A 115,343-nucleotide genomic window follows, 5' to 3' on the forward strand; every position below is an offset into this window, starting at 1 on the left:
CAGAATGCAAGAAGAAGCTTTCAGATGAAAAAACAGGTTCGATTTATCGACAACGGAAAATCGATGTAGAACCAGTGTTTGGGCATCTAAAGGCTCATTTGGCGTTCCATCGTTTCCATTTACGTGGAAAACAAGGAGCGAAGATTGATGTTGGTTTGGCTCTCATGGCACTAAATCTAAGAAAATTAGGAAAATATATGGAGAGAAAGAGAAGGGAAGAAAAAAAACAAGCCCGATTTTGACATTCATCATCAAAATCGAGCTTATTTTCTTTTTGAGAGTGGATTATGTCCCACTCCCACTCACTTTTTTGCCTATTTTTCATTCGTTTATTTAATAGAATTATATATGTTAGAATAGTTTTAATTAGTGGGAGATATAAATGCTGCTTTTAGCATAGATAATCGAGTTTATTACTGATTTATTTGGTTGGTTTTTCCGTTGCTTGCAAAAAAACTATCGGTATATACACTGTAAGGGAACTGAAAGAAAAAGTGAAAACATGAGTGTCTACTATTGAATTATCAAGCTGCTAATATTTTATTGAATTGTAATTATTGAAACAGGAAAGAAGGAATTGTATGGACGATAAACGACCGCAAATAAACGTGGAGATTGACCATGTGAAGCACTATCCCTTTGTACGTGAACAGCTGAAAAAGGAGCTGGAAAATCATTATCCGGATAATCCTGAAAGAGTAGCGGATGAGCTTCACGTTGCAGATGAGCTTCACAAAATTGAAGTCGAGATGCAGAAACTCATGCACATTGTGGATCAAAAAATGCTGGAGGCAGAAAAACGAGCGTTAGGTTTGTTAAAAAATACTCCTGAACGGATTCCTTTTTATATTCAGCAATTGAATGATGCATATACAGAATGGCGTGAAGAACAACAAAAGGGTACAGAATAAGGCTCAATCAAGAAGCGGATTTTTAGGTGTGGTTCGGCTATTGGTTGTAGTATCGTTGATTGCTCTGCTTATTTCATATAAAAGATTTAGGGTGCTTCCCTCGCCCTTTTTGCTGACACAAACAGTAAAATCAGCGGGAAACCTGTAATTTTTGTTATAATTATGTGTAAGAGTTATAGAAAACTTCTCAGATTGGAGCGGACTCAATGAAGGTGCTAAGATTATTTCCCTCGGATAGCTACGATTTCTCACTAGACATCAGTCAGTCACTGAGTGTTTTGCCTTTATACGGCACTCATTCTGAAGCACAGCAGGATTTCTTTGAACAGCTGCTTGATTATAAAACGAAGACCTATGTTATTTTTAAAGATAATACCCCGACAGTGTTTCTCAGTATTAAAGATGGGCAGCTGCTGAATCTTTTGACGCCCCGTCTATTAACGATCGGCTGGCAGTTTGTTTTTGACTGCATCGAGAATATAAGCAAGCGCAGTTTTGAGCGGATAATCATAATAAAATTCTATCGCTTACTGACAGAACCGGAAACATATAGATTGTTTAAACAAGGGTATCAGATTCAAGGAAACCGTGTCGCAAGTAAAGAACTAACTTATCATACCGCATTAGTTTTAGGCGGAGGAGGTGCACGGGGCGCTTATCAGATTGGTGTCTGGCAGGCGCTAAAGGAACAGGAGATTTCCATTCGTTTGATTACAGGAACTTCTGTTGGCGCGCTCAATGGCGCGTTGATTATTCAAGATGATTTGGAAGAAGCTAGAACGATGTGGGAAAGAATTGAAACCAATCAAATTCTCTCATTTCCGATGAAAGAGCGTTCAAGTAATACATTTTCCGATATGCTTAGCCAAATTGCTTCATTTACTATAGCAGCTATTCAGACTAGAGGTGTTTCTACACAGCCTCTGCAGCAGCTGTTGAAAGATACCTTTTCACAAGAAAAACTAAATAATGCTGTACAGGATTTCTATCTTGTGACGACCGAGCTTCCGGGAGTAACGGAGAAAGTCATTCATTTCAATACCTGTAAAGATCAGCAGTGGCAGCAATGGCTGTTAGCCTCATCTTCCTTTTTTCCGGCAATGGCAGCTGCTAACATTGATGGAAAATACTATGTTGACGGAGGCTATAAAAATAATATACCAGCAGATGTGGCCCTGGCAAATGGCGGGACAGAATCGATAATTGTTGATGTTAAGGGTCCTGGCTATACTAAACGGATTAGTTTCCCTGATGCCCATCCGGTACTCTATTTAAAAACACCTTGGTCTTTAGGCACTGTATTACTTTTTGATGGTGCACGCTCTGCTGTCAACATTCAGCTTGGGTATTTTGAAATGATGAAAGCCTTAGAAAAATACAGCGGATACTGGTACACGTTTAGTGACTCGGTGGAGGTGTCTGAACAGCTGCAAGAAAAATTTTTCAAGTATCTCCGAAAAAATTATCAGCTGTCGTTATGGAAAAACAGAGAGCAGCGAAAAAAGTTCTACCAAAAACTGCGTAAATATTATAAAGACAGGGTGTACGAAGAAAACATCAGTATGGCATTGCTGGAGCTGTTGGGTAAATCAGCTGATTTACTGCCTAACCGGTTATATACATTCGCTGAGTTTATCCAGTCGATTAAGAACCAGACCGAAAAAACCGCTGAAAATGATTTTCTGGGAATGGTTTCTGTACAGGAATGGATGGGAAGATATTACGAGGAGTTTTTCTTATTGTCTGAGCGAAGACAGCTGCAGCTGCTGACTGATTTCCTTAGCGTGGAAAAAGTAGAAAAAAACCAACGATTAAAATTATTGTTTGACCGTTTTCCAGTAATGGTTTTACTGGTATTACTTAAAGAATTTATACGAGAAGAAGGAGAAGATAACTAGTGGCTCAAGAATTTTCATACGAAATTGTAGAAGAAATAGCTGTACTTTCAGAAAATGCAAAAGGCTGGCGTAAGGAATTGAATCTAGTCAGCTGGAACGACCGTCCGCCAAAATTTGATTTAAGAGACTGGGCACCTGATCATGAAAAAATGGGAAAAGGGATTACCTTAACCAATGAAGAATTTGAGACATTGCGTGAAACACTAAAATCCATGTAGAAAGGACACCCTGTCAATGAAAAGTATGACCGGCTTTGGAAAAGAAACACTACAAAACGAGCAGTATCAGATTGATGTAGAAATAAAAACAGTCAATCATCGGTTTCTGGACATACAGCTAAGAATGCCTAAAGAAACAAATGCTTATGAGCTGGATGTCCGTCAGCTGATTAAAGAAAAGCTTCAGCGGGGCCGTGTAGAGGTCTATGTAAATATTCAAAAAAACAGCGACAGCAGCAAAGAGGTTCAGGTTCACTGGCACTTGATTCATCAGCTGCTGGAAGACATTCAGACAGAGCTTCAGAACTGCTATTCTATTGGAGAATTTAATCCAGCTGCTAGTGTTAATCAATTGTTGAACAACTCGGAATATGTGGAAATTATAGAGAGTAAGGAAACGGATGAACACTTTGCACAGCTTTTCCTGGCAGCTGTTGAGGCTGGCGTTCAAAAAGCGGATCAGAGCCGTTGCCGGGAAGGCGAGAAAATCCAACAGGTTCTGCAGGAATATACGAATGATTTTTCCGGACTAGTGACAGAGCTAACGACGTTCACTGCTGCTTATGAAACAGATTATAGAGAGCGTTTTGAAACGAAGCTCAAGGAATGGTTGGGTGCTCATGTGGATGAAAGTCGTCTGTTGACGGAGATGGCACTGCTTTTAGAAAAAGGCGATATTCATGAGGAGCTGGATCGGCTGGTTATTCATATTGAAAAACTGGAAGAGCTGCTGCTGCAAACTGCGCCTGTTGGTCGGGAGCTGGATTTCATGATTCAGGAAATGAATCGTGAAGTCAATACAATCGGATCTAAGTCAAGCCCGATTGAAATTAAGAATTTTGTTGTTCAGCTCAAGACCATATTGGAAAAAATCCGTGAACAAATCCAGAACGTAGAATAAGGGTTATTCGTTTATGATTCTGCCTTTTCAAGCTATAATAATAGAGATAGAAAAACTGAACTGAGGTGGCAGTAATGATAAAATACTACGATGTAACATTTCATGAATTAAGCGGAAAGTCAGTTGTGAAAAGAGAGATTTCTTCCGAGAAAGAGGTCTTTGACGTCTGGCAGGATGCCTGTGATTCATACACAGAAGAGGCGTTTAACCTGCGAATTAACGAAGACACTTTTGTAACGTTGAACCGCCGCTTTGTCGTTCGGATTGATACCGAAGAAGTCGATGGACCAGCGGAAAAGCAGATTCGTCGTCATGATGAGCTTATGGGTGTTGTTAATACATTGTCAAACATGGGCTTTTAGAGAAGCTTGGAAAATATTAAAAAAACCGTTGAGGCTATTGCAGGGAATGCTGCAGCCTCAACGGTTTTCTTTTTTCAGCCATTCAGCAGCCAGAGAGGGTAAAGTTGGGAAAGCCATTCAGAAGGCTTTCTGCGGCTCTCGAAGCTAACATAGCCTTTATAGGAATATATATATTCAAGCTTCCATTGATTATTGCCAATCTGCTTTTTTTGAAGCAGTTCAAGCAAGGGTTGTGCGTGAGAGTCATTCGTTACACTGCCTTTTCCCATGATATAGACTAAATCAGTCAGGCTTAAAAAATAGCTTTGGGGAAAAGCTGAAGCAGTGATATGTTTGCTTATTGGTCGTTCTTCTGACAAACGTAGGAAAAAACGATGCTTCAGCATATAAGCTAAGCCTTGTTTGATAAGCTCAGCTACTTCTAAATCAGGTTCCTGTTGGTATTCCCGATAGGTCAGCAGCGCCCGCATGGTTTTTCCAATACCAATATAACAGGGTACAGTATTTAGACAACCGCCGTGTTTAAAAATACCTGTTCCATTCCAAGTACTTTGTTGTTCCCGTTCAAATAGCTGATACTTCTTAATCCAGTTTAACGCATTCTGTGCGGAAGCGGATTGACTCAGACCTAAACGGGTATAAGCCTCCAGCAGCATAGCATTATAGCATGGAACAATATCATTTCCAGCACCTGTATAGGAAAACCCCTCAGGTGTAGCCAAGGTCTGTTCTATTTTATTCAGTAGTTCTTTCGTATGTTCTAAATGACCGGCAAAGGGAATTTCTGCTAAGGCTACCAAGTTGAACAGGTTAGACAAATTATTTTCAGAGGTTGGCTGTTCAGTCAATTTGCTGACCAAAGAAGATGTCTCTAAGAGCTGCAACGCTGTTTTGTCATCAACTGGCTGATTTTTTTCACAAGCCAGCCGTAATGTTAAGGCTGTATCCATGATTTTCACCTCGCGTATTTTTTTGGCTAATGGTATGCCGAAAGCTAGACTATCAGCTCGACTTTTTAAATGCTTCCAGGTTCTATTTTACAAGAGAGATAGTCATTACTTTTGGTTGATTCCTAAAACTATCATAACAGGTGTAAGTTTTCTTGTTCAATCTTTATTCGTTTTTTTTAGCAGTTAAGCTGTTAGAAATTTAGTGATTTTTTCATTTCAATTTGTGAGATGGGAGATAAGCTATAGGACCTTGAAATAATTCCTCGTTTTAATTTATACTCAAAAATATGCATAGGAAAACAATAAATTTCCCTTATTTCTCGCTTTTTGTTCCTGTATTTTTGGTTTTAAGTCGTTTTTTTTGAAAAAAATATCATTTAGTTTTAATCTTATTTTTAAGAAAGGGGAGATCTTATATGCAATTTGAAAAAATACCTGTTGTGAGTGCTTCCGATGAACATTATGCACCATTCTTGTGTGTAATGATCACTTCTTTATTGGAAAACACTTCTCCGAATGAAGCCATCGATTTTTATATACTGGATGATAAAATATCCAGGACAAGTAAAAATTATTTGAAGCAAACTGTCAAAATCCATTCTAATCAAGCCTCAATCAGCTTCTTACCAGTTGATAACAGCCTGTATGCCGATTTCCTAGTCAGCGACCACATTACAACAACAGCTTACTTTAGAATTTCTCTACCTAAACTCCTAAAGGATTATGAGTATACTAAGGTTCTCTACATTGATGCTGATACGTTAATATTGGATGATGTCAGAAAATTGTACGATTGCCCGCTGCAGGATAAAGTGATTGGTGCAGTGATTGATCCAGGACAAACAAAAGCGCTGGCGCGTCTAGGGATTGAATCGCAGGATTACTATTTTAATTCAGGTGTCTTACTGGTAGACCTAAAAAAATGGAATGAAAAAAGGATTACAGAAAAGACTCTGGCATTTTTGACTGAACATGGAGATAAAATCATTTATCATGATCAGGATGCCTTGAATGCTGTTCTTTATGAGCAATGGGCGCCGCTGCATCCCCGCTGGAATATGCAGACTTCGTTGGTTTTTGAAAGACATCCGGCGCCAAATGAGCATTATCAGATGTTGTATAAAGAAGGCAATGATGATCCTGCAATCATTCATTTTACTGGCCATGACAAGCCGTGGAATACCCTGGTGGATCATCCATATCAGCAGCTGTACATGGAGAAACTGGGAGCAAGCATTTTTAAAAATACTAAAAAGGAAGTGGTTTCTAATGAATAAAGAAAAAATCACTATTGTCTCCTGCTGTAACGATGCTTTTGTCCCTCATCTAACCACTTTGTTTATATCGATTTTGGAAAATACCTGTGAACCATTTTCTAATTTTGCATTCTATGTTGTTGAAGACAATATTAGCTATAAGAATAAGGAACTCCTTCAGCAAAGTCTAGCGCCCTACCATGTGCAGGCTATTTTTTTAAACGTAAACGAGGAGTACTTTTCAAATGCGGTGGAAAGTGACCGAATACCGAAAACCGCTTATTTCCGGATTGTTATTCCTGAACTATTTCGAGACAAAGGGGTAGAGAGACTGCTTTATTTGGATTGCGATATGGTTGCTGCAGCAGACATTACCAATCTCTGGTCCGTTGACCTATCCGACTATTTATTGGCTGCGGTAGAGGATGCAGGCTTCCATCATCGTTTAGAAAAAATGGAGCTTCCCGTTGTATCCACCTGCTACTTCAATTCAGGCTTGATGCTGATTAATGTTGATGCATGGCTGAAAAATGATATTTCCCAAAAAGTCCTGAACTTTATCGACAAATACCCAGAAAAACTGCGTTTTCATGACCAGGACGCATTGAATGCTGTTTTGCATGATCGTTGGCTGCGGCTGCATCCCAGCTGGAATGCACAAAGCTATATAATGGAAAGGAGCAAACAGCATCCAACTGCCCAAGGTGAACAGGAATATAGAGAAACCAGAAAGCAGCCTAAAATTATCCATTATTCAGGACACATTAAACCATGGCACGAGGAGTTTGATTCCCCAACTGTGAAGTATTATGAAAGATATTACAACTTAACCGCATTTCCTCCTCATAAGCAATTTCTGATCAAGAAGTACAACCATGCACAGATTATCCGCAGTAAGAGCTCGCTAGAAGGCTAAATGCATTTCAATGCTGTCTGCAGGCAAAAAGCAGCGGATGAGTAAGAGATATTTGTACTAAGGAGAAAATCGAACAAATAATCAGCTGTTTAGAGAAGGGATGTTTATTCGTCCTGTATCTGGACAGCTTTCTTGTTTCTATGCTTTTTATTAATAAAAAAAGAGATTCACTTCATTTCCTGGTTCATTGTCGTAAAATCAGCGGTTTTCAATAGGTTTTTATGCTAGAATGGAAAGCAATGGTATTGATTAGGAGAAGTATGTATGTTTGGGTTTAAGATTGGTCTGCGGACCATAAAAACTGGAGTTAGTGTGTTTATCTGTATTTTATTAAGTATATTGCTTCGTAGAGAAACGTATGTGGTATCGGCTATTACCGCGGTATTTACCCTTAGAGAGGATATGAGCAACACCCTTTCTTTTGGCAAGCATCGAGTAGCAGGCAATACAATCGGTGCGCTTACGTCAGTTTTTGTGATTTTCATCTTTAATCTGTTTGGGGATTCAGAACTCGTCCAGCTGATTGCTGTTCCGCTGACAATTGTAGCGATGATTACGATTCTGGTAAGGTTTCAATTTCAAGAGGGCGTAGTCGGTGCAACTGCCACATTATTGACCATTGTATTTATGATTCCTGCCCATTCTTCTTATGTTTATGCGCTTAATAGAGTAGTAGACAGCTTTATTGGGTTGGGTGTGGCGATTCTTGTCAATTATCTGCTTCCAACAAAATTTGAACCGGTATTGGCAACGTTTATGGACAAGCTTAGTAGAAAAAAACAGCAGGAAACAAAATAGTGCAGGTCTTCTTTAACGCTTTTGACAGCTCTGCAAACAGTAAGAGTATTGTTTAAGAGAGAAAGAGCAACTTAGGTGGAGGCTTTTTTCATTGAAAAATAGTGGAAATCAAGCGCAGCTATCTATTTTGTGTGTAAGAAGTGATTTTCTTAGAAAACCTTAATGATAAAGTCTTGAAAATTGCTGAAAAAAAGTGCATTATAGAAATAATGACAAAGACATATAATTGAAAGGAAGTCATCATGGCAGATCGCGGTTTACTAATAGTATTGTCAGGTCCTTCTGGCGTTGGCAAAGGTACAGTTCGCAAAGCAATCTTTGAAAGCGAAGAACATGAATTTCAATATTCTGTTTCTATGACGACTCGTAAAAAGCGCGAGGGCGAAGTAGAGGGCGTCGATTATTACTTCCGCAGCAGGGAAGAATTCGAAGCAATGATTGAAGCAGGGGAAATGTTGGAGTATGCAGAATACGTAGGCAATTACTATGGGACCCCTCTTTCTTATGTAAACCAGACACTGGATGAAGGAAAAGATGTTTTTCTGGAAATTGAGGTGCAGGGAGCGCAGCAGGTTAAAGAAAAAGTTCCTGACGGCGTCTTCATCTTTCTGACACCGCCGGATTTGGCTGAGCTGAAATCCCGGATAGTCAATCGGGGAACAGATGATATGGCTGTGATTGAGCAGCGGATGCAGGTCGCAAAAGAAGAGATTGAAATGATGGCACTATACGATTACGCTGTGGTGAATGATAAAGTATCATTAGCAGTAGAACGAATCAAGCGGATTATAGCAAGCGAACATTTCCGTGTTGATCGAGTGATTGGAAAATATATTAAAATGTTAAAGGAGATGTAGCCAAATGATGTTGAAACCGTCTATTGACTCATTATTAAAAGAAGTTCCTTCAAAGTATTCACTAGTTATTCTGGCAAGTAAACGTGCCCATGAATTAGAAGCTGGCGCACAGCCGACAATCGAAAGCTTTGAGTCTGTTAAAAGTGTTGGACAAGCACTGGAAGAAATTGATGCTGCAATGGTTATCAATGATCCGAATCCAGAAGATAAGCGTGAACGTCTGCGGATGGCTAAGGAAGAGCAGAAAATGCTTAAAGAACAGGAACAAAAGGAACTGGAAGAACGTATTCGGGAAGAAAGCAATTTATAGAAATGAACAAGGTGAAATCAGGCATAGAGGGCGGCAGTCCTTCTCATTAATTCATGAGCTTAAGGAGAATAGCCTCAGCTTGTTCAATGATTATTGATAGTTAGAAGCGGGGGCAAAGATAACGAATCTGCGTCCCGGCTTTTTTTCGTCTAATATTGTCCGACAGAGGTACAAGACAAACAGCCGATTCTTTAGTACAATAGGCAAAGAGATTTTCAGTACATAGAAAGGAAGGATCGATATGGAAAAAGTTGCACAAGTCATTGTTGATGTACCAACCATGCAGACAGATCAGCCGTTTACCTATCTGGTTCCTTCAAAGCTGAGAGAACAGATTAGAGTAGGTATGCGGGTAGAAGTCCCTTTTGGGATGGGCAATAGACACGTTCAGGGCTTTATCGTTGCTCTTGATGATCGAGAAGCAGCAGAGGATTCTGCCTATGAACTAAAGGAGATTACGTCAGTTTTAGATTTGAAGCCTGTGTTGAATCAGGAAATGCTGGCATTGGCTGATTATATGAAAGAAAAGGTCTTTGCCTTTAAAATCACCTGTCTTCAAACGATGCTTCCCAGTGTAATGCGTTCTGCCTATCATAAATATATTTATTTAACGGATGAAATTGATGAAGCCCTTCAAGATGAGTTGTTTTACGGACTGGAGGAGATATCCTGGGAGGAGGCGGAAGCCAGAAATATTCTGCCTCAGTTGATGAAGCTCCGTACACAGCAGAAGGTCGATATTCGTTATGAGGTTCAGACGAAAAATAGAGTTAAAATGACCCGTTATGTGCAGACAGCAATGTCCTTTGAACGACTGGAAGAAGAAAAAGAGTCATTGCGAAAAGGGTCAAGAAAAAAGGAACAGCTGCTGCAGTTTCTCCAAAAATTAAATGAAGAGCAGCTGATTGCTGTTAAAGACATGAAGGAGAAAGGCTTTAGCACAGCTGTTTTGAATGATGGCACAGCAAAAGGCTGGCTTCGTTTTATCGAAAAAGAAACCTATCGAGATCCTTTTGCAGACCAGGAGTTTGCGAAGACGGAAGCACTGCAGTTGAATGCAGAGCAACAGATAGCTGTTGAGGATATTCTCCACTCGATGGAAACAGAACAGCCAGACACTTATTTGCTGGAAGGGATAACCGGCAGTGGTAAGACAGAGGTCTATCTCCAAGTTATCGCAGAAGTAATGGCTCAAGAGAAAACAGCAATCATGCTAGTACCAGAAATTTCATTAACACCACAGATGGTTCAGCGTTTCAAAAGCCGTTTTGGCGAACAAGTTGCGGTTCTCCATAGTGGTTTGTCCCAAGGAGAAAAATATGATGAATGGCGTAAAATCGAACGTGGAGAAGCACAAGTTGTGGTTGGTGCCCGTTCTGCTATTTTTGCTCCGCTGTCTCGTCTAGGTGTAATTATTATTGATGAGGAGCATGAAGCAAGCTATAAACAGGAGGAAACACCGCGTTATCATGCCAGAGACCTTGCTATCTGGCGGGGAGCGTTTCATGGATGTCCCATTGTACTGGGAAGTGCTACACCATCATTGGAATCCAGAGCACGGGCGCAAAAGAAGGTCTACAAGCATCTGCTTTTGACTCAGCGGGCGAATACTTCAGCAAGCTTACCTGCCATCGATGTGGTTGATATGCGTGCGGAAGTTCAACAGAAAAATGTTTCTTCATTTTCACGGCTGCTGCAGGAGAAAATCAGGGAACGTCTGGAGCGGAAAGAACAAAGTGTACTGATGCTGAACCGGCGCGGCTACTCTTCGTTTGTCATGTGTCGGGATTGCGGTTATGTATTGCCTTGTCCGAACTGTGATATCTCATTAACGCTGCATATGGATAGTAAAACGATGAAATGTCATTACTGTGGTCATGAAGAAGGGATTCCTTACAAATGTCCTAATTGTGCAAGCGATAAAATTCGTTACTATGGAACAGGAACGCAAAAAGTAGAGGAAGAATTAAAGGCGCTTTTTCCTGATAGCCGGGTTTTACGGATGGATGTGGATACCACTAGACGCAAAGGGTCCCATGAAAAAATCCTTTCAGCGTTCGAACGTCAGGAAGCAGACATTCTTCTAGGTACTCAGATGATTGCTAAAGGCTTGGATTTCCCTAATGTTACATTAGTTGGGGTGTTGAATGCTGATACAGCGTTGAATCTGCCGGATTTTCGTTCTAGTGAGCGCACCTTCCAGCTGCTGACGCAGGTAAGCGGCCGGGCTGGCCGGGCTGAAAAACCGGGTGAAGTGGTAATTCAGTCCTTTAATCCAGAGCACTATGCTATTCAGCTGGCGAAGGAGCAGGGATACGAAGCCTTTTATCAGCAGGAGATGCAGATTCGCCATAGAGGAGATTATCCGCCGTTTTACTTCACTGTACAAATTACAGCCAGTCATCCGGAAGAAAGCTATGCTGCTAAGCAGATGTTTTCTATTATGAAAGAGCTGCAGCAGGGTTTGTCAGATCAGAGTATACTGCTGGGTCCAACACCTAATGCAATTATGCGGGTGAACAACCGGTATTACTACCAAATGATTATTAAGTATAAAAAAGAAGAGCAGCTGCACGGGATTCTGAAAAAAATTCTATCAGACACGCAGGCGGCAACCGCAAAAGGGATGAAACTATCAATTGATGCAGAGCCGATGAACTTTATTTAACCGAAATGCTGCAAAATTATTGAAAGCGATACTATAGAAAGTTTCAAAAAGAATGTTTGCCATTTTCAAAAATAAACCAATTTAAAATGACTGTTGATGGAACGATTATGCTGTTCAGTACTCAGAATGGTGAACAGTAGTTAATAAACAAAAGGAGGTACGCATGCGCTATCCAATAGTAATCTATCCGGATGCTAAGCTGACGAAAAAAACGAAGCCAGTAACGCTAATTACGGATGAAATCGTTCAATTACTGGACGATATGTATGAAACAATGACTGCTCATGACGGAATCGGAATTGCTGCGCCCCAGATTGGTAAAAATTTACAGCTGGCGGTAGTTGAAATTGATGAAGAAAGCGGTTTGTTTGAACTAATCAATCCGGAAATTATTGAGCGTGTCGGTAAGGATGTTGACGTGGAAGGCTGTCTTAGTGTACCCAACCGGTATGGGACAGTACAGCGTGCTGAGGAAATAACTGTCCGCTATTTTGACCGGGAAGGGGAAGAAATAGAGGTAACTGCCTATGGCTATTTAGCACGGGCGTTTCAGCATGAAATCGATCATTTGAACGGAGAACTGTTCATTGATAAAATTATCGAAGAGATTGCTCCGGAAGATTTAGAAGCTTATATGGAGGAACAGTTAGATGACTAAAATTATTTTTATGGGAACACCGGCTTTTTCAGTTCCAATATTAGAAGGACTGATTGAAGCGGGGTATGATATACAGGCTGTGGTTACACAGCCGGATCGACCAGTTGGGAGAAAACGCATCATGACGCCTCCTCCTGTTAAGGAGGCAGCGGTGAAGCATGGTCTGCAGGTTCTGCAGCCGGAGAAAATCTCCGGATCAGAGGAAATGGAAACAATCATCGCATTGGCTCCAGATGTAATTGTTACAGCAGCCTTTGGCCAGTTTTTACCGGAACGTCTGCTGCAGGTTCCAGCGTTTGGTGCAGTGAATGTTCACGCTTCTTTACTGCCGAAATACCGTGGCGGAGCACCTGTTCATTATTCCATTATGAATGGAGAAAAGGAAACAGGCGTAACCATTATGGAAATGATTAAAAAAATGGATGCAGGCGGCATCTATGCGCAAAAGAGCATACCGATTTCACAACTAGATGATGTGGGAACGATGTTTGATAAACTCAGCTTAGTTGGAAAAGAGCTGTTGCTGGTAACTCTGCCGGGGATTCTGTCTGGGGAAACCAAGCCAGTTCCTCAGGATGAATCACAGGTGACCTTCTCGCCGAATATCACGCGGGAACAGGAACGGATTGACTGGCAGAAAACCGCCGCTGAGATTGATTGTCAGGTTCGCGGGCTGCGTCCTTGGCCGACAGCCTTTGCTGTTTATCAGGGAACGAATTGGAAAATCTGGGAAACAACGCCGTTGCTGGAAACAACCACCGCTGAACCCGGCACAATTATTAAACGAAGCAAAAAAGAATTATGGATCGCCTGTGGAGCTGGAACCGTTCTTTCAGTGAATCGTTTGCAGCCTTCAGGTAAAGGAAAATTATCTATTCAGGAGTTTTTGAACGGTTCCGGCCAAGGGGTTAAGGAATCAGAAAAGGTGGACTAGTATGGGAAAACGAATGTCGGCAAAGGTCAAAAAGTCTGTACGGTTCGCTGCACTGCAGACTATTGAACGAATTGATAAGGGCGGAGCGTATTCAAATCTGCTTTTGAGTGAAATGATTGAAAAATCCAATTTACAGGAAAATGATATTCGGCTTTTTACAGAGCTTGTTTATGGAACAGTCAGCCGCAAGCTGCTGTTGGAATACTTTCTGACGCCTTTTATCAAGAAGCCACAGAAAGTGGACAGCTGGGTGAAGAATCTGCTGATTTTATCCTTGTATCAGTCACAGTATCTGGATAAAATTCCAGATCACGCTATTATCAATGAAGCAGTAGAAATTGCTAAACAAAGAGGAAATGTAGGGGCGGGCAAGTTTGTTAATGGTGTATTGAGAAGTATTCAGCGACAAGGAGTTCCTTCAATAGAAAAAATTGCTGATCCATTAGAGCGTCTGTCTGTAGAAATCAGTATGCCTCTTTGGCTGACCCAAAAACTTGTTAATCAGATTGGCTTGGAGGAGACTCGAAAATTAGGGCTGTCCCTTTTTGAACGCAGCCATGCCAGTGCACGGGTAGATGTACGTCATCTAACTTGTGCAGAGGCCATTGAGCATCTTGAACAAGAAGAAATTCAAGCAGTCCCAAGTGTGGTTTCCCCGTATGGAATTATCGCTGAAAAAGGCTTTCTAGCTGGAAGTACATTGTTTAAAGAAGGACAAATTACTGTTCAGGATGAAAGCTCTATGCTGGTTGCTCCAGCTCTGCAGATAGAAAAAAATCACCAGGTTCTAGATGCTTGTGCAGCACCAGGTGGAAAAACAACCCATATAGCTGCGTTTTTAGAAGCTTCAGCAGGAGGCCGGGTTACAGCATTAGACATTCACCAGCATAAGGTGAAGCTGATAGAGGAAAATGCAGTTCGGCTGCGTGTTGAAGACGTGGTCATTCCAGAAAAGATGGACGCACGTTCAGTGAAAGATAATTTTCCGGCGGAAACCTTCGACCGCATTCTAGTAGATGCACCTTGTTCAGGTTTAGGTTTGATGAGAAGAAAGCCGGATATCAAATACCATAAAACAGAGCAGGACTTTGAGCAATTGCCTAAGATTCAGTTAGAAATTCTTGAAAGTACTGCACATACATTAAAGCAATGGGGTATAATGGTCTATAGCACATGCACGATTGCGAAAGAAGAAAATCAGGAGGTCGTTGCAGCATTTCTAGCAAAACATCCTGAATTTAAAAAAATCGATATAGCAGGTAATGAGCTGATTCAACAGGCAGTCACAGATCAAATGCTGACGATTTATCCCCATCAGTTTTTAACAGATGGATTCTTTATTTGCTGTATGCAGAAAGTTTCTTAAATGAGGTGAAACAAGTGGAAATCAATTTTCAAACAGATGTTGGGCGTAAACGTAATACCAACCAGGATTACGCTGGCGTATTCGAGAATCAGGCGGGTATCCCGCTGGCTATCTTAGCTGATGGGATGGGCGGCCATCTTGCCGGAGATGTGGCAAGTGAAATGGCTGTCAATCATCTTGGCGAGCGCTGGACAGCAGCTGATATCAGCAGTGCCGATAAAGCAGCACAGTGGCTGATTCAGCTGATTCAGGAAGAAAACGAAGCGATTTATGAAAAAGGACAATCCGTACCAGAGTATGCCGGGATGGGAACAACCATCGTTGGTGCAGTTTTACTGGAGCAGTCCTTTGTGCTGGCAAATATTGGCGATAGCCGAGCTTATTTAGTCCGCAACGGACAACTGGTCCAGCTGACAGAAGACCATTCGCTCGTCAACGCACTGGTGAAATCCGGTGAAATTACAGAGGAGATGGCAGCAAATCACCCTCGAAAAAACGTTTTGACCCGTTCGCTGGGTATGCCGAATACTGTAGAAGTTGATGTAGCTAGTCATTTAAGAGTAGATGATGATTATATATTGTTGTGTTCTGATGGATTAACCAACATGGTTCCTGAAGCGCTGATTTTGGAAACACTGCTTTCCGAACACTCTTTAGAGGAAAAAGTGAACTTGCTGATTTCTCTAGCTAATGAGGCTGGAGGTATGGATAATATTACGGTATTAGTCATACACTTTGATAAGGATAAGGAGGGGAACCAATGATAGAAATCGGCAGAAAACTAAATGGCCGTTATCAGATTATTGGAAATATTGGCAGCGGCGGTATGGCCAATGTATTCTTAGCTCATGATTTGATTCTCGATCGGGATGTAGCAGTAAAGGTACTGCGTTTTGACTTCCAAAACGATCAGGCAGCTATTCGGCGCTTCCAGCGTGAAGCTCTTGCCGCTACTGAGTTGGTCCATCCGAATATCGTTAGTGTCTATGATGTGGGTGAGGAAGACGGCTTACAATATCTGGTAATGGAGTACGTTAAAGGCATGGATTTGAAGCGTTATATTCAAACCCGTTACCCAATGATGTATGGTACAGTTGTAGATATTATGGAGCAGATTTTATCTGCAGTTGCACTGGCTCATGAACATCGGATTATTCACCGTGACTTAAAGCCTCAAAATATTCTGATAGACGAAGATGGCGTAGTAAAGATTACGGATTTCGGGATTGCAATTGCTCTTTCTGAAACATCGATTACTCAGACTAATACAATGCTGGGGTCTGTACACTATCTGTCTCCAGAGCAGGCTAGAGGAAGCATGGCAACCAATCAGTCAGATATTTATGCCGTGGGTGTAATACTTTATGAGATGCTGACAGGAAACGTTCCGTTTGATGGAGAGTCTGCGGTGACGATTGCATTGAAGCATTTTCAAGAGGAAATCCCTTCTGTTCGGGCATTTGATGCAAATGTTCCCCAATCACTGGAAAACGTTGTTTTACATGCGACAGCTAAAGATCCTGCTGACCGGTATAAGACAGCGGAGGAAATGTCTGAAGATTTATATACGGTATTAGCCGCTAATCGTCTAAATGAACCAAGGTGGGAGCCAACAGCACTTATGGGAGAGACCAAGGTACTGACGCCGTTGCCAGAGGAGATGCCAGAGGCCTTCGCAGCGATGGAAGAACCTAAAGAAGCCGCTATAGAAGCAGAAACACCAGAAGAAGTAACTGTTGGGAAACCAAAAAAGAAGAAAAAACAGATTATCATAATCGTTGGTCTCCTGCTGCTGGCACTTGTAGCGATAGGGGTAGGCTTATTTTATGCAGGCAGCAGTAAAGGCGAAGTGAAGGTTCCTGATGTTCGGGACAAAACAGAAGCGGAGGCCCGCAAATTGTTGGAAGATGCTGAGTTGACTGTAGTTGACGATGTGAAGCAACTGCCTGATGATACAATCGCCGAGGGAAACGTTGTTAAAACAGACCCTGAAGCAAAATCATCGGTTAAAAAAGGCCGGGAAGTGACGCTGTACATCAGCACTGGAAATAAGAAAATCAATATGGCAGACTATACGGGCGATAACTATAAGGATGCCATTGAAGCAATGAAGAAATTAGGCTTCCCTGAAAGCAATATCAAGATTGAAAAGGAAAACAGCTCTGAAGTTAGTGCGGATAAGATCATCCGTCAAACACCTGAAGCGAATACAGAGGTCGATCCAAAGACCGATCAGGCGACACTAGTGGTCAGCATGGGACCTGAAAATGTTACGTTGGATAACTATGTGGGCTATAGCTATGATAATGCGGTAGCAGCTTTGCTGACTTTAGGTATCAAGGAAGGTAATATCAATTATGCCGAAGAAGCCAGTGACACAGTAGGTCCAGGGCTGGTTATTTCTCAAAATCCAGGAGCAGGAACATCGTTTGATCCATCAAATGATAAGATTACCCTGACTGTTAGTACTGGCTCAGATAAGATTACCCTGGGCAATTATGCTGGCTACAGCTATGATAATGCAGTAAATGCTTTGGCAGCAGAGGGAATTAGTGCCGACCGGATTACTAAGGAAGAACAAGCCAGTGATTCTGTAGAGAGCGGTTCTGTTATTTCCCAAGAACCTGCTGCTGGCTCTACGTTCGACCCTAAGACCGGTCGTATCAAGCTGATTGTAAGTAAGGGCGCAGAATTAGTTAAGGTTCCTAATGTAGGAACAATGACTAGACAGGCTGCAAAATCTGAGTTGGAAAAAGAAGGTTTTGTGGTCGTTGAGCAAGTGGAAAATTCAACACAGACCAAGGATACGGTGATACGAACAGACCCGGCTGCTGGTTCAAGCATCAAGAAGGGATCCACAGTGACAATTATCTATTCAAGTGGTCCAGCTGACCCTACGCCTCAGAATGATCAAAATAAAGAAGAGACAGATCAGTAATTTGTTTATTGGATGTTTCGTTTAATAAAAGAGTTTGGAGTGATATACTTCAAGCTCTTTTATGTTTTTTTGAGTGAAGAACCGTGGAGCTGTTTCAGTGCTGTTCTTGCTTTTTCTTTTTTTTTCTTGTATATTCGGAGTGGTTAGGAGTGATAGATTGAACGGTCAAATCAGAAAAGCACTAAGTGGTTTTTATTATGTATATGCAGAAGGTGAAACATATCAAACCAGAGCCAGAGGGAATTTTAGAAACCGAAAAATTACACCTTTGGTAGGGGATGATGTGATTTTTGAAAGCGATAACCTGACAGATGGCTACTTGCTGGAAATTCTTCCCAGAGAAAACGAACTGGTCCGTCCATCTGTAGCGAATGTTGATATTGGTGTTGTAGTTATGAGTATGATCGAACCGAATTTTTCGTATAATTTACTTGATCGTTTTTTAGTTGCCTTGGAACACAAAAGAATTCAGCCAGTTATTTATTTGACAAAAATTGATTTACTAGAGGAAGCAGGACTTAAGCAGCTGGATAATATCCGGCAGGTTTATCAATCGTCGTATCCAATAATTATTGGCGACCGCTCTGATGAAGATCAGCGCTCAATTCGTGAACTGGAACAATATTTCCCTGATCGGCTGACTGTATTTATGGGACAGTCTGGTGCAGGAAAATCGACACTCTTGAATAAGATATCACCTGAACTTCAGCTGACGACTGGAGAAATCTCCGAAGCACTGGGCCGTGGGAAACATACAACGCGTCACGTGGAATTAATTCCCTTGTACGATGGCTTGGTGGCGGATACACCAGGCTTTAGTTCGATTGAATTTTTGGAGATGGATGCAGTTGAACTGCCAAAACAGTTTCCCGAATTTGTTAAAGCCTCAACAGGCTGTAAATTTAGAGAGTGCATGCATCGAAAAGAGCCGGGCTGTGAAGTCAAAAAAGAAGTAGCAGAAGGAACTATTGCTCAAGTCAGATATGACAACTATCTACAATTTTTATCTGAAATAGAGGATCGTAGACCTGTGTATAAGAAAAAAAGTAAAGGAAATTAGCTGCTGCGTTTACCCTTCGTGTGGGAGAAAGGAACGCTGCAATTTAGGAGGAGAGCAAGAATGAAAATAGCACCATCGATTTTAAGTGCAGATTTTGCGAATTTAGAAAGAGACATCCAGTTAGTAGAAAAACTGGGGGCAGACTACATTCACGTAGATGTCATGGACGGTCAATTTGTTCCGAATATTACGCTGGGTCCTAATGTAGTCTCAGCGATTCGTCCAGTAACAAAGCTGCCGCTGGATGTTCATTTAATGATTCAGCAGCCGGAAAAATTCATTGATGCATTTGCTGAGGCAGGAGCAGATATTATTACCGTTCATCAGGAGGCTACGCCTCATATTCATCGGGCGATGCAGATGATTAAAGCAGCTGGTGTAAAGGCTGGTGTAGTCATTAATCCAGGGACTCCTTTGAGCACTATTGAGCATGTTTTGGATATGGCTGATTTAGTATTGATTATGACGGTGAATCCGGGCTTTGGAGGTCAAAGCTTTATCGAGAGTCAGTTGGATAAAATTGCTCAACTGAAGGAATGGAAGGAAACGAAAGGCTATACGTATGAGATTGAAGTAGATGGCGGTATCGTACCTGAAACAGCTGCGAAGTGTAAGGAAGCTGGTGCCGATGTTTTTGTCGCCGGTTCCTATATCTATAATGCGGAAAATCCAAAGGAACGTATCGATGCGTTAAGAGATGTGTTGAATAAATGAAGGTTTTGATTGTCGCCGGAGGCTCATCTGCTGACTGGCCTCCGCTTGAGAAAACAGATTATGACTTTTTTACAGGAGTAGACCGGGGCAGCTTGTTTATATTGGAGAATAATTGGCCATTGGATCTAGCTGTAGGAGATTTTGATTCTTTGTCCAATCAGGAGAAGCAGCTTGTGAAAAAGGAAGCGAAAGAATTCTATCCGGCCCAAGTGGAAAAAGATGACACTGACACCCAATTAGCGCTGGCAAAGGTGCTGGAACAGATGCCAAATGCTGAGATTACAATAATTGGAGCTGCCGGCGGGCGGCTGGATCACTTTTTAGCCAATTTATGGCTGCCGCTGGAGCCTCGTTTTCAGCCGTTTATTCGACAGATTCACTTGAAGAATCAGCAGAATACAATCAGCTATTACTTACCAGGAGAGTATACTGTTTATCGTGAACCTGAGATGTCTTATCTAGCTTATTGTTGTTTAACAGCTGTTAGTGATCTTACATTAAAAGACAGCAGGTATTTACTTCATGAGCAGCAAGTACCTGTGCCTACCTCGTACGCCAGTAATGAGTTTATTGGAGATACTGCAAGCTTTACCTTTACAGCGGGTGTGATTGCAGTGATCCAGAGCAAAGACTAGCATTAATAAAAATAGTCAAATTTTTTCATTTAAACCGATTTCTGAAAGCTAGACCCAAATCTAGCTTTCGGAGATCGGTAATTTTTTTAGAAAAATGTCAATTTTGTACAATACACTAAAGTCATTTTAAGTATAATAGGGCAAAGGGGAGGGGTAGTATGGAAAAACGACTTGTCGTATTTGATTCAGATTTATCTATAGAAGCTTATCAGTTTCAAGGCGTTAAACAGAAATTCCCTAATCATTTTCATGAATTTTACGTTATTGGATTTATTGAAAAGGGGCGGCGCTTTTTGTCGTGTAAGCAACAGGAATATATAGTTGAAGCTGGCGATTTGCTGTTGATTAATCCTTACGATAATCATTTTTGCGAACAGCTAGGTGAAGAGACATTGGATTATCGAAGTATTCACATTAGTCCGCTGGTTATGCTGGAGCTGACGGAACGAATTATTGGGTTGAGAAAACGGCTCTTGTTTTCTCAAAATGTCATCCCAGCCTATACAAATCTAACAGCGTTAAAAGAGCTGCATTCTCTCATGGTGACATCAGCTGATAGTCATAGGAAAACAGAGGCTCTTGATCAATGTTTAAAAAGAATACTTATTGAATACTCTGACTATGAGGGGACACAAGCATATGAATATTCAGACGTGGTTGAGCAGGTGTGCAGCTATATTAACAAGTACTATGCTGAAGCAATCGTGATGGAGGAGCTTAGTGAACAGTTCGGAGTTAATCAGTTTACATTGATACGCCAATTTGTAAAGGATAAAGGGGTTACCCCTCATCAGTACTTGCGGACAGTTCGTATTAGTAAAGCACAAAAACTGTTGGAACAAGGAATTCCGCCTGCCCAGGCAGCAACAGACAGCGGTTTTTCAGATCAGAGTCATTTTTCAAGATATTTTAAGCATTTGATTGGTGTGACACCAAAACAGTATATGGATATTTTTCATCAGGAGGGATTAAATGCATAAAGGGATAAATGGAAAAGTAAGAGGACACATTGGAGCGATTTTTACAGTAGGCGTATGGGGGACAACGTTTATCTCCTCCAAGCTTTTACTCGCGGAATTTACTCCGTTTCAGTTATTATTCTCCAGATTTTTATTAGGGTATCTTTTTCTATGGCTGATTTGCCCCAAAGTATTGAAGCCTCAAGGGAAAAAAGAGGAAGGGATTTTTGCTTTGGCCGGACTGCTGGGGATTACATCGTATTATTTTGTGGAAAACATTGCGTTGACTTATACAAATGCTTCTAACGTAGGCGTAGTTGTTTCGTTGGCCCCTTTTTTCACAGTATTACTTGCAAAATGGCTGACTGCGGAAAAGCAAGTGAATGGTTATTTTTATGTGGGCTTAGTAGTGGCTTTATCAGGTATTGCTATTATTAGCTTTGGTAGCTTTTCCGAGTTGAAAATACACCCTGTTGGCGATTTTTTAGGAATTTTAGCAGCATTTATCTGGGCAGCATATTCGCTCTTATCCAGAAAAATCAGTGAATTTGGACATAACTTATTGTTGGCGACACGCCGGACTCTTTTTTACGGACTTCTTTTTATGCTGCCGATTCTTCTTTTTTCAAAAGAATCTTTTCCTCGGATTTCTGAATGGTCTAGCGATGCGGTACTCAATATCCTATTTCTGGGGATTGGTGCTTCTGCAATATGCTTTGTCACATGGAACTACAGCGTCAGTGTGTTGGGTGCAGTGCAGGCAAGTATGTATATCTATGCTGTTCCAGCCATTACAGTGATAACTTCTGTTCTGTTTCTAAAAGAAAGCTTTACACCGGCAGTGGCACTGGGTACGTTTTTGACAACAGCAGGATTGTTTCTTTCCGAGAAGTCATCCAGCAAAGAAATCGAGTATGATTAAAATCGGGCTGTATACGCCTCGTAACGAAATTCTACTGGGTTCTGTTCCAGTTGCTTATGCTGTTAGGAGATACTATTCTTTGTGCTCAGCGAGGCTCCTTAGAGAAAGTGATTTTAACAATTTCAGTTCTATTTCAGTTGCAGCTGGTAGTTAAAAGTTCCCGTAGAAGTCAACCCAGCCCAAACAAAAAAACCTGTTTCCGTATCGGAAACAGGTTTTGAATTATAATCTATTAAACACGCTCGATTTTACCAGATTTCAAAGCACGAGTTGACACCCAAACTTTTTTAGGTTTACCATCTACTAATACACGAACTTTTTGTAGATTTGGTTTAATAGTACGTTTTGTTGCGTTCAAAGCATGAGAACGGTTATTTCCGCTGCTTGTTTTACGACCAGTAAAGTAACATACTTTTGCCATTGTTAATTTCCTCCTTTGCTTTGATCTTGGAGCGATAGTCTTCTGCTCATACCAGACTAATTTATCATATTCAGATTAATTTTGCAAGAAAATTTTTGTTTTTACAGGTCTTTCCTGAAAATTTCCATGAGAACAACTGATGTACACTGAGGTAAAAGCATCCTATTTTGAGAAACAAGGTTGAAATCACAGGGGTTAGCGGCGGGCGTACTTGACTCTATTAGATGGTATCCTGTTTTAATGTGTTTCCTGATAGGTGAATGTGCCATAGGCCGTCTAAAATAATAGTGACATATTGACTTATTTATTCTAATGACGAATGTTTATTTTTGTATAAAGCCGAGCGCTTTCCCTCGATTCTTGGATTTCCTTTCTTTTCATTAACCTTCAGCTATGTTAGAATGTTAAGGAAGAAAATAGGGCAAGTATGCTCTTATAAGGAGGCTTTTCATCAATGGCTGTAAAAATCAAAACATCAGCAGGTACCATTGAGATTACCAATGAGGTGATTGCCACTGTGGTTGGTGGTGCCGCTACAGATATTTACGGAATCGTCGGCATGGCTAGTAAAAATCAAATTAAAGATAATCTGAATGAGATTTTACGTAGAGAAAACTATTCGAAGGGCGTTGTGGTCCGTCAGGAAGAAAATGGCGTGGCTGTCGATGTTTATACAATCGTAAGCTACGGTACGAAAATTTCTGAGGTTTCCCGCAATGTGCAGGAAAAAGTAATGTATAATCTTGAAACATTACTGGGAGTTACTGCAAATTCTGTCAATGTGTTTGTGCAAGGGGTTCGTGTGCTGCCAGACTAGGACAGCCTGCTGCCGGAAATGAGCAGCAGCTCAATAGACCTGCAGTGATCTAAAGGAGGATATTTTAGGTGAATGTAACAGAAATCAGCGCAAGTCAGTTCCAAGAAATGGTTCAGGCAGGTGCTTCTCGTCTGCACGTAAATGCAGAGTATGTCAACTCGTTGAATGTTTTCCCTGTGCCGGACGGCGATACAGGAACAAATATGAATTTATCGATGACCAGCGGTGCAAAGGCAGTGTCCGATTCTCCCTCTGAGAAAGTTGGGGAATTAGCAACTGCGTTATCTAAAGGTTTGCTGATGGGAGCCCGGGGAAATTCCGGTGTTATTCTGTCGCAATTATTCAGAGGCTTTTCAAAGCATATTCCAGATGTTGTAACCTTGAATGCCAAGGACTTGGCAGCAGCTCTTACACATGGAGTGGAAACAGCCTATAAAGCGGTAATGAAGCCAGTCGAAGGAACTATTCTGACGGTTTCCCGTGAAGCAGCGCGTTCTGGTGAACGCAAAGCAAAGGAATCAGATGACTGTATTGAAGTAATGGAGGCTGTAGTTAAGGGAGCCAAGCGTGCCCTTGATAAGACGCCGGATTTACTTCCTGTACTAAAAGAGGTCGGTGTAGTCGACAGCGGCGGCCAAGGTCTACTGTTTATTTATGAAGGTTTTTTAGACGCTCTTTCCGGTAATTATGACCCAGCAGCAGTTTATGAACCGACACCAGGTGAAATGGATGAGATGGTGAATGCAGAGCATCACCGCAGTGTGCAAGGACAGCTGTCAACAGAGGATATTACGTTTGGTTATTGTACCGAAATCATGGTTCAGATTGGTGAAGGACCAACTGTAGACAGCAACTTTGACTACGATACATTTAGAAATTATCTGGATGGTCTGGGAGACTCGCTGTTAGTAGTCAACGATGATGAAATCATCAAGGTTCATGTTCACACGGAACACCCTGGTGAAGTAATGAATTACGGACAAAAATTTGGTTCTCTGGTAAAAGTAAAGGTTGACAACATGCGCCTGCAACATGAAACAATTCTTGAGCATGACCAGCAGGGAACTGCTGCTCCTGTGAAAAAAGCCCGTGTTCCATACGCAGTGATTGCAATTGCTGCTGGATCAGGTGTACAAGAGTTATTCAGAAGTTTAGGTGCCAGCTACATTATCAGCGGCGGACAGACAATGAATCCAAGTACAGAAGATATCCTTAAAGCGGTGAAAGAAGTCAATGCCGACAAGGTAGTCATTCTGCCAAACAATAAAAACATCTTCATGGCTGCAGACCAGGCAGCTGAGGTGGCAGATATTCCAGTCGTTGTTGTACCATCTAAAACAATCTCTCAAGGCATGACTGCGATGCTGGCCTTTAATGAACAGCAAACACTTGAGGAAAACAAAGCAAGCATGACTGCGATGCTGGATAGTGTTGTCAGCGGACAAGTAACGACAGCAGTTCGTGATACAACAATAGATCATGTTGAAATCAAAAAAGATGATTATCTGGGAATGGTTGACGGCAAGATAGTGATTTCTGAGCCGGATATGTATACTGCCTCTTTAGATACATTGAAGCGTATGGTGGATGAGGATACAGAAATTGTAACAATCATCATCGGTGAAGGCGGAACTGCCGCAGAAGCTGAAAAACTTGCTGCCGACTTGACCACTGAGTATGAAGATTTAGAAACAGAAATTCACGAAGGAAATCAGCCGGTTTATCCGTACCTGTTTTCAGCTGAATGATTGAGTACATCTGTGAGTAAAAATTGTTTAAAATAACCGTTTTACTCGTACAATTATAAAGAGCCTGCGATTGGGACAGAAGTGATTCGCTTCAGGAGACAAGAAGAATTCTACAAGACTTCTTGTCTTAGCGGCTGCTTCTGTCCTATTCTTTATTTTATTGGTAAAGGGAGTATAAACTACTTATAGTTATAAAATCGGTAATATCAAGGAGAAATAAGGGAGTATTTAGCGAATATCCAGCTTCATGAGCAAGCACTTTTCGGCAATGAGCCGAGCTGGTAGCATGCATGGTAAGGAGTATTATGGAACTGGATCCTGCCAATTGCTCAAGAGCTGAACAAACTCCTGCAGATTTTCTAGTTGATTCAAGTAGTGTACGGACAGTTGGGGTTAATGACAGTAGCTGTCGTTTTTACTGATATTTAAGAAGAGTAAATGAGTGATACATAGAGAGACAAACATAATGAGAAAGGAGGCGTGATGATGAAGCTAACAGATCCTCTTCATACTCTTTCAGGCGTAGGGCCGAAAAGAGCTGAGGCATTTAGTGAGCTGGGCATTTATACGGTGCTGGATTTGCTTACCTACTATCCCTTCCGATATGAAGATATTCAGGAGAAGGAAATAGAAGAAATACAAGATCAGGAAAAAGTTACATTAAAAGGGTTAGTTGTTTCAGAGCCTGTTCTCAGTCGCTACGGCTATAAAAAAAGCCGGCTGAATTTTCGAATCATGCAGGATCATGCGGTGATTAATGTGTCCTTCTTTAATCAGCCCTATTTAAAAGACAAAATCATTTTGTCAGAGGAAATTGCTGTTTACGGGAAGTGGGATGCCAAAAGAAAAGCGCTAAATGGCATGAAGATTCTTGCTTCTAAAAATGAAGGCGAAGATTTTGCGCCTATTTATCATGTGAATAAACGTGTTCGCCAAAGCAGTCTGATTCAGCTGATACGCACTGGATTTGATACATATGGTCATCTAGTGGAAGAGACTCTGCCGCTGGAGCTGATGCAGAAATATCGTTTGATGGATCGTCAGGAAGCAATGTTTGCTATGCATTTTCCGAAAAATCCGGAAGAAAGTCATTTAGCCAAGCGGCGGATGGTCTTTGAAGAATTTTTGCTTTTTCAGCTGAAGATGCAGGGGCTGAAGAAGCAGGAGAAGGCAGAAAAAAACGGTTTAGCTATTCAATATGACGTGCAGCGGTTAAAGGCTTTTACTAAAAGGCTGCCTTTTGAGTTGACGCAGGCGCAGAAGAAAGTAACCAATGAAATCTGTCGGGATTTGATGAGTCCTCAACATATGCAGCGGCTGCTGCAAGGGGATGTTGGGAGCGGGAAAACCGTTGTTGCAGCTATTGCGCTGTATGCTGTGATGACGGCTGGTTTCCAAGGTGCCCTGATGGTTCCAACAGAAATTTTAGCTCAGCAGCATATGGAAAGCCTTCAGCAGCTCTTTGACCCATTAGAGGTTCGTACAGCACTTCTGACAGGTTCGACCCGGGCGAAGGAACGTCGGGAGATTTTAGAGCAGCTGGCTTCTGGAGAAATTGATGTGATTATTGGTACTCATGCCTTGATTCAGGATGATGTGGTTTTTCGACGTCTTGGACTTGTTATTACAGATGAACAGCACCGCTTTGGTGTGAATCAGCGGAAAATTTTAAGGGAAAAAGGACAAAAGCCGGATGTTCTGTTTATGACAGCTACGCCAATCCCAAGAACGTTAGCAATTACTGCTTACGGAGAAATGGATGTTTCGATTATTGATGAGATGCCGGCTGGCCGGATTCCCATAGAGACCCGCTGGATACGTCCGCCTCAGCTGGATACAGTGTTGGAATGGACGACAAAAGAGCTGGCCCGTGGACATCAGGCATATGTAATTTGTCCGCTAATTGAGGAATCTGAGGCATTAGACGTTAAAAATGCAACAGAAATTTTTGAACATATGTCGGAATTTTTTAGCCCTGACTATCAAGTAGGACTGCTTCACGGAAAAATGAAAAATCAGGAAAAAGATGAGATTATGCAGCAGTTTAAAGAGAATAAGCTGCAACTGCTCGTGTCCACAACCGTAATTGAAGTGGGAGTCAATGTTCCAAACGCAACAATTATGCTGATTATGGATGCGGACCGTTTTGGATTGGCTCAGCTTCATCAGCTTAGAGGTCGTGTTGGTCGTGGCTCAGAAGCCTCTTATTGTATTTTGGTTGCCAATCCTAAAAATGAGATGGGAATTGAGCGAATGAAGATTATGACGGAAACAAACAATGGATTTGTTCTTAGTGAGAAAGATTTGGAGCTTAGAGGGCCTGGAGAAGTCTTTGGTGCCCGCCAATCAGGCTTGCCCGAGTTTGCAATTGGCGATATCGTGACAGACTTTAATATTCTGGAAGCAGCCCGTCAGGAAGCCAGCTTAATCTGGAAGAAAAAGCAATGGTGGCTGCTTCCCGACTATAGGGATTTGGCTGAGGAGGTTCAGCCCGCTGAAGGAGAGCATCAGTATTTTGATTAGCAGAAAATATGCTATACTTAATTAGATTGAGCAAAGAAATAGGAGGAATCATTTATGAGAATCGCCGTTGATGCGATGGGTGGAGATAATGCACCTCAAGCAATCGTTGAAGGTGTGATGCTGGCAAAGAAAGATTTTCCAGATATTGAGTTTTTACTTTATGGTAAAGAAGAAGCAATCAGAGAATATGTAACAGATGAAAAAAATATTACGATTATTCATACAGATGAAAAAATAGCGAGTGATGACGAACCAGTCAAAGCAATTCGCCGTAAAAAAACGGCTTCTATGGTTCTAGCGGCTCAGGCAGTAAAAGAAGGTCAAGCAGATGCAGTATTCTCAGCAGGAAATACAGGTGCCTTGCTGGCGGCAGGCTTGTTTATTGTCGGACGGATTAAAAATGTGGAGCGTCCGGGCTTGATGTCTACGCTACCTGTATTAGGTCAGCCAAATGGCGGTTTTGATATGCTGGATTTAGGTGCGAATGCCGATAATAAGCCGGAGCATCTTGTGCAGTATGCAGTGCTGGGCTCATTTTATGCAAGTCGAGTTCGTGGAATTCAAAGTCCTAAAGTTGGTCTGTTGAATAATGGAACAGAAGAAAATAAGGGGAGTGAGCTAACTAAGAAATCATTTGAGCTGCTGTCTGAAAATAAAACGATTAATTTTATTGGTAATGTAGAAGCTAGAGATTTACTGAATGGACCTGCGGATGTTGTTGTGACAGACGGGTTTACCGGGAATGCAGTACTGAAGTCAATAGAAGGCACAGCGCTGAACATGATGTCGTTGTTAAAAACTTCAATTTTAGCAGAAGGTGTTAAGGGTAAGATGGGTGCCTTGATGCTGAAAAATGCCTTAAAGGGTATGAAAGAAGAGATGGATTATTCCAAGCATGGGGGTGCGGTTCTTTTTGGACTGAAAGCTCCAGTTGTTAAAACGCATGGTGCTACAGGGCCGGAAGCGGTTCGTTATACGATTCGCCAAATTCGGACAATGCTGATTACGGATGTTGTTGCTCAGCTAGTGGAATATTACGAAGGCAAGTAGGTAAAAACAGCGTTCTAATGCTGATTTTTGCAGTTGAATTGCAACTCAACTGTAATAAAATTGAAAAAAATGTAGACAAATGATAAATTTCTGAGTAAAATGTACCATAGTGCTTAAGACTTTTAAAGATTAATGTTTGTTAAAGCAGTGGAGGTGAAAGCAGTTGACTCGTGAAGAAGTATTAAAAAAAGTAGCGACGATTATCTCAAATCACTTTGATGTTGATGCAGAGAATGTGACAGATCAACTGAATATTAAAGATGACCTGAATGCAGATTCAATCAGTGTGATGGAATTTGTTTTAGAGTTGGAAGATGAATTCGGAACAGAAATTTCTGATGAAGATGCAGAGCAAATTGAAACCGTGGGTGCCGCTGTAGATTATATTGTCAATCATCTATAATTGATAAAATAGAGCAGGCTGGAAATAGGTTAAGAATTTCGCAAATACTGAGCTTTGCTGAGTGCTTCTTGTCAAATGGTTAGTATGGGATACTTGGCTTACCCAGTTATGTATTCGTGAATAAAGAGCAGGACGTAATCCTTTGTGGTTACAGTCCTGCTCTTTGCTTTTTTAGTTAGAACGATTCAGCAGCTGTTTTTTCATAAGTATTGCGGACAGTTTAAGTGACAACCTTTCAATATTCCATCAAAAAAAGTATAATAGAGAAGGTTGCAAATAATTTTAAAGGAATGTGGAGAATGAACAATCAGTTAACAGTTGAATTGAAAGAGCGTTACGGCATTGTTTTCCATGATGTCAATTTATTAGAGCAGGCTTTTACCCATTCATCCTATGTGAATGAGCATCGATATATGAAGCTTTCCGACAACGAACGTCTGGAATTCCTAGGGGACGCAGTCCTTGAGTTATTGGTCTCACAATATTTGTACAATAGCTTTCCAGAGCTTTCTGAAGGGAAACTAACAAAAATGCGGGCAGCAATTGTCCGTGAAGATAGCTTATCCAAATTCGCAAAGGAATGTCACTTTGATACCTATGTTCTTTTAGGTAAAGGTGAAGAAAATTCAAGCGGCAGAGAGCGCCCGGCATTGCTTTGTGATGTATTCGAAGCATTTTTAGGTGCGTTATATCTGGATCAGGATTTGGAAGCAGTTAGGGAATTTGCAGCCAAAGTTATCTTCCCGAAAATCGATGCAGGTGCTTTTTCACATGAGATGGATCATAAAACCCGGCTGCAGGAGGTTTTGCAGCGTCAGGGAGATGTGACGATTGACTATCGTCTAGTGAAGGAGGAGGGCCCGGCTCATGAACGTGTCTTCCATATCGAGGTTTTCCTAAATGATCAACTGATTGGAACAGGTCAAGGGAAATCGAAAAAACTAGCGGAGCAGGATGCGGCCGAAAGAGCATTGAAGGAATACTCTGAATAACAGAAGCAGCTGTAAAATATGAATCAATGAATTTTAAATGAGCTGACTGCCAGCGGCTTACTTAAAATTTATTGATTTGTTCAAAGTTTGACAGCTTGCTCAGCTTTTACATTATCCAGCTTCAAAAGTCAGCCCACTGCGGCAATAAGAGAAACTCTATCTGATGCTGAAGGGCATCATCGTCTAGTTTCCTACATTGCTCGTGGACTACCCGACTTTTTTAGCTTTTACTACTTGGAAGGAGCATGTACTCTTGTTTTTAAAACGAATCGAGATCGCGGGATTCAAATCCTTTGCCGATCGGACAGTAATAGAATTTGAAAACGGCGTGACAGCAGTTGTCGGACCGAACGGCAGCGGCAAGAGCAACATCACGGAAGCTGTCCGGTGGGTTTTGGGTGAGCAGTCAGCCAAGAGTCTGCGGGGCGGTAAGATGCCGGATATTATTTTTGCCGGTTCGGAAGGCAGAAAGCCGTTAAACATTGCAGAAGTAACAGTGGTTCTTGATAATAGAGACCATTATTTACCCTTGGATTTTTCTGAAATAAGCGTAACGCGACGTTATCGCCGGACGGGGGAAAGTGATTTCTTTATCAATAAGCAGGCATGCCGCTTAAAAGACATTCAGGACTTATTTATGGACTCCGGTTTAGGAAAGGAATCTTTCTCGATTATTTCTCAAGGGAAGGTCGAAGCGATTTTCAACAGTAAGCCAGAAGACCGCCGCGGTATTTTTGAAGAGGCTGCTGGCGTGTTGAAGTACAAGCAGCGGAAAAAAAAGGCTGAACAAAAATTATTTGAAACAGAAGATAATCTAAATCGTGTTCAGGATATTATTTATGAATTGGAAGATCAGCTGACTCCTCTTGCTGCGCAAAGCGAAGCAGCTAAGGAGTTTTTAGCGCTGAAAAAAACACTGACGGAAATTGATGTCAGCTTAACTGTCTCTGAAATTGAAGAAACCAAGGCTGTCTGGGAAGGCAAAGCCAAAGAGCTGGCAGATGTAGAAGCCGGATTAGCTGAAATCAGTCAGCGGATTCATCATTCAGAAGGGAAACTGCTTCAATTGAGAAGTCAGAGAAACCGTCTGGACGAACAGCTGGAACAACAACAGCAGCAGCTTTTAAAAATTACCGAAGCTTTGAAGCAGACAGAAGGTCAGAAACAGGTACTGATTGAACGGTCTAAGCATACATTGAAGACCACTAGTGAGTACCAGGAGTCCTTGGAAGAAACGGCAGAAAAGATTCAGCAGTTTCGTGAAGAGCTCCAAAAGTTGAAAGAAAAAAGAAATATAAAACAGCAGGAGCAGCAGGAGCTGACTATCGAAATAGAAAAAGCGGAGCAGGAAGTCGAGAAGTACAGCAAATCTTCAAAAGAATTGCTGGAAGAATTGCGTAGCGAATATGTAGAGGTCATGCAGTCCCAGGCAAACACAACGAATGACTTGAAGTATTTGGAGCGCCAGTATCAGCAGGAAACAGCTAAAAATCAGCAAGCTGTGGAAAAACATGAATCACTGGAAGCACAGCTTACCGCAGCTTCTAATGAGCAGGAAGTACTTATTGAACAGTTGGCAGAATCAGAAGCACAGCTGGAGCAGCAGCGTTCAGAATATACAGCTGCGAGAAAGCAGCAGGAGCAGGAACAGCAGGAGCTGGGAACCAGACAGAAGCAAATGTATCAGATGATGAATCAGGTGCAGCAGGTGAAGGCTCGCCGAAAGAGTCTACAGGAAATTCAGGAGAATTATGCTGGCTTTTATCAAGGCGTTCGAGCAGTTCTGAAGCAAAAGAATCAGCTGAATGGGATTGTCGGGGCTGTAGCTGAGCTGATTGAAGTACCTAAAGAGTACGCACTAGCAGTGGAAACTGCTCTGGGGGGGGCTGCCCAAAACGTTATTGTTGAAAATGAAACCGATGGCCGGGCTGCGATTACCTTTTTGAAGCAGCAGCATAGCGGACGTGCCACTTTTTTGCCGCTGACAACAATTAAACCGAGACAAATGTCTGCAGCAGTCCGCGAAAAAATAGATAGTATAGAAGGATTTCTAGGAATTGCCAGTGAACGTGTTCAATATCCAGAGAAGATTAGTCCAGTTATTCAAAATTTGCTAGGTGTTACTATTCTTGCCGCAAATTTGGAAAGTGCCAATCGCTTAGCTAAGCTGGTTCATTATCAGTATCGTGTAGTTTCACTTGACGGAGATGTTATGAACCCCGGCGGTTCAATGACTGGAGGAGCAACCAAAAAGGGAAATCAGGGAAGTCTGTTTTCTCAAACTCAAGAGCTTCAGGCGTTAACTGAGCAGCAGAAGCGCTTAGAACAGCAGCTTGCTGATAGTGAAGCATTGGTTCAGCAGTTGACAGAAAAAGTCAAAGGAACGACAGAGCGATTGGAACTGCTGCGTTCAGCTGGAGAAAAAAGCCGATTGAACCAGCAGGAGCTGGAAAACAAACGGGCGAATAAAGAAGAAACAGTCAACCGCCTGACTAAGGAAAAACGACTGTTTGAGTTTGAAAGCCGGGAGTTGCACCAGTTCTTAGAGGAATATCAGGAAAAACATCAAGAGCTTGAACAGCGGCAGCAGGAGCTGACAGGTGAAAAAGAACGCCTTGATCAGGAAATGAAGCAGATTGATCAGGAAGCCAGTCAGATGGAAACCTATAAGGCTAATGCTCAGGAACGTCTAAATCGGATTCAGGCAGAACAGGCAGTTGTCGGTGAACAGCTGACGCATTTGCAGGAACAAACATCGGACAAGCAGGCACAGCTGGATGAAATGCTTTTGCGGGAAAGCGGCTTGAAACAGCAGCTGCAGCAGCTGAGTAATCATTCTACTGACCATCAGGTAACCGAAGGCAGTTTAGAAGTGCAGTTGGAACAGCTGGCAGCGAAAAGAGCTGATCTGGAAACAAGTATTCAGGACGGGAAAATAAAACGTCAGGGACTGCAGGATCAGGTAGACGCTTTGGACAATAGTTTAACAGAAGAACACAAGCTGCAGCAGCAGACCTTAACGAATCAAACACAGATAGAAGTTACTAAGAATCGTTCTGAGATTAAGCTGGATAATGCTCTGCAGTATCTACAGGAAGAATATAATATGACCTATGAAAAGGCTGTAATGGACTACCAGCTGACAATGGCTGCTGAAATGGCTAAAACTGAGGTTCGACGGTTGAAGCAGGCAATTGATCGACTAGGACCAGTCAATTTGAATGCGATTGAGCAGTATGAGCAAGTAAACGAACGTCATGAGTTCCTGGCAACACAGCGGGACGATTTACTGGATGCGAAGGATCAGCTCTTTGAAACAATGGAGGAGATGGATCAGGAAGTGAAGCTTCGTTTCAGTGAAGTTTTTGAAGCAATTCGTGCTCAGTTTAAGGTTGTCTTTCCGAATATGTTTGGTGGTGGACGAGCCGAGCTGGTTTTGACCAATCCAGATGATTTGTTAAATACAGGGATTGAAATTGAAGCGCAGCCGCCAGGTAAAAAACTGCAAAGCCTGAGTTTACTTTCCGGCGGTGAGCGGGCGTTGACAGCCATTGCGCTGCTGTTCTCAATTATTCGTGTTCGACCAGTTCCCTTCTGTATTCTGGATGAGGTTGAGGCAGCATTGGATGATGCCAATGTTTCCCGCTTTGGTCATTACCTTAGTGATTTTGAAGACGAAACACAGTTTATAGTGGTTACCCACCGAAAAGGAACAATGGAGGCTGCGGATGTACTGTATGGTGTAACAATGCAGGAGTCAGGTGTCTCTAAGATAGTTTCGGTTCGTTTGGAGGATGTAAAAGAAGGCGGAGCAATCTCCACCAGTGCATAGAAAGCAGGAGGAAATGAAATGATCAAACTGATTGCCATTGATTTGGATGGAACACTGCTGAATAGCCAAAAGCAAATTAGCGCAGAAGATAAAAAAATCCTGCAGCAGGCAAAAGCACAAGGGATAAAGGTTGTCCTTTGCACAGGCCGTCCTTTGGCTGGTATTGAAATTTATTTGGAAGAGCTGGCTTTAACAGAGCCGGGAGATTATAGTATTACCTTTAACGGAGGATTAGTTCAAAAGAATGATACGGGTGAAATCATTGAAAAGGCATTGATGCCTTTGGAGAATATTCATGAGCTTCATGAATTGGCAGTAGCATTAAATGTCCCATTAGACGTTCTGTCTGACGGAACAGTTCTTCAACTGCCTACGTCATCTGAGTACACGTCTATTTACGGACAGTTGAACAATTTATTGACTTTTGAACCGACGAAGCTGGAACAAATGACTACAGATCGGATTTATAATAAGGCAGTTGTGGCAATTGATGCAGATTATCTGGATGAACGGATTAAAGAAATTCCAGCGGCATTTTACGAGCGGTATGAAGTGATTAAAACCCGTAGTAATTTATTGGAATTTATGCCAAAAGGCATTACAAAGGCGTATGGAATTTCACTGCTAGCTAGAGATTTGACTATTTCCCAAGAAGAAGTTATGGCAATTGGTGATGAAGAAAACGATTTGCCAATGATTGAATATGCCGGAATTGGCGTGGCAATGGAAAATGCTGTACCAATGGTTAAAGCTGCAGCAGATGTAGTAACCAAAACAAACGATCAGGCCGGTGTAGCCTATGCCGTGCAGAAATATGTGCTGGATGCACTGAAGGGAGCAGAGTGATGGGATTTTTTGATAAGATAAAAAACGCTTTTAAAGCGGATAAAAAGGCCGAGCAGGAGCAAGAAGAGCTAAAAGAAGAAGTTCAGGCCGAACCAGAACAACCAGAATCAGTGGAAACTGTCCCGACGGCGGATGGACATACTGAAAATACAGCTGATCATCAGTTATCTGAACCCGATGAATCTGTTGCACAGCCGATATCAGAAGAGCCTGCGCCTTTTACTGAACCAGTAGCTGAAGTAGAGGAAAAAGAAGAAATTCAGGTTCAGAAGAAATATGAAAAAGGACTGGAAAAAACCAGAAAAACTTTTTCTCAGCGCTTCAATGAGCTGATGGCAAATTTCCGTAGTGTGGATGAAGATTTCTTTGAAGAATTGGAAGAGACACTAATCGGTGCTGATGTCGGTTTTGAGACAGCGATTAAAATTACTGAAGAGCTGCGTCAGGAAGTAAAACTGCGCAATGCGAAGAAAACGGCAGAAGTACAAAATACAATCATTGAAAAAATGGTAAACCTGTATGAAGCTGAGGGTGTCGATGAGAACAATGCCCTGAATATTCAGGCAGGCGGGCTAACTGTTATTCTTTTTGTAGGAGTGAATGGTGTTGGTAAGACAACCAGTATTGGTAAGCTGGCCCATGAATTTAAGGAAGACGGTAAAAAAGTTCTGTTGGCAGCTGCCGATACTTTTCGGGCCGGCGCCATTGATCAACTTGTTGTTTGGGGCGAACGGGCCGGAGTAGAAGTCGTTCGCGGCAATGCCGGCGGCGATCCAGCGGCAGTTGTCTTTGATGCAGTCGCCCGAGCAAAAGCAGAAAACGCCGATATCCTACTGGTTGATACAGCGGGTCGCTTGCAGAACAAAGTTAATCTGATGAACGAGCTGGAAAAAATCAAGCGGGTCATTCAGCGGGAAATCCCTAATGCCCCTCATGAAGTTTTATTAGTAGTCGATGCAACAACTGGACAGAACGCAATGGCACAAGCCAAACAGTTCAAAGAAACAACAGATGTTACTGGACTGGTGCTGACCAAGCTGGACGGTACCGCCAAGGGTGGGATTGTTCTGGCAATCCGTAACGAACTTCATCTACCAGTAAAACTGGTCGGTTTAGGAGAAGGCATCAACGACCTAGAACCATTTGATGCTAATGATTTTGCCTTAGGTTTGTTTAAGGGCTTGTTGAAGGAAGAATAGAAGAGAGATGGAAAGGGAGTGGGACAATAATCAGATTTTCTTCTGACTATTGTCCCGCTCTCTTTTTAGTACAAAAAAATTTTCATATTATGAAAACTGCAGACTGTAGACAACGGCCTAAAAGGGATGACGTCAACAATTTCTTCTTTTAAGCAATGTTAACAGCAAGTTATTTTACATGTGAACTTAGTAAATAACCAGCCCTAACAAGCCTGAAATCACCATCAGAGTAATGGGGTTGAGCTTGTATTTTCGGATGCAGAATAGGGAGCCGCAAAACAAAATGACTGCCGCGAAATCAATATCCTTTAGCCAATCAATCTCCTGATAAGTAGAGGTGCCGAAAAAAGTCAGTAAAGCAATTGTGGCGGCTGCAGCGATAATGAGACCTAGCGAGGATGCCTTCAAGCCGTTCAATATGCTGAGGACATAGGAGGAGCTGCCGTATTTTTTGAAAAATTCATAAAGGACAAGAGAGATTACGATTCCTGAAATGACTGTACTAACAGTGGCAATGATGGCTCCGGGAATGCCGGCAATCTGAATGCCGACAAAGGTTGAGGTATTAACTGCCAGTGGCCCCGGCGTCATTTGTGAAATAGTAATAATATCAGTAAATACACGCTCACTAATCCAGCCTTGTTGAAAAACCACTTGTTCCTGAATAAGCGGGATAATAGCATAACCGCCGCCAATACTGAAAAGACCGATGTTAAAGAAAATCCAAAATAATTGAGCAAGCATCAGAAATCCTCCTTTTTAGTTCTATTGCTGCGGATGAAGAGGTTTATTACACAGAGGATACAGCTGACAATCAGTATCAAAATAACGTTGCTGTTGAAAAAGAATGAGGCGATAAAAGCCCCTGGAACTAGTAAAGTCAAAAGTGTCGAACGTTCCTTTCGAATCATCTGATACATATCAATAACTAAATCAATGATCAAGGCAGTAACACAAGCCTGCATGCCCTTTAAAACTGCTGCAACGTATAGATTAGCAGAAAATTCGATGTACCATCCGGAAATAAAGCTTAAGATGACGATAGGTGGAATCAATGCAGCTACGGCACTAATAAGCACACCGAAAAAACCGGCTGTTCGTTTTCCAGCCAAAATACTTAAATTTACAGCGATAGCTCCGGGAGAGGATTGAGCAATGGCTGCCATTTCCATCAGCTCTTCTTCTGTAAATAACTGTTTTTCTTTTACAAAGTATTTTTTTATCATGGGAACAACAACATAGCCTCCTCCGAAAGTGAAGGTACTGATAAATAAATTGACATAACAGAGCCATAGATATAACTTCAAATTTTTAGTCATAGAATGCCCCTTTCTTTAAAACGTATACCCTTTATTATATTGATTGAATAGACATTTGTGAAATGCTAAAATATGATAGTTGGCATGAATTTTATTCATGTTTTAAAAAGGAGCTGATCGTATGAATTTAAGAAAGTATCTTATTTTTCAGGAAGTAGCTAAGACTGAAAATTTTACTAAAGCTGCCGGCAATTTATTTATTACTCAGTCGGCGGTTTCTCATGCAGTGAAGGAATTGGAAGAACAGGCTGGGACACAGCTATTTGAACGGCTTCATAAGAGTGTGAGGCTGACTAGTGCGGGCGAACTGCTGCTAAGTGAGGTTCTGCCGGTTTTAGAAGAATATAAAAAGCTTGAGCGACGGGTGCAGACTATTGAAAAAGAGGCTCCGATTCAGATTGCTTCGTGTATTACGATTGCCCAAATATGGCTGCCGGCAATTATTCAAGACTTTCAAAGAAAGTATCCTAAAACTCCGGTAAAAGTCATGGTTAACAGTGCGGAAAAATCACTAGCGCTATTAAAGCAGGGGAAAGCAGATATCGCTTTTTTAGAAGGAGATGTGTTGGAGCCGAATATTCTGACCAAGAAATTTGCTTCTTATGACATCTGGGCAGTGCGGGCGCCTGATGGTCAAAAAGTACGCAGCATGACTATAAAACAATTGCTGGAAGAGAAACTGTTGTTGAGAGAGCGGGGAAGTGCTGTCAGAGAGATATTAGAATCAACAGTTACTCTAGCCGGCTATCAAGTAATTCCACAGTGGACAAGCGTGGATTCTCAGACATTGATTGAAGCCGCCAAAGCTGGTTTGGGCATTAGTATTCTGCCAAAGGTTTTAGTAGAGTCAGAGCTTGCTGCTGGCAGACTGGAACAAATTAAACTATCTGACGTACACTTAACAAACGATTTAACAGTTGCCTTGAATAAAAATAAGTATCGAAACCAAGCACTGCAGTATTTGTGGACGATAGCTAGTCAGTCAGAAAAGCATAAATCACTTTTATAGATGAAAATAATAACAGCCCTGAAAGCGGAAGGCTTTCAGGGCTGTTGTTTGATTACTTTACTTTAGCTTAACTGTACCAATTTCTGAACCTTCAGAAGCCGTACCAGTTTTACTTAGTGTGACGGTGTTAACGACTTCCATATTTGTGACAGCAACAATAATATCTGTTTCTTTTCCTGCTGCTTTGATTTGATCGAAATCAACATCTGCCAACAGCGTTTGTGGTGTCACCTGCTGATCAACAGCAACTTTAACTGTAAATGGTGCGCCATTTAACTCTACAGTATCCAAACCGATATGAACCAAGACCTCTAATCCAGTATCAGTTAAAATACCAATCGCATGTTTTGTATCAAAGATATTTGTAATTTTTCCGTTGACTGGAGAATACACTTTTCCATTAACTGGCTTGACTGCGAAACCGTCACCCATCATTTTCTGAGAAAATACCGGATCATTAACCGCAGTGATTGGAAGGACCTCTCCTTGTGCTGGTGCAAATAGAGCTTCTGCTTTTGCAGCTGTTGAAGCAGTAGTTTCTGTAGTTGTTCCAGCAAAGCTTTGAGGAACGTTTCCAGCCATCGCCATTTCATCGGCATAAAGCTCGCCAGTTGCTTCGTCTACTGGATCAACTTTATTGAAGATACCCTGACGACGGAAGACAACTGTTAGAACAAACGGGATGACGATTGCCATCAGCATTGCTGCTGCAAATGCCAGCCAGTCCTGTGCTCGAATAGCTAAAATACCCGGCAGTCCGCCGACGCCAATTGCATTTGCTCGTACACCCATTAATGTTGCAAACATACCAGCTAAGCCGGAACCAATCATCGCGGCAACAAATGGGTAGACATATTTTAGGTTAATACCAAACATTGCTGGTTCTGTGACTCCAAGATAACAAGAGATCATAGAAGGAATAGAGACCTGTTCTTCTTTTTTATTGCCGCGGTGCAGGAAGATAATTCCCAAAACGGCAGATCCTTGTGCGATATTAGAAAGAGCAATCATCGGCCATAGATTTGTAGATTGAAAATCTGCAATCAGCTGAGTATCGATTGCGTTGGTCATATGATGAAGACCAGTTATAACCAATGGTGCATATAGGAAGCCGAAGACCGCGCCAAACAGCCAGTTTAGGGCAGAAGTCAGACCTGTATTCACAATATTGGAGATAAAATTACCAATGGTCCAGCCAATAGGGCCTAAAATGACATGAGCGGCAAAAATAGTAGGCAACAGAGCGAAAAACGGTACAAAAATCATTGAGATTGCCTGTGGTATGTGCTTACGGAAGAATATCTCTAGATAAGCCAGCATGAATCCGGCCAGCATAGCTGGAATAACTTGAGCCTGATAACCAATCATGTCTATTTGTGCAAAACCAAAATCCCAAAACTTGGTACCATGATTTGCTAAATCATAAGCATTGATTAGCTGAGGAGAGACAAGCGTTATCCCTAATACAATTCCCAAAATCTGTGTGGTTCCCATTTTTTTCGAGATACTCCACGTGATGCCGACTGGCAGGAAGTGGAAAATTGCTTCACCTGGCAGCCATAAGAAATGATTGACTCCACTCCAGAATTGAGAAACTTCGACGATGGTTTTGCCATCCAGGAAGCCCATCCCAATACCTTCCAATACGTTTCTAAAGCCTAAGATAAGTCCGCCGACAATAATTGCTGGAATAATCGGTGTGAAAATCTCTGCTAAAACTCCAATTGCCCGCTGGACAGGATTCAGATTTTGTTTTGCAGCTGCTTTCCCCTGTTCTTTAGAAACACCGTCAATCCCTGAAACTGCTGAAAAATCGTTAAAGAATAATGGCACATCGTTTCCGATAATGACTTGAAATTGACCGGCATTTGTAAACATACCCTTTACACTTGGAATGTCTTCAATTGCTTTTTCATCCGCTAAAGACGGATCGTTTAGTACAAAACGCATACGGGTGGCACAATGACTGACAGCTGCGACATTTTCTTTCCCGCCGATATCCTTTAACAGCTGTTCTGCATCTGCTTTGTATTTACCCATCAGAAAAACTCCTTTCGTAACTTGTATAAGCAAGTTGTTTATTTCGCTTTAATCATAACTGCTTAGAAATAAAAATGCAAGCGTTTTACAGCAAAAAAATTATTTAATCGTATTTTTTTATTAAATAACTTTTGATGACTATACACTTTATTGATAGTAAGTATTTCAATCTTTATTATCATGTTTGTTAAAGAATTTCCACTATTTCTACTAACATAAAAAAACGAAAGACTTCAGAAATATTCCGTATGATAACGCTTGAAAAAAAAGATGGAGGGTTGTATAATGTTTTTGAACATGTATAGACAAGTGGAGGGGTGGCGCATAATGTATATAGAAATTTTTGAAGGAACCAATCAATTGACTGTGAAAGCTGCTGATAGTCAATATACGTTCCCGCATGTATTTACAGAGGAAACGGTTCACAGTATAAGGGAGCATTTAGAAGGTGAATGTTTTGAAGGTGTTATCATTTACTTAGAAAAAGAGACTGTTTCAAAAGAACTACAAAAAGCTGACAATTTTCGGCTTTTACTGGAAGAAAGCTTGAATATACCTGCGGTCTTTGCTCATCAGTCTAACGGGTCTTTCGAATCAGCATTGGCAGAAGAACGGAAATCCTGCAGCTGGAACCTCGTTTACTATAGCTATAAAGAAGGTAAAGACGAATATGCAGCGGAATCTTTGCTGACTACGGGAAATGGATTTATCGGTTTAAGAGGAACTTCTCCGGAAATGTGTATTACAGAAGATACCTATCCAGCAACTTATTTAGCTGGACTTTATAATACAGCGACCTCAATTGTTGAAGGACAGGAAATAAAGAACGAGGATTTTGTCAATGCACCAAATCTTCAATATATCTCTTTAGAAATCGATGGAGAACTACTGACTTGGTCAAAGGAGACGGTTAAGTTCTTCAAGCGAACACTGAATATGTATACGGGGTTATTCGAAGCTGTCAGTATCTTGGAAACGCAGACAGGTAAACAAGTTAAAATAAGAGCTAAGCGTATAGTCAGCATGGCAAATATGCATGAGTATAGTCTGCATTATGAAGTAACGCCGTTAAACTTTAGCGGACAGGTTAAATTTGTAACAGAAGCCGACGGAACAGTTTTTAATTATAATGTTGCTCGCTACCGGAGCCTAACCAAGGAGCATTTACAGGTGCTGGATACAGTTGTGGAGGGACAGAAAAGTCTGTTAACAGCTAAAACACTGGATTCAGGAATGACAATTGTACAGGAAGCCTGTTTGTTTAGTCCAGAACTGAATTTGGCTCAAATTGAATCCGAACGGACGTCTGAAAAGGTTATTCAGACAGTTGCAGCTGAACTGCAGGAAGGACACCGCTATACACTGGAGAAGAGTGTAGCAGTACATTTATATCGGGCTGATGAACTGCAGAAGTCACATTCTCTCACCACTTTTGAAATTCCAGCGTTTAAGGAAATGTATGCAGCGTCTTCAGCGGTTTGGAAGACTTACTGGGAGGAAGCAGCAATCATGGTCGACGGAGATATGATGTCGGAAAAGATGCTTCATTTGCATACCTATCATATGCTGGTATCTGGTTCGCCAACAGCTAATCCTTCTCTGGATGTTTCTATAACAGCCCGCGGACTTCATGGGGAAGCCTATCGGGGACATATCTTCTGGGATGAGCTGTTCATTTTGCCATTCTATATTATCCATTTTCCTGAAACAGCCCGTCAGCTGTTGATGTACCGTTATCAGCGGCTGGCTGCGGCCAAAGCCGGGGCAGCGAAAGCCGGCTATCAAGGAGCTATGTTCCCTTGGCAGTCTGGTCTGGATGGAACAGAGCAATCTCAGGAGCTTCACTTGAATCCGATTAGCGGGGAGTGGGGAGAGGACCATAGTAGTTTGCAGCGGCATGTATCATTGGCAGTTGCTTATAATGTTTGGCTGTATAATAATAATACAGAGGATCAGGAATTTATGATTCAATACGGTATTGAATTGTTAATGGAAATTGCCCGCTTTTGGCTGAGTGCAGCTGAATACAACGAAACCAATGGACGTTATTCGATTAGCGGTGTGATGGGACCAGATGAGTTTCACGAAGCATATCCTAACAGTACGCATGGCGGTTTAACCGATAATGCGTATACCAATATGATGATAGTCTGGTTATTTGAAGAGATTGAAAAGCTGTATATTGACTATCCAGCTGAGGCAATTGAAACGGTGCAGAAAAAAGTCGGGATTACTCGTGAAGACTTGGCTCAGATGAATCAAATTCGTCAAGAACTACACCTTGAAATTGATGAAGACGGGATTATCGCCCAATATGCTGGATACTTTGATTTGAAAGAAGTAGACTGGGATTACTATAAAGAAAAGTATGGCAATATCTATCGAATGGACCGAATCCTTAGTGCAGAAGGTCACTCAGCAGATGAATATAAGGTAGCCAAGCAAGCAGACAGCTTGATGATATTTTATAATTTCCGCAAAGATACAGTGGATCGGATTTTGACCGATTTGGGTTATCAGCTGCCGACAGATTACGTGGATAAGAATTTGAACTATTATTTAGCTAGAACCTCTCATGGCTCTACTCTGTCGCGGATTGTTCATTCTCAACTGGCTTCCATCGTCGGGGATCGAGAACTTGCCTGGCAGATGTATCAGGAAGCACTTTATTCTGATTATCAGGATATACAAGGCGGGACAACTGCTGAGGGGATTCATGCAGGAGTAATGGCAGCTACATTATTCATCACACTGACCACGTTTGGGGGAATCGATATCCGCCAAAAGGAGGTTGAAATTAATCCACATTTACCAGAACAATGGGAGAATATTTATTTCCGTTTAAATATCCGTGGTGTTCATTACAAGGTTAAAATCAGTAAGAGAGCTGTTCAGGTTGAGGCAGATCAGGATGCACTGTTAACAATAGCCGGTAGAGAAATTGCTTTGCAGAAAAATAAAGTACAGGAAGTCTTTTATGAAGGGATCAACGTGTGATGAGAAAAGGATTTATTTTTGATTTAGATGGTGTAATTACAGATACAGCAAAATATCACTATATTGCTTGGAAAGAGCTGTCAGCTTCTTTAGGAATAACTATTGATTTAGCTTTTAATGAGCAGCTGAAAGGGATCAGCCGTATGGACTCACTAGATAGAATTCTGGCATATGGCGGCAAAGCAAAAGAGTTCTCTGCTGAAGAAAAGGAAGAGTTAGCGAAAAAGAAAAATGACCACTATGTTCAGTTGCTGGCATCTTTAACACCAGCGGACTTACTTCCCGGCGTGAGTGAGTTCATGGCCCAAGCGAAGGACAAACAAATCCCTTGTGCACTGGCTTCAGCTTCAAAAAATGCACCGGTCATCTTAGAAAAATTGGGTGTTATCGCTGATTTTGTTGCTATTGTTGATCCGGACAGCCTAGACAAAGGAAAGCCGGATCCGGAAATTTTTCTGAAGGCTGCTGAGGCACTGCAGATTACACCACAGGAAGCTGTTGGCTTTGAAGATGCACAAGCTGGAATTGATGCCGTCAAGGCTGCAGGGATGTATGCAGTAGGCGTCATTGAAAAGGAGAAGCTGATTGGTGCAGATGAGCAGGTACACAGACTGGACGAATTGGACATTGAACAGCTGCTGAAAAGATAATTAAACAGTCACCCTTTTCTGTAAAGATATCTCAGAAGAGGGTGACTTTTTATTTTCAGAGTGCCAAGGGATCATTTTTTTATGCTAAAATGGGAGATAATCAAAAAGGTGAAATAATGAAGTAATAAAAAAGTTGGAGGTGTTGGTATGAAATTGAAAAATCAGTATAGTCCGCAGAAAAATAGAAAAAGAGTTGGGATTATTCTATTATTTACAACATTGCTGGTTTTTGTAGTATTTGCAGTTAGGCTATCTGTTATTATAGGAAGCGGCAAGGTTGCAGGAGTATCCTTAAAAGAAAAAACCAATGATTTATATAATGGTATGGACACGGTTCGGGCAAGTAGGGGCAGTATTTTAGACCGCACGGGCAATATTTTGGCGGAGGATTCAGTCTCCTTTTCTTTGTATGCGGTTTTAGACGAAGAATATGTACAGGTAGATGGTACAAAATTATACGTACAGGAAAAGCACAGACAGTCAATTGCAGATATACTCCATCGCCACGTCGGCATCGAAAAGGATTTGATTATAAAGCAGCTGACCCCTCAAAAAAATGAAGCGGGTGAAGCAATTACGACTGTGGAGTTCGGTAAAAAAGGAAAAGGACTCAGCTTTGAAGTAAAGCGGAAGGTTGAGGATGAACTGAAAAAAGGAAAGATTTCTGGTATTTACTTTAGAGAAAGTAAAAAACGTTTGTATCTGAATGGTGAATTTGCCTCTTACTTTTTAGGCTATACGAATATAGTAGATGAAGAAGAGATAGGTGTCATGGGGATCGAAGCAGCCTATGATGAGATACTGAAGGGGACGGAAGGCTCCATCACCTATGAAAAAGATAAAAATCAAAAGAGTGTTCCAGGAACGGAGCAGGTCATTGAACCTGCTCAGAACGGCGCTCAGATTGTGACAACACTAGATAGCGTGCTGCAGATTAATCTGGAAGAGCTGCTGCGGGAAACAGCTGAGAAGTATAAGCCTCAGCTAATCACGGCCAGCTTAATGGAGGCGGAAACCGGCAAACTGTTGGCATTGTCCCAGCGTCCTACCTTTGAGCCGGAAACACTGAAAGGGTTGGATGAGGAGGATGCCGTCTGGCTCAATCTATTAACCGAGGATGTTTATGAACCCGGTTCAACGATGAAGCCATTCACAGTTGCAGCAGCAATGTCAGAAGGTGTCTTTGAGGAGAATGAACAATTTCTTTCTGGAAGCCTAGAGTTCTATGACAGTGTAATCAATGATTGGAATAACGGTGAAGGGAAAGGCGCCATGACTTTTCGTCAGGCGATTGCCTGGTCAAGTAATGTGGGCATGGTCAATCTCCATGAACGAATGCCGGAAAAATGGCAGGAATACATTAAGGCCTTTGGTTTTTTAGAGCCAACCGGCATTGGCATATCTAATGAGCTTCCAGGTACGATTCAAAATGAAACAACAGTTGACCGGGCGATGACTTCTTACGGTCAGGCAATTTCAGTCACCCATTTGCAGATGCAGCAGGCGTATACCGCAGTAGCAAATGAAGGAAACATGATGAAGCCGTATCTGATTGATAAGATTATTTATCCAGACGGCAGCGAAAAAATCACTGAGCCGGAAAAAGTAGGCACCCCGATTTCAAAAGAGGTTGCCGGCAGAGTGCTGGAATACATGGGAGATGTAGTAAACGATCCAGAGTACGGGACAGGAAAACAATATGCCATCGATGGCATAAATGTTGCCGCTAAAACCGGTACAGCTGAGTTTTTTGAAGATGGTGCGTATAATAAGCAGAAGTATCTCCATTCAGTGGTACAGATTGTTCCGAGAGAAGACCCTAAATACATTTTCTACATGACGATTAAAGCGCCGAATCTAGATGGTACAACCGCAAATGATATCATTTCAAGTGTCTCCAACCATATGTTGACACGGGCAATGACAATTAGAGAAAAGACTGAATAAGGTTTTGGTATTAGTACAGCATACTAGAATAACCCAAATCAGTCTGTAGACTACTTAAAGAAGAACTTACAATAATTACCCTATGGAAGTAGGAGGATCATGATGAATAAGTTTAATGAGATTTTTTTGGATCTGGAAAAGAAAATACTAGCTAATGAATATCCTGCGCATACCCTGTTGCCTAGCGAGAATCAGCTAATACAGATTTACGGTGTTTCAAGAGAAACGATTCGTAAAGCACTGAGCCTGCTGCTGAATGCCGGCTACATTCAGAAGAAACAAGGGAAAGGCTCGATTGTTTTAGATATGAATCGTTTTGACTTTCCAATTGCTGGACTAACCAGCTATAAAGAACTTCAAGAAGCTCAGCGTATTCCCAGTGAAACCATTGTCCGAGTGCTGGAGGAGGTTCCTGTGACAGAAAAGCTGAATGAAAAAACTGGCTGGACAGTGGGGCAGCCAGCCTGGAAGCTTATTCGTCAACGTAAAATTGATGGAGAAATCGTTATTTTGGATAAGGACTATCTGTTGAAATCGGTGATACCGGAATTGCCTGAGGAGCGGGCGCAGGACTCAATCTATGACTACTTTGAAAATGACTTGCAGCTGGCCATCTCTTATGCACAAAAAGAGATTACTGTCGAACCGGTTACTCAAGAGATGCAGGAGCTGATGACGCTCCACGGTGACAGTCATGTCGTTGTTGTCCGCAGTCTGGTTTACTTGGAAGATACGAATTGCTTTGAATACACTGAGTCGATTCACCGGCTAGACAAGTTTCGTTTTATTGAATTTGCCCGACGTCGTAAAGGCTAAGAGAGAGACTGGTGTAAATGCGATAAAAAGCTGTTAGCCATGTGGCGGCAATACCCAATTGAATAACTTAATCAGATATATACCCAAAAATTATATCTACTAAAAAACACAGAAGCAGTTATAGGTTGACCGCTTCTGTGTTTTTTAGTTAGTAAAATATAAACCATCAAAAAATTAGCGACTGCCTCATCTTCTATGCCCGATGAGTATGAAATCTAACAACTGCCGCTATAATTGTTGGTAATAAAGTTCTTCAAGTAACTTTTTGATTTTATTTAATTCTAAAATATGAGGTCGGACCCCAATTCTAATAACTTTAACAGAAAAATCTAAATCAGTATGGTAGTCAGAAATAACTAACTGGATATCTTCAAAGAAATTATTGGTAATTTTAATAGGGACGGTACTGATAGATTCAATTAAGTTGCGTATGTAAAAATTATGACCTGGCTTATGTTTTGAAAGGATTGATACTTTCAACGGAGGTATTAATTGAGGCAATACGGATAAGAGTAGTTCGCCATACCAAACTTTGCTGGTTTGGTCATAGTCTTTTTCAAACCACTGACGAGTAGTTAGAAAATCTAAAAAGGCAGTAATTTTCTGTTTGAGCATAGATACAGGTCGATGTAAAAGCGCAATATTAATATCTCTAAAAAACCAGTGCATGTCTTCTTTATTAATATAATATTCAGTTGTTTGTTTGGCTAAAATCAAAAAAAATAAATAAGAAAATTGTTGGTTATTGAGGTTTAGACCAAAAAACTCAGAAAATAGATCAATCCAGGATACACAATTTTTTTCAATCAGGCTGAGATAATCGTCAGCATTACGGCTAAGAGCTGTGGCGGACAGAGTGTGGTAGTCGGAGGTAATAAGAAAGTAATAGCCAAAAAAGTTATACATTACCCGAAGTTCAATAGTTAAGATTGATTTAGTAAGACTAAATTCTTCAAAAAAAGTATGTAGGGATGCAGCATATTTCAGAGTAAATTGCTCATAAGAAACAGGAAATGTACTTATTTTATCAATCTCATCCTTTATTTTAACAAAGTGATTTCCTTTCAATCGATGATAAGTAATAAATAACCAAAGTTTTTCCGTGGAAAGAAAGACTGAATTATTCATCATCAACGATTCGCAATCAAAGTCAAGATAGTTAAATATATCAATAAGAAGATAGTAATAGAACAGGCGGATTTGACGTTCCTCTCCAATCAACTTCTCAGAGGTTTTCCAATTTATGGAGATGTTCATTTTTGCCAGTTCTTTTTTTAGAATCGGTAGCTTGCGGTAAAGAGTCAGCGGATTAATGTAATGCTCTTCGGAAAAACGTTCTATAGTAGTGAATTCACCCTTCAATAATTGAAGACTTAAAATAAATAGAACAGATCTCTGGGAATAAAAAGCTAATACCTTACACTCATCAAAATCACTTGAAAAGTAAACTGTTAATTGCCCGCCTGAAATAGAATATTCAGCATGACCGGATTTACTGTTTACAATGTCTTCAAAAAGTTCTTCCACTCGAGAAATGATACTACGTTTATCCATATGAATAGCTTGTGCCAGTTCTTTTAAAGAAATTTCTTCATGAGGTTCATAGGTAAATAAAGAGTGCAGCAATTTCAATTTTCTGCGGTCTTGTATATCTAATAGCATAACTAATCTCCCTAGTTTAAAATATCAGTGATTATAACCGTAAATAAAAAGAAAAACAAGTCTTTTTAGTGTAACATCAGTTATATTTAGTTATTATCAGTTTCTGTTTTATCTTTTACAAAAAATGTAAGTGAAAAAAATAACAAAAACTATCATACTAATTTCAGAAAAAGAAGTATAACAAATCAGGTTGATGTGTGGAATGAGGATGGAGAAGCGGCGTTTTTAAATAATAACTATATAGAAAATAAAAAAAGTTCTTGTTTTTTATACAAACAAGAACTGAATAGCAAAGCATCAAAAAAGCAATTATATCAAAAAAATGATTTTTTGATAGGTAAAATAATAGGAAACAGAGAAAAAATTCTAATTTTTTACTTCGAAAATCATTATACAACATTCTTTCGGAAAAGTTTTATCAATTTTTTTACAAAAAAAATAAAAAAATGAGAGAAAACAAATTTTTTTTATTTAGAATTTTTTTTTCGCCGTCAAAATCTCCGTCAATTATATAGGAAAGAAGGAAGAGTTATGAGTCGAAAAGGGGAGAACATTTATAAACGTAAAGATGGTCGCTGGGAAGGTCGATTTATTAAAGGAAGAAAAAATAATGGTCGTATATACTATGGGTATGTCTATGATTCGACTTATCGAGGAGTAAAAGAAAAATTACTTGAAAAGAAATTGCTCCTTCGCCAAACAGATCCGACTACTAAAGATTTTTGTGGGACTACAGGTGTATGGTTTGATTATTGGTTGGAAGAAATTGCTAAAAAAGAAATTAAACAAAGTACTTACAGCAGTTATAAAAGTAAAATTGAAAAGCATATCAAGCCTTTTTTAGGGAAAAAAAGACTTAATGAGCTAACTAGTATTGATTTAAACAATTTTGTAAAAGAAGTAGGCCGAAAAATCTCTTCAAGTTCTGTGCAGTCTGTCTTTCAAGTGGTGAAAACTGGACTATATGAAGCAGAAAAGCAAAGCCTTGTGAAAAGAGGGCTTCTTCAGTTTGTTTCATTACCAAAAATTCATAAAAAAAGAATTCGAACATTAACAACAGAAGATGAAAAAAAAATTCGTCATTTAGCAAACGAAGACGAAAAAGGTTTACCAATTTTACTAGCGTTGGAGACTGGTTTGCGCATTGGAGAGATAGCTGGTTTGAAATGGCAGGATATCAATTTCATTAGCAAAACTTTGGTTGTTAATAGGACCCGTCAAAGAATACAAAATTATGAAATGAATCAAACAATCATTATAGAGAATACGCCTAAAACTTTTCTGTCTCAAAGAGAAATTCCTTTGTCAGAAAAAATGGTAAAGCTTCTTAAAAAGAGGGCAGCAGTTAGTGCGGGTGACTATGTCATTTCAATTAATAATAAACCGACAGAACCTCGAACGATAACAAATTATTTTAAAAAAATAATGAAAAAAATAAATATGAGCTGGATGAATTTCCACTCTCTACGTCATTCCTTTGCTAGTAAATGTTTAGAAAAAGGTGTAAGTGCTGCTGTTATCGCAACTTTGTTAGGACATTCATCAGTAAAAACTACATTAGATATTTATGCGAACTCAAATAGAAACAATGAACGAAGAGCAATTGAACTAGTTTCTGAATAATTAGATAAAATTGAATTAGTTAAAAAAAGTTAGTTTTTGTAAGAAATATTATATAGACTAGCTTTTTTGTTGTGTCTTTTTTTGAATAGAAATAAAAAAATATAGGCAATCTATTGATTATCTTAAAAATATGTTTTTTTTTTAAGATATGAAAAAAATAATCCAAGATACATCGTCAAAATCGCCGTCAGCAAATGAAAAACTATAATTGCATTAAAGGTTTTTAAGAGAGTTTCTTGTTTGTATAAAAAACAAGAAACTGAAGCATTACGTTAATACCGACTTTTTATTTTGGAGGGATAGACATGTTTAACATAGGAGTAATTCCAGTTTCAGGTAGTATTCGCGACAATTACATAAATGCACTAAAAACCAACGAAACCCAAGTCATCGAAGTTCTCCCATCTGAAATTAATAAAAAAATGGAGCAGGTCGATGCAGTCATTATTAATGATGACACTCAGGAAAATGTTGCGCAAATTTGCAGTATTCTATTGGAGCTGAAAGCAGATAGGAATCCCTTGGTATGGGTTATGACAAAGGAACCAAATCCAGTTAACCGTCTGATTTTTTTGCAGCTGGGCGCAGACGGAAATTTGAATTCTCAAGTAGATCCAAATGAATTTAAACTGATTATTAATAATGCCATCAATCGTCAAGCGAATAATGTACCATCCAATCAATTAAAGAAAACGCCTGTTGTTGAAAAGCAAAGTAGCTTCGAACTGATAGATCAGAATGTTAGTGTCGTCATCGACAACGAACGGGAAATACCATTAACCAAATTAGAATACCAACTTTTAAAAATTTTGTATAGTAAACCAAATGTGGCTTTCACCTATGAAGAGTTGTTTAAGAGGCTTTGGAAAAAGCCGGATAAAAATTATAAGTTCAGAGTATCAAATCTGGTTTTCCATTTAAGAAAAAAAATGGAGAATAATCCTGATCAGCCCCAGTTCATTATTACAGTGCGGTCAAAAGGCTACTTTCTTAATTTGACTTAGTCTGAGCTTCGGTGGTGTGAGAATTTTTCTACTATATCCAATAGTAGAAATAAAATTTGGATAGCTTACATTGACTAACAAGTATAACAAAATCTAGTAAATTAGGTTTCATTTTTTCATCAGTCACTCTAGTAGTAGAGATGAAGGATTGAAAAATTGAAATATAGTGTGTTTTCAAAGACACACAACTATCTATATAAGGGAGGAGTTGAGAAAAATAATGAAAATCGGAAAAAAAAGTTATCTTATAGGGATAGTATCAGTAGGATTACTGCTAACAGCTTTTTGGAGTATTTCTGAACCAATCAAGGCAAACGAGGAGACGAATACTTCTTCCACGATGAGCTCTGAGGAGGCTTCTGTAGAAAGTGAGACTTCTGAAGAATCAGTTGAACTGGAACCATTGGAGTCGCCAATTCAGACACTAGATGCAGTTGCGCCAATGGCTGCGGCAGGATGGGGGACAGAAGCTGCAGCGACAAATGTTGTTGAGGTTAGTACTTGGGATGAACTGAATAAAGCCATTATGAACACCTATACAGGAGCAGAGGCTTACAAAAATGATGCGGATTATATCAAAATAACTGCGGATATCGAAAATCCTGGGAACCTTGGTACAGGTGATACGAGAAGGAATGCACCAGCGACTCGTGTGGATTATGTTATTGATGGACAAAATCATATCGTTGATTTCAATACAGTTAGATATACATGGGCAGCAAGTACATCTAGAGATAGAAACATCTATATCAAAGATATTAAGATGTATGGACAAAGTGCCTATGGACCATTTGCGATTGGTGATACATCAACAATTACTTCAACAATTACTTATGACAATGTGTATTACAGAGGGTCTCAGTTGAGTGCTTCATGGCAGGCTACAATGTACTTTAAAGGTACCAACGAATTTCATTCAGTGAACTCTTATGAGGCGCCATTGAATCCTGGAACTACTAAAAATACTTGGGCGAATCAGTCTGGATTAGAAGCTTTCCGCGCTATCTATGAAGAAGGCAGCAACACCACAGTTACTGTACAAAACGGTAACGGCTTTATTTTGGCAAGTTACCTTGGAAACACAGGGTCAACAAGTGGTCAGCTAGGATATGCTCAAGTAAAAAAAGGTGCAGTATTGGATATTACCACAAATGGAAATAGCGGAGAAGCTGTTTCAACGGGTGATAATGCAATGGGTCTTTATAAAGGAAGTCTAACTTTGGAAGAAGATGCCAAAGTAAAGGTTACTACTGGAGACGGAACGACTCGTGGCGGTGTGTGGCTTCGTTCGGATACGTCCATCTCTATTGCCGACCGTGCAGAGTTCAATATTGCGATTAATGGACCAATGGATGGTGAAAATGCCATTACATTGGGAAGTGACTCCAAGTTTAACGTTTCTGATGAAGGAAAGCTAACAATTGATTTGAAAAATCAGGGAACAAATACACGTGATGTTATCACAGCAGGTGCAGATAGTGAGTTTGTTGTTGGTAAGAAATCAACCTTCAATATTAAACTTCATGACGGTACTGGTGTGAGGAATCTAATTAATGTTGGCGCTCGGGGGATCTTCCGCTTCGCGGATGCCTACTCTATTGATTTGGATGCTCGTGCGAACACTAATGCTCATCTAATTAATATGACTAATCCTGGTCACTTTATTGCAGATGTTCAAAAGGTATCTGCTTGGGTGAAAACACCAGTAAGCGACGATCCATTTAAAATATGGAACCCGATTTACGGAGTAGATGTAACCTATAGTGGAAGAAATACTACAAATGTTCTTGGACAAAGTGTTACGACGCTAGTTACAAATGATTTCTTAGCAAACTACAGAACAACTGCGACAGGCACACCACATGCTGGGTTTTCAAGGGTACTTTATGAGTATATTCCGGATGTTATTATCGGTTTGAATCAACCAACAGATAATCCAGCGGAAACATCCAGCAAAGTTCTTTCGGGGGTTGTGAATCCCGATCCAGACTATATGAACGGAACAGCGATTTTGTTCTATCTGGTTGTGGATGAAAATGATCCGAGCAAGGATGTGCTGTTAACACCAGCAACAACAGATTCACCAATTGAAGGAGATTCAAGAAAGTTCCATACAATTGCTGATCCAACAACTGGTAGCTTTTCTTATACATTACCTGCAGGCGTTACTCTGGAAGCAGGTCAGAAAATTAAAGCTGTTGGTTGGTTAAACGGGAAAGAAGCATTTGATATCAAGACGGTTTTGGATACAACGCCACCTGCAGGAGATCCCCGGACTGTTCATTCAGCGGTGGGAGAAACAGCTCCAGCACCAAGTGAGTTTGTTCAAAATCCAACAGATACTAACCCTGTAACACCAAACTTTGGCTATGAATTTGCTGAAGAAAATACGCCAGCTCAGGTTGCTGCAATGATGGCAACTCAGGGAGAGTATGATGTGTATGTTTATCTTTTGGATGAAGCAGTAGATGCCACTGGCGCTCCTGCTCCAAACAAAACAAAGATTAAATCGAAGCTGATTGTTCATGAAACATTAAATGCACTTACAGCGAAAGATGTCGAAGCTAGCGCAACAATCTTGAATGGTATGACAGAAGCACAGCTTAAGGCATATATTATTCAAGAAAGTGAAGCAGCATCTTACAAGATTGTGGATGGGGTTCAAACGGATCTAACCGATAAAATTCAAGTAACAGATTTGGGTGGTTTAACAACCAGCTCAACGGGTGGTTCCTACAAAGTAACTCTAACTGTTACAGCAGCAGATTCTGGTTTGGCGACGGACTTAACGAAGGAAATCACAGTGACTTTCTTAGATGAGACAGCGCCAACAGGAACGGGAAAACTAACACTGGCGCCGAAAGGAAATGCTGCATATATTCGGGATGAAACAGACTTAACTAAATTCCTGCTTGACTGGAATGATGATGTAACACCGAAAGATCAAGTTACTGTGCGTTTTGCAGATAACACTGATTTTGATGCCATTGTTGCTAATACTGGTGATAGCGAGTTCTTCGTTATTCTTACCGACTTGGCTGGCAATGACAGTGCACCAATCAGAGTGCCGGTTTATGTAGTGGATAGTATGCCTAATGGTTCAGTAGCAGTCGAGGGTAACGACTTTAGAGTTGATTATTCAGATTGGACGACGAATACGGCAACTGCGGATACCTTGAGAGCTTATGTGATTGCCCAAGGGAATGTTCGAGCCTGGGAAGTTATTAACAATGCTTTGGAAAATGTCACAGATGACAAGGCTAAATTGACTATTGATGCTTCTGCTGTAGGAACAGATGAAGAGCAAGCCTATCCGATTGTATTGACTGTCACGTCAAATGGTGATACAGCAACCCATACTATTTACGTAACGTTCAATGATAAGACCAAACCGACTGGAACAGGTAAATTTACAATTATTGATTTAGGTGACAAAGCTGCAATTGAAAATGCCGCTGATTACAAAGCATTCTTAAATGCATACTCAGATAACATTTCAGCGAACGATAAGATTACGGCTTCTTTGAAACCTGGGCAGGATATTGCAAATATTGTATCTAAACAAGGCAATGCATCATTTATTGTCAACCTGACAGATGAAGCCGGAAATGTTGGAGAAGTGGTTGTTCCAATCTTTGTGAAGGATAAAGCTGTTTCAAGTGATAAATATATTTTGGATGGTTCAGACTTCGCCGTAGCAGCGAAGGATTACCCAACCAGTGATGCGGATATTTTAACGATGATTCGTGATAAAGGAAAGCTGGAGCTTTGGGAATTTGATGCTACATCAAATACTAAACTTGATCCAACATTAATTTCCATCGATAAAGGTACATTGCCTGGACCGGCAACTGGCGGCGGTGTTGTACCAGATGGCGCCTATAAAGTAACTCTTTCGTATGGAAGTGGTACTTCGAAGGTTGAAAAAGAAATTACAGTTACAATCAATAAGAGTATTTCTACAGTAAATGTGGAATTTATCGATGACAAAGGTCAAAAGCTCCGTGATCCAATTGCTGTCAGCGGTAATATTGGCGGTACAGTTGATTTGACTACGAATACAGCTGTTCAAGATGTGATAACTGCATTACTTGGAGAGAATTATCAAGTGAAGACAAGCCCATCTCCAGAAGATGCCATTCCGGTAACGGAAAATGCGTCAACTGTTCAGTATGTATTTAACGGTACTTTATTCATCTATTCTTATCCGACATCAATCGATTTCGGTACAAGAAATGCGGGAATCTTTGGTGTTCGTGTGGATAATCCAAGCTTTGATGACAAACTCGTTGTTTGGGATAACCGAACAACACCAACTAGCTGGACTCTAAAAGCACGGTTAGATGATTATCTGACAAGCGGCAGCGGTACAGGCACAAAAGTCTTACCAGATGCTATTCGCTATCGAGTTGGTGACGGGAAAGACAGTGAAATTATCTTGAACGATACGGATCAAGATATTACGGTGGACACCCATTCAACACCAGGTCAATATGATGTCAGTGAAAAATGGGCGACAGGCGAACGCGGCTTCAAGCTGGATGTTCCTGCCGGAGCTGTTCGTGAGCTAGGCGAATACAAAGCAACCATCGTCTGGACATTAGGAGAAACGAAATAACGCAATGGAGGAAAGAAACATGAAACGATTTAAGCTATTCTCATCGCTCTTTATTTCTGTTGTCGTCATGGCGTTTATCTTTATGGGCAGACCAGCAATTAGCCTGGCAGCAGAAAACGGCGGTGCAGTACAAACGAACGGTGTTGTCTCTTTCTATGAAGAGACAACCGAACCAAGTAGTTCAACAGAACCCAGCACTACAACAGAGCCAACCACTACGCCAACAAAGCCTTCCGGCTCTAAGCCGGCTGGAAAATACCCTTCAACCGGTGAACTGGTGAAGAAAAGTTTAGGTATTAGCGGAGCGGCATTAGTACTGATTGCGCTAATTCTGTTCTACGTCAAACGGAGAAAAGAACAGGCATCTGGAGAAGGAAAGGGGTCTTAACAACATGAAGCAAGTCAAACTGGCAACGTTGTTGTTGCTGCCGCTATTCTCTGCAGCCCTGTTTGGTTTTTCTGAAACGGCCAGAGCAGAATCATGGTCTGGCAACGGAAAGGTCGGTTTTGAAGGGTCGTATGAAAAAGAAATTAGAGACCCGGAACATCCTGATCAAGCTGCTGATCCAGGCGACAGCCCGTCAACAGACGGCGATCTACGTATCGATTTTGTCCCGCAATTCAACTTCTGGGCAAATGCCAAGGTGGATGAAGATGTAATGATTTACGGCAATGCGCAGCTGTTTCACGGAGATACAGGTGCTCGAGGCAACTTTGTCCAAGTATCGGATTTTCGCGGAACTGGTAAAGGCTGGCTGCTGCAGGTTCGCCAAGAAACGCAGCTCAAAAATGATACAGCAGAGAGTAAAGAACTGGATGGTGCGGTGATTTCGCTTGGGGATTCCTGGGCAAATTCAACGAGAAGTGCTGATGAGGCACCCATCGTCCAAAAAGATGTGATTCGTATCGATAATATTGGACAGACCTACAATTTGGCTGAGGCAAAGACTGGAACTGGAGAAGGTTCATGGGCAATCATTTTCGGGGCATCAATTGAAAATGAAAATGGCATGACAGATACCCTAATTCCACGCTTGGATGCTGAAGGCAATCCTGTGACTGATCCTACGTTCGATAACAAAGCGATTTATCAAAATAAAGCATTAAGCTTGTCTATACCGGGGGCAACCAAAAAAGATCCGGTAGCTTACTCAACGGTGATAACTTGGATTTTGTCCGAGCTACCATAAATAACACACACATATTAGGAGGAAAACACAAATGAAAACTTCACACAAATTAGCTGGAGCTGCACTATTAGCAGCACTAGGACTAGGACTTGCAGCACCATCAATGACAAAAGCAGCACCAGGATATCCAGATGCAAAAACAGGCGTTGGCGAAGGTAAAATCAAATTTACTACAGACGATTCAACAAACCCAACGAACCTGCCGCCAGGTCAATCTACTGGAACACCAATGACTGAACCAACACAAAACCCAAATCCAGGACCATTGAAAATCGTTTCTGTAACAAACATGGACTTCGATACACATAAAATCGTAGCAAATGATACAGATAAGTCTTATGATGCACTACCATTTACTGATCCAGGTACTGGTCAAACGACTGCTCACTTCATCCGTTTCCAAGATATTCGTGCGGATGCAGCAACAACAAACAACTGGTGGACAGTAAAAGCTAAAATGACTAAACAGTTCACAAACGCTAATAACCAAGAGTTAACTGGTGCAACTTTGGATTACAAAGACATCACATTAGTAACAGGTACAAATGCAGCAACTAAACCATTAGCTCCAGCAACTTCGACTCAAACATTAGCACTAAATGCAGAAAAAGAATTTTACACTAACAGAGAAGCTGGTAAAGGTTTCGGTGTTTTTGAGTTAATGTTTGATGATAATGCAAATGCACAAGCTGGCACATACGATGGGATTACATTGAATGTACCAGGAACTAACGTATTGAAAGCTAGTGAATATAAAGCTGAAATTACTTGGACAATTGCAGAAGTTATCTAATCTATGATTCATTTAGCAATTGATTGAAAGGTCACCGATTCTTCGGAATCGGTGCCTTATTTTCAAGAAAAGAGAGGAACAATGAATGATTAAAAAAGCAGCAATTAAGCTAGTAAGCTTAGTGTACATAATCAGTATGCTTGCCGGGTTTTCAACAACGGCTAGCGCAGCGGAAACTCAGCAGGAATTAAAAGGATTTTCCTACAAAGTAGTTTTACCGGAAAACCAACATAATCCTGACGTAGGCTATTACGATTTACGTATGACGCCTAGTCAGCAGCAAACGATTCAAATGCAGCTAAACAACAGCTCAGATAAAGAAATAACTATTATGGTTAGTTTAAATGGGGCAAAAACCAACAGTAACGGTGTAATTGAATATGGCGAAAATGAGATTGAAAATGATGCATCATTGAAATATGACTTTGCGGATATAGTGAAAGCACCAGAAGAAGTGGTTGTTCCAGCCAACAGCTCGGAAATGTTAAACATGGAGATTACCATGCCGGAGGCTTCCTTTGAGGGGTATATTTCAGGTGCAGTAACCATTCAAGAAAAAGACGGAGAGGGACAGGAGACCAATACAGATCAAGGAATGATTGTGAACAAACTAGCCTATCAGACAGGAATCCTGCTAAGTGAAGCTGATTCTAATGAACTCAGTCCAGATATGAAATTAAATCGAGTATATCCAGAGCTAAATAATTTCCGTAATGCTATTTTTGTTAATTTCTCCAATGTTCAGCCAGTATATACAGACGATATGACCGTGGATGTGCAAATCATGGGCAAGGATTCCGATGAAGTTTTGTATGACACGAAAAAAGCCAATATGCGGATGGCTCCTAATTCGATGATTGATTTTCCAGTTTCCATGAACGGAGAACGGATGACACCAGGTGATTACCGCGCGAAAATCCTCGTAACAACCAAAGCCGGAGGCAAGTGGCAATGGGAAGAAAACTTCAAGATTACAGACGAAGAAGCAGACAAGTTCAACGAACAAGATTTGACCTTGGTTCAGGATGCCGGCATCAACTGGCAGCTAATCATCATGATTGTTGGTGGACTACTACTATTGATTTTGATCATCTTCTTAGTGATACGTTTACTTAAAAAGAAGAACAAGCAAAACAAAAGAAAAAAAGCCTCTTCAAAACGCAAAAAGAAAAAGTAGAGTGATAGAGGAGGCTTACTAATGGAAATACTTGATTGGCTGTTTATTGGCGCACTTTCTGCTGCCATTCTCTTTCTGGTTCTTGCACTGGTCTACTTTGTTCTAATTTTTGTAAACAGTTCTAAAGTAAAGAAAATGAAGCAGACAAAACCGAAGAAAAAGAAAAAGCGGAAACGCTGGCGTCGTGCCTGCCGGATGCTTGAGAAGAAAAAGAGTGCTTCGATTCGTTCTTTTGTCCTGTTTTTTGTGTTGGCCTCTCTAGGAGGAGGGACGGCTTTTTATGCCCGTTATTATCAAGCAACAAATCTGGGAAAAGAAGACTCAGAAGCGCTGATTCAAGGCTATTACCTCATCGCCAACATTGAAGAGCAGCTGAATCAAATTCCAGGAACCGATAATCCTAAAAAAATCCAGGGGAATATTTATGACCTGTCTGCTCGGTTGGCGAATTATGGTGTGCGGACAGCCGATGGCCGATTGAGTGCAGAAGGGCAAAAAGACTTAAACCGCCTCTATGCAAACATGAAGGAGCTAGGGTTGAACTTAGGGAGTCAAACGATTGAAACGTTAAGTGACCAGACAACGCTGGAAGCATATCAGGCTGATTTAGAGAAAACAAAAACGAATCAAAAGAAAGTGTTTGAACACTTCCGTATCAACGAAGACTCACTGAAGAAAAATAAGTGAGGATGAAATAAAGGAGTTTGTCTGATGACTCAATCTTCAAAAAAAAATAGTAGACGGACATCATCAAAATCAGAGCAGCAAGGGAAACAAAAAAAACAACAGAAAAAAATTTTAGTTCAACAGTCCCAAAAACGGCAAACTCAAAAGAGTTCAGTTAAAAGTAAGAAGAATGTTAGTAGGAAGCGAAAAAGTGATTCTCGTATTTTTCCTTTTGAATTTGGACGCGGTTCGTTTTTTTCAGGACCTCAGTCTTCAAAAAAAAGAAAAAAGCGCGGTAGAAATTATAAGAAACTGCTGACAGAATTACTCTTAAGCAGTGTAATTGTGGTTATCCTTGTTTATGCTATTTCGTTGTTTACCTTTGCACTCCCCAAAGTATCTGGCTACGGTATGATGACTGTGCTTGAAGAGGGAGACCGCTTATTTGTCAATCGCCTAGGGAAAATCGATCGATTTTCCCTTGTTTACTTTCGAGTACCTGGACGTAAGGAAGAAGTCTCGATTCGGCGTGTGGTTGGGCTTCCCGGTGAAGAGATAGCATACAAGGAAGACCGATTATGGGTGAATGGTGAAGAAAAAGTGGAGCGGTTCTTGATTGCGCAGGTTCAGACTGCAAAAAAAGCAGGGTATCAGCTGACAGAGGATTTTACAAGTCAGGATATTTCTGGAGCTGAACGGGGTGTTATTCCAGAAGGAAAGTACCTTGTTTTAGGAGATAACCGAACTTTTGCTTCAGATAGCCGTTTTTATGGATTGGTTGATGAACAGGATATTATTGGAGTGGCTACAATGAAGCTGTTTCCTCTCCATGAAATGATGAAACTGTAAGAAAGACAGGATGAATGATGGATAATGAAAAGAAAAACAGTCGCTCGTCTGAAATCAGTAAAATACGCAGGAAACGGAAGCCAGTTCCGCAGAAGCGGCGGCGAAAACGAACGGCGGTAAAAAAAAGAGAGACTGAGCAACAGAAAAAGCTGCGGTTGTGGAAGCAACGAGTAAAAAAGGCTGCAGAAATAATGGAAACAGTGATTTTTCTTCTTTTTGTCTGCCTGTGTCTCTATTTTATGATTAATTTTAGGTCTCATGAAGTAGATGGACAATCGATGCTGCCGACTTTTCAGGATGGCGACCGCTTGTTAACGCATAAGGGGCAGGATATCCAGCGTTATGACATTGTGACCTTTGAACCAACAGATGAGCCGGGCAGCTCTTATGTGAAGCGGGTATACGGGTTGCCCGGCGACACCATCTATGTGAAGGAAAACCGCCTGTATCTTTTTAGAAATGGGCTTAGTCAAGCTGATATTGCCAAGCAGATAGAAGCTGGACAGCTGCCTGACAGTACAACAGTTGTTGCCCTTTCAGAAGAAAGTCAAGCAGCACTGGAAAATAAGGTAGAGATACCTGAGAAGCAATACTTTGTCTTAGGCGATAACCGGGGCAATTCTAAGGATAGTCGCTCTATCGGGCTGATTAATCAAGAGCAAATAGAAGGTGTAGTTAATTTTCGCTTCTATCCATTTGACCGTTTTGGTTTTGTCCACTAACGAATGGAGGGTATTATGAAGAAAAAAATAGGATCATTTATTAAAACACAAGGGATATTTATCAGCTTAAGTGTTGTGCTGCCAGTTATTATTATGGTGGTTGTTTATGCAAAAATTGGTGTTTATCCAGGAAGCGAACATCGAACGATTTTAGCCAGCGATGCTTTCTCACAATATTCCAATTTCTTTGCCAGCTTGAATAATGTGTTCAAGGGAGAGCAGAGTATTTTCTATATTTGGAATAGTTCAATGGGCTTAAATTACTGGGCATTTATGGCCTATTATTTAGGAGGAATTTTTAGTCCGCTGGTTGTTTTTTTCAATAACCTGCAAATGCCGGACTTTCTATACTATCTGACATTGCTGAAAATAGGCTGTATTGGCGGAGCGTTCTGGGTCTTTTCAGCGCAGACCTTCCGTTTACCAAAATGGAGTCACGTGATATTGAGTGTTTCTTATGCCTTAATGTCCTTTACGCTGGCGTATTCAGAAATCATTATGTGGCTGGATGCTTTGATGTATCTTCCTTTGATTACTTTAGGCATTCACCGAGTGATGGATAAGAAAAAACCGGCCTTATTATTTATCAGCTACTTTTTATTATTTATCTCGAATTTCTACATGGCGTTTATGGTAGGAATCTTTTCTTTCTTCTATTATTTCACCAGACTATTCACTGATCGCGAGCGCTATGGAAAAAGCATTACCATGTATTTTATTACCTCCTTATTAGCAGGCGGGGCTTCCATGGTCATGATTTTACCAACGATTCTTGATTTAAGAAATAATGGAGAAGCTCTTAGCACAATTACACGACTGAAAACACAAACAACTGGTCCATGGGATTTAGTGATTAAGAATATGATTGGTGTTTATGATAGTACAAAATTGTATTCTACCCCATTCATTTATGTGGGCTTACTTGGATTACTATTTTGTCTTTTCTTCTTTCTGACAAAAAAAATTCCGCGTCAAACAAAACTTTGTTTTGCCGGTCTCCTTATTGTGTTGATTGTCAGTTTCTATATAGAACCATTGAATTTATTGTGGCAAGGACTACATGTACCGAACATGTTTAATTTCCGTTTTAGTTTTCTTTTTTCATTTTTAGTATTGACGCTAGCTGGATATGGCTGGGAAAAGTATGAAAAGGAAGACTTTGATCAGCTTGTTACCCTGGTACTGGGTCTTTTGGGTGCCTACTTAGTCGTAAGGCTATTAACAAACAACGACGGGAAATATAGCTACTTAAGCTGGTTTAGTTTTGTCTTAACTCTGGTTTTTCTGATGTTCTATTTATTCAGCTTCTTTTTTATTAAAAAAATCAAAGGACAAAAATGGCTAGGTGCTCTGTTGGTTCTAATTGTTTGTTTAGAGGCTGGGTTGAACGGTTATGGCATTATTAATGGGATTGCTGTGGAATGGCATTATCCAAGCCGCAGCTATTACGCAGATCCATATGAATCAATTGAAACACTGGTAAATCAAACAAAAGAAGACAATACATCCTTTTATCGAATGGAAAACTTGAATCCTGTTTCTGCTAATGATGGGTTTAATTACGGCTATAGCGGGATAAATATGTTTTCTTCTATTCGAAATCGACATTCTTCCTATTATCTGAATGCGTTAGGCTATCGTTCATTAGGAACCAACCTGAATGTACGATATGCGAACAATACACTGTTAATGGATTCGTTGACGGCAATCAAATATAACATGGCACGGGAAGATGTTTTAAAATTTGGTTATCAAAAAATTGGCGAGCATGGCGACTTTAGTCTTTATGAGAACAAAAACGCGCTTCCTCTAGGTATTTTGACAGATGATGGTATTTATGAGGACGGAGCTGTGGAAACGCAGGCAACGCTTTTGAATCATTTAGCTGAAACAAATGAGGATTTCTTTACCTTTGATGATCTTGAACTAGTTTCTGCTAAAAATGTGGACATAGAAAAAGATAAAATAAATGTGACAGATGTTGTGACTTATACGCCTCAGAATTGGGATGAGCCGATTGAACTAGAATGGGCTGTAGATGTACCAGCGAAAAAGCAAGCTTACGTCAGTATCTATCCAGTAGACTATTTTACTTTTGGAATACCAGTAATAAAATTAGAGGTAGATGGTGTAGGATATGAAAGCTCTGTGGCGGAAACTGGTCAATATTACTCATTGGGCTACCATGAGCAAGCCAAAAAAGTAACCTTTAAAATGACGATTTCTAATCTTAGAGAAGACGAAAAGGATGTTTTTCAAATTGTTCAGCCGGATGCTGCCTTTTTAGATACAGATAAATTTGTAAATGCTGTAGAAAAAGCAAAGGAAAAGGGCGTGGATTTAGAGGTGACCGGTCGTCGAGCGACTGCCGAGGTTGACTTAGACGAAGATCAGGTATTATTTACCAGTATTCCTTATGACAAAGGCTGGAAAGCATATATTGACGGAAAACGTGTGGATATCCCAACCTTTAAACAAGCGCTGTTGACGCTGCCGATTAGTGCCGGAAAACATACGGTTGAATTTGTCTTCTTGCCAGAAGGGCTAATTATTGGTGTTGTATTATTAATTCTCTGTATAGCTGGATTTATTGGCTATTTGTGGTGGTTAAAGCAAAAAGCAAAAGACCCTTACTGGAAAGATTCTACTGAAGAATAAAATAATGAAAATAAGTCCTTGAAGGTGGTGAGTAAAGCAGCTTTCAAGGGCTTATTTTAATCTGCGGACGACTTCATATTATTTAATTAAACAGAAAGATTCTCTTTCAGAAGGTTTTTCTATATAATAGTAAGTAATGTAAACAGTTCTATGAACAGAAAGGCGATAAGATGAAGTTAAAAGAGCTATTAATAAAAGATACTGTGCGTCCTTATGCAATGGCTGCACGTTTTGGTATTGAGAAAGAAAGTCAGCGTGTGACTCTGGATGGTCAGCTGGCGCAGACAGATCATCCTGAGGTATTAGGTAATAGATCCTATCATCCATATATTCAGACCGATTTTAGTGAAACGCAAATGGAGCTGATAACCCCTGTTGCAGATTCTGTCACAGGCGTTTTACGCTATTTAGCCGCAGTTCACGATGTCGCACTCCGTTCGATGAGTCATCAGGAAATGCTCTGGCCGTTAAGCATGCCGCCGAAGCTGCCGAATGACAATAAAGAAATTAAAATTGCTAAATTAGATAAGTACGAGGATGTTCTCTATCGTCGTTATCTTGCCAGAGAATACGGAAAAAGAAAACAAATGGTTAGCGGTATTCATTTCAATTTTGAATATGCTGAAAGCCTAGTTGTTCAAATGTATCAGGCTCAGGAAGAGTATAAAACGATTGAACAGTTTAAAAATATGCTGTATATGAAAGCTTCACGAAATTACTTGCGTTATCGCTGGCTGATTACTTATTTATTTGGTGCGTCTCCAGTGAGTGAGGAAGGCTTTTTTGATGAGAATGAAGAACAGCCGGAAATGCCTGTTAGAAGCATCCGCAATAGCTCGTTCGGCTATCGAAACCGGGAAAATGTCAAGGTTTCTTATGCTTCTCTTGAAGGGTATATTGAGGATATTCAGACGATGGTTGAGAACGGTATTCTATCGGAGGAAAAGGAATTTTATGCATCAGTCAGACTTCGAGGCGGCAAGAGCATGGCAGACTTACCGGGTAAAGGTATTCGCTATATTGAATTGAGAAATATTGATTTGAATCCGTTCGCTATTTTTGGTATTGATGAGGAAACGTTGGATTTTCTTCAATTGTTTATGCTGTTTCTTTTATGGACAGAGGAAAAGGAAAGTGCGGATGAATGGGTAGCAACAGGAGAATTCCTTAATGAGCAGGTAGCAATGGGACATCCATACTCGATGATTAATTTACTTTCAGAGGGCGACCGTATCTTTACAGAAATGAGTGAAATGGTTACTGAGTTGGGGATTTACGGCAGAAAAGAGCTGTTGACAACTTATCAGGAGCAGCTGAGAGCACCGCACATGACAGTTTCCGGAAAAATGTGGACAATTATTGAAGCAAATTCCAACAATGAGCTGGGAATTGTTTATGGAAAAGAATATCAGCTAAAAGCCTTTGAGCGTCCTTATCAGCTAGCTGGCTTTAGAAATATGGAGTTATCCACTCAGCTCTTTTTATTCGATGCCATTCAAAAGGGATTGGAAATTGAGATTTTAGATGAGGAGGAGCAATTTCTGAAGCTGAAGCATAAAAAACATGTAGAATATGTTAAAAATGCGAATATGACTAGTAAAGATAGTTATATTGTTCCGTTGATTATGGAAAATAAAACAGTGACTAAAAAAGTTTTGGCAAAGGCAGGGTTCAGAGTCCCTCGGGGTGATGAGTTTGCTTCACAAGCGGAAGCGGAACGGGCATATCTGCGGTATGAAAAACAAGCTTTTGTAGTTAAGCCAAAGTCAACAAATTATGGATTAGGCATTTCTATTTTTAAAGAGGGCGCTTCTGGAAAAGACTATCAGGAAGCATTGAAATTAGCTTTTAGAGAGGATAAGTCGGTGCTGGTGGAAGAGTTTATTGAAGGAACAGAATACCGCTTCTTTGTATTAGATAATCAGGTCAAAGCTATCCTGCAGAGAATTCCTGCCAATGTTGTGGGAGACGGTATCCGTTCAGTGGAGGAACTGGTAGCAGAAAAGAATCTTCATCCGCTTAGAGGAACAAATCACCGTGCACCGCTGGAATTGATCCAGTTAGGTGAGCTGGAACAGCTAATGCTTAAGGAGCAGGACTTGATTATTCATTCGGTTCCTGAAAAAGACAGGATTGTCTATTTAAGAGAAAATTCAAATATTAGTACTGGCGGGGATTCCATTGATGTAACAGATCAGATTGATGACAGCTACAAGCAGATAGCTGTTGCTGCAGTCAAAGAGCTGGGAGCGAAAATCTGCGGGATTGATTTAATCATACCGGACAAGTCTATTCCAGCTAATCAGGGGAAAAATACGTATGGTATCATTGAAGCAAATTTTAATCCAGCGATGCATATGCATGCGTATACTTATGCTGGTACTGGTCGAAGACTCACTATGGATGTATTAAAATTGTTGTATCCGGAAGTGTTTGAACAATGAGTGAAAAGAGCTGATTTAAATAAATCTTTAAGGTAAAACGAATTTAAAAGAAGTGTTTTATCCCGAGAGTCCGCTGAAATGTACGAAAATGAAAGGAAGCACGAAGGTAAGCGAGTCTTTGTTGGCTATATCCTGTTCGCCGCTCTTCAATTTTTTGAGCATTTCAGCTTGTTTGTTAAGAAGAGATTTTTGCTCCCCCTCGTTTGTTCGGTTTCCTATGAGTAAGAGCCTCTCTCTACTGGCCGCTGGGAAAAGCCAATCCGTTTCTGTAAATTTTCACGAAGATACCATTAGATTTTTGGGCCAGCTTGAACATAAAAATTTGAATAATAGCATAAAAAAACAAATTTATTTCAAATTAAATAGAGCAGTTTATAAAATTTATGTTATAATTTTTTTGTAAAAAGAAAGGATGGTAAAAATGAAAAGATGGCAAAAACTTGTTGGAACTATTGGGTTAGGTTTGGTGTTTGCTTCTCCTATGGGAGTAAATGCAGAAGGAGAAGAATATATTCATGTTCCAGGATATACATTAAAGGATCGTTTGATTCGTGAAACAACTGATAAATCTTCAGAGAAGTGGTATGAAAAAATGGAGGTACTTTCAGAACGGTTTGGTAATGGGGAGCTGACATCTGAAGAATTTAATGAGCAATATGAGCAGCTGGAGCAGGCAAGAATTGAAGAAGAAGAATTGATTAATCAGTTTAGTTTGATAAAAAAAGATACAGTAAAAGAAATGAGAGAAATCGATTATGATTGGGAAGATGCTCATTTGCATGGTCTTGAATATGCTGAAAATTTAGAATCCTTGGGGGGAGAATTTATCAATGGGATTGTTGATTTTAGACCGATTCAAAACTTGACTACGCTGAAAGAAATCTGGGTTCAATACGCAGATCAAGCCACGTTGAGAGAGTTTAAAAAATTAACTAATCTAGAAGTTTTGCGTTTATCTGGTGAAGGTTTTGCTTCTGAAGAAGAGAGGGAAGAAGCGGAGCAGCACGCACGAGAGCAAGACAAAAGCATGCCGCTTTACACTCAAGCTGCATTGACTGATATTTCTGCATTGTCAAATGCAACCAATTTGAGTTCAGTTCGAGTATATAGTAAAGGTGTCTTGCCTACGATTACCTTGAAGCGAGGAACAACAAGCTATCAACTGTATGATCCGATTATTTCATCTAGTCAGTTTGATGGTGCAACAATGAATTATGTATCCCAGATTGTGGATAATTATGATTTTGAACCTTATGAAAGCAGCGAAGAGTTGAAGTGGGAAGGACTAACTGGAACTGAAGAATTCTTACTATTTAACTGGTCAATTAAAAAAGGAAATAACGAATTTTCAGGTGAAGCACAAATCCCTATTCGTTGGAGATAGTGCTGTAAATCTTTTAAGTAGAATCAGAACTTAGTATTCAAATAAATATAGATTTTGGAACACCTGTCGATTTCGGCAGGTGTTTTTAAGGCTCTTTAACTGCTAAAAGATGTCAATTTGTCACAAACAGCGCAGTAATCATCTTGATTTTCTAAATAGCTGTCTCTATAAAATTTAAATATGGTACACTGAAAAAGAAGCAGTTTCGTGTGGAGAGGAGAGTCATTAGATGAAAAAAATATATATAGTAGAAGATGATCGGCACATTGTTGAGACAGTAGCAGATTTTCTAAGAAAATGGAATTTTGAGGTGCAGTCTACACAGAATTTTCAAGCAGTATTAGAAGAATTTCGCACCTGTCAGCCGGATTTGGTGATAATGGATATTTCACTGCCTTTTTATAATGGGTATCATTGGTGTACAGAAATTCGTAAAGAATCCCAGGTGCCGATCGTGTTTCTATCCTCAGCAGGGGATAATATGAATATTGTAATGGCGATGAACATGGGCGGCGATGATTTTATTGTAAAGCCCTTTGACTTGGAGGTGCTTGTCGCAAAAATTCAGGCAATTCTCAGAAGAAATCCCGGATTCACAGAAGCAAGGGTACTGAGCTATGAGAATTATGTGTTGAATTTAGAGGCCTTTGAAGTCTGTCATCGGGAACAGTGCGTGCCAGTTACAATGAATGAAACTAAGATTTTGGATTTGTTGTTTCAGCAGCCGGAAAAACTTGTACCTAAAGAGCAAATTATGGAGAAGCTTTGGGAGAACGAGGCATTTATCGACAGCAATACTTTATCGGTGAATATGACTCGTTTGAGAAAGAAGGTCAGTGATATTGGTTTGGATCAGTACATTCAGACGAAGAAAGGGAAAGGCTACCTTTTAGGAAAGGAAGACTAAGATGAAATTATTTTTCCGCTACTTATCAGATAGAAGAATAACAATTCTTACCTATATAGGGATGGTTCTGCTGTTTTGCACAACCTTCTTTTTATATGATGTCCCTTTTGTTGTCTATAGTGATGCGTTGCTGTTTTCACTATTTTTTCTGGTTATCATGATGAGTCTTCAGTTTTACTGTTATGTTAGAAAATATAAGCAGCTGGAGCTTGGTAAGAAGTCGGTTAAGCTTTATGTTCAAAGTAAAAAGAGCAGCCGATATTTACTTGAAGAAGAATACGAAGAACTGCTTAAGTCGCTTGATCAGGATTATCGAAAGGATATTGATGAAACGAAAAATGCCAACTATCAGCTGATGAATTACTATAGTCTGTGGAGCCATCAAATTAAAACACCGCTGGCGGTTTTAAATTTGAAGATGCAGGAGAACAAACTGGATCATACCGTATTAAAGCAGGAGCTGTTCAAAATTGATCAGTATCTGGAGATGATGCTGCAGTATCTGCGCTTGCGTCATACAGAAACGGATTTTGTTTTTGAAGAAGTAGATGTGGATCGGCTCATCAAGGAAACGATTAAAAAGTACGCCACCTTTTTTATTTATCAAGAGCTGTCTTTTTCAATGGAAGATACGGGTCAAAAGGTAATCAGCGACAAAAAATGGCTGCAGTTTGTAGTTGAGCAAATCTTAATTAATGCGATTAAATATACAGAAAGCGGCGGTATTCGTATTTACAGTAATCCGCTCAAACCAAAGGAAATTGTCATTGAAGATACAGGTATTGGCATTTTGCCGGAAGATATTTCCCGAGTATTTGATAGAGGCTATACCGGGTATAATGGACACAATCATCAGAAAGCCTCTGGTTTGGGACTATCAATGAGCAAAGAAGTCATGAGAAATCTAGGGCATCAGATTCAGTTGACCTCAGAGGTTGGTGTGGGTACCAAGGTCTGGCTGGACCTTAGTCAATACCGATACCAAATAGAATAAAGCTTACAGCAATGTAAGAACAGCGGTCAAAGTGTAAGTGGTCTTTGGCGGCTGTTTTGTTTTAATATAAAGAAGAGGAAATCAGCCAGTTTAAAAGGCCGATTTATTTTGATAACTGAAGGAGGAGCAGCAATGACGATGTTGGAGGTTACACATTTACAAAAAATATATCAGACCCGTTTTGGCGGAAATCAGGTAATAGCCTTGAAGGATATTTCTTTTCAAGTAGAAGAAGGAGAATACATAGCCATAATGGGAGAATCGGGATCAGGCAAGAGTACACTATTGAATATTCTGGCAACTTTAGATATCCCTACACAAGGAGCTGTACAGCTAAAAGGAATGAATATCACTGAAATTCCAGAAGGACGGCTGGCAGCTTTTAGAAGGGAGAACCTGGGATTTGTATTTCAGGACTTCAATTTATTGGACAATTTTTCTGTTAAGGACAATATCTTTCTGCCGCTGGTTCTTTCTAAGACAGCAGTTGGTGAGATGAAGCGCCGTCTACAGCCTCTGGCAGAAATATTGGGAATTAGTGATCTTCTGGAAAAATATCCCTATGAAATTTCCGGCGGACAAAAGCAAAGGGTAGCAGTTGCCCGTGCGTTAATCATGAAGCCTCAGATTATTTTAGCCGATGAGCCGACAGGTGCCCTGGATTCGAAGAGTTCGGAAAATCTGTTGGGATTATTTCAAGAAATCAATCAGCAAAATCAAACGATTTTGATGGTTACACACAGTGCGCTGGCTGCTAGCCGGGCCAATCGAATTTTGTTCATTAAAGATGGTCAAGTGTTTCATCAGTTGTATCGGGGGCAGCGGACGAATGAAGAGCTGCTGGCAGATATTTCCAAGACAATGACGACATTGCTGGCGAAGGGGTGAGAATAGATGCTGTATATGCGTTTAGCTTATAATAATCTGAAGAAAAATCGGACAGTTTATATTCCATTTGTCCTAGCAACAATATTTACTGTTGTTTTAAATATTATTATGCAGGTGATGCTTTACAACAAAGGGATGGATAATTTGCCTCAGGCAGATTCGGTTAAGATGATGTTTGGTTTTGGTAGTATAGTCATCATGATTTTTTCATTTGTCTTTACGTTCTATACTCACAGCTTCCTTATCAAGCGGAGAAAAAAGGAGCTGGGATTATATAACATTTTAGGGATGGATAAAAGCAATTTAACGGTAATGATGCTCTTTGAAAACATCTATGCACTGGTAATTACGCTGATTCTGGGTATTATTTCAGGTGTGATTTTTTCTAAGCTAATGTTTTTGGTATTAAAAAAACTGATGGGAATTGGAACGGATTTTACGTATCTGCTATCCTTTGAATCAGTAGTAAGAGTCATCGTCTTGTTCGCTGGAATCTTTCTCTGTACATTTTTATACGATATGTGGGAGGTTCGTAAGACGAAACCGATAGAGCTTCTAGGACAGTCAAAAGCTGGTGAAAAAGAGCCTAAAGCCAAATGGTTGTTTGCCTTAGTCGGACTGGTCTGTCTAGGTACCGGCTACGGTATATCCTTGACCATTCAGTCGCCAGTAGAAGCCTTGACGCTGTTCTTTGTAGCGGTAGTCTTAGTGATTATTGGAACATATAGTCTATTTATTGCTGGAAGTATTACCTTGCTGAAGCTATTGAAGAAAAGAGAAAGCTTCTATTATAAACCGTCAAATTTTATTTCTGTTTCGGGTATGATTTTTCGAATGAAACAGAACGGTGCTGGCTTAGCAACGATTTGCATCCTGTGTACAATGGCACTAGTGACAATTTCCTCCACAGTCTCTTTATATGTTGGGCGTGAGGACATTGTTCGTAATAGAAATCCATTTCAAAATACAATCAAGACTGCCGATATACCAGAAGCCGAAGTAGAGGAGCTGCTTCAGCAGACTGCAGTTGATAATAATCTAACTGTGAAAAACCTGCAGACGCTTCGTACGTCAACAGCAGTGGTCACAATCAAAGCAAAAGAGAACCGCTTCGAAGCTGCCAAAGAAGCCATGAGTGATTTTAAGAATATGACCGGCTTTCAGTTTATCCCATTAAGCGAATACAATCGAATTGAGCAGACCGAGAAAAAGTTAACAGAAAATGAAGTACTTGTCTATCCGATTTATGGCAGCTATGAATCAAAGGACATTCATATTGGCTCACAAGATTTCTCAGTGAAAGAAGTTCTGGAGGAGTTCAGTCTATCGCCTAAAAAAGAGGATGAAACAATTAGTTCTTTTCTGCTGGTAGTCTCTGATGGGCAGTTTCAGCAGATTTTAGATCAGGTAAAAGCAGACTTTAAAACTGGAGCTTACTCAGTCCAAAATCTGGTTGAGAATAACTTCATGTTTGAAACAGAGGGCTCTCTTAAAGACCGTATAAACCTGCCAAGTATGCTTCGGGAAAGACTGAGTATACTCGCCCAGCAAAATGACGGTAGTACGTATCTTGTCTCATCTTTGGATGAGGATCGTGAAGATAATAAGGCGTTGATGGGAGGCTTCCTGTTTATTGGGGTAATTTTCGGTTTAAGCTTCATTATCGCAACTACGCTGATTATTTTCTATAAACAGGTATCCGAAGGAAATGATGATCATGATCGGTTTGAAATAATGCAGAAGGTAGGTCTGAGTCACAAGGAAGTTCATCAAACGATTCAGCATCAGATTCTCCTGGTATTTTTCCTGCCGATTGCGGTGGCTGTGCTCCATCTGACAATTGCTTTTCCAATTATTAAAAAGCTGTTAGTATTATTTGGACTCATTAACAGCAGCCTGCTCTTAATGACAACAACCTTATGTGTAGGTGCCTTTGCACTCTGCTACTTCATCATTTACTGGCGCACATCCAGAATTTATTATCAGTTAGTTGAGCGGTAGAAATGCTCCGTTCCATTGTGAAGGTATTCATTTTTAGCTATGGATGAATTTTCAGATTGAAAATCGTCCATGGCTTTTTGAGTTTCCTAAAGTTAAATTTTTTCTTGCGAGTAAAGGAAATAGATGCTATTTATGGTTGTAAACTCAGTAACAGCAAAGGCTGGAGAGAGGTATATAGTTCATGTCCAGCTTCATGGATTCATCCAGTTTTTCCTATTGACATGGGAATGTTCCCACATTTTATAATAGAAAAAATAGCTACTATAGAATGGAGTGTTTAAATGAAAATCATTATTGAAAGCGATTTCGAAGCAATGAGCGAAACAACTAAAAATATTCTATTAGGCCATATGTCACAAGCTAAGCGTGTCAATCTGTCCATTACAGGTGGAAATACACCAGTCAAGGTCTATGAAAAACTGGTAAATATTATGAAAGGCAACTCTAGCTATACGAACGTTCATTACTACAATTTTGATGAGATTCCAGTGGAAGGGCAAGCTGAAGGGGTAACAATTAGTGACTTAAGACGCTTATATTTAACCCCAGCAGGAATTGATGAAAAAAATATTCATCCATTAACAGTAGAAAACTATGCTGAGCAAGACCAGTCTCTGGAGAATGTCGGCGGCTTGGATGGGATGCTGATTGGTCTAGGAAAAGATGGGCATTTTTGTGGAAATATGCCTGGAACAACAAAGTTTAATAATCTAACCTACAAGCTTACTGTAACGGGAGACGAGTCTTGGTTTGTTCCTGAGATGATGGAAAAAGGCCTGGAGTTTGTTACAATGGGACCTGCCAGTGTGATGAAAGTAAGACATCTGATTTTGATTGTTAACGGCTCTGAAAAAGCAGAAATGGTTCGCAGAGTATTAACTGGTCCTGTTAGCGAAGATGTCCCAGCATCCGTTTTGCAGCTGCATCCTAATTTAACTGTGATATTAGATAAAGAGGCAGCTAGTGCCTTGAATTAAGTTTTTAAATAGAAAATAAGAGGCAGTATCAAAGTGATTTGCTTTAAGAAATAAGCCTTACTATACGAAAATGATTACACATTTTCAATATAGTAAGGCTTATTTCCGAGAAAGCTGCTTTTGGAATACCGCTTATTCAGTTTTAAGGATATTAAAAGTCTGGGAATTTATTTATATCCCAGACTTATTTTTTGATACAGAAAATCAAATTTTAATAATCCAATTCCTTAATAGCAATCGTCTGTTTTGTTTCCTCTACCTCCAGACCAGTCATGCGCTCCCACCATTCCTTCATCTCACGTTCGTAAGCAACAGGGAAATCATTGACCACCGCCATAATTTCTCTACCTTGTAAACGAGCATAAGGGAAGTTCAGCATCAAATTATATTTTAGCTCAGTTAACAAACTATAGTACTGAAACATCATATAATACAGGGCTTCTTCATCTTCGGTAACCAGAATTTCCGGCGCCCCGTCCAGCATAAAGCCAAAGCTGCGCATCATAAAAGCCAGTGCGTCGCTATGCTCCATTTCGATTTCATCTACATCCTTTAGTAAGCGAATATGGGTGGTTAAAGCATCAGCCAGTTCCCTTTTCAATAAATGTTGTTCAATCATTTCTGTACTCCTCCATTCTTATCATCAGAATAAACTTCGCCAAAAACTTTTTTTCTCCGTAGATTTTGATTCATCTGTTGTGTGAGGATATTTTTTTTCAATATCGATTTCGTCTTCATTTACTGCTTGATCTGCAGCTAGAATTAAGCCAATAGCATCGGGATCACTGTTTTTAGCCTCATTTACAATCGTAAAACGACCATTGTGCTCATTAATCAGCTTAATATAAGCAGCTTGTAAAGGTGTATCCATTTTTCCGTTAAGCAAAACTGTACCAGCCGGGTGAGCAGCTAGTTCCTTTAAGAAGTTCTTTTTATCCTCTTCATTTTTCATTTGAGCCAGAGTCATTGTTACATAGCAGCGCTCTTTGAAAGTACCTAAGTATTTTCTTTGCTCATCAGGCTTTAGCTGTGGTGTGCCATAACGGGAGTTGTCTAAATGTTTTTGCAGTTCGTCACCCATGCGGGACCTCCTTTACTAGATTTAGTTGTCTAAATTATAGCATAAATAAAAAGCTAAATTCAGTAAAACCAGCTTTTTTGAAGCCGCAAGCTTTGACAATAATAGTAATAAAACTTCTGAAAACAGTTGCATTTACTCAGAAATTCGCCTAAACTATAAACTAAGAATGAAAATCATTCTCAATTAGAAAGAGGAGCATATGCGTGAAAAAAATAGGCCTATTTTTGTTTTTACTCCTTTTAGCATTCATATCGATATTTGTTGGAGTGAAAGACATTTCTTTTACTCAGCTTTTTCAATGGGATTCCGAGCAGCAGCTGGTACTGTTGACTACTCGAGTTCCCAGAACGGTCAGCTTGATGATTGCCGGCAGTACAATCAGTATTTCCGGTCTAATCATGCAGCACCTGACACAGAATAAATTTGTTTCGCCCAGTACAGCTGGAACGATGGACAGCGCCCGTTTGGGTATTTTAGTTGTGATGGTCTTTTTCCCTACAGCTCCGCTGTTGTTCCGTTCGTTTATTGCCTTTATTTTCGCTTTGGCGGGAACTTTGGTTTTTCTAACGCTGACTCGTTTTTTGCCAGCTAAAAATCAGGTGATGATTCCTTTGATTGGTGTGATGTTCGGAAATATCGTTGGATCAATCGCTACCTTTTTTGCCTACCAGTTTCAGCTGGTTCAGAACATGTCCAGCTGGCTTCAGGGAAATTTTTCAACAGTGATGAAGGGCAGCTATGAGCTGCTTTACCTGACAATTCCCTTGTTAATTCTGGTTTATGCTTTTGCCTACCGTTTTACGATTGCGGGTATGGGTGAAGATATGGCAACAAGTGTTGGGCTGAACTATCAGCGGACGCAGCTTCTAGGGTTAAGCATCGTGGCCTTAGCTAGTGCAGTTGTGCTGATAATGGTCGGCAGTATTCCTTTTTTAGGAGTGATTGTGCCGAATCTGGTCGCAATGCGTTATGGGGATCATATGAAAAATACACTGGGAATTACTGCAATAGCCGGCAGCATCTTTTTACTGTTGTGTGATATTTTGGCTCGTGTGGTCATAGCGCCGTATGAAATTCCTGTTAGTGTGGTTGTCGGTGTATTGGGCAGTATCATCTTTATCGCACTTCTGTTAAGGAGGCGTTCAGTATGAGAAAATTAGCCGGACGTTCAAGTACAAAGATTGCTTTACTGCTGCTGGCAGTGATTGCAGTTTGTTTTCTTTATCTTACGTATAAAACATACGGAAATTGGTCATTTGCTTTGGCTTTGAGAGGGAAGAAGCTGGCAGCTTTTATTCTGGTAGGGATTGGCTCCGCTTTTGGAACCATCAGCTTTCAGACTATGACACAGAATCATTTTCTGACACCGAATATTCTAGGCTTAGATTCCCTCTATGTTTTTATTCAAACCGTTTTATTTTTCTTTTTAGGCGGACAAGTAATTTTAGGACAGGAATCGCTTCTTCAGTTTCTGGGGAATATTCTGCTGATGATGGGAATCAGCATCCTGCTCTCCAAATTTTTATTGGGTAGAGGAAAAAATGATTTATTTTTATTATTGATGATAGGAATGATATTAGGGACATTTTTTAATAGTATCAGTACCTTTTTACAGGTTGTAATGGACCCGAACGAGTATGACTTACTACAAGGGAAACTATTTGCCAGCTTTGGCAACGTCAACAGTCATTATCTGCTGCTGGCTGGTCTTTTACTGGCGGTTTTTGCCGGATATCTTTGGCATCAAAGTCATGCACTGGATGTCCTTCATCTAGGACATGATCAAGCGATGAATCTGGGGATTGAAGTTTCAGGCTTTCAGCTGCTTGTGTTGATAGCGGTCAGCGGGATTGTCGGAATTTCAACTGCATTAGTAGGTCCGGTAACGTTTTTAGGTTTTATCGTGGCAAATATGAGCTATCAGCTGATGGGCACTTACCGTCACCGGGAATTATTTATCGGCGGTAGTTTGCTGGCAATTTTACTGCTAGTCTCCGGTCAATTTCTGGTAGAGCAAATCTTTGCTTTGAACACAACCTTGAGTATTGTGATAGAGTTTGGCGGCGGTGTCTATTTTGTCGGAAAAATCATCAGTGAAAGGAAGCAGAAAAAATGATCGAAATCAAAAATGTTTCAAAACGTTATGGAGAAAAGGTCGTTGTTTCAGAGGTTCAACTGCCGGTTGCCGAGCAAAAGCTGACTGCTTTTATCGGGCCAAATGGTGCAGGGAAAAGTACACTGCTTTCAATGATGAGCCGCTTAATACCTAAAGATACCGGAGAAATCTATTTAGATCATAGTGAAGTAAAATCCTGGAAGCAGAGCGAGCTGTCAAAAAAGCTGTCGATTCTAAAGCAGGCAAATAATATTGATTTAAAAATTTCTGTCAGAGAACTTGTTAGCTTTGGCCGCTTTCCTTATACTAAAGGCCGTCTAAAAAAAGAAGATTATGAAAAAATAGAAGAAGCGATGGCTCATCTTGGCTTAACAGAGCTGGCAGACGCCATGATTGATACCTTATCCGGCGGACAGCTTCAACGGGTGTATATTGCAATGGTCATTGCACAAGACACCAATTACATTCTGCTGGATGAACCTTTGAACAACCTGGACATGAATTATGCAGTTCAGATGATGCAGATTCTGCGTCGGCTGGTGGATGATTTCGGTAAGACGGTAGTGATTGTTCTTCATGACATCAACTTTGCTGCCAGCTATGCCGATGAGATTGTTGCAATGAAAGACGGCAAGATGTTCGCTCATGGCACTACTGATGAAATTATTCAATCGAAAACACTGAATAAGCTCTATGATATGAATATCCGAATTTGTGAAATTGAAGGAAAACGTTTCTGTATGTATTTTAGTTGAGAAACGAGGCAATAGAAGCTTGAAAAAAGTCAGATAGAAAACAAGTGGATTAACTAGGGGATTATCTGGCTAAATAACTATTTTGGAGGAAGAAGATGAAGAAAAAATTATTAGCATTCGCAGTCTGCTCAATGGCTGTCGTTTTATTACTAGGTGCCTGCGGCAGCGGAGAAAAAGCAGCAACAGGTGATTCCTCTACTGCGGCTAGCAGTGGGGAAGCTAAAACAATTACAGTAGAGGATTCAGACGGCTCTGTTGAGGTACCAAAAAATCCTGAAAAAGTCGTTGTATTCGACAATGGCTCACTAGATACATTAGATGCCTTAGGTGTTGGGGAAACAGTAATTGGTGCGCCAACAGCCAATCTACCTGCTTATCTAGATAAATATGCAGAGGTAGAATCTGCTGGAGGAATCAAAGAACCTGATTTGGAAAAAATCAATCAGCTTCAGCCTGACTTGATTATTATTTCGGGCCGTCAAAGCGATTTTAAAGAAGACTTAAGCGGGATTGCACCAACGATTTATTTATCTGTGGATGCAGCTGATACATGGAACTCTACAAAGAAAAATATTGAGACCTTGGCAGAAATCTTCGACAAACAAGAAGAAGCAAAAGAAAAAATTGCTTCTTTGGAAGAGGAAATTGCTGAGGTAAAAGCAAAGGCTGAGGCTACTGACGAAAAGGCACTCGTTGTCTTATTAAATGAAGGACAGCTCTCTGCTTATGGGGAAGGCTCACGCTTTGGTATTGTCCATGATACATTTGGTTTTAAACAAGCCGATGAAAACATTGAAGCATCAACTCATGGACAGAGTGTTTCATTTGAGTATGTTTTAGAAAACAACCCAGATATTTTGTTTGTTGTTGACCGGACGCAGGCAATCGGTGGTGATACAACCAATGACAACATCACAGATAATGAATTAATCAAGCAGACAAACGCTGGTAAGAACGGTAAAGTTATTACCCTGCAGCCGGATGTTTGGTATTTGAGCGGGGGCGGACTGGAATCAACCCACTTGATGATTGAAGATGCAATGAAAGCGTTGGACTAATTTTTAGACAATTAAGCTTAGAAAATACTAGCTACTTTCAATTTTTTGAAAAAAGTAAGAAAAAGTTATTGACAAAATACAGGAACTGGCATAAACTGAGTAACAATATTAAAGCTTCGAGAAAGAGGAGTAGCAATTTCCGGTACTTTACAGAGAGCTGATGGCGGTGGGAATCAGCAAGGAAGGGATTGTGAATGGACTTTCGAGCGAAGTGCCGAATCAGAGTAGGCATTTCCGGGAACTCCCGTTATAGAGAAAAGTCGTTGTTGGACGACTGACAGAGAGGAAAGAAGGATTCTTTCAAATTGAGGTGGCACCGTGACTTTTCACCCTCAAACCATAGTTTTTTATGGTTTGGGGGTTTTTTGTTTTTTTCGGGACAGTTCAGAAGTGATTGAATAATCTTTTCAATGAGGTGGTACCGTGGATAAACGAATTATTCGCCCTCAAGAAATAGCTGGATAGCCAGGCTGTTTCTTGAGGGCTATTTGCTGTGAATCACTGCGATTGCCGAAGGCAGAGCAGATGATGAACAGCACTAGGCGAACGAAGCGAGCGTAGTCACCCGAGCGGAATCACTGAGATTGCCGAAGGCAGAGTAGATGATGAACAGCACTAGGCGAACGAAGCGAGCGTAGTTACCGGAACCATAGCTAAGCAAGCTTCTGATGGACAAAGGAAACGGAGCGTATCAAATAGAGAAATGGAGGGAAACGATTATGCAGAAAACAAAAGAAATACAAGCCGATTTTTTAACAGCTGTTTCAGCATTCTTAAGAGTACAAGGAAAAAACAAGTGCATGTTGGAAAGTATACCTAGAGATAAAAGCCAGGGAAGGTACACAATTATTGCCTGGAGTCCGGTCAAAGAAATTACCGTAAAAGAAAAGACCTTTACGGTTTCCGGTGTTGGATCTTATCAAATCGATGATCCGTTAAAGGAGCTGGAAAAACAGATTCTTGTATCAGAGACACCTATCAAAGGCTTGCCTTTCCAGGGCGGAGCAATCGGCTATGTTGGCTATGATGTGATTGGCAGTTATGAAGAGCTGGGACCGATTCCCCATGATGAGACGGGGCTTCCCGATATCCATTTTTATTTATTCGATTCATTTCTATTATTTGACCATCTGAAAGAAACCATTTTGCTGGTAGAGGCTGACAGCTATTCCCAACGAACAGAAGCAGAGTTGGAACAGGCGTTAACTCAAACTGCTGAACAATTAAGAACTCCTGTACCTGAGGAGCAAAAAGTAATCGAGCTAAATCCGCTTGACTACCGCAGTAATTTTTCGAAACATCAATTTGAAGAGACGGTTAAGAAAATCAAACGCTATATTGCTGAAGGTGATATGTTCCAGATGGTACCTTCCCAACGCTTAAGTGCTGATTGTACGGATAATCCTTTTGATTATTATCGAAGACTTCGAGTGGAGAATCCATCTTCTTACTTATATTTTCTGGATTTTACTGATACTTATGTAGTTGGTTCTTCTCCAGAACGTTTAGTGAGTGTGAAAAATCAGACAGTGACAACCAACCCGATTGCTGGAACGAGGAAAAGAGGAGCGACGCCAGAAGAAGACAACCGACTAGCGAAGGAGCTGCTTGCCGATGAAAAGGAACGGGCCGAGCATCTGATGTTAATTGATTTAGGCCGGAATGATATTGGAAAAATTAGCGAAATTGGTTCGGTAGAAGTTCCTCTGTATATGACGATTGAAAAATACCGCTTTGTTATGCATATTGTTTCTGTTGTTACGGGTAAGCTGAAAAAGAACTGCACAGCGATGGATGCGTTAAAAGCCACTCTACCGGCAGGAACAGTCAGCGGAGCCCCGAAAATTCGAGCAATGCAGCGTATTTATGAACTGGAGCCGGTTAAACGGGGAATATACGCCGGAGCGGTTGGTTATTTATCTAAAGATGATCAGGCGGATTTTGCCATAGCCATACGGACAATGGTCATCCATCAGAAAAAAGCATATGTACAGGCAGGTGCGGGGATTGTTTATGATTCCGATCCGAAAAAAGAGTACGAAGAAACCCTACAAAAAGCAAAAGCATTATTGGAGGTAGGACAATGATTTTACTAATTGATAATTATGATTCATTTACACATAATCTTGCTCAGCTGGCTGGACAATTTGCTGATATTTGTATTCTGCGGAATGATGCGCCTGAATTGCTGAGAAAAGCTGAAGAGGCTGACGGAATAATTATTTCTCCCGGACCGGGTAAGCCAGAAGAGACTGGACAAGTATTTTCAATTATTGAACGCTTTTACAAAGAAAAGCCGATTTTGGGCATTTGTCTGGGACATCAGGCAATTGGTGCAGTTTTCGGCGGACAAGTTCAGCAGGCAAATCGTATTTATCACGGAAAGGCATCGACAGTCAGGCAAACAGCAGGCTATTTATTTCAGCAGCTGCCGGCGGCATTTGAGGTTATTCGCTATCACTCATTGGTTATTAAGCAGCAGTCAGTACCAGAAGGATTTTGCATTACCGGCTATTCAGAAGAAGACAATGAAGTGATGGGCGTTGAACATAAAAAATATCCTGTTTTTGGTCTGCAGTTCCATCCGGAATCTATTGGGACCGCCGATGGAGCAAGTATGATACAGAGATTTATTCAGTTATGTGGAGGGGAAAAGTATGAAAGAGCTATTTGAAAAAATATATCAAAAACAACATTTATCTAAACTAGAGACCACAGGTATTGCTGAAGAGATTTTTGAGGGGCGTTTAACAGATAGTCAGCTGGCAGCTTTTCTGACCGCATTGAAATGTAAGGGAGAAACCGCAGAGGAGATGGCAGGCATAGCTGAGACTATCCAGCGCAAGGCGTTAAAAATCAATTGTCAGGCTGAAGAAGTGATGGACAATTGTGGTACGGGAGGAGATCAGTCAGGGAGCTTCAATATCAGCACTACAGCAGCATTTGTTCTGGCTGCCGGCGGAGTAACAGTAGCAAAGCACGGAAACCGCAGTATTTCCAGCCGTTCCGGCAGTGCTGACCTGTTTGAATGCTTAGGCGTGGATATTCGACTGTCTCCTGAAAGAATCGGTACACTGCTGGACGAGGTAGGATTGGCCTTTCTCTTTGCCCCTGCTATGCATCCGAATATGAAGCATGTGATGAAGGTTCGTAAAGAGCTAGGCGTTCCGACCGTCTTGAATTTGATTGGTCCGCTGACCAATCCGGTTCCATTGACTTCTCAGCTGATGGGAACCTATCGTCTGGACTTGTTGGAAGAAACGGCGGCTACACTAAAAAGCTTAGGCCGCCAGCGGGCAGTCGTTGTCAATGGCGGCGGCCGCTTGGATGAAGCTTCGTTGGCTGGAACCACTCATTATGCACTACTGGAAAATGGCAGGATTACCTTAAACTCCATAGAACCAGAGGAACTAGGCTTTCAGCGGCTGCCGTTAACTGCCATTCGGGGCGGCGATGCTCAGCAGAATACTGAAATCTTATATTCTGTCTTGAAAAATGAAGCAGGACCTTATCTGGATACGGTTCTGTTGAATGCAGGTCTAGGCTTCTTCAGCAGCGGAAAAGCGCAGACAATTGAAGAAGGTATTTCGATTGCAGGACACTGCATTAAAGATGGGGCAGCGATGGACAAGCTGCAGGAATTTATTCGTATCCAAAAGGAGGTAGCCTGATGACGGATTTTTTAGAAAAGATACTTCAGGAAAAAGCACAGGAAACCGCAAAGATGTCTAGAGAAAAGCTGAAGACACTGCGTCAGACTCCTTCGTTTTGTGAACGGGTCAGAAATGAACCAGAGTATGTTCATATCATTGGAGAAATCAAGCGGGCATCACCTTCAAAAGGACAGATAAATATGGAAGTAGATGCAGTCAAGCAGGCAAAGCTATACGAAGCAGCGGGGGTGTCGGCTATATCTGTTTTGACAGATGAAGTGTTTTTTAAAGGCTCGATAGAAACCTTAAAAGAGGTTGCAGCGGCTGTGGCTATTCCAGTTTTGTGCAAAGACTTTATTATTGACGAAAAACAACTGATTCGAGCACGAAATGCCGGGGCCACAATGATTCTGTTGATTGTTGCGGCATTATCTCCAGAAAAGCTGGCAGAACTGTTCCAAGCAGCACAGGATCTGGGATTAGAGGTTTTGATGGAAGTCCATAATCGAGAGGAATTGACGATTGCAGAAGCTTTAGCGGCTCCCCTGATTGGCGTAAACAATCGAAATTTAAAGACCTTTGAGGTGACGATTGAAACAAGTATTGAACTAGGGAAGCATCAGAAAACCAACGCAGTATACATTAGCGAATCGGGCTTTGAAACCGGTGCTCAGGCAGCAGCAATCAGTGACCGTTATCAGGGAGTTTTGGTAGGGGAAACATTAATGCGGGCTGCTTCACCAGAAGCAAAGGTTAGAGAGCTGAGGGCGGCAAGATGAAGGTGAAGATTTGCGGATTGAAAACAAAGGGAGATGTGGAGACCGCAGTCAGGAATGGTGCAGACTACATTGGTTTTGTGTTTGCTGAGAGCAGGCGGCGGATTACACCCAAACATGCACGTCGAATCAGCAAAATGATTCCTAAGAGTGTGAAGAAAGTCGGCGTTTTTGTTTCCCCCACTCTAGATGAATTGGAAGCAATCATTACTGCCGCTGATTTAGATCTTGTTCAAATCCATGGAGAGCGACCAGCAAACCGCTTTTCCGTTCCGCATATTCGGGCAGTGGCTGTTAAGGATACGCTTGACTTGGCTGTACTGGCTAATGATCCAGCAGAGTATCTGTTGTTTGATGCCCCGCCTCAAAAATACGTGGGAGGCAACGGTCAGACCTTTGACTGGGAAAAGCTGCAGCTTAATGATTTGAGCGATAAAAAAGTATTTATTGCTGGTGGATTAACTGTGGATAACGTTCAGACTGCCAGACAATTGTTTAACCCCTATGCTGTGGATATCTCCAGCGGAGTAGAGACGAACGGCGAAAAGGATTGCGAGAAGATTGCCGAATTTTTAAAAAAAGCGAAGGAGGAAATGTGATGTATAGTCAACCAACTAAAGGATTTTATGGTTCTTACGGCGGGCAGTTTGTCCCGGAAACGCTGATGAAAGCAGTGAAGGAACTGGAGGAAGTATATGAAGCATCCAAAACAGATGCCTCGTTTCAAGAAGAGCTTGCCTATTATTTAAAACAGTATGTGGGACGAGAAAATCCCCTTTATTATGCAGAAAGATTAACGAAAGAAATCGGCGGGGCAAAAATCTATTTGAAGCGTGAGGATCTCAATCATACAGGAGCCCATAAAATCAACAATACCATCGGGCAGATTCTGCTAGCTAAAAAAATGGGCAAAAGCAAAGTAGTGGCTGAGACAGGTGCAGGACAGCATGGTGTAGCTACTGCTACTGTGGCGGCGCTGTTCGGTATGGAATGTACCATTTTTATGGGCGCAGTCGATGTAGAGCGTCAGGCGCTGAACGTTTTTCGAATGGAGCTTTTAGGCGCTACGGTAGAGAGTGTGGAATCGGGAAGTAAAACCCTAAAGGATGCCGTCAATGAGGCTTTGCGGTTTTGGGTTGCTAATGTAGAGGACACCCATTACGTAATGGGTTCGGTTCTGGGACCGCATCCGTTTCCGGAAATTGTTCGGGATTATCAAAGTATTATTGGGGAAGAGGCTCGTCGTCAATTTTTAGAAGCAGAAGCAAAGCTGCCGGATGCAGTCGTTGCCTGCGTAGGCGGCGGCAGCAATGCGATGGGGATTTTTTATCCTTTTGTTAACGATCAGGAGGTTGCGCTAATTGGAGTGGAGGCCGCTGGTTTAGGTTTGGAAACTGGGGCTCATGCAGCTTCTATTAATAAAGGCAGAGTAGGCATTCTTCATGGGGCAATGATGAAGCTGCTGCAGGATGATGCCGGACAGGTACAGGAAGCTTTTTCGATTTCAGCCGGCTTAGATTATCCAGGACTAGGACCAGAGCATTGTCATTTAAATGAAAGCGGTCGGGCGCAATATGCCTTTGCTACAGATGATGAAGCGTTGGCTGCCTTTCAGCTGTTGTGTCGAACAGAAGGAATTATTCCAGCATTGGAAAGCTCTCATGCAATTAGTCATGCCGTGAAGGTCGCCCAAGAGCTAGGACCTGAAAAACAACTGATTATTTGCCTTTCAGGTAGAGGAGACAAGGATGTTCAGCAAATTAAAACATTACTGGAAAAGAGGGAATACAATGAAGACATTAACGAAACAGCTGACTAAAAAACAGAAAAATGGCGAAACGATTATCGTTCCGTATATCATGGCGGGGGCTCAAGGACTGGAGAATCTGGCAAATGAAATTCACCAGCTTGCAGCTGCCGGAGCAGGAGCGATTGAACTGGGCATTCCTTTTTCAGATCCAGTAGCTGATGGTCCAGTGATTCAAGCGGCTGGACTAGCTGCGCTAAAGCAGGAGGTAACGCTGGCTAAAATCATTGAGACATTGAAAGAAATAAAAACAGACATTCCCTTGGTATTGATGACCTATTTCAACCCGATTTACTCGTTTGGTTTGGAAAGGCTTATTGCTGAGCTAAAGGAGACACCAGTAAAAGGATTAATCATTCCAGATCTTCCCTATGAACATCGTGGCTACTTGACGCCGCTGCTGAAAAATACGGACATTGCGTTAGTCCCGTTAATTGCACTGACGACACCACAGGAGCGGATTAAGACACTCGTGACTGACGGGGAAGGATTTATTTACGCAGTAGCTGTAAACGGAGTAACAGGCATTGGCAGAGACTATCAGGCAGAATTGGATGACCACTTGCGGTTTATTCAAGAAATTAGCGACAAGCCGGTTTTAGCCGGGTTTGGTGTTTCAACAAAGGAGCATGCCCAACGATTTAGAAGAAGCTGTGCTGGAGTTGTTGTAGGTAGTAAAATCGTTCAGCTATTAAGCGAAGGCAGCGGTGAGCAGGCCGCTCAATTTGTCAGTGAAATAGCTGGAATCTAATGAAACTTGCCGGAGCAAGTCGACAAACTGCTCCAGATGGAAAATAAACTGTTAAAAATCAAATGAACTGAAAAATTCTGTAAAATCCCCTATTTTATAAATAAGAAAAGGTTTTCATTTTGGTGATAAAAAGTTATAATGAAATCAGTTGAATATGCAGGATAGTGATTGTTTTCGGCAAGCTAAACCTAATTATGCGGATTCCTTGAATCGGCATAATTAGGTTTTTTATTTTTTTAAAGGGAGGTATGTAAAGAAATCATTGTCCGCTTTCAATAAATTAATGAGGAGGAGTTTAAGAATGAGCATGAAAAAATTTTTAGTAGGACTAGCCGCAGCAGCATTAGTTGTGACAGGCTGTGCTGGGGGAACTGAGAAGGCGGATAAAACGGTAGGCAGCGAAAAAGCAGAGAGCGGGGAAATAACCATTTATTTTGCCAGACATGGGAAGACGATGTTAAATACAGTGGACCGTTCGCAGGGCTGGATTGATGCGCCGCTGACGCCGGCTGGCGTAGAGGTAGCAGAATATCTAGGAAAAGGGCTGGAAGACGTTACGTTTGATAAGGTTTACAGCAGCAATAGTGGACGAGCTATTGAAACAGCTGAGCTGGTCTTAGCCAATAATGGTCAGAATGGTATGGAAATCAACAAGGACAAACGTCTGCGGGAATATAACTTTGGAACCTACGAAGGGATGATGAATGAAGAGATGCAGACGGCTGTGGCAGAAGCCGATGGTCAAACATATGAAGAGTTCATGGAGGGGATGCAGAAAGACGGTTTTTATAAATCAATTCTGCATTTTGCCGATGTTTTAGCTGAATTGGATAAAGACAATGTAGAAGAGGGCGTTAACTGGCCGGCAGAAGATAGCCAGACGATTATTGACCGCCTGACCGCTTCTCTGGATGATATTGTGAAGGATGCAGAAAAAGAAGGACATAAGAATATCCTGGTTGTTTCTCATGGCATGAGCATTATTACCTTACTAGGACAACTGGACAGCAATGCAGAACTGCCGCCAACTGGATTAAGCAATGCCAGTATTTCTACTGTGACTTATAAGGATGGAAAATTCACAGTAAACTCTGTAAATGATATGAGCTACGTAGAGAACGGGCAGAAATAATAGAAGAAAGGAACAGGTCGTTAAACAGCCTGTTCCTTTTCTTATAGTTGGTGTCAAAGAGCGTGTTACATCAATAAGCAGTTTGGCTGAAATCTAAAGCAACATCTTCAACACTTTGTTTGTCCAAAATTGAATTAGAATAGTTAATTATTGGAGCTGAAATTAAGTTTAAATTTTTCTTCCAGTTTTATTGATTGAGTCAAAATCAACGTTTTCTATTCACTTACTTGACCGTTATAGTAATATTCACTCGGTTGTTACGGAAGAAGCTAGAAGTTACTTCAATATATGTGACTCCCTTTCCAACAGCTTTAATATTTCCCTGATTGTCTATTTCCACAACTTTAGGATTGTTTGATTTAAAATTTAATAAGGCAGCGGGCAGCTGCTCGGGTACATTTACTTCATAGGACAACAACTTTTCTTCCCCTAAGTTAAGAGCTAAGGTTTTTTCTTCCGGCACAATCTCAACAGAATGATCTAGTTTGACCATGCTGACTTCTCCTTCAGAACCTTCTGGTATAGACGATGATCGGTATGTTACCGCACCAGCAACACGCTCACCCTTTTTCAGAGAGTAAACAATCCAGTCTTCATTGTTTTCTGTATCAAACCAATTTCCAATGTTGCTGCCTTTGAGCCGAATTTCCGGCTGTATTCCTTTAGTAACCAGTAACGTTAGCTTTGTGGCATAATACCCATCTACTGGAGCAGTAAAGCTGAAATAGTCATAATCGCTTTCAAAGTCTGCAGTATAGTGCGCAGGCGTATTGAGCTGAAGCTCTGTTGCTTCACTGGAGTTATTTCCATGATCATCCCGAACTGTCACATTGATAGTTACTCGGTTGTTGCGGAAGAAGCTGGAAGTTATCTCAATCAAAGCTTGCCCTTTCCCAACAGCCTTAAGATTTCCCTGATTGTCTATCTCTACAACTTTAGGATTGTTTGATTTAAAACTTAATAAGGCAGCGGGCAGCTGCTCGGGTACATTTACTTCATAGGACAACAACTTTTCTTCCCCTAAGTTAAGAGCTAAGGTTTTTTCTTCCGGCACAATCTCAACAGAATGATCTAGTTTGACCATGCTGACTTCTCCTTCAGAACCTTCTGGTATAGACGATGATCGGTATGTTACCGCACCAGCAACACGCTCACCCTTTTTCAGAGAGTAAACAATCCAGTCTTCATTGTTTTCTGTATCAAACCAATTTCCAATGTTGCTGCCTTTGAGCCGAATTTCCGGCTGTATCCCTTTGGTAACTAACAATGTTAGTTTTGTGGCATAATACCCATCTACTGGAGCAGTAAAGCTGAAATAGTCATAATCGCTTTCAAAGTCTGCAGTATAGTGCACAGGCGTATTGAGCTGAAGCTCTGTGGCTTCACTGGAGTTATTTCCGTGATCATCTATCGCTTTATTAATTTTTAGATTAAAACTTGCTTCTTTATTTCCATCTTGACTAGTTGCTAAAATAGTTACAGTTCCTTCTTTATGGGCAGTCACCTGACCATTTTCATTTATTGTGGCAATCGATGTGTCAGAAGTTTTCCAAAAAACAGTTTTGTTCGTCGCGTTTTCTGGACTGAATAACGGTGCTACAGTTAGCGTTTGTCTCACAGCAATTTCTTTTTCTGAAAAATTAAATGAGATATTTTCAACAGGACGATGTTTCGTAATTTTTACATCCATAGCTGCTGAAGGTTTTGATAAAACCTCAAGCTCAAAGTTTGAATAACTTCCATCACTAAGCTGATTTGCAGGTATTGTACTTTTATTAAAGCTTGTAGGCTGAGGTTTACCATGGGTTCCAGTTCCTATGAAGTAGAATGGATCACTTTTATCGTTTGACTGTTTAAGAGCTTTATCAGCTGAAAGCAGCATGGCTTCTTGGGGGTGGCCAAAAGAAGTAAACTGTTCGTTTACTTTGTAAAGACCAATACCAGGATGGGCAACACTTAATGTTTCCATTCCTTGGTCGTAGCCGTCAAATTGCCTATTATCAATTAAAAAATATTCATAAGGATTTTCTGTAGATATTTTATAGATTAAATTTTCACTAGCATTACTAGAATCAATTTCGAGCATGCTATCTTCGCTCAAATCGACTTCTTGTACAGGGACACCTAGTTTCATTTTTGAATAGCCATCTAATCCAACAGGAGTCGCCCCGGCTAGTTCGCCATTCTTTGCACCAGAACTTCCAGCCCCCATTAAACTAGTTCGACCAAAACTACCGTCTGAAGAATGGTATAAATCGGGCAGGCCAAGGCTATGTCCAAATTCATGACAAATTACGCCTAAATTAACTGGACTTTCAATTGGAAAATAGTGTCCTTGGTAATAATTGTAATCGCGTTCTCCTACTTGAGTGTAGGATTTAAAAGAAACACCATCAAGTTTAAGCGCAGTCTGACCCTGTAAGTATGCAAAATGAGCCCAAACCGCTGGCGCTAGAAAGCTGCTAGTGCTTTCATAGCCGGCAATAATCGTCATGATATGCAATTCATTTGCTTCTAATTGACCATTTCCATTTGTATCATATGTTGAGAAATCAATGCTTCCATCTAGTGCTTCTAATGCTTTTTTTACCATCATCGGATTATCGATACTAAATTCAGTATTTGGATGTTTCATATCCAGCTTTACTTTTACTATCCCTGCTTCTCCTGTATTTGTTTCCGATGCAGGAATAATATGAGTTCTTCCGCCAGTTTCGTCCTCATAATAATGTGCTAAACTTTGCTTATTTTTATTAAAAATTTTTTCGGTCCATACATCTGGAGAATATTTCAACTCCATATCCTCTAACTCAACTAGAATGACTAAAAGCTTTTGGGCTCCCTGTGAAGAAACGCGTACTTCAGAACCTGTCAGTTGTTTCATTGTTGCCAGCAAAGGAGCAGCCTCTGTTTTATTTGTTAATTCTTCTTGATGCTCATGAATTGTTTCTGCAGTCAACGTGTTGAATGGACGGAGGTCAACTCCATATTTTGCTGAAGACAGAGAAGCTTCTTTAGCTCGTATCGAATCGGATGTTACATAATACCAATAGTTATCCGTGCTTTTTTTTACAATATCCCCTGAATCAGAAACAACATAGTTGAAATGCTCATCCCCATATTCTGTAATTGTCAATTGTTCTCCAGTCGGCTGTTGAACGATTAAAGGCTGCTCTCGAGCAGGAGCAGCTTCCGCTTTTAAACCAAATGTAAAGAAAAGGACTCCGAGCACTCCTATTTTTAACCCATTTAACCTAACCTTCTTTTTCATAATTTCCTCCTTTAAAATAAATATTTTTTTATATACCAACAAAACAACACTTTACTGTTAAGTATAGCAACTTCTGTTTCCTTTGTAACGATATAATTTTTTCTGAGTCTAGTTATGTTATTAATCGTTGAAAGCTATAAATGGGCTATTGGCTATTTTCTCCTCTCTAAAAAATAGTTATTTCAAAAAAACAGCTAATCACTCCAATTTTTTGAAGTAATTAGCTGTTTATTTTTATTTTCTTATGGTAATTATCTACCAGTCTCCTCATTTTCTTGAGCAAGATATTCTTTCATTCCATCTAAGATCCCCTCAGCTACTTGCTGCTGATAATTTTCAGTAGTGAAAGCGGCTAAGTCATAATCATTGTTCATATACCCAAGCTCTAACAAAAGTGCAGGACGGGTGTTTTCCCTCAGGACATGGAAGTTGCCGACTTCAACGCCGCGGTTGTCCAAGGGCAGCATATATTTTAAAGAATCATTGACTGCTTCAGCTAGTGCTTCGTATTTCTCATAATAATAGTATGTAGTGGTGCCAGAGGCTTCGTTCATATATTCAGTGGAATCATAGTGAAGACTGATAAAGAAATCTGCCTGATTCTGCATACTGATACTGCATATATCTTCCAAATCTATAGTAGCATCTGTATTTCTGGTTAATAATACGGTACAGCCAGCAGCTTCCAGCGTGTTTTTGATAATTTTCGCAGTAGCTAAGGTAATATCTTTTTCATAGAAAGAGCCGTTGTTGCTAATAGCTCCAGTATCCTGTCCGCCATGTCCCGGATCTAAAACGACAGTTGTATTCTTTAGTGAAGTAGCGGGAGCTGCAACATCAATTACTGCTTTTTCACTATAAAGACTTGAAATATATCCCTCGTACTGATCGTTGACAACCACGTGGTACCAGCTATTAATCTCATCAATATACTCAAGATATTCACCATGTGTCACCGTCGTAATCACATCACTACCGGTATCCGGCTGACTGTATAAAACTATATCTTCTTCTCCAACCTGCACAACAGTTAGGGTCTGGCTATCTAGGTTAACCTCAGAGACTTCACTCTCTGCAGCGGTTAAAGTCAATTGAGCAGCTGATGTATTTGTCTCTGCATTTTCAGTACCGTTGCCAATGATTGCCAGAAATAAATCGAAATAGAAAATAGCCGCGAAGCCTATCAATAATAAAACTGTCAGGGTGAATTTTCGGGAACGAATGCTCATACGATGCAGACCTCTTCATTCTTTGGGATGATTCAACGATAATGATTGAAGCTTAAACCTGACTTAAATTAAAAAATTCTGTAAAACGCTGTTGAACTTTCAGCGATCCTTCGTTAAAGTAGTATAAAAAGCAGGTGATGTAGATGGAAGTAATGGTGAATTATAATTTGATATTAGCTGAAAATCAACGTTTGGAGACAGAGCGGCTAGTTCTGCGCCCAGTAACTTTAGCCGACGCTTCTGATATGTTTGAATATGCCTCTGATGAAGAAACAGTTGTATATGTTTTTCCACTTCATCAACGAGTGGAAGATACAGAAGCGGCGATTGCTGATTATTTTATGAGTAACCCGTTAGGAAAGTATGGTATTGAACTAAAGGAAAATAAAAAGCTGATTGGGGCGATTGATTTACGCGTTGAACCAGCAAATAAAATTGCCGAAATCGGCTATAGCTTAAGTAGAAAATATTGGGGATATGGTCTGGTGCCAGAGGCCTGTGAAGCTTTGTTGGAGCTGGGCTTTGAAAAGCTGCAGCTGATACGGATATTTGCCAAACACGATGAAGAAAATCCAAATTCAGGTCGAGTGATGGATAAAATCGGCATGAAGGAAGAAGGGCGCATTCCCAACGCTCGTCTAGCCAAAGGAAAGGCAGTAACAGACGTCATCAAAGGACTGACGATTGAAGACTGGAAGAAAAATCGACAATAGATGAAGGAGGGATAACATGGACTGGAATGAGACATTTAATAGAGAAACAAAACCAGAGCTTGAGGACGTAACTGCGTTTATCCACACAAAAGAATGGGAACAGCTGTTACATGAGCTGACGGAAGAGCTCAAAATCAAACCAAAGCTGGAGCACAGCCGTTGCTCGATCCCCGGCTGGAACCTGAAATTTAAAAAAAGAGGAAAAAGCATATGTACCATTTATCCCAAAAAGGGAACGTTTCGGATATTGATTATTGCCAATAAAGAGTATCAGGCTGAGATTGAAGCCTTAATTGAGAAAAGCGATGAACAGATTCAAGAAGCCTACGAAACCTATGAGTATATGAACGGCGGCAAATGGCTGCTCTTCGATGTAGATAACGAAAAAATTCTACAGGATGCACGAAAGCTGATGGCATTTAGGCTACAGTAAAATAAAAAAGAGAAAAGAATGAATGGCTCTGTTGTTCTTTTCTTTTTATTTTTCAAAAGATAAAGGGAAAAGAGCGCAGGAAAGTAAACTGAAATACATTTGCAGAAAATGGTGAAAAAAAGCCGTTGTAATCGAAAAAATAATCAGAAATTCATTGACTTTACAAGGGATACGGGGTATTATGTTAAATGGTATTGTTTGCCCCACGATGAGCCCCGGAAACTCAAGTGTATGTCAAACATCGAAACGAAAATTGGAGGAAAGAACTGTGCGTACAACATATATGGCCAAAGCTGGCGAAGTAGAACGTAAATGGTACGTAGTAGATGCAACTGATGTTCCTTTGGGACGCCTTTCAACAGTTGTAGCATCTATACTACGTGGAAAAAATAAACCAACATTCACACCACATGTGGATACTGGAGATTTTGTAATTGTAATCAATGCTGACAAAGTGAAATTAACTGGTAAAAAAGCTACTGACAAGATTTACTACCGTCACAGCCAATACCCAGGTGGTTTGAAATCTGTTACTGCTGGTGAATTGCGTGAGAAAAATTCTCGCCGTCTAATCGAAAATTCTGTAAAGGGTATGCTTCCTAAAAATACTTTAGGCCGCAAACAATTTACTAAATTGAACGTATATGGTGAAGCAGAGCATCCACATGCTGCACAACAACCAGAAGTATTAGACATTACTAACCTAATTTAAGGAGGGAAATTCATTGGCTCAAGTACAATATATCGGCACTGGCCGTCGTAAAAATGCAGTTGCCCGCGTACGTTTAGTACCAGGAACTGGTAAAATTACTGTAAACAAAAAAGATGTTGAAGAATATATTCCACACGCTGACTTGCGTGAAGTTATCAATCAGCCTTTCGGCGTGACTGAAACAAAAGGCGCTTACGATGTAATGGTAAACGTAAACGGTGGAGGCTACGCTGGACAATCAGGAGCTATCCGTCACGGAATCGCTCGTGCATTGCTGGAAGTAGATCCTGATTTCCGTTCTGCATTAAAACGCGCTGGTTTGCTTACACGTGATGCCCGTATGGTTGAACGTAAAAAACCAGGTCTTAAGAAAGCCCGTAAAGCTTCACAGTTCTCAAAACGTTAAGACTTGTATTATCAAGACTTTCGAGACACTTTCCATATTTTGGAGGGTGTCTTTTTTATGCGTTTTATTAAATTCTCAATGTATTCATACGAAGTTGCAAATTTTTAAATAATAAACACTTTATAAAAATTGTAATTTCTAAAGTACATATTTCAAATCTATCTGGTATTATTGATTATTTTATGATCTAATAAAAGTGAATGAATGTAAAAGGAGGATTTTTATGGACGCAATCGGCTCAAAATATAAAATTGAAAAATATGGCTTTAATGAGTTAGATAGGACAGTAGTATTGCCTTCATTTCAGCGCAAACTGGTTTGGTCAAAAACAGAAAAGAAAAATTTTATTGAAACACTACATAACGGCTACCCGTTCGGTGCAATTTTAGTTTACCAGTATCCAAATGAAGATAAAATTTCGTTAATTGATGGATTACAGCGTTTTACTACTATTAGAGATTATAGGGATAATCCTCAAGAATATATTCCTATAAATGAGTTTATTGAGCGTACTTTAAATCTGTTTGTAACTGAGAATACACCGGCTACAACTACGGCAAACTGTAAAGCAGTAATTGAGAGAGTCTTCAAAAAGTATATCAACGATTTAGATAAGTATACACAATCACTTGATTTGTTTAATCTGCTTGAAGAAGAATTATTGAGTAGTTTCCCACAAATTTCTGATCATCTAAGAGAAATAATTCAAATTAAAGATGATCTTACTAAATCAATTACAAATTATTTAGATATTAGACGGATTGATATTCCTACGATTGTTTTTACTGGTTCAGACACAGAATTAGCTATAGTTTTTGAGAATCTAAATCGTGGAGGTAAGAAATTATCCAAATATCAAGTATTTGCTGCCCAATGGTATAAGTATGATGTGAAACTATCAGATGAAAAATATAACAAAAGACTTCTAGAGAAGACAATTAACTGGTATGAGATGCTTGAAAATGAGCGTGGAATTGAAATCGAAAATTTTGAACCAGATACAATGCGAGAAAAGTCTGAAATAAATATTGCAGAGCTTTGTTTTGCATTTGGACAAATGATTCTCGAAAAAACGCCTGTTTTTTGGGAGGGTAGTGGGAGCGATACTGCAAACGAAATTGGCTATTCCTCAATGGCCATTATATTTGGTGTTAAAAATAAAGAGTTGAGCACAATTATTGCAGAAGAAAATAGAGCTTTGTTTAGTAAATCAGATTTAATCGAAGAAATTTTAGAAGCAGCACTAGTCATTTATAAAGACATAAATATGTTGTTTCAACAATATCTACATACACCAGGCAACTTATCAAATTTCAAATATGCTTTGGGAACAAATTTTCAAATTTTGTCATATTTCGCTGCACTTTGGAATATCAGATATGAATTAAATAAAGAACGTTTAACATTACAATCAAGAAAAGGTTCTAGTAAGGAGTATGAGTGTGTTAAAAAGAACTTATTGAAATGGTATCTTTATGATATTGTAGAAAGTAATTGGTCCGGTTCAGGAGATACTAAGCTGGATCAAATTGCTATTGATCATAATAACAAGTATTTGAATGAAATTCTATCAGAAAATCTTAATAATGCTTTAATGAAATGGTATGATGAACAATTACAAAAACGTTCAATCAATTTCGAACCAATTGCTAAAATGCTTTACACTGTAAATGCTTCTTTTGATAGCAATGCATATACTAGCTCAAAATATGATCTTGAACATGTAATTTCTCGCAAACTAATAGCTAAAACTCCAAATCGAGCAGTGATTTCTGGTGGAACTTTAGGGAATTTGATGTTTCTAGATCAAATTACTAATAGAGGTAAGAAAGAACAATTTATGTATCAATATGTAGATGATGATGCTTTTGAGGTTAAGCAAAGTTTTATTGATTTGCATTTTTATCCATCAAAGAAAAATCTTCAATCGATTAAAAGAGAAATTGAAGCAAAAGGTAGTGATTACTCGAACACACAATCTGTTATCAAAAATCGAGGGAGCGAAATTATAAATTCTCTTGTTAAAAATCTTGAATAAATTTACTCGAATATCTTTGGTTGTACAGCAATATTGTTTTTATTAGTAGTCTAAGTAATCATCGAATTTCTGCCTTTCGTATTTTGAAAGGTATTTTTTACATCATGGATGTTCCTCTGTTTGAAGTGATAATAGCTATTCCATATAATGGTCAAACACATTTGTAAATCCAAGTTTTTCTCCGTATAATTATTAAGGGTGTTATGATAGTCATTGCGCTTTTTATTTGCTGCTTAATTAAATAAAAAAGCTGATTTTATCGGAAAATGAGCTTCAATAGTCATTAACACTCATTTTTTATTAATAAAAGTAAAGATAGTTCTTGTAGTACATAAATAGAAAAGGAGGATATGTATGAAGGATAAAAATAATATCTTGCGTCCGCTGGGCTCTGGTTTGGCGATGGCAGTTCCTTTAGCGATAGGTATCCTGACGAAGGATTTGCGGATAAGTTCAGTGGGAACGATGGGAGCTTTTTCTTATTTGGCGTTTCAGCATCGTTCATTTGCGTATAACATGAAGGCTATTTCTATTCATGGTCTGGCTCTACTGGCTGCATTTATATTAGGTGCAGGCACTGCTATGTTTCCTTGGAGTGCCCCTTTTATTATTAGCACCTTGTCTTTTGCTGCGTTTATTACTTCGAAGGTCTTCCGCATTCCAAAACCGGATTATTTTTTTGTCATTATGCTTTATGCGACGGGTTTTAATTTTCAGGCGGCTTCTTTTGGTGAGATTTTTCATCATAGTACCTATTTATTATATGGAATCGGCGGTTCTTTGTTGTCTGGTTGTTTGATTTCATTGCTGGAAAAGCTGCCGTATCGAATTCCTAAAGATCATTTTCAGCGCTTGTCTATGATGGATAAATATTATCTGACGATGTATGAACACCCTAATACGCTGTTGAAGGCTCTGCACTATTCAATGATTCTGTTTATTGCGGCTTACATTGCCTATTTGTTGAGAGAAAGCAACGGTTATTGGATATTGATTTCAGCTGCAGCTGTGTTGGCGGGTGAGCATATGAACAAAATTAAAGATCGAACGGTTGGCCGGGTAGTGGGCGGTGTTGTTGGGATTATGTTGGGTTTTTTCTTAGTCTCCTTAGGGCTGCCGCTGGTGTTCAAAGCACTGATACTGGTTGCTTTGAATATTTTGACTGAGTTCTTTATGCCTGTCAATTACATGGTAGCGAACTTCTTCACCAATCCACAGGTTCTGCTGTTAATGACAATCGGTACGAATTTTACACCGCTAGGACTGATCCCGATGCGTTTGTCCGGTGCAATCATTGGCAGTCTACTGGCGCTGCTATTGATTTTCGTGATGGAGTATTGTTTACAGCAGCTACAGCCGGATAAAGCTTCGGCAGATGAGTGACAATTTTTTTGCCTATAGGATTGATCTTCTGGATTGCAGGAGCATGCCTATAGGCTGGACATGTAAAAGTCTACTGGTCTACATTTACCTATAAGCAGCACAAACGTTTCCTATTCATATTGTGAAGCGTTTTTTTGTGGAATGATTTTATTTTAGGCATGATATAATAAACCTGATAATTAATCACAGATGAAGTGAACAATAAGAGAAACAGTAATTATTTTACAGAGGTGAGGTGATTTGGTGAAATCAGATAAAAGTAATGATTCGCTAGCTGTACAAAAGCAGCCTTCTGATATGCCTTTGGCATCAAAGGCTGTGTTGCCGCCGGAGCTGGGGGCTCGTTTGGCGCTTTATCCGGAAAATACACGGCGGCCGGTGAACAAGACCTTGTTTAGAAATGACTACTTTCAATTGACGTATAATGTGAGAGAACAGTCAATGAGTGTTTCATCTAGAGGAGATATTGTCTATTCTGCCATTCCTTATGATACGGCCCGAAGCTATATTCAACGTGCAGCGATTCAGTACCTGCTTCATCCGGAGGAGGTACGCCATTATCTGGAGCTGCATAAAACAAATATTGAACAGTATTTAGTGCTGAGTATTTTTCAAGTCACAGAAAAGCGAGTGGCGAAGGATTCTATCGAGGTACAGCGGGCGTACAATGCCATTCTGCAAAATCCGCTGCTTGAAATTCAAATTTTAGGTCGGATGCTGCAACATGATGAGACGGGACCTCTATCCGCAAATCTGGCTGGGAAGTTTTTATTTAGTGAAAATGCCAAAACAGGTATAGCAGGCTATGTCTCTGAATATCTTAATTTTGTTGTTCAGCTTACTCAGTCTTTGCCAATCACAACCGATGGAAAAAATCTGCAGCTGTTAGAATCGATGACTCCGGATACCTCCTTAGAGGATAAAGAGATGTATAAACAGCTCACCTTTGAATCAGATATTACGCCGGCTTTGGAGCTGCTTCCTCAGGAAATTAAACAAACGATTAATCATTCAATCATCAATACCACTCAGCCCATGCTTACGAATAATCGGCCGCTTTTGCGCTCAGAATTTGGCAGCGAACTGTCTGAGGTTCGAAAAAATTACGTTGCACATAGCGTTGATCCGCAAGAGCTAAAACAGTATTTTGAAAATGTCCTGCCAACAGAGAGCACCAACTTGGTGAATGTTGTTTCGGATATTCATATACTGGATGGTAAATTTCCTTTCAGTAATCAACATTTTAATATACTAGCTGGCGATGTTCAGAATTCTAAAGTGACCAACGAGAAAATCAGTGGAGTCTATGTTATAGGAAATCATGAATTGGTCGCTGTTTTACCAGAGAATCCTGATACAAAGGCTGAAGAGTGGGAGAAGTGGCGTCCTTTCCTTAACTATGAATGGTTTAAATTAATTCGGGAAAATCCTGATGACGCATGGCCGCTGCTGCCGACAGGAGATCATGATTATTATGAAGCTGTGAAAGGTGAGCTTGAAAAAAGGTTCCCTAAAATGAAGGTGTTAAATAATGATAGTGTGGTTCATGGCGGAATTCGCTACATAGGATTGACGATTCCGGTAGCACTGGTTAGGCGTAAAAAGGAGCTGCAGCGCTTTATTTTGAAGGCTTTAAAGCCGCTGCTTGCTAAGGATCAGAGTATACCGACAGTGATTGTTTCCCATGCCCCTTTATTTAACGAGCTAAGCAGGCTTTTTCCTAGAAGCAAGTCGTATAATAAGGACTATACTTGCTCAGAGCCGGCAATTGAACAGCTGTTTGAGCAGTATAATATCATTGGCGTGATTCATGGGCATCATCATATTCCAGCTGCCTTTGGCCGATATAAGCTAGTGGAATTTGCAGGGAAAGAGCGGTTTGTTGTTTGTTCTATTTATTCTGAAATGAACACTGGCTTTGAATTGACAAGTCTGTTTAATCCTAGCATATAAAGCATTTTGAATGGAGCGATAAAAGGGTAATGGCAATCTATATGTTAATGACAAAAGAGTATGAAGATGATGAAAAAGTGGTATATTTGTTTGGTCCAAATGAATTAACCTATGGAACGATAGAATATGATAAGGTGTTGAAAAAGTTAAATGTTATTGAAGAAGTAGAAGGTGATGCTATTTCCAATGAAGCTTATGTGAAGTGGGCTGCTTAAAGAATTGGCCGTATCCTTTATAATGAAGGAGGAGAATTTCCTCAACAAACCTCTGTTGAGGGATAAAAAATTTCTTTTAAAAAGCGTATTGAAATTAGCTGAAATGAGTGCCTGTAAAGTTCGACTGTCCTTTAGGGTTGATAGAATGATAGATAGCCCAGCTATTTCCCAATCTAGCCGATCAAACGTTTTTCTTACAGTTTCAGAAAATTAATTGTATCTTTCAATGCGGTTTTGAGTGTATAATGATACTGTTAAAGGCGGTGTAGAAAATGAATTCAAAAGAAAAAATGTTAGAGCTAATTAAAAAGAAACAGGCAGGCGGCCGCTCTAAGAAAATGGCTAATCCTAAAAATGATCTTAAAAACATGCGCAAAGGTCCGAAGATTTTTAATAAATAGACGAACTTTTTTTGCATTTGCTAGACAGCCGGTTTAGCCAGACCTATTGAGAACCAATCAATATCAGAATGTATATGTATCAAGAGTTTATTCGTAACGGTAACTATAGAGTTTGCGCTAGAACGGTTAACGTCAAACACCAAGTAGGTACTTTTCAGCAGCTCTACTTACATAGTAAGTAATCACAGTGATTCAAAGCAATGAGAAGGAATTTACGAAAATGACAGGAAACACGAAGTAAACCATTCGATGTTGACTGATTCCTACCTGGTGCTTTCCCAATTTTTGTTCAAATTCGGCTTATTGCTGAAGAAGTTGCTCCTGCGATTACTCGTCGCAGTTAAGTGCTTTGCGAGTGCTCCTGCGGTTACTCGTCGCAGTTAAGTGCCCATATGTGTTATTGTCTCACCGTTTATTCGAGTTTCGACATACTAAACGTTCGGGATTTTATTTATTATACGCAGGTTCTATGACCGAATGATTGGTACAAATAAGTAGAATGGTCTAGTTTGTCCCTCAAGGTCAACTTGGAGAAGAACCTCAATCAGTAATCGACCTACAAGCTACTCCTGTTCTCTTTAGTATGACAGGAAATAGCGTGTAGGTCGATTATTTTCATTCTGTTTGGTGGCGGTAACCCACCATGGGTGTTTGTTCTACTCACTTTTTGTAATAATAGGCGAAGAGATGATTAGGTCTGGTATGTTGCTGAATCATATTTTAATGTTGAGATAGAGACTTTTTCGTCCTTATCATATTTTCTCTTATTTGGTAACTGTTGCATAAGCTGATATTATCTTTTTTCGCAAGGCACTTTTTGTCTGCTCATCGGTAAAAGCATGGTTAACGGCATGGAGATTCAGCTGTTCCATTTCGAGATAGGTTAACTTGCAATGTTCAAATAAAAGCTGATATTCTCTGGTTAATGTTGTTTGAGATATTGTACGGTTATCTGTATTGATGCAGCACGCAATATCTTCTTTTAAAAAATGACGAAGGGGGTATTCCGCCCAGTTTTTCACTGCATTTGTTTGTAGGTTGCTCGAAGGGCAAAGTTCTAAAAGTACACCAGAGGTTCGGCATAGCTGTTGAGCAATAAGGTTGTCTTTGATTGCCACCCCATGACCGATACGTAAAGCACCTAAGTGAACTGCCTCAATTACATTTTGAGCACAACCGCATTCCCCAGAATGAATGGTTAGATTCAAACCGGAGGATTGGGCATGTTCAGCGGATAATTTAAGCTTGACGGTCGTCAGCTGCTCTTCATCACCAGCGAAATCAAATCCAGCAATGGGGCATTGATTTAGTTCAACAAGAGTATCTATTAGCTGCTTGTGTTCTTCTTCTGTATGATGGCGTAAGGCAGTAATTAATAGACTAACGTGGACAGCAAAGTCCTGTTTTGCTTGATTTATTCCCGAGTATACAGCGGTTATGATTTCTTTAAGGGATAAGCCTTTTTGTTGATGAAGTAAAGGGGCGAAGCGAATTTCAAGATAGCAGATATTTTCTGCAGCAGCCTGTCTAATAACATCATATGCGGCAGTGAACAGGCTCTCTTTTGTTTGAAGCAAGGGGAGGATTATATCAAAGCTTTCTAAATATTCTTTTAAGTTCAGACACTTTTTAGGCGCAGCAGCTTTTTCAAGGTTTGCTGTTGGCAGACCCTCTTTTTTAGCCAGCTTCTTCAAGGTATCTATTGAAACTGAGCCGTCTAAATGACAATGAAGTTCGACTTTTGGTAAATGAAGAATGGTTTTCTTTTGAGCAGTTGAATTCATATTTTCTCCTTGTATTTAATAAATCTGTCATGGGTAATTTAATATGGACTGGAACGAAAATGTATAGTCCCGAGCCATAAGCTGAGCTTAACAAAAAATATGTTTTTAGTTTGTGTTAAGCTCAGCTTATTTTCGAAGGGATTGCTTCTGTGGATACTTGCTGCAGTTAAGTCCAGTTATGTGCTGCTAATGCTCTACTATTTATCTGGGTTCTCTTGAGCGAGTTGTAAGGTTGGGATAAACACTTATTTTACATTGAGCAACGATTATAAACAGAGGGCAGTAAAATCATGAATAACTTTTTGGATGGAGAGTTTGGGATTTGCTTGCTCCATTTTTCTAATATATCTTTTTGGGATAGAGTCTATACCGTTTAATCCGCCTGTGATACCTCCCAACATTGATGCGATGGTATCAGTATCTCCTCCAACATTTACAGCTGCATAAATTCCAGACATGGTTTGGCCTTTTGTCCCAGCTAGTAAACTGAAAACAGCAGGTATAGATTCTTGAACCCAAAAGTTAGTCCCGACTTTATCCGCAGTATTTTGTAATAAGTCAGCAAAATCCTTGGACTGTCTACCTATGTAAACAGCTTTTCTAATTTTATATTCAATATCTGGTCCAACCGAGATGTGCTGTTGTTCTTCTCCATATTTACGCCCTTCTAGTGCCCCCCATAATGCTGCTTCAATGATTGTTTTGAGAGTCGCTTCGTTAGTCAATGCCTCCGTTGCACCACAGCAGATAGCAGCGGCGGCAGAGATAGCATTGCTGTTAAAGTGGGTAGATTGACACATTGCGATGGTGTACTCAAGAGCTCTTTTTTTATTTCCTTTGGCTAGAACGGCCAGAGGAATGGTTTTCATGGCTCCGCCATTTGTAGCAAGCCCGCTATAGTTAATTAGCCCAAATGGATCAACATCTGTTGGCAAATCTAATCGCATCTTTTCAATGGCTGTTCTAGTTGTTGGCCCGGCAAACTTATCAAAATAATATCCGTCGTTCCCCCAAGCAATGATGGCTTCTTTTGCGATTTTTTCATTGAACATTCCTTGATGCTGAAGGATTGCCTGCATAAGGTAATAGGACATACTAAAGTCATCTGTGATAGTTCCAGCAGGATATTCCCTAGCAAAAGTATCATTGGGAGCTTCTTGATATTCTTTTACATAGCCCCCAAAGTGTTCAATAATTTGCCGTGTATTTCGTAGTTCTGTTGGGGCACCTAAGGCATCGCCGACAGCAGCGCCATAAAGAGCTCCAAGTATTTTTTCTTTAGTCATTAATTTGCTCCTTTTTTAATCTAGTTTGTCCATCTAATACTTTCAAGAAGATATACCACATAAATGTTAGAACAACCAGTAATAAAAGTTGTAAAAGTGCACCGCGGATAGAGTTTGTCACAATAGCACCACTAATAATTAAGGGCATGGTATAAGGTAGTGCTACTCCAGTGGTGAGGGGAACTAACCCGACACTCATTGCAAAATAAGAAGTAACGGTCGTAATAATCGGTGTTGCTACTAACGGAATGAATAATATTGGGTTCAGCATGACTGGTAGCCCGAAGATTAACGGTTCGTAGACACCGAAAATTCCTGGAGCTAATGAAATCTTTCCGAGGTCATTCCAATCGGATCTTTTTTTAAAGAAAAACAACAATGAAATGAGTACTGGTATGGATAAATAGCCGCCGTTCAGTACAAAGAAATCTGTAAATTGTCCAGTTACTATATGAGGAAGTTCTTTTCCAGCTTGAAAAGCTGTCAGATTGTCAAAGGATTGGGTATTCCAGATTGGTACCATCACACTTCCAACAATAACATGTCCATGAAGACCAAAAAACCAAAAGAGATTTACTAATACCCCAACAATGATGGTTGCCGGTAGTGAGGTACCTAGAGAGGTTAATGGTTTTTGTAGCAGCTGATAAATCAGATTATTGACTGTCTCAAAAGGAGTGAGTTCAAATAAACTTCTTACTGTAAAGGCAGCGATTAAAGCGACAGCTATTGGCACAAAAGAAAAAAATGAATCTGAGACAAGTTTTGGTACGCTACTGGGCATTTTGATAGTCCAGTTATGCTGAATAGCGTAACGATAAATTTCCGTAGCAATAATTGACATAATAATGGCGGAAAACATGCCTACTGCCCCAATTTCTGATAAAGGGAGGACGCTTACTACTAGTTCTCCGGATTCTGTAACAGTGGTAGTAGGTGTGATCATGATGAAAGACAGCAATCCCACCAAAGCACCGTAAATTCCGTTTATTTTATAATGATTGGATAGACTATGGCCTATCCCTGCAGCAACAATAAAAGATATAACACCCATTGTTAAAGAAAAAGTAGGGGACACAAAAGTCTGGAATTGTGTAATATTTTCTTCACCAAATAGATTTGGCAAAAATGGGATATTAGCAATTGCGGTAAAAATAGAGCTGAAAACAGTAAAAGGCAGGGAAATCAAAAAGGCATCTTTAATTGCGACTAAATAGCGGTTTTTACTAAAAACATCAGCAAAAGGCAGTAGATATTTTTCCAATACAGCTGTTAACTTTTTCATAGTAGTTCTCCTTTTGTTTTTTTAGAAAGCACTTTCAAAAATATTAAACCATATGTTTTTTCTGGAGTCAACCAAATTATTTTTTGGAACGTACCAATTTGATTGAAAAAAGAAAAATACTTAGCTATAATAGAATAAACAGTAAAGTTGCAGTTAAGGAGGGCGAAATGGATTCTCTCAGTTTATATGAAAAAATAGCTGACCAGTTAAAAAGAAATATTCTAAATGATCAGTATGCAACAGGAAAACTCCCAAATGAAAGGGTTTTAAGTGAAGAATTTGAAGTAAGCAGAAGCACAATGAAAAAAGCAATTGATTCATTAGTAGAAGAAGGCTTACTCTTACGAAAAGCACGCTCTGGAACATTTGTAAATTTACTTTTTAAAAAGAATTATGAAGATTACAGCCATCAGCGTAAAGGACCGATTGGGTTAACTAAGTCTTTTTCAGAACAAGGGAGAGAGATTCGGTCAACTATCTTATTATTTGAAGTGATTTTACCGCCTGAAGAGGTGCGAAAAGCTTTGCTTTTGAATGAAAGTGATTTTACGTATCATTTTAAGCGAGTTAGATACATCGATAATAGCCCAGTATCCATCGAGACAGATTATATTCCTATCCAACTGTTTCCCCGTTTGACAAAGGAGATGATCAAGGACTCTATTTATGATTTTGCAGTTAAGGAACTAGGGATTTTATTAACAAACTCTTATGTTTCAATTTTTTCTATGCCGTCAAATCAAGAAGATCAAAAGGAATTAGGCCTTGAAATACATGAACCTGTAACAGTAACAGAAGAAGTTGTGTTCACTGAAACAGGGATTCCGTTTGAGTACTCTATAGTGAGAAATCATTATCAGAAATTTACCTACAACACATCCGTAAATACTGCGAAGTAGCAGTTCTGTCCTTATCATTTTTTTGAGTTGTTAGTTGAAATTTAAGATTAGTTATTTTGTTTTAGTGAAGGGGTAATTTCTTTTAGAGCAAAGAGTAAAGGAAATGAAACTAGGTAACTGAAAATCTGCATTATTGACTTGCTTCCTCTATGAAAAAGACCTATTATAAAAAATGACCGTACAAATTTTATGTGGAGGAAAAATATGGTATCTAAATATCAGCAGATTGCTGACGAACTACGTGCTAAAATATTAAGCGGCGAGTATCCTGACGGTTCTGTGATTCCGCCGGAGCTTAAGCTGCAGGAAATCTGTCAGGTGAGCAGACATACTATTAGACAGGCGATTGCTTTATTAGTTAATGAGGGATTTCTTCGTAAAGAAAAAGGTTCTGGCACCTATGTGGATGACCGTTACAAGGAAGTAGGAGAATCAGTAAAACGGACGAAAACAATTGGAGTGATTACCACCTACCTATCTGATTATATTTTTCCTTCGATTATTCGTGGTATTGAAGAAGAGCTTCGTACGAGGGGATATTCACTCCTACTGGCCAGTACCAGTAATGATCCAGAACAAGAACGTAAGTGTTTGGAAAATATGCTGGCTCAGCAGGTTGATGGGCTTATCGTTGAACCGACTAAGAGTAATCAGTACAACCCGAATTTATCCTACTACCTTTCTTTTAAAGAAAGGGGGATACCTGTGGTGATGATTAATTCCTGTTATGAAGAAATTGATTTGCCTTTCATCAGTCTGGATGACGTGAAAGCGGGCTTTTTAGCGACTTCCTACCTGCTTGAACAGGGACTGAAAGAACTGGCTCTGATTGTAAAAATTGATGATTTACAAGGGAAGCTTCGGATGAAAGGGTTTATCGAAGCTTTTGAAGAGGAGAACCTCACCTTTAAATCCAGTAATATTTTCACCTATGCTACTGGAGAAAAGGCAGCTGTGGTTGAACGTGTAGTCGCTTGTTTAGAAAAGGACACCGCTATACAAGGGGTGGTCTGCTATAATGATGAGATTGCCAATCAACTGGTACAGCAGCTGGCGGCTGCCGGTAAGCGGGTGCCGGAGGATTTTTCTGTGATTGGACAAGACGACTCTTACTTAAGCACGGCAGGAGAAGTAGCACTGACAACGATTACTCATCCAAAAGAACAGCTGGGAAAAGATGCAGCAAGCTGGATGGTTACAGCGATTGAGAAAAAAATGATTGGGGAGAGTATCCTGTATACTCCTCAAGTTGTTGAACGAAAATCTGTAAAAATAAGTAGATAGAAAAACATTCTCTTTAATTGAAAAAAAGGTTGTGACAAAAGTGTTCAGCTCCGAGAAATAAGAAGAATAATTCGAAAATAGCTTCTCATATTTTTGAGATGATTCGGCTTATTTCCGAGAAAGCTGCTTTTGGAATACCGTTTATTCGGTTTTAGGGATGTCAAAAGTCTGGGATTTTGTTTATGTCCCAGACTCTTTTCTGTGTTTTAAAATGGACTAAACAGGGTTGATTTTTATCTGTTTCGAGAATCAAAAAAAGCCTGTAGGAACCTGACGATTTGTCTCGAAAATCATTAGACATGCAGAGGTAACTACTCAATCAGAAATAAACCGTAAAATACTGAAAATGTTGGTAGCCATTTTCGTATCTTGCGGTTTATTTTTTGAAGCAAAGCCAAAAGAGCTCTGCTTTTTTTCTATGCTGCTTAGCTGTAATAGACTTTAATTTTAATATCCTGATCGTAGTTGCCGAAGCCCCGACCGAATAGAGTACAGCCGCCGATGTTTTTGGCATTTTCTTTTACCTCGACCCTTAGATGCCAGGTATCTTCGTGGTTGGGAATATCTGCAATAGTAATATCGGATAAAGGAACACCATCCATATTTGTTAAATGCTTGGTAATACGAATCGTTTTCAATAGACCATACTGATTCAAATTATCCGGGTACCACTCTGGTGTATATTTTCCACGTATATCTGCGAAGTCGCCGGGACTTGTCCAGGTCCCTAATTCAATGCCGTTTAAGCTAAAGGTAATATCTGACGGCCAATTGTCATTGGAAAATGGAAATTCAGAAGAAATCTCCATTGAAATTTCCAGCATTTCCAACTTCTCCTGCTCCGATAAAAAATTAGGTGTTTGGTACTCTACAAAGCCTTGAGTAAACCACAGGATTCGTGCATCCATTCTTCTAGTATCCATAAAGTATTTCGGTTCATCGACATCGCCGATAAATTCATTAATCGTAGCCAAACCACAGGTGGGCTCGACCAGATAATTCGTATAATGTCCGACAGGGATAAAGGTTTCTTTGAAATCAAAGGCATTAAAGATTTTTTCGGGAAAATTAATATCGATTTTATCTACCCGAAGGCTGGATATTTTCTTTTGCCCTATTTTTTCTGTTTTGATAATATTCGCTTCTTCCAGCTTTTTGATATGCATGGTTACAATTGCACTGCTCAGTCCAAGCGCAGTTGCCAGCTCCTTCACGCTCATCTTGTTTTTTGACAGCAACTGAATGATTTTAATTCGCACATTACTTGCTAAAGCTTCATAAACCGGCAGGGCTTCTTCATTGATTTCCAACTGCATGGGAATCACCTCACGTTGATTATTCTTTCTTAGTAACTATATTAGCATATATGTTAATTATGTGAAACAAGATTATTCTATATGCTTGATTATTAATATAAATGTTAATTTAATCATTAAATAAAATATTTAATTTAACAATATTATTATTGACAGCGTTTTCAAATTGATTTATTATTTAGTTAAATATTAAAGGAGGCTAGATTTTGAAGGCGAAATTGATGATTAATAAGTATTTTTCGATTTCTGAAGTGGATCCAAGACTCTATGGTTCGTTTATTGAGCATATGGGACGGGCAGTGTATGAGGGAATTTACCAGCCGAATCATCCGTCAGCGGATGAACAGGGCTTCCGTCAGGATGTCCTTGCTTTGGTAAAGGAATTGAAGGTACCTCTTGTTCGTTATCCTGGGGGGAATTTTTTATCTGGTTATAACTGGGAAGATGGTATTGGGCCTGTCGCGGAACGGCCCAAGCGCCTGGATTTAGCGTGGCGGACGACGGAGACTAACGAAGTTGGACTCCATGAGTTTTACGAATGGGCGAAAAAAGCTGAGACAGAAATCAATATGGCGGTGAATCTAGGAACACGGGGAATTGATGCTGCAAGAAATTTAGTAGAATACTGCAATTATAAAGAAGGCAGCTATTGGAGTGACCTGAGAAAGAAAAATGGCTTGAAAGATCCGTTGAATATTAAAACCTGGTGCTTGGGTAATGAGATGGACGGTCCTTGGCAAATCGGTCATAAGACAGCAGAAGAGTACGGACGGCTGGCTGCGGAAACAGCGAAAGCGATGAAGCTGGTAGATGATTCAATTGAACTGGTCGTTTGCGGCAGCTCACACAGTCATATGCCTACCTTTGGTGATTGGGAGCTGGAGGTGCTGGAACACACCTATGATTATGTCGACTATCTTTCCCTCCATCAATATTATGGTAATCAAGAGGATGATTTAGACAATTATCTCGCTCGTTCGTTGGATATGGATGCTTTTATTACAGGAGTTACGGCAATGTGTGATGCAGTGAAGGCGAAGAAACACAGCAAGAAGCAGCTGAATTTATCCTTTGATGAATGGAATATCTGGTATCACAGCAATGAGCACGATGAAACGGTTAAGCCGTGGCAGGTTGCACCGCCATTATTGGAGGACCACTACAATTTTGAAGATGCCTTGCTGTTAGGCTGCTTGCTTATCACCTTGCTGAAGCACAGTGATCGAGTAAAGATTGCTTGCCTGGCTCAGCTGGTAAATGTGATTGCACCGATTATGACTGAAAAAGATGGCGAAGCATGGAGACAAACCATTTTCTATCCCTTTATGCAGGTATCCAACTTTGGTCGAGGCACTGTTTTAAAGCCTTTGATTGAATCAGAAAGCTATCAAACAAAGGATTTCGAAGCAGTACCCTATTTGGAATCAATTGCTGTATTGAATGAAGAAGCCAACGAGCTGGTGGTATTTGCTGTTAACCGTAGTCGGGAGCTTATGGATTTTGCGATAGGCACCAATGGCTTAGCTATAAAGGAAGTAATAGAATTTTCGCAGTTAAGCGGCTTTAAAATCAAAGAAGTCAATACGAAAGGAGTAGAAAAAATCAAACCAGTACAGTCAGATAGCTACACACTGGAAGAAGCCGAAATCAACTGTCAGTTGCAGCCGTTGTCGTGGAATATGGTTCGTTGCTTATTAAAATAGTAGAACAAAATTTAAGGGGGATGTCAAAATGAGATTCAAGAAGTTTTTATTAGGATCAATGGCAGTTTTAGCAGCAGGAGTGCTGGCAGCATGCGGTGGAGGTTCTTCTTCTGATGGAGGCTCAGAGGATGGTGTAACGTTAACCTTCTGGAATGGCTTTACTGCTTCGGATGGTGAAATTTTACAAAACATTGTTGATGACTTTAATAAAACCAATGATAAAAATATCAAAATTGAGATGGATGTTATGACTTGGGCAAACTTGAACGAAAAGCTGCCGCCAGCTATTTCTTCAAAAACAGCACCTGATTTTATTGCATTAAATTATCCTGATTTTGCTCAGTATGTTGAAAATGGCGCTGTTCAGTCCTTGGATGATTTTTGGGATTATGACGGGGTAGATAAAGCGGACTTTACCGAAACAGCTGTAGATTTAGGAAAAGTAGAAGACAAGCAATACTTCATTCCTATGCAGGTTCAGGGTATGTACATGTATTGGAACAAGGATTTATTTAAAGCGGCTGGCTTAGATACTGAAACACCGCCGAAAACCTGGACTGAATTGACTGAGATGGCACCGAAGCTGACAGACAGCAGTAAGAATGTTTCAGGATTTGTATTTAACAAGGATGGTACGGCTCCTCTTTACAATTGGATTCTTGCCAACGGCGGCAAACTGATTAACGATGACTATACGAAATCTGAGTTTGCTTCTCCAGAAAATTTAAAAACCTTAAAGGCCATTCAGCAAATGATTCATGTTGATAAGGCAGGTCCGGAATCAATTTCTGGTGCTGAGATGGATAACTTGATGAATGCAGGGCAGCTTTCCATCGAAATTAACGGTCCATGGCTGAATAACGGACTAAAGGCAAACGAAATCAACTACGGTGTGACTACATTGCCTCAAGCAAGTGAGAGTGGTGAACAAACGGCTATTCTTGATGGTGTAGGCTATGCTATTCCAGCAAGTACGGACAGTAAGAAAAAAGAAGCAATCTATGAATTCCTGAAATATTGGAATACAACAGAAATTGGTAAAAAATGGAGTATCGAAAATGGTTTCCCGGCATACTTAAATTCTGTAGCTGAAGACGATGAAGTGAAGAACAATGAGATTGTTTCTGAGCTTTCTAAGCAAATGGATTACGCAGAGCCGTTTCTACCTGGATTTACTAAAATTTCAGCAATCAATAACGATATTATCAATCCGATGATTGAAAAGCTATTGGCTGGAGAAGATCCAGAAAAACTAATGAATGATGCAGACAAAGCAATCAATGACTTACTAAGCCAGTAAGCTAGTCGTTCTGAATCGTTCCCTATTTTAAATAAATGCCGGAACAGAGGTGCGGGCAGAAAACTACTGCACGAAACACAATCAAAAATGGTCGATGGAACGGGCAGGTATAGTGTTTGCCTATTTTAAAAGAAAATTAGAATAGTAGACCGGATTAAATTTTTGACTGCTCCCCTCTGTTCCAGCTGTGTTTAAATCTTTTATGAAAATGAGGTGTATTAGTTGAAATCATTAGCCAGATATTGGAATCAGCCCAAACGGGCAGCCTATCTATTTTTACTACCATCTTTTCTGGTACTGCTGCTGTTCACAGTCGTTCCTTTGCTGGGAACCTTTGCTATCAGCTTTACGGACTTGAATATCTTCTTTACTTCAAGAAATATAGTGGGTCTGGATAATTTTATGCGGATTTTTAGTGACGAGCGGGCGGTTAATTCCCTGCTGCATACTTTATATTTTACGATTTTGGAAACACCCGCTCAAATTATTATCGGATTATTAGCTGCTGTTGTTCTTTCTAAGAATACAAAGTTCAATAAATTCTGTCGTTCCACCTTCTACATTCCTGTAATTTGCTCGCTGACATCAATTGCTATTATTTTCTCTATGCTGCTGGATCCAAATGTCGGAGCAATTCCTTATCTGTTTTCTCAGCTTAACTTGCCGATTCCTCAATTTTTCCGTGATCCTACTTTAGCTATGCCCACAGTGGCAGTTATGACCGTTTGGAAGAATTTCGGAGTAACAATGACTATCCTGTTGACGGCAATCCAAGGAATTTCGCCTTCATTGTATGAATCAGCACAAATGGATGGAGCTACTCAAAGACAGCAATTTTTCAACATTACATTGCCGCAGATTGTTCCTTCATTAGGTTTTTGTATCTTAACCAATCTGATTGGTTCTATGCAAGTCTTCGATCAGGTGTATGTTGCAACTGCCGGCGGACCGCAATTTAAGACAGAAACAGCTGTTCAATACATATACAGCCGCGGCTTTACCGCTCCTTATGAGCTGGGGTATGCATCGGCGCTCTCCTCTGTTCTGTTCGTGATTATTGCGGCAATCGCCATTTCCACTAACTTGTATATGTCCCGTAAAGAAAAACAAATGAAATAGGAGGTAGCCAAAATGACAACAGAAAGTACCCTTGTTCCCGCTAATGTAAAAAAGCGGAAGAAAGCAACACCTAAAAAGATACTTAGTACGATTGGAATGATTTTGGTTCTGTGTATTATTGCTTTTCCGTTTCTGTGGCTGATTATTTCCTCGTTTAAGTATGAGAAGGACATCATTTCCTTTCCTCCGAAAATTTTTGCGGATAAGTATACGCTGGATAACTATATTAAGGTCTGGTCAACCATTCCTCTTTTAGACTACATCAAAAATACAGTTATTTTTGCTGGTGGTACGGTTATTACTTCCGTGTTTTTCGATTCGTTGGCAGGCTACGCTTTTGCCCGCATGAATTTTAAGGGCAAGTCGGCACTATTCTATTTTGTTTTACTGACCATGATGATTCCTTTTCAAGTATTTATGATTCCATTATTTATTGAAGTTAATCTTATGGGCTTGCTGGATACGTATGCCGGACTGATTATTCCAAGGATGACGACTGCTTTCGGTATCTTCATGATGCGTTCTTTCTTTATTACGCTGCCAAATTCACTGGAAGAAGCCGCTAGAATTGATGGCTTAAATGAGTTTAAAATCTTCTGGAAAATCATGCTGCCTTTGAGTAAACCAACGCTGCTGTCCTTAGGAATCTTTACACTGATGAATAGCTGGAATGACTTACTTTATCCGCTGATTCTAACCAGCAGTTCTAAAATGCGGACATTGCCTGCAGGGTTAGCATTATTTACAGGTCAGAATATTTCCTTCTATGGACCGGTTATGGCAGGAACAGTCATTTCTATGCTGCCGTTGTTGATTATTTACATTTTTGCACAGAAATACTTCGTTCAAGGAACAGCAATGTCTGGTATGAAAGAGTAGGTGAAGGAAAATGAAGCTGGTAGAAACCAGAATTTATTCACAGTTAATGATGATTTCCGACTACCTGCTGTTAGGGCTGTTATGGGTAATTTTATCCCTGCCTCTAATAACTGTGATTCCTGCATCTGTCGGGGTATTGTATGTGATTAGACAATGGGAAGGCAGCTCAACAGGAAGTATTCTTCGCTACTTCTTTCAGGGAATCAAAAGGTATCTTCCGCTGAACTTATTAGTAAGTGGATTAACAATCGGAATTTTTGCCATAGTAAATAACCTGATGTCGGAAAGTAGTCAGCTATTAATTATCAGCGGCTATGTTATTTCTATTGTTTATTTAATGTTTCTATTTTCCTGGATGTATCAGTGTGTCTGGTTGGAAAAACAAACGGTTTTCCAGCTGTTTGAACAGAGTGCATTAGAGCTGATTCTATATTTCTTAAGAAACTTATTATGCTGCGGCTTAACCGTTTCATTTACAGTGCTGGTCTTTCTGTTTCCGCCATTCATTTTTATTTTTGCCGGCGGCTTCTGGAAGGTAATTGCGCTTATACTATTTAGAAAACGTCAGGTGATGAAATGAACGAATCAATAATTAAGGTACGTAAAGACTTTTTAGTAGGAGAAATCAGTCCTCGGCTTTTTGGTTCTTTTGTGGAGCATATGGGCAGTGTTGTCTATACTGGGATTTTTGAGCCGGGGCATCCACAAGCGGATGAAAACGGCTTTCGTCAGGATGTTTTAGCCTTAATCAAAGAGCTGAATCTGGGAGTTATCCGCTATCCAGGCGGTAATTTTACTTCTGGTTATGATTGGCAGGATACGATTGGTCCTGTAGCAAATCGCCCGAAAAAAATTGACTTGGCTTGGCGGGGAATTGAGCCTAACACTTTTGGACTGCATGAATTTTTTAACTGGCTGAGTCACACAGAGGCAGAGCCGATTTTTACAGTGAATCTAGGTACAAAAGGAATTGATGATGCCCGCAATATTGTAGAATACTGCAACTATCCAAGGGATTCTTACTGGAGTGATATGCGTAGAAAAAACGGTCAGGAAGCACCGTTTAACATCAAGCTATGGTGTTTGGGAAATGAATTGGACGGTCCTTGGCAAATCGGGGCTAAAAGTGCCTACGAGTACGGGCGAATTGCCAATGAAGCGGCTAAGGTAATGAAGCTGGTAGATGAATCGATTGAAACAATTCTTGTGGGAAGTTCAACGCCAAGACTTGCCAGCTATCCGGAATGGGATCGAATTGCTCTGGAGCAGGCGTATGAAAACGTTGATTATCTTGCCCTGCATAACTATATCGATAAATATGATGAGGATGATCTGACAAAACCGCCGAAGAATGAGCGGGATGATACACCCACTTATTTGGCTAAATCCTATCGGTTTGACCGGCAAATAGAAGAGGTAGTTGCTGCTTGTGACTATGTGAAGGGTCTTTTAAGAAGTGAAAAAACGATGTACCTAGCTTTTGATGAATGGAATGTTCATGCTCAGCCGGAAAAACAGCATCAGGATTTTGAAATCGGCAGTCCGATTGACTGGTGCTATTTCACGATGGAAGATGCTTTGTTGTTTGGTTCTTTAGGACTTGCTATTTTGAGGCACGCAGATCGGGTAAAAATTGCCTGTCAATCTCTGCTGGTAAACACCATTCCGTTAATTTTAACTGATAGGGAAGGAAAAGCTTGGTGTAATCCAACCTACTATATCATGGCGCATTTATCAAATTACGCCAAGGGACGGGTACTATCTCAGAACACGACAGGTCCAACCTATGATTGTGAAAAAATTAAAAATGTTCCCTTTGTCGATAGTGTGGTTGTTGAGAATGAAAAAGAACTGGTCATTTTTGCCGTTAACCGGACAGACCAAAAGCAGACAATAATCGTCGATCATGATTTTTCACTGGCAGAAAATGGGGAACACATCCAGCTGCAAAGTGAAGAACTGCTGGACAAAAATCGGCGGGAAACACCAGATAAAATTCAGCCAAAAAAACAGACTGTTTCGATTGATAAAGAACAGACTGTGACAGTGGAAGTCGGCAAGTATTCATGGAATGTATTTAAAATAAAAAAAGTATGAGGGATTGTTATGACAGTAAAAACGACGTATAAAAATCCGATTGTGATTGAACGAGCGGACCCTTGGGTCTATAAGCATACAGACGGCTACTATTATTTTACAGGCTCAGTGCCAGGGTATCAGTCAATAGAGCTTCGCCGTTCTAAAACACTAGAGGGTCTTGAAAGTAGTGAACGGCTAGCTGTCTGGCAGGCGCCGGCAACAGGAAAAATGAGCCAGCTAATTTGGGCGCCGGAAATTCATTTTCTTAATGGCTGCTGGTATATCTACTTTGCGGCAAGTGATGATGCTGAAATTAGAGACCGAACCCATCACCATCGGATGTTTGTAATTGAGAATAAACATGAGGACCCGATGAATACCGACTGGACTGTGAAGGGGCAGCTGGAAACAAAATTTGACAGCTTTAGTTTGGATGGTACAGCTTTTGTTCATCGAGAGCGTCTTTACTACGTTTGGGCACAGCAGGACCCGCGGATTCCCGGGAATTCGAATCTATATATTTCAGAGATGGAAAATCCCTGGACGCTTAAAGGAGAGCAGGTACTATTATCTATACCGGAATATGATTGGGAAAAAATAGGCTTTTCCGTCAATGAAGGAGCCGCTGTTATTAGCAGAAACGGCAAAGTATTTATTGCGTATTCGGGTAGTGCGACGGATGAAAATTATGCAATGGGTCTGCTGTGGGCGGATGAGGCGGCGGACTTACTGGATGGCTATTCTTGGCATAAGCTGCCGGAACCGGTGTTTGTTTCGTCAGAGAAACATAGTCAATTTGGTCCAGGCCATAATTCTTTTACCCGCAGTGAAGATGATACAGAAGATGTCTTGATTTATCATGCCCGTCCGGAAAAAAACAAGGCTGGAGATCCATTGGATAATCCAAACAGACATGCAAATGCACAAGTGTTTACCTGGAATGAGGAGGGCTTTCCAGTGTTTGGCGAGCCAGAACCGTATACAAGAGAGCTATAGTCTTGATGAATGGGTAGTCCAGCATAAATAATTATTTCATAAAATCAATAGAAGTCCTGTTAAATGATCCAGTGTACAAGAAAAAGCTTTTATCTGTAAGGTAAGTCAGAGAAAGAGAAGTATAACTGATTTA

97 protein-coding genes, 1 pseudogene and 1 other annotated feature are annotated in these 115,343 nt (G+C 40.3%); of the genes and pseudogenes, 84 read left to right on the forward strand and 14 right to left on the reverse strand.

From position 1 onward, the window contains the following. From ACPWSO_RS11585 to ACPWSO_RS11610, 6 genes and pseudogenes are all read left to right on the forward strand, one after another. A pseudogene (locus ACPWSO_RS11585) lies at window positions 1-337 on the forward strand (transposase); the annotation flags it as partial. 244 nt (window positions 338-581) lie between these two features. Continuing rightward, window positions 582-911, forward strand: a complete 330-nt coding sequence (locus ACPWSO_RS11590) for a hypothetical protein (protein ID WP_426083496.1) — start codon at window positions 582-584, stop codon at window positions 909-911. A gap of 206 nt (window positions 912-1,117) precedes the next feature. Then, window positions 1,118-2,809: a patatin-like phospholipase family protein gene (locus ACPWSO_RS11595; protein WP_426083498.1), complete on the forward strand. Its 1,692-nt coding sequence runs from the start codon at window positions 1,118-1,120 to the stop codon at window positions 2,807-2,809. Continuing rightward, on the forward strand, window positions 2,809-3,027 hold the full coding sequence (locus ACPWSO_RS11600) for a YdbC family protein (protein WP_426083500.1): 219 nt from the start codon (window positions 2,809-2,811) through the stop codon (window positions 3,025-3,027). The genes ACPWSO_RS11595 and ACPWSO_RS11600 overlap by 1 nt, the downstream gene beginning before the upstream one ends. A 16-nt stretch (window positions 3,028-3,043) precedes the next feature. Beyond that, a complete protein-coding gene (locus ACPWSO_RS11605; RefSeq protein ID WP_426083502.1) occupies window positions 3,044-3,928 on the forward strand; it encodes a YicC/YloC family endoribonuclease in 885 nt (294 codons plus the stop codon). Window positions 3,929-4,002: 74 nt separating this feature from the next. Then, window positions 4,003-4,290 (forward strand): hypothetical protein, encoded by a 288-nt coding sequence (locus ACPWSO_RS11610; protein WP_426083504.1) that lies wholly within the window; start codon window positions 4,003-4,005, stop codon window positions 4,288-4,290. Between the two features lie 74 nt (window positions 4,291-4,364). On the opposite strand, the gene ACPWSO_RS11615 is transcribed toward ACPWSO_RS11610, so the two are convergent. After that, window positions 4,365-5,240, reverse strand: coding sequence for a hypothetical protein (locus ACPWSO_RS11615; protein ID WP_426083506.1), 876 nt, complete (start codon window positions 5,238-5,240; stop codon window positions 4,365-4,367). 416 nt (window positions 5,241-5,656) lie between these two features. Between ACPWSO_RS11615 and ACPWSO_RS11620 the strand changes: the two genes are divergently transcribed. From ACPWSO_RS11620 to ACPWSO_RS11695, 16 genes are all read left to right on the forward strand, one after another. Further along, window positions 5,657-6,517 carry a glycosyltransferase family 8 protein gene (locus tag ACPWSO_RS11620; protein ID WP_426083507.1) on the forward strand — a complete coding sequence of 287 codons (861 nt, stop codon included), beginning with the start codon at window positions 5,657-5,659 and terminating at the stop codon, window positions 6,515-6,517. Next, window positions 6,510-7,412 (forward strand): glycosyltransferase family 8 protein, encoded by a 903-nt coding sequence (locus tag ACPWSO_RS11625; protein ID WP_426083509.1) that lies wholly within the window; start codon window positions 6,510-6,512, stop codon window positions 7,410-7,412. The genes ACPWSO_RS11620 and ACPWSO_RS11625 overlap by 8 nt, the downstream gene beginning before the upstream one ends. A gap of 264 nt (window positions 7,413-7,676) precedes the next feature. Then, entirely contained in the window at window positions 7,677-8,210 is a 534-nt protein-coding gene (locus ACPWSO_RS11630) for an FUSC family protein (protein WP_426083511.1), read from the forward strand. Between the two features lie 242 nt (window positions 8,211-8,452). Further along, entirely contained in the window at window positions 8,453-9,067 is a 615-nt protein-coding gene (gene gmk, locus ACPWSO_RS11635) for a guanylate kinase (RefSeq protein ID WP_426083513.1), read from the forward strand. A gap of 4 nt (window positions 9,068-9,071) precedes the next feature. Next, window positions 9,072-9,377, forward strand: a complete 306-nt coding sequence (rpoZ, locus tag ACPWSO_RS11640) for a DNA-directed RNA polymerase subunit omega (RefSeq protein WP_426083515.1) — start codon at window positions 9,072-9,074, stop codon at window positions 9,375-9,377. A gap of 241 nt (window positions 9,378-9,618) precedes the next feature. Then, window positions 9,619-12,045, forward strand: coding sequence for a primosomal protein N' (priA, locus tag ACPWSO_RS11645; protein WP_426083517.1), 2,427 nt, complete (start codon window positions 9,619-9,621; stop codon window positions 12,043-12,045). Window positions 12,046-12,208: 163 nt separating this feature from the next. After that, on the forward strand, window positions 12,209-12,703 hold the full coding sequence (def, locus tag ACPWSO_RS11650) for a peptide deformylase (protein WP_426083519.1): 495 nt from the start codon (window positions 12,209-12,211) through the stop codon (window positions 12,701-12,703). Further along, complete coding sequence (fmt, locus tag ACPWSO_RS11655) at window positions 12,696-13,637, forward strand: methionyl-tRNA formyltransferase (protein ID WP_426083521.1); 942 nt, start codon at window positions 12,696-12,698, stop codon at window positions 13,635-13,637. The genes def and fmt overlap by 8 nt, the downstream gene beginning before the upstream one ends. A gap of 1 nt (window position 13,638) precedes the next feature. Next, complete coding sequence (gene rsmB, locus ACPWSO_RS11660; RefSeq protein WP_426083522.1) at window positions 13,639-15,003, forward strand: 16S rRNA (cytosine(967)-C(5))-methyltransferase RsmB; 1,365 nt, start codon at window positions 13,639-13,641, stop codon at window positions 15,001-15,003. A gap of 14 nt (window positions 15,004-15,017) precedes the next feature. Continuing rightward, window positions 15,018-15,767, forward strand: coding sequence for a Stp1/IreP family PP2C-type Ser/Thr phosphatase (locus ACPWSO_RS11665; RefSeq protein WP_426083524.1), 750 nt, complete (start codon window positions 15,018-15,020; stop codon window positions 15,765-15,767). Continuing rightward, window positions 15,764-17,941 (forward strand): Stk1 family PASTA domain-containing Ser/Thr kinase, encoded by a 2,178-nt coding sequence (gene pknB / locus ACPWSO_RS11670; RefSeq protein WP_426083526.1) that lies wholly within the window; start codon window positions 15,764-15,766, stop codon window positions 17,939-17,941. The genes ACPWSO_RS11665 and pknB overlap by 4 nt, the downstream gene beginning before the upstream one ends. Window positions 17,942-18,080: 139 nt before the next feature. Continuing rightward, a complete protein-coding gene (gene rsgA, locus ACPWSO_RS11675) occupies window positions 18,081-19,001 on the forward strand; it encodes a ribosome small subunit-dependent GTPase A (protein WP_426083528.1) in 921 nt (306 codons plus the stop codon). A gap of 60 nt (window positions 19,002-19,061) precedes the next feature. Then, a complete protein-coding gene (gene rpe / locus ACPWSO_RS11680) occupies window positions 19,062-19,715 on the forward strand; it encodes a ribulose-phosphate 3-epimerase (protein WP_426083530.1) in 654 nt (217 codons plus the stop codon). Then, window positions 19,712-20,350: a thiamine diphosphokinase gene (locus ACPWSO_RS11685; RefSeq protein WP_426083532.1), complete on the forward strand. Its 639-nt coding sequence runs from the start codon at window positions 19,712-19,714 to the stop codon at window positions 20,348-20,350. Before rpe ends, ACPWSO_RS11685 begins: the two co-directional genes overlap by 4 nt. A 158-nt stretch (window positions 20,351-20,508) precedes the next feature. Then, window positions 20,509-21,330 (forward strand): helix-turn-helix domain-containing protein, encoded by an 822-nt coding sequence (locus ACPWSO_RS11690; RefSeq protein WP_426083534.1) that lies wholly within the window; start codon window positions 20,509-20,511, stop codon window positions 21,328-21,330. Continuing rightward, the gene (locus ACPWSO_RS11695) at window positions 21,323-22,231 is read left to right on the forward strand and encodes a DMT family transporter (RefSeq protein ID WP_426083536.1); all 909 of its coding nucleotides are present in this window, start codon (window positions 21,323-21,325) and stop codon (window positions 22,229-22,231) included. Before ACPWSO_RS11690 ends, ACPWSO_RS11695 begins: the two co-directional genes overlap by 8 nt. Before the next feature lie 232 nt (window positions 22,232-22,463). Here ACPWSO_RS11695 and rpmB read toward each other — a convergent pair whose 3' ends face one another. Continuing rightward, window positions 22,464-22,652 (reverse strand): 50S ribosomal protein L28, encoded by a 189-nt coding sequence (gene rpmB / locus ACPWSO_RS11700; RefSeq protein WP_426083538.1) that lies wholly within the window; start codon window positions 22,650-22,652, stop codon window positions 22,464-22,466. Between the two features lie 454 nt (window positions 22,653-23,106). On the opposite strand from rpmB, the gene ACPWSO_RS11705 reads away from it, so the two are divergent. The 9 genes from ACPWSO_RS11705 to ftsY all read left to right on the forward strand — a co-directional run bounded on the left by ACPWSO_RS11705 (window position 23,107) and on the right by ftsY (window position 36,062). Beyond that, window positions 23,107-23,469, forward strand: coding sequence for an Asp23/Gls24 family envelope stress response protein (locus ACPWSO_RS11705; protein ID WP_086348579.1), 363 nt, complete (start codon window positions 23,107-23,109; stop codon window positions 23,467-23,469). 68 nt (window positions 23,470-23,537) lie between these two features. Further along, on the forward strand, window positions 23,538-25,217 hold the full coding sequence (locus ACPWSO_RS11710) for a DAK2 domain-containing protein (protein ID WP_426083540.1): 1,680 nt from the start codon (window positions 23,538-23,540) through the stop codon (window positions 25,215-25,217). 483 nt (window positions 25,218-25,700) lie between these two features. Further along, window positions 25,701-27,740 (forward strand): ATP-dependent DNA helicase RecG, encoded by a 2,040-nt coding sequence (gene recG, locus ACPWSO_RS11715; protein ID WP_426083542.1) that lies wholly within the window; start codon window positions 25,701-25,703, stop codon window positions 27,738-27,740. Between the two features lie 54 nt (window positions 27,741-27,794). Beyond that, window positions 27,795-28,790 carry a phosphate acyltransferase PlsX gene (gene plsX, locus ACPWSO_RS11720; RefSeq protein ID WP_426083544.1) on the forward strand — a complete coding sequence of 332 codons (996 nt, stop codon included), beginning with the start codon at window positions 27,795-27,797 and terminating at the stop codon, window positions 28,788-28,790. 163 nt (window positions 28,791-28,953) lie between these two features. After that, complete coding sequence (acpP, locus tag ACPWSO_RS11725; protein ID WP_426083546.1) at window positions 28,954-29,193, forward strand: acyl carrier protein; 240 nt, start codon at window positions 28,954-28,956, stop codon at window positions 29,191-29,193. 299 nt (window positions 29,194-29,492) lie between these two features. Next, a complete protein-coding gene (gene rnc / locus ACPWSO_RS11730; protein WP_426083548.1) occupies window positions 29,493-30,185 on the forward strand; it encodes a ribonuclease III in 693 nt (230 codons plus the stop codon). 253 nt (window positions 30,186-30,438) lie between these two features. Then, entirely contained in the window at window positions 30,439-34,017 is a 3,579-nt protein-coding gene (gene smc, locus ACPWSO_RS11735) for a chromosome segregation protein SMC (protein ID WP_426083550.1), read from the forward strand. 18 nt (window positions 34,018-34,035) lie between these two features. After that, window positions 34,036-34,863, forward strand: a complete 828-nt coding sequence (locus tag ACPWSO_RS11740; protein ID WP_426083552.1) for a Cof-type HAD-IIB family hydrolase — start codon at window positions 34,036-34,038, stop codon at window positions 34,861-34,863. Continuing rightward, window positions 34,863-36,062, forward strand: coding sequence for a signal recognition particle-docking protein FtsY (gene ftsY / locus ACPWSO_RS11745; protein WP_426083554.1), 1,200 nt, complete (start codon window positions 34,863-34,865; stop codon window positions 36,060-36,062). The genes ACPWSO_RS11740 and ftsY overlap by 1 nt, the downstream gene beginning before the upstream one ends. Window positions 36,063-36,248: 186 nt before the next feature. On the opposite strand, the gene ACPWSO_RS11750 is transcribed toward ftsY, so the two are convergent. After that, complete coding sequence (locus tag ACPWSO_RS11750; RefSeq protein ID WP_426083556.1) at window positions 36,249-36,806, reverse strand: chromate transporter; 558 nt, start codon at window positions 36,804-36,806, stop codon at window positions 36,249-36,251. Beyond that, window positions 36,806-37,381, reverse strand: a complete 576-nt coding sequence (locus ACPWSO_RS11755; RefSeq protein WP_426083558.1) for a chromate transporter — start codon at window positions 37,379-37,381, stop codon at window positions 36,806-36,808. Before ACPWSO_RS11755 ends, ACPWSO_RS11750 begins: the two co-directional genes overlap by 1 nt. 121 nt (window positions 37,382-37,502) lie before the next feature. On the opposite strand from ACPWSO_RS11755, the gene ACPWSO_RS11760 reads away from it, so the two are divergent. Next, window positions 37,503-38,390 (forward strand): LysR family transcriptional regulator, encoded by an 888-nt coding sequence (locus tag ACPWSO_RS11760; RefSeq protein WP_426083560.1) that lies wholly within the window; start codon window positions 37,503-37,505, stop codon window positions 38,388-38,390. Window positions 38,391-38,447: 57 nt separating this feature from the next. Here ACPWSO_RS11760 and treP read toward each other — a convergent pair whose 3' ends face one another. Continuing rightward, window positions 38,448-40,430, reverse strand: a complete 1,983-nt coding sequence (gene treP / locus ACPWSO_RS11765; protein ID WP_426083562.1) for a PTS system trehalose-specific EIIBC component — start codon at window positions 40,428-40,430, stop codon at window positions 38,448-38,450. Between the two features lie 285 nt (window positions 40,431-40,715). Here treP and ACPWSO_RS11770 point away from each other — a divergent pair, with 285 nt between their 5' ends. From ACPWSO_RS11770 to treR, 4 genes are all read left to right on the forward strand, one after another. After that, window positions 40,716-43,427 carry a glycoside hydrolase family 65 protein gene (locus tag ACPWSO_RS11770; RefSeq protein WP_426083564.1) on the forward strand — a complete coding sequence of 904 codons (2,712 nt, stop codon included), beginning with the start codon at window positions 40,716-40,718 and terminating at the stop codon, window positions 43,425-43,427. Beyond that, on the forward strand, window positions 43,427-44,077 hold the full coding sequence (gene pgmB / locus ACPWSO_RS11775) for a beta-phosphoglucomutase (protein ID WP_426083566.1): 651 nt from the start codon (window positions 43,427-43,429) through the stop codon (window positions 44,075-44,077). The genes ACPWSO_RS11770 and pgmB overlap by 1 nt, the downstream gene beginning before the upstream one ends. A gap of 147 nt (window positions 44,078-44,224) precedes the next feature. After that, the gene (locus ACPWSO_RS11780) at window positions 44,225-46,024 is read left to right on the forward strand and encodes a penicillin-binding transpeptidase domain-containing protein (protein ID WP_426083568.1); all 1,800 of its coding nucleotides are present in this window, start codon (window positions 44,225-44,227) and stop codon (window positions 46,022-46,024) included. A gap of 102 nt (window positions 46,025-46,126) precedes the next feature. Next, window positions 46,127-46,840 (forward strand): trehalose operon repressor, encoded by a 714-nt coding sequence (gene treR, locus ACPWSO_RS11785; protein ID WP_426083570.1) that lies wholly within the window; start codon window positions 46,127-46,129, stop codon window positions 46,838-46,840. 228 nt (window positions 46,841-47,068) lie between these two features. On the opposite strand, the gene ACPWSO_RS11790 is transcribed toward treR, so the two are convergent. Further along, on the reverse strand, window positions 47,069-48,502 hold the full coding sequence (locus tag ACPWSO_RS11790; RefSeq protein ID WP_426083572.1) for a helix-turn-helix domain-containing protein: 1,434 nt from the start codon (window positions 48,500-48,502) through the stop codon (window positions 47,069-47,071). Window positions 48,503-49,033: 531 nt separating this feature from the next. On the opposite strand from ACPWSO_RS11790, the gene ACPWSO_RS11795 reads away from it, so the two are divergent. The 18 genes from ACPWSO_RS11795 (at window position 49,034) to ACPWSO_RS11880 (ending at window position 73,397) form a co-directional block, all read left to right on the forward strand. Beyond that, window positions 49,034-50,125, forward strand: coding sequence for a tyrosine-type recombinase/integrase (locus tag ACPWSO_RS11795; protein ID WP_426083574.1), 1,092 nt, complete (start codon window positions 49,034-49,036; stop codon window positions 50,123-50,125). A 305-nt stretch (window positions 50,126-50,430) separates the two neighbouring features. Then, a complete protein-coding gene (locus ACPWSO_RS11800) occupies window positions 50,431-51,129 on the forward strand; it encodes a winged helix-turn-helix domain-containing protein (protein ID WP_426083576.1) in 699 nt (232 codons plus the stop codon). A gap of 220 nt (window positions 51,130-51,349) precedes the next feature. Continuing rightward, window positions 51,350-55,747 (forward strand): pectate lyase-like adhesive domain-containing protein, encoded by a 4,398-nt coding sequence (locus ACPWSO_RS11805; protein ID WP_426083578.1) that lies wholly within the window; start codon window positions 51,350-51,352, stop codon window positions 55,745-55,747. A gap of 19 nt (window positions 55,748-55,766) precedes the next feature. Continuing rightward, window positions 55,767-56,135, forward strand: a complete 369-nt coding sequence (locus ACPWSO_RS11810) for an LPXTG cell wall anchor domain-containing protein (RefSeq protein WP_426083580.1) — start codon at window positions 55,767-55,769, stop codon at window positions 56,133-56,135. 4 nt (window positions 56,136-56,139) lie between these two features. After that, window positions 56,140-56,937 carry a WxL domain-containing protein gene (locus tag ACPWSO_RS11815; protein WP_426083582.1) on the forward strand — a complete coding sequence of 266 codons (798 nt, stop codon included), beginning with the start codon at window positions 56,140-56,142 and terminating at the stop codon, window positions 56,935-56,937. A 31-nt stretch (window positions 56,938-56,968) separates the two neighbouring features. Then, a complete protein-coding gene (locus tag ACPWSO_RS11820) occupies window positions 56,969-57,730 on the forward strand; it encodes a WxL domain-containing protein (RefSeq protein ID WP_426083584.1) in 762 nt (253 codons plus the stop codon). A gap of 85 nt (window positions 57,731-57,815) precedes the next feature. Then, window positions 57,816-58,907 (forward strand): DUF916 and DUF3324 domain-containing protein, encoded by a 1,092-nt coding sequence (locus tag ACPWSO_RS11825; RefSeq protein ID WP_426083586.1) that lies wholly within the window; start codon window positions 57,816-57,818, stop codon window positions 58,905-58,907. Between the two features lie 21 nt (window positions 58,908-58,928). Beyond that, entirely contained in the window at window positions 58,929-59,594 is a 666-nt protein-coding gene (locus ACPWSO_RS11830; RefSeq protein ID WP_426083588.1) for a hypothetical protein, read from the forward strand. A 24-nt stretch (window positions 59,595-59,618) separates the two neighbouring features. Beyond that, window positions 59,619-60,422 (forward strand): signal peptidase I, encoded by an 804-nt coding sequence (lepB, locus tag ACPWSO_RS11835; protein WP_426083590.1) that lies wholly within the window; start codon window positions 59,619-59,621, stop codon window positions 60,420-60,422. Between the two features lie 14 nt (window positions 60,423-60,436). Further along, complete coding sequence (gene lepB / locus ACPWSO_RS11840; protein ID WP_426083592.1) at window positions 60,437-61,144, forward strand: signal peptidase I; 708 nt, start codon at window positions 60,437-60,439, stop codon at window positions 61,142-61,144. Between the two features lie 15 nt (window positions 61,145-61,159). Further along, entirely contained in the window at window positions 61,160-63,802 is a 2,643-nt protein-coding gene (locus tag ACPWSO_RS11845) for a YfhO family protein (RefSeq protein ID WP_426083594.1), read from the forward strand. A gap of 170 nt (window positions 63,803-63,972) precedes the next feature. Beyond that, window positions 63,973-66,246: a bifunctional glutamate--cysteine ligase GshA/glutathione synthetase GshB gene (gene gshAB, locus ACPWSO_RS11850; protein ID WP_426083596.1), complete on the forward strand. Its 2,274-nt coding sequence runs from the start codon at window positions 63,973-63,975 to the stop codon at window positions 66,244-66,246. Window positions 66,247-66,667: 421 nt separating this feature from the next. Further along, complete coding sequence (locus ACPWSO_RS11855; protein ID WP_426083598.1) at window positions 66,668-67,630, forward strand: hypothetical protein; 963 nt, start codon at window positions 66,668-66,670, stop codon at window positions 67,628-67,630. 229 nt (window positions 67,631-67,859) lie between these two features. Further along, complete coding sequence (locus tag ACPWSO_RS11860) at window positions 67,860-68,537, forward strand: response regulator transcription factor (RefSeq protein WP_426083600.1); 678 nt, start codon at window positions 67,860-67,862, stop codon at window positions 68,535-68,537. A gap of 1 nt (window position 68,538) precedes the next feature. Beyond that, entirely contained in the window at window positions 68,539-69,531 is a 993-nt protein-coding gene (locus ACPWSO_RS11865; RefSeq protein WP_426083602.1) for a sensor histidine kinase, read from the forward strand. Between the two features lie 132 nt (window positions 69,532-69,663). Next, window positions 69,664-70,419, forward strand: a complete 756-nt coding sequence (locus ACPWSO_RS11870; RefSeq protein ID WP_426083604.1) for an ABC transporter ATP-binding protein — start codon at window positions 69,664-69,666, stop codon at window positions 70,417-70,419. Between the two features lie 6 nt (window positions 70,420-70,425). Then, entirely contained in the window at window positions 70,426-72,420 is a 1,995-nt protein-coding gene (locus ACPWSO_RS11875) for an FtsX-like permease family protein (protein WP_426083606.1), read from the forward strand. A gap of 281 nt (window positions 72,421-72,701) precedes the next feature. Then, the gene (locus ACPWSO_RS11880; protein WP_426083608.1) at window positions 72,702-73,397 is read left to right on the forward strand and encodes a glucosamine-6-phosphate deaminase; all 696 of its coding nucleotides are present in this window, start codon (window positions 72,702-72,704) and stop codon (window positions 73,395-73,397) included. 211 nt (window positions 73,398-73,608) lie between these two features. Here the strand turns inward: ACPWSO_RS11880 and ACPWSO_RS11885 are convergent, their stop codons facing one another. Next, window positions 73,609-74,016, reverse strand: coding sequence for a hypothetical protein (locus tag ACPWSO_RS11885; protein WP_426083610.1), 408 nt, complete (start codon window positions 74,014-74,016; stop codon window positions 73,609-73,611). Window positions 74,017-74,040: 24 nt separating this feature from the next. Then, a complete protein-coding gene (locus ACPWSO_RS11890; RefSeq protein ID WP_426083612.1) occupies window positions 74,041-74,478 on the reverse strand; it encodes a YueI family protein in 438 nt (145 codons plus the stop codon). A 203-nt stretch (window positions 74,479-74,681) separates the two neighbouring features. Between ACPWSO_RS11890 and ACPWSO_RS11895 the strand changes: the two genes are divergently transcribed. The 12 genes from ACPWSO_RS11895 to ACPWSO_RS11950 all read left to right on the forward strand — a co-directional run bounded on the left by ACPWSO_RS11895 (window position 74,682) and on the right by ACPWSO_RS11950 (window position 86,526). Beyond that, complete coding sequence (locus tag ACPWSO_RS11895) at window positions 74,682-75,629, forward strand: ABC transporter permease (RefSeq protein WP_426083614.1); 948 nt, start codon at window positions 74,682-74,684, stop codon at window positions 75,627-75,629. Further along, window positions 75,626-76,594: an iron chelate uptake ABC transporter family permease subunit gene (locus tag ACPWSO_RS11900; RefSeq protein WP_426083616.1), complete on the forward strand. Its 969-nt coding sequence runs from the start codon at window positions 75,626-75,628 to the stop codon at window positions 76,592-76,594. Before ACPWSO_RS11895 ends, ACPWSO_RS11900 begins: the two co-directional genes overlap by 4 nt. Beyond that, a complete protein-coding gene (locus ACPWSO_RS11905) occupies window positions 76,591-77,349 on the forward strand; it encodes an ABC transporter ATP-binding protein (protein ID WP_426083618.1) in 759 nt (252 codons plus the stop codon). The genes ACPWSO_RS11900 and ACPWSO_RS11905 overlap by 4 nt, the downstream gene beginning before the upstream one ends. A 95-nt stretch (window positions 77,350-77,444) precedes the next feature. After that, a complete protein-coding gene (locus ACPWSO_RS11910) occupies window positions 77,445-78,407 on the forward strand; it encodes a siderophore ABC transporter substrate-binding protein (RefSeq protein ID WP_426083620.1) in 963 nt (320 codons plus the stop codon). A gap of 107 nt (window positions 78,408-78,514) precedes the next feature. Further along, window positions 78,515-78,744 (forward strand) — a binding site (T-box leader). Window positions 78,745-79,126: 382 nt separating this feature from the next. Continuing rightward, window positions 79,127-80,494 carry an anthranilate synthase component I gene (gene trpE, locus ACPWSO_RS11915; protein WP_426083622.1) on the forward strand — a complete coding sequence of 456 codons (1,368 nt, stop codon included), beginning with the start codon at window positions 79,127-79,129 and terminating at the stop codon, window positions 80,492-80,494. Then, on the forward strand, window positions 80,491-81,081 hold the full coding sequence (locus ACPWSO_RS11920) for an anthranilate synthase component II (RefSeq protein WP_426083624.1): 591 nt from the start codon (window positions 80,491-80,493) through the stop codon (window positions 81,079-81,081). The genes trpE and ACPWSO_RS11920 overlap by 4 nt, the downstream gene beginning before the upstream one ends. Then, on the forward strand, window positions 81,065-82,078 hold the full coding sequence (gene trpD / locus ACPWSO_RS11925; RefSeq protein ID WP_426083626.1) for an anthranilate phosphoribosyltransferase: 1,014 nt from the start codon (window positions 81,065-81,067) through the stop codon (window positions 82,076-82,078). Before ACPWSO_RS11920 ends, trpD begins: the two co-directional genes overlap by 17 nt. Then, window positions 82,075-82,839, forward strand: coding sequence for an indole-3-glycerol phosphate synthase TrpC (gene trpC / locus ACPWSO_RS11930; RefSeq protein ID WP_426083689.1), 765 nt, complete (start codon window positions 82,075-82,077; stop codon window positions 82,837-82,839). The genes trpD and trpC overlap by 4 nt, the downstream gene beginning before the upstream one ends. Next, complete coding sequence (locus ACPWSO_RS11935) at window positions 82,836-83,435, forward strand: phosphoribosylanthranilate isomerase (protein WP_426083628.1); 600 nt, start codon at window positions 82,836-82,838, stop codon at window positions 83,433-83,435. Before trpC ends, ACPWSO_RS11935 begins: the two co-directional genes overlap by 4 nt. Next, window positions 83,435-84,655, forward strand: a complete 1,221-nt coding sequence (trpB, locus tag ACPWSO_RS11940; RefSeq protein ID WP_426083630.1) for a tryptophan synthase subunit beta — start codon at window positions 83,435-83,437, stop codon at window positions 84,653-84,655. Before ACPWSO_RS11935 ends, trpB begins: the two co-directional genes overlap by 1 nt. Further along, window positions 84,627-85,394, forward strand: a complete 768-nt coding sequence (gene trpA, locus ACPWSO_RS11945) for a tryptophan synthase subunit alpha (RefSeq protein WP_426083632.1) — start codon at window positions 84,627-84,629, stop codon at window positions 85,392-85,394. The genes trpB and trpA overlap by 29 nt, the downstream gene beginning before the upstream one ends. 301 nt (window positions 85,395-85,695) lie before the next feature. After that, complete coding sequence (locus ACPWSO_RS11950; protein ID WP_426083634.1) at window positions 85,696-86,526, forward strand: histidine phosphatase family protein; 831 nt, start codon at window positions 85,696-85,698, stop codon at window positions 86,524-86,526. 223 nt (window positions 86,527-86,749) lie between these two features. Here the strand turns inward: ACPWSO_RS11950 and ACPWSO_RS11955 are convergent, their stop codons facing one another. Continuing rightward, complete coding sequence (locus ACPWSO_RS11955; RefSeq protein WP_426083636.1) at window positions 86,750-89,797, reverse strand: M6 family metalloprotease domain-containing protein; 3,048 nt, start codon at window positions 89,795-89,797, stop codon at window positions 86,750-86,752. 251 nt (window positions 89,798-90,048) lie between these two features. Further along, window positions 90,049-91,026 (reverse strand): N-acetylmuramoyl-L-alanine amidase, encoded by a 978-nt coding sequence (locus ACPWSO_RS11960; RefSeq protein ID WP_426083638.1) that lies wholly within the window; start codon window positions 91,024-91,026, stop codon window positions 90,049-90,051. 143 nt (window positions 91,027-91,169) lie between these two features. Here ACPWSO_RS11960 and ACPWSO_RS11965 point away from each other — a divergent pair, with 143 nt between their 5' ends. The 9 genes from ACPWSO_RS11965 to ACPWSO_RS12005 all read left to right on the forward strand — a co-directional run bounded on the left by ACPWSO_RS11965 (window position 91,170) and on the right by ACPWSO_RS12005 (window position 99,280). Next, a complete protein-coding gene (locus tag ACPWSO_RS11965; protein ID WP_426083640.1) occupies window positions 91,170-91,739 on the forward strand; it encodes a GNAT family N-acetyltransferase in 570 nt (189 codons plus the stop codon). Window positions 91,740-91,755: 16 nt separating this feature from the next. Continuing rightward, window positions 91,756-92,172 (forward strand): DUF3788 domain-containing protein, encoded by a 417-nt coding sequence (locus tag ACPWSO_RS11970; RefSeq protein ID WP_426083642.1) that lies wholly within the window; start codon window positions 91,756-91,758, stop codon window positions 92,170-92,172. A gap of 283 nt (window positions 92,173-92,455) precedes the next feature. Then, entirely contained in the window at window positions 92,456-92,884 is a 429-nt protein-coding gene (gene rplM / locus ACPWSO_RS11975) for a 50S ribosomal protein L13 (RefSeq protein ID WP_426083691.1), read from the forward strand. 13 nt (window positions 92,885-92,897) lie between these two features. Further along, on the forward strand, window positions 92,898-93,290 hold the full coding sequence (rpsI, locus tag ACPWSO_RS11980) for a 30S ribosomal protein S9 (protein ID WP_426083644.1): 393 nt from the start codon (window positions 92,898-92,900) through the stop codon (window positions 93,288-93,290). Between the two features lie 223 nt (window positions 93,291-93,513). Beyond that, entirely contained in the window at window positions 93,514-95,328 is a 1,815-nt protein-coding gene (locus tag ACPWSO_RS11985; RefSeq protein WP_426083646.1) for a DUF262 domain-containing protein, read from the forward strand. A 354-nt stretch (window positions 95,329-95,682) separates the two neighbouring features. Continuing rightward, window positions 95,683-96,711 carry an FUSC family protein gene (locus ACPWSO_RS11990; RefSeq protein WP_426083648.1) on the forward strand — a complete coding sequence of 343 codons (1,029 nt, stop codon included), beginning with the start codon at window positions 95,683-95,685 and terminating at the stop codon, window positions 96,709-96,711. 243 nt (window positions 96,712-96,954) lie between these two features. Further along, window positions 96,955-98,664, forward strand: a complete 1,710-nt coding sequence (locus ACPWSO_RS11995; RefSeq protein ID WP_426083650.1) for a metallophosphoesterase family protein — start codon at window positions 96,955-96,957, stop codon at window positions 98,662-98,664. 29 nt (window positions 98,665-98,693) lie between these two features. Next, window positions 98,694-98,879, forward strand: a complete 186-nt coding sequence (locus tag ACPWSO_RS12000) for a hypothetical protein (RefSeq protein ID WP_426083652.1) — start codon at window positions 98,694-98,696, stop codon at window positions 98,877-98,879. A 272-nt stretch (window positions 98,880-99,151) separates the two neighbouring features. Next, window positions 99,152-99,280: a hypothetical protein gene (locus ACPWSO_RS12005; protein WP_426083653.1), complete on the forward strand. Its 129-nt coding sequence runs from the start codon at window positions 99,152-99,154 to the stop codon at window positions 99,278-99,280. A 764-nt stretch (window positions 99,281-100,044) separates the two neighbouring features. On the opposite strand, the gene add is transcribed toward ACPWSO_RS12005, so the two are convergent. From add to ACPWSO_RS12020, 3 genes are all read right to left on the reverse strand, one after another. Continuing rightward, window positions 100,045-101,064 carry an adenosine deaminase gene (gene add / locus ACPWSO_RS12010; protein WP_426083655.1) on the reverse strand — a complete coding sequence of 340 codons (1,020 nt, stop codon included), beginning with the start codon at window positions 101,062-101,064 and terminating at the stop codon, window positions 100,045-100,047. Window positions 101,065-101,330: 266 nt separating this feature from the next. After that, window positions 101,331-102,350, reverse strand: a complete 1,020-nt coding sequence (locus ACPWSO_RS12015) for an ADP-ribosylglycohydrolase family protein (RefSeq protein ID WP_426083657.1) — start codon at window positions 102,348-102,350, stop codon at window positions 101,331-101,333. Then, on the reverse strand, window positions 102,343-103,635 hold the full coding sequence (locus tag ACPWSO_RS12020) for a PTS sugar transporter subunit IIC (RefSeq protein WP_426083659.1): 1,293 nt from the start codon (window positions 103,633-103,635) through the stop codon (window positions 102,343-102,345). The genes ACPWSO_RS12015 and ACPWSO_RS12020 overlap by 8 nt, the downstream gene beginning before the upstream one ends. A gap of 167 nt (window positions 103,636-103,802) precedes the next feature. On the opposite strand from ACPWSO_RS12020, the gene ACPWSO_RS12025 reads away from it, so the two are divergent. Beyond that, window positions 103,803-104,534 (forward strand): GntR family transcriptional regulator, encoded by a 732-nt coding sequence (locus tag ACPWSO_RS12025; RefSeq protein WP_426083661.1) that lies wholly within the window; start codon window positions 103,803-103,805, stop codon window positions 104,532-104,534. A gap of 204 nt (window positions 104,535-104,738) precedes the next feature. After that, window positions 104,739-105,818, forward strand: coding sequence for a GntR family transcriptional regulator (locus ACPWSO_RS12030; protein WP_426083663.1), 1,080 nt, complete (start codon window positions 104,739-104,741; stop codon window positions 105,816-105,818). A gap of 425 nt (window positions 105,819-106,243) precedes the next feature. Here the strand turns inward: ACPWSO_RS12030 and ACPWSO_RS12035 are convergent, their stop codons facing one another. Further along, complete coding sequence (locus tag ACPWSO_RS12035; RefSeq protein ID WP_426083665.1) at window positions 106,244-107,134, reverse strand: ArsR/SmtB family transcription factor; 891 nt, start codon at window positions 107,132-107,134, stop codon at window positions 106,244-106,246. Between the two features lie 221 nt (window positions 107,135-107,355). Here ACPWSO_RS12035 and ACPWSO_RS12040 point away from each other — a divergent pair, with 221 nt between their 5' ends. The 7 genes from ACPWSO_RS12040 to ACPWSO_RS12070 all read left to right on the forward strand — a co-directional run bounded on the left by ACPWSO_RS12040 (window position 107,356) and on the right by ACPWSO_RS12070 (window position 115,210). Then, a complete protein-coding gene (locus ACPWSO_RS12040) occupies window positions 107,356-108,837 on the forward strand; it encodes an alpha-N-arabinofuranosidase (protein ID WP_426083693.1) in 1,482 nt (493 codons plus the stop codon). Between the two features lie 28 nt (window positions 108,838-108,865). After that, window positions 108,866-110,137, forward strand: a complete 1,272-nt coding sequence (locus ACPWSO_RS12045; protein ID WP_426083667.1) for an ABC transporter substrate-binding protein — start codon at window positions 108,866-108,868, stop codon at window positions 110,135-110,137. A gap of 222 nt (window positions 110,138-110,359) precedes the next feature. Further along, the gene (locus ACPWSO_RS12050) at window positions 110,360-111,256 is read left to right on the forward strand and encodes a carbohydrate ABC transporter permease (protein WP_426083669.1); all 897 of its coding nucleotides are present in this window, start codon (window positions 110,360-110,362) and stop codon (window positions 111,254-111,256) included. Window positions 111,257-111,268: 12 nt separating this feature from the next. After that, window positions 111,269-112,135 carry a carbohydrate ABC transporter permease gene (locus tag ACPWSO_RS12055; protein WP_426083671.1) on the forward strand — a complete coding sequence of 289 codons (867 nt, stop codon included), beginning with the start codon at window positions 111,269-111,271 and terminating at the stop codon, window positions 112,133-112,135. A 10-nt stretch (window positions 112,136-112,145) separates the two neighbouring features. Further along, window positions 112,146-112,715 (forward strand): DUF624 domain-containing protein, encoded by a 570-nt coding sequence (locus tag ACPWSO_RS12060; protein ID WP_426083673.1) that lies wholly within the window; start codon window positions 112,146-112,148, stop codon window positions 112,713-112,715. Beyond that, window positions 112,712-114,232 (forward strand): alpha-N-arabinofuranosidase, encoded by a 1,521-nt coding sequence (locus tag ACPWSO_RS12065; RefSeq protein ID WP_426083675.1) that lies wholly within the window; start codon window positions 112,712-112,714, stop codon window positions 114,230-114,232. Before ACPWSO_RS12060 ends, ACPWSO_RS12065 begins: the two co-directional genes overlap by 4 nt. Window positions 114,233-114,241: 9 nt before the next feature. Then, complete coding sequence (locus tag ACPWSO_RS12070) at window positions 114,242-115,210, forward strand: glycoside hydrolase family 43 protein (RefSeq protein ID WP_426083677.1); 969 nt, start codon at window positions 114,242-114,244, stop codon at window positions 115,208-115,210. The last annotated feature ends 133 nt before the right edge of the window (window positions 115,211-115,343 follow it).

The sequence above is a fragment of the Enterococcus sp. LJL51 genome (genome assembly GCF_049894025.1).
Classification (GTDB): Bacteria; Bacillota; Bacilli; order Lactobacillales; family Enterococcaceae; genus Enterococcus_L.

Excerpts from the sequence above, each read along its gene's own strand:
- ACPWSO_RS11590 (WP_426083496.1), top strand. The coding sequence starts at position 582 with ATGGACGATAAACGACCGCAAATAAACGTGGAGATTGACCATGTGAAG.
- ACPWSO_RS11595 (WP_426083498.1), top strand. The coding sequence starts at position 1,118 with ATGAAGGTGCTAAGATTATTTCCCTCGGATAGCTACGATTTCTCACTA.
- ACPWSO_RS11605 (WP_426083502.1), top strand. The coding sequence starts at position 3,044 with ATGAAAAGTATGACCGGCTTTGGAAAAGAAACACTACAAAACGAGCAG.
- ACPWSO_RS11610 (WP_426083504.1), top strand. The coding sequence starts at position 4,003 with ATGATAAAATACTACGATGTAACATTTCATGAATTAAGCGGAAAGTCA.
- ACPWSO_RS11615 (WP_426083506.1), bottom strand. The coding sequence starts at position 5,240 with ATGGATACAGCCTTAACATTACGGCTGGCTTGTGAAAAAAATCAGCCA.
- ACPWSO_RS11620 (WP_426083507.1), top strand. The coding sequence starts at position 5,657 with ATGCAATTTGAAAAAATACCTGTTGTGAGTGCTTCCGATGAACATTAT.
- ACPWSO_RS11625 (WP_426083509.1), top strand. The coding sequence starts at position 6,510 with ATGAATAAAGAAAAAATCACTATTGTCTCCTGCTGTAACGATGCTTTT.
- ACPWSO_RS11630 (WP_426083511.1), top strand. The coding sequence starts at position 7,677 with ATGTTTGGGTTTAAGATTGGTCTGCGGACCATAAAAACTGGAGTTAGT.
- gmk (WP_426083513.1), top strand. The coding sequence starts at position 8,453 with ATGGCAGATCGCGGTTTACTAATAGTATTGTCAGGTCCTTCTGGCGTT.
- rpoZ (WP_426083515.1), top strand. The coding sequence starts at position 9,072 with ATGATGTTGAAACCGTCTATTGACTCATTATTAAAAGAAGTTCCTTCA.
- priA (WP_426083517.1), top strand. The coding sequence starts at position 9,619 with ATGGAAAAAGTTGCACAAGTCATTGTTGATGTACCAACCATGCAGACA.
- def (WP_426083519.1), top strand. The coding sequence starts at position 12,209 with ATGCGCTATCCAATAGTAATCTATCCGGATGCTAAGCTGACGAAAAAA.
- fmt (WP_426083521.1), top strand. The coding sequence starts at position 12,696 with ATGACTAAAATTATTTTTATGGGAACACCGGCTTTTTCAGTTCCAATA.
- rsmB (WP_426083522.1), top strand. The coding sequence starts at position 13,639 with ATGGGAAAACGAATGTCGGCAAAGGTCAAAAAGTCTGTACGGTTCGCT.
- pknB (WP_426083526.1), top strand. The coding sequence starts at position 15,764 with ATGATAGAAATCGGCAGAAAACTAAATGGCCGTTATCAGATTATTGGA.
- rpe (WP_426083530.1), top strand. The coding sequence starts at position 19,062 with ATGAAAATAGCACCATCGATTTTAAGTGCAGATTTTGCGAATTTAGAA.
- ACPWSO_RS11685 (WP_426083532.1), top strand. The coding sequence starts at position 19,712 with ATGAAGGTTTTGATTGTCGCCGGAGGCTCATCTGCTGACTGGCCTCCG.
- ACPWSO_RS11690 (WP_426083534.1), top strand. The coding sequence starts at position 20,509 with ATGGAAAAACGACTTGTCGTATTTGATTCAGATTTATCTATAGAAGCT.
- ACPWSO_RS11695 (WP_426083536.1), top strand. The coding sequence starts at position 21,323 with ATGCATAAAGGGATAAATGGAAAAGTAAGAGGACACATTGGAGCGATT.
- rpmB (WP_426083538.1), bottom strand. The coding sequence starts at position 22,652 with ATGGCAAAAGTATGTTACTTTACTGGTCGTAAAACAAGCAGCGGAAAT.
- ACPWSO_RS11705 (WP_086348579.1), top strand. The coding sequence starts at position 23,107 with ATGGCTGTAAAAATCAAAACATCAGCAGGTACCATTGAGATTACCAAT.
- recG (WP_426083542.1), top strand. The coding sequence starts at position 25,701 with ATGATGAAGCTAACAGATCCTCTTCATACTCTTTCAGGCGTAGGGCCG.
- plsX (WP_426083544.1), top strand. The coding sequence starts at position 27,795 with ATGAGAATCGCCGTTGATGCGATGGGTGGAGATAATGCACCTCAAGCA.
- rnc (WP_426083548.1), top strand. The coding sequence starts at position 29,493 with ATGAACAATCAGTTAACAGTTGAATTGAAAGAGCGTTACGGCATTGTT.
- ACPWSO_RS11740 (WP_426083552.1), top strand. The coding sequence starts at position 34,036 with ATGATCAAACTGATTGCCATTGATTTGGATGGAACACTGCTGAATAGC.
- ftsY (WP_426083554.1), top strand. The coding sequence starts at position 34,863 with ATGGGATTTTTTGATAAGATAAAAAACGCTTTTAAAGCGGATAAAAAG.
- ACPWSO_RS11750 (WP_426083556.1), bottom strand. The coding sequence starts at position 36,806 with ATGCTTGCTCAATTATTTTGGATTTTCTTTAACATCGGTCTTTTCAGT.
- ACPWSO_RS11755 (WP_426083558.1), bottom strand. The coding sequence starts at position 37,381 with ATGACTAAAAATTTGAAGTTATATCTATGGCTCTGTTATGTCAATTTA.
- ACPWSO_RS11760 (WP_426083560.1), top strand. The coding sequence starts at position 37,503 with ATGAATTTAAGAAAGTATCTTATTTTTCAGGAAGTAGCTAAGACTGAA.
- treP (WP_426083562.1), bottom strand. The coding sequence starts at position 40,430 with ATGGGTAAATACAAAGCAGATGCAGAACAGCTGTTAAAGGATATCGGC.
- ACPWSO_RS11770 (WP_426083564.1), top strand. The coding sequence starts at position 40,716 with ATGTTTTTGAACATGTATAGACAAGTGGAGGGGTGGCGCATAATGTAT.
- pgmB (WP_426083566.1), top strand. The coding sequence starts at position 43,427 with ATGAGAAAAGGATTTATTTTTGATTTAGATGGTGTAATTACAGATACA.
- ACPWSO_RS11780 (WP_426083568.1), top strand. The coding sequence starts at position 44,225 with ATGAAATTGAAAAATCAGTATAGTCCGCAGAAAAATAGAAAAAGAGTT.
- treR (WP_426083570.1), top strand. The coding sequence starts at position 46,127 with ATGAATAAGTTTAATGAGATTTTTTTGGATCTGGAAAAGAAAATACTA.
- ACPWSO_RS11790 (WP_426083572.1), bottom strand. The coding sequence starts at position 48,502 with ATGCTATTAGATATACAAGACCGCAGAAAATTGAAATTGCTGCACTCT.
- ACPWSO_RS11795 (WP_426083574.1), top strand. The coding sequence starts at position 49,034 with ATGAGTCGAAAAGGGGAGAACATTTATAAACGTAAAGATGGTCGCTGG.
- ACPWSO_RS11800 (WP_426083576.1), top strand. The coding sequence starts at position 50,431 with ATGTTTAACATAGGAGTAATTCCAGTTTCAGGTAGTATTCGCGACAAT.
- ACPWSO_RS11805 (WP_426083578.1), top strand. The coding sequence starts at position 51,350 with ATGAAAATCGGAAAAAAAAGTTATCTTATAGGGATAGTATCAGTAGGA.
- ACPWSO_RS11810 (WP_426083580.1), top strand. The coding sequence starts at position 55,767 with ATGAAACGATTTAAGCTATTCTCATCGCTCTTTATTTCTGTTGTCGTC.
- ACPWSO_RS11815 (WP_426083582.1), top strand. The coding sequence starts at position 56,140 with ATGAAGCAAGTCAAACTGGCAACGTTGTTGTTGCTGCCGCTATTCTCT.
- ACPWSO_RS11820 (WP_426083584.1), top strand. The coding sequence starts at position 56,969 with ATGAAAACTTCACACAAATTAGCTGGAGCTGCACTATTAGCAGCACTA.
- ACPWSO_RS11825 (WP_426083586.1), top strand. The coding sequence starts at position 57,816 with ATGATTAAAAAAGCAGCAATTAAGCTAGTAAGCTTAGTGTACATAATC.
- ACPWSO_RS11830 (WP_426083588.1), top strand. The coding sequence starts at position 58,929 with ATGGAAATACTTGATTGGCTGTTTATTGGCGCACTTTCTGCTGCCATT.
- lepB (WP_426083590.1), top strand. The coding sequence starts at position 59,619 with ATGACTCAATCTTCAAAAAAAAATAGTAGACGGACATCATCAAAATCA.
- lepB (WP_426083592.1), top strand. The coding sequence starts at position 60,437 with ATGATGGATAATGAAAAGAAAAACAGTCGCTCGTCTGAAATCAGTAAA.
- ACPWSO_RS11845 (WP_426083594.1), top strand. The coding sequence starts at position 61,160 with ATGAAGAAAAAAATAGGATCATTTATTAAAACACAAGGGATATTTATC.
- gshAB (WP_426083596.1), top strand. The coding sequence starts at position 63,973 with ATGAAGTTAAAAGAGCTATTAATAAAAGATACTGTGCGTCCTTATGCA.
- ACPWSO_RS11855 (WP_426083598.1), top strand. The coding sequence starts at position 66,668 with ATGAAAAGATGGCAAAAACTTGTTGGAACTATTGGGTTAGGTTTGGTG.
- ACPWSO_RS11860 (WP_426083600.1), top strand. The coding sequence starts at position 67,860 with ATGAAAAAAATATATATAGTAGAAGATGATCGGCACATTGTTGAGACA.
- ACPWSO_RS11865 (WP_426083602.1), top strand. The coding sequence starts at position 68,539 with ATGAAATTATTTTTCCGCTACTTATCAGATAGAAGAATAACAATTCTT.
- ACPWSO_RS11870 (WP_426083604.1), top strand. The coding sequence starts at position 69,664 with ATGACGATGTTGGAGGTTACACATTTACAAAAAATATATCAGACCCGT.
- ACPWSO_RS11875 (WP_426083606.1), top strand. The coding sequence starts at position 70,426 with ATGCTGTATATGCGTTTAGCTTATAATAATCTGAAGAAAAATCGGACA.
- ACPWSO_RS11880 (WP_426083608.1), top strand. The coding sequence starts at position 72,702 with ATGAAAATCATTATTGAAAGCGATTTCGAAGCAATGAGCGAAACAACT.
- ACPWSO_RS11885 (WP_426083610.1), bottom strand. The coding sequence starts at position 74,016 with ATGATTGAACAACATTTATTGAAAAGGGAACTGGCTGATGCTTTAACC.
- ACPWSO_RS11890 (WP_426083612.1), bottom strand. The coding sequence starts at position 74,478 with ATGGGTGACGAACTGCAAAAACATTTAGACAACTCCCGTTATGGCACA.
- ACPWSO_RS11900 (WP_426083616.1), top strand. The coding sequence starts at position 75,626 with ATGAGAAAATTAGCCGGACGTTCAAGTACAAAGATTGCTTTACTGCTG.
- ACPWSO_RS11905 (WP_426083618.1), top strand. The coding sequence starts at position 76,591 with ATGATCGAAATCAAAAATGTTTCAAAACGTTATGGAGAAAAGGTCGTT.
- ACPWSO_RS11910 (WP_426083620.1), top strand. The coding sequence starts at position 77,445 with ATGAAGAAAAAATTATTAGCATTCGCAGTCTGCTCAATGGCTGTCGTT.
- trpE (WP_426083622.1), top strand. The coding sequence starts at position 79,127 with ATGCAGAAAACAAAAGAAATACAAGCCGATTTTTTAACAGCTGTTTCA.
- ACPWSO_RS11920 (WP_426083624.1), top strand. The coding sequence starts at position 80,491 with ATGATTTTACTAATTGATAATTATGATTCATTTACACATAATCTTGCT.
- trpD (WP_426083626.1), top strand. The coding sequence starts at position 81,065 with ATGAAAGAGCTATTTGAAAAAATATATCAAAAACAACATTTATCTAAA.
- ACPWSO_RS11935 (WP_426083628.1), top strand. The coding sequence starts at position 82,836 with ATGAAGGTGAAGATTTGCGGATTGAAAACAAAGGGAGATGTGGAGACC.
- trpB (WP_426083630.1), top strand. The coding sequence starts at position 83,435 with ATGTATAGTCAACCAACTAAAGGATTTTATGGTTCTTACGGCGGGCAG.
- trpA (WP_426083632.1), top strand. The coding sequence starts at position 84,627 with ATGAAGACATTAACGAAACAGCTGACTAAAAAACAGAAAAATGGCGAA.
- ACPWSO_RS11950 (WP_426083634.1), top strand. The coding sequence starts at position 85,696 with ATGAGCATGAAAAAATTTTTAGTAGGACTAGCCGCAGCAGCATTAGTT.
- ACPWSO_RS11955 (WP_426083636.1), bottom strand. The coding sequence starts at position 89,797 with ATGAAAAAGAAGGTTAGGTTAAATGGGTTAAAAATAGGAGTGCTCGGA.
- ACPWSO_RS11960 (WP_426083638.1), bottom strand. The coding sequence starts at position 91,026 with ATGAGCATTCGTTCCCGAAAATTCACCCTGACAGTTTTATTATTGATA.
- ACPWSO_RS11965 (WP_426083640.1), top strand. The coding sequence starts at position 91,170 with ATGGAAGTAATGGTGAATTATAATTTGATATTAGCTGAAAATCAACGT.
- ACPWSO_RS11970 (WP_426083642.1), top strand. The coding sequence starts at position 91,756 with ATGGACTGGAATGAGACATTTAATAGAGAAACAAAACCAGAGCTTGAG.
- rplM (WP_426083691.1), top strand. The coding sequence starts at position 92,456 with ATGGCCAAAGCTGGCGAAGTAGAACGTAAATGGTACGTAGTAGATGCA.
- ACPWSO_RS11985 (WP_426083646.1), top strand. The coding sequence starts at position 93,514 with ATGGACGCAATCGGCTCAAAATATAAAATTGAAAAATATGGCTTTAAT.
- ACPWSO_RS11990 (WP_426083648.1), top strand. The coding sequence starts at position 95,683 with ATGAAGGATAAAAATAATATCTTGCGTCCGCTGGGCTCTGGTTTGGCG.
- ACPWSO_RS12000 (WP_426083652.1), top strand. The coding sequence starts at position 98,694 with ATGGCAATCTATATGTTAATGACAAAAGAGTATGAAGATGATGAAAAA.
- ACPWSO_RS12005 (WP_426083653.1), top strand. The coding sequence starts at position 99,152 with ATGAATTCAAAAGAAAAAATGTTAGAGCTAATTAAAAAGAAACAGGCA.
- add (WP_426083655.1), bottom strand. The coding sequence starts at position 101,064 with ATGAATTCAACTGCTCAAAAGAAAACCATTCTTCATTTACCAAAAGTC.
- ACPWSO_RS12015 (WP_426083657.1), bottom strand. The coding sequence starts at position 102,350 with ATGACTAAAGAAAAAATACTTGGAGCTCTTTATGGCGCTGCTGTCGGC.
- ACPWSO_RS12020 (WP_426083659.1), bottom strand. The coding sequence starts at position 103,635 with ATGAAAAAGTTAACAGCTGTATTGGAAAAATATCTACTGCCTTTTGCT.
- ACPWSO_RS12025 (WP_426083661.1), top strand. The coding sequence starts at position 103,803 with ATGGATTCTCTCAGTTTATATGAAAAAATAGCTGACCAGTTAAAAAGA.
- ACPWSO_RS12030 (WP_426083663.1), top strand. The coding sequence starts at position 104,739 with ATGGTATCTAAATATCAGCAGATTGCTGACGAACTACGTGCTAAAATA.
- ACPWSO_RS12035 (WP_426083665.1), bottom strand. The coding sequence starts at position 107,134 with ATGCAGTTGGAAATCAATGAAGAAGCCCTGCCGGTTTATGAAGCTTTA.
- ACPWSO_RS12040 (WP_426083693.1), top strand. The coding sequence starts at position 107,356 with ATGATTAATAAGTATTTTTCGATTTCTGAAGTGGATCCAAGACTCTAT.
- ACPWSO_RS12045 (WP_426083667.1), top strand. The coding sequence starts at position 108,866 with ATGAGATTCAAGAAGTTTTTATTAGGATCAATGGCAGTTTTAGCAGCA.
- ACPWSO_RS12055 (WP_426083671.1), top strand. The coding sequence starts at position 111,269 with ATGACAACAGAAAGTACCCTTGTTCCCGCTAATGTAAAAAAGCGGAAG.
- ACPWSO_RS12060 (WP_426083673.1), top strand. The coding sequence starts at position 112,146 with ATGAAGCTGGTAGAAACCAGAATTTATTCACAGTTAATGATGATTTCC.
- ACPWSO_RS12065 (WP_426083675.1), top strand. The coding sequence starts at position 112,712 with ATGAACGAATCAATAATTAAGGTACGTAAAGACTTTTTAGTAGGAGAA.
- ACPWSO_RS12070 (WP_426083677.1), top strand. The coding sequence starts at position 114,242 with ATGACAGTAAAAACGACGTATAAAAATCCGATTGTGATTGAACGAGCG.